We start from the raw sequence: 115,343 nt of genomic DNA, 5'->3' as shown, positions 1-115,343 counted from the left end.
AGGCAGATCATGAGATCGAAACTTCGGGTCAACACAAACCCTTACAACTTCGTGGACAATTTGAATTAAAGCAGGTCGATTTTCATTATCCAAATGGTCATCATGCGCTCAAGAATATTAATATGATCATTCAACCCAATAAAATTACTGCATTGGTTGGGTTATCAGGTGCAGGTAAATCCACATTAATTAGTCTATTGGATAAGTTTTATCTACCTCAATCCGGACAAATTTTGATGGATGGAATTGATCTTAAAGATATAGATACAGAATATTTGCGAGATCATATCGGCTTAGTATTACAAAAAAATCATATTTTTCAAGGAAGCATTCAAGACAATATTTGCTATGGAAAAATGGATGCTACCGAAGAGGAAATTATCCAAGCAGCAAAAAAAGCATCGATTCATGATCAAATTTTGAAATTGCCCAAAGCTTATCAATCCGACGCTTTGTTACTTTCAGGTGGGCAACAGCAACGTATTGCGATTGCACGTATGTTCCTCAAGAATCCGCCAATTATATTTTTAGATGAACCAACAGCAAGTCTAGATGCAATTGCTACTGAACAGATCAAACAGAGTCTAGATGAAATTAAACAAGAGCGTACCGTCATTATTATTTCGCATAGTCTTTCGCAGATTATTGATGCTGACTACACCTATGTGATGCAAGATGGTGAAATTGTTGAGCATGGTGAACATCATCAACTTTATCAGCAGCAAGGTGTGTATAAAGACATTTTTGATGCGATGGCGAAAAGTTTAAATATTGAGAAGATTGCCAAGACTTTTGATAATGAAGGTGAAGAAGAGACACATAGTTGATTTAAATCAAAACAATGTAACGCATTGAATATTTAAGGTCTTTGAAATAGTCAGAGCTGAAAATTCAAAGACCTATTATTATTTAATCAAAAATCTTTTCAGCAGCTTGGAACGGTAAGCTCACGACATCAATTGCGACTGCGAAAGGTAATAAAACTAACTTTTCAAAAGGGTTCATACCTGATTTCGACTTATAGCTTTCCTGTTGGTTGGTATAAATCGTAACTTGATAAGATTTACTTAATGCTTTCAAAGAGCTGAGATTATTGGCAGTAGGGTAAACCACACCCGCTAATTTAATATCAAAACAAAAGCGCTGCGCTTTCATACGTTCATCACTTGATGATGAACACTCTTTCGCTCCATTTTCAATAAAAAACTCTAAGTCTTTTTTACTCAAATCTTCTTTTAGCTTTACATATGAAAGTGGCAAAGTACCTGAAAAGTAACCATCATTCTTTTCTGAATAAAAATTTAGGTCACGAGTAATCTGAATATTTTTAGGATCGAGTTTATTGATCAAGCTTACAAATTGCGCACCACCTTGCGTCAAAATATAACTATTTTTTTGACCTGCGATAACAATGCTATCTCGCGGTAAATTTGCTGAAGCTTGTGCAGGTCGTCCAAAAGCAATTACGGTATCTTCAACTAATGTCACTTTTGTTGTACGCGTATAGGTTTTATTGTCCTTGCTAATTAGGGTTTTGGTTGCACAGCCTGTTGTAGTTAAAAGTACCCCAAGAATAGCAATACTTATTGATGATTGAGTCAGTTTTAAAAACATTCCTTTCTCCTAATAATTTGAATTCTAAAAATTAAAAAATATTTAGTATTTATAAAATATTGATAGGACAATAATAAAATAAGTTCAGAGAAGCGAGGTTTTTTTTGCTAAAGGTGTCAAATTTTACAAAGATTAAACAGGTGAGCATATTTGTACTTGCCTAGATAAAGTACAAAATTCGAATGAAATGTACCGTTTATCTGACCTGTACTGATTTAAAAGGCACTTTGTTGTAGCCTATTTAATAGATGCTTTTATTTTTCATTTTTTGGCGACTGATTTTGGAGTAAGTAAACGTGAACATTCTAAAACAATCAGCTTTTATGATTATATTTGCTTCTGTGCTTGGTTTGCCAACAGTTCAAGCAGATGAAGTGACAACACTACCAACCATTCGAATTATGGCTGAGTCAGAGTTACGTGAGGAAGTTGGTTTTGTACCATTTCAAGAAGATAAAAAAGTAAGACAAGCTTTAGAGCATCAGCAATATAAAGTTCATACTGGCATACAGAATGCTGAAGTAAATGAAACTACTGGTACATTTAATTACCAAGCAAAAGTCTTACAGCCTGATATCTCTCAATATCCTGCTTATTTACAAGAATATATTTTAGCTGTTGCTTCAGGTTTTCAATCATCTGATCCAACCAATGGTTTGTTTAAAATGCTAGAACCTTTGAAAATTAACCCAGACAATGCTAATGCCTTTCGTGAAGGAACGATGAAAGTCAGTATAGATGATATTGTAAGGTTGCAGCAACAAATTCGAGATGGTTTAAATAGTCCACAAAATAATTTTTTCACACGTTAAGTTTTAAATATATAGCTTAAATCAGTAATCCCCGCGATATGCGGGGATTTTTTATTACTGTTTAAGATAACGCTCAAAAATGATTGAAAAATCATAATCTTCTATTTGCTTACGACGTTCAGTGAACTTAGTTTCAACTTGAATCGTTGTCTGCGAAATAATATCAGGTAGGTTCAGTAAAATTTGTTCAGGTAGTTCACGTAATGAGAACATATTATTCACAGCTTGCTGAGTAATCACCAACGAATTCATTTGACGCTCGATTTCTTTACAAGCTTCACCAATGCTAAATAATGCCTTATATAAATCTCGCACTTTCTCAATTTGAGATTTTTCAATATCTATTGAATAACTGGTTGCGCCAAGTTTAAACTTTATTTCTACATCACGATCTACAGTTCCAGCTGTTTCGAGTAGAACTTGGCTAATTTGGTGATGTTTATATGGATAGCGATAGAGTGTACGTTTTTTACTAACAGCACTGGTACCATCAAGGTGAATAAATGAAGTGTTCGTAAAGCAGTACTCATCAGTTTTTGCTTTGATTAAAAAGAAAATCTTTTCATTGTCTTCATGGAAAATGTAGTCATCAATATCAGTCTTATCATAATCTTGAGGTTCAATAATCTTCCCGATATCACTGGTTCCCATTAAATCGGCTGCCATATTTTTAAACATTGTTAGAACCTTATAGTTTTTGGAACTTAGGATAATAATTTGCTGGGTGTTGTTCTGTCTACAGTGGACATTTGTATTTTAAAAATTCAATATAGTCTAGAAAAGAATTTCTATCACATAAAAAAATCCCCGCACTTTGCGGGGATTTTTCGTTTATCTCAGTGTCAATTAAACACGTTCGATAATTGTCGCGATACCTTGACCAAGACCGATACACATGGTTGCAAGACCGATTTGTGTATCTTGTTGTTCCATTACGTTCAACAAAGTCGTTGTGATACGTGCACCAGAACAACCTAATGGGTGACCCAATGCAATCGCACCACCATTCAAGTTGATGATGTCTTGTTTGTCATAAACGCCTAAGCCTTTCATGACTGATAAGCCTTGTGCAGCAAATGCTTCGTTTAATTCGATAGTTTGGATATCCGCCATCGTTAAACCAGCACGTTTAAGCGCTTTTTGAGTTGCTGGAACAGGACCGTAACCCATGATCGCAGCATCACAACCTGCAATCGCCATAGAGCGAATCACAGCACGAGGTTTCAAACCTAAAGATGCAGCACGTTCAGCTGACATCAACAACATTGCAGATGCACCGTCAGAAAGCGCAGAAGAAGTTGCTGCTGTTACTGAACCACCTTTAGGATCAAAAACTGGTTTCAATGCTTTGAATGCTTCAAGGTTTGCATCAGCACGAATTACTTCATCGATGTCGCAAAGGATCTTGAAGCCATTGGCATCATGACCTTCAACACCCACGATTTCGTTTTTGAAACGGCCTTCTTGTGTTGCAGCCCAAGCACGACGGTGTGATTCAACACCGAATGCATCTTGTTCTTCACGAGAAATTTGATTCATACGACCTAACATTTCAGCTGTTAAGCCCATCATGTTCGATGCTTTTGCATAGTGTTTAGATGCTTCTGGGTTAAGGTCGATGCCGTGCATCATACCTACGTGGCCCATGTGCTCAACACCGCCGATGATGAATACATCACCTTGATTTGTAGCGATCTGTGCAGCAGCCGTATGGATTGCTTGCATAGAAGAACCACAAAGACGGTTTACTGTTTGACCGCCAGCAGTCTTAGGAATGTCAGCCAATAAACCAATGTTACGAGCAATGTTCATACCTTGCTCTAAAGTTTGGTTTACGCAGCCCCAGATTACATCTTCAACTTCGTTAGTATCAAACTGGTTACGAGCAACAAGTGCACGTACTAATTCAGCAGATAAACTGTCGGCACGTACATTGCGGAACATACCGTTACGTGATTTGCCCATGGCAGAACGAACGCCATCAACAATCACAACGTCACGTGGATTTAAAGTAGCCATTCACGTCGCTCCTTAACCGTAGAATTTTGTGTTGTTAGCAGCCATGTCACGCAACATTTGTGGCGCTTCATAAGCCTTACCTAAGTGTGCATATTTGTCGCAAAGCGCAACGTATTCAGCAACACCTGTTTGGTCGATGTAACGGCATGGACCACCACGGAATGGAGGGAAACCTACACCCATGATCATCGCCATATCTGCTTCAGAAGCAGTTGCAACGATGTTGTCTTCTAAGCAACGAACTGTTTCGTTACAGAAAGCAAGCATCATACGGTCAATGATTTCTTGGTTGTCAAACTCGCGTTTTTCACCAGTAACGAAAGGCGCAATGATTTCGTAAGCTGTTGGATCAACAGTTTTCGCTTTCTTACCTTTCTTGTCTAACACGTATTTATAGAAACCAACGTCATTCTTTTGACCAAGACGTTTTGCTTCATACATTGCTTCGATCGAACCTTTGTAGTCAGGCTTCATACGGTCAGGGAAACCTTCAGCCATCACTTCTGCGCCATGAACACCAGTATCGATACCAACAACATCGATTAAGTATGCAGGACCCATAGGCCAGCCGAATTTCGCCATCACATTGTCAACTTGTTGGAAATCCGCACCATCTTTTACAAGAAGATCGAATGCACCAAAGTAAGGGAACAATACACGGTTAACCAAGAAACCTGGGCAGTCATTTACAACGATTGGTGTTTTACCCATTTTTTGAGCAAGAACAACAGTTGTTGCGATCGCTTCTTCAGAAGTTTTCTCACCACGAATCACTTCAACCAATGGCATCATGTGTACTGGGTTGAAGAAATGCATACCTACGAAGTTTTCAGGACGTTGTAAGTTTTCTGCTAAACGTGTAATTGAAATCGTTGAAGTGTTTGAAGCAATAATCGTGTTGTCACGAACATTTTTCTCAGTTTCTGCAAGTACGATACCTTTTACTTTAGGATTCTCTGTTACCGCTTCGATCACGATGTCTACTTCTTTAAACTCATCGTAGCTTAAAGTTGGACGGATGCGAGCAAGCGTTTCACCCATTTGCGCAGGTTTCATTTTTTTGCGTTCAACTTGTTTAGTTAACAAGCCATTCGCTTCTTTCATACCTAAAGCAAGTTGTGGGTTACCAATATCTTTCATGATGATTGGAGTGCCTTTGCTTGCCGCTTGGTAAGCAATACCACCACCCATGATACCAGCACCTAAAACAGCTGCTTGGTTGACAGGGTGAGCACCTTTCTCATATTTCTTCGCAGTCTTCTTCACAACTTGGTCATTGATGAATAAACCAATCAATGCACCTGCTTGTGGAGTAATTGCTGCTTTTGCAAAACCTTGAGCTTCTGCTTTTAATGCATCATTACGTGTAAGGCTTGCACCTGCTTGTAATGAGTCAAGTAACAATTTTGGCGCAGGGTATTGTGCAGGGTTTGCTTTTGCAAGTACCGCACCTTTTGCGGTATTGAACGCCATCATTTGTTCAAGTGGGTTCAATTTAATTGCGTCTAATTTTTCTTGACGTTTTGCTTTCCAGTTCAAACGACCCGCAATCGCTTGTTTAACGAGGTCAACTGCAGCTTCTTGAAGTTTGTCAGCAGCTACAACCGCATCTACAGCACCATCTTTCAGTGCAGCAGCTGGTTTTTTAGGGTTCGCCATTGCCATCCATTCAACAGCATTGTCGATACCAATGACACGGCTTAAACGTACGCTACCACCAAAACCAGGATAGATACCGAGTTTGATTTCTGGTAAGCCAACTTGAGCTTGCTCAGACATGACACGGTAGTCACACACTAAGCACATTTCGAAACCACCACCAAGCGCTGTACCATTAATCGCAGCAACTTTAGGGATGTCTAAATCTTCAAAGCTATTGAAGACGTCATGTACAGGCATAAGCCAATCAACAATTGCTTGTTCACCAGCAGCGAAGTTATCGCCAAATTCAGTGATGTCAGCACCAACAATAAACGTTGATTTACCAGAGGTAACAACTAAGCCTTTAATGTCGTTATTGGCTTTAACTGCAGCAATTGCTGCTTGGAAGTCTTCGATGGTTGCACGGTTAAACTTATTAACCGACTCACCTTGTAAGTCAAAGCGGAATTCTGCAATTCCGTCCGCAAGCATTTGGACGGTAATGGCATTGCCAGCGTGGATCATGCCTGATCTCCCTTGTTGTGGAGGATTCTGAGTTGATGTCATAAAGCGAATGTGCGATTAAGCACATAAAAATGCTTCGCTAATCTTACGATAACTATATCCAAAAAGGACATAACAAGTTGTATCAAGCCGTGACGCTAGGGTCATCTATTCTATTGCTATTCGGAAATCGAATGTTTTTCAAAAAAAATACTTTAAATTTTTATTAAAAAACAATGGTTAATGTTTTCCTTCTTGTTTTTTTGATGTCTTATGGATTGAATTTACTATTCTTAGTTTATTAGTCCAATCTTATTGTTTAGCGAAATTTAAAAAAATATTTTATTGAATGGAAATAGAAGAAAAATATTTATTTGCTTTTTATTAAATTGGTCTATTTATTGCATAATCTTATTATGTGTTTATATCTTTATTTATCCTTAAGTTATGCTTTACTTTACAACTTTGACATAATGTTAATTTAAGGAATAACCGATAGGCTGACAAAAATTGTTAGTTATGTTCGTATTAATTAGAATTATTAAAAAACTTGTAAATTGTAATTTTTTATTTAGTAATGTTTAACTACTCAAACAGCTATAAGGCGTTAATCAAAAGATTATAAAAAGTAAAAAATTAACGATGATAAAGGTATGTTTGGATACAGGTGGATAGGAATGAAACCAACAGACCAAACCTTGATGAAACAAATGCATATTTCAAGTGATGAAATAGAGTACAGGAAATCCTTACTCTGTTTAAGTAATGTAGAGCTGCAAAGAATGATGCAGCTCGGCAATAAATTAGAGCATTTATTTGATCAAGTGATTATCGATTTTTATCAACAGCAAACGTCTATTTCTGAAATTGCAACATTAATAGGAGATGTCGATACTTTATCTCGTTTGCAACGTGCTCAGAGACAATATTTAACAGAACTTTTTTCAGGAAATTATGATGCTAATTATGTCAATAATCGACTTAGAATTGGTCTAGTTCATAAGAGAATTGGAGTTGAGCCAAAATTATATTTATCAGCAATATACCAACTTAAATATAGATTAATTATGCTTATAAATGAACAGCTTGGAAATACTGAAGACTTCCTTCAAATAATTACAACATTAGAAAAATTGTTTATGTTTGATATTTCGTTGGTAGTCGAGACCTATATTTGGAGTTTGGTCAGCGAATTAAAAGCTTCTAAAGAAAAGATCGAGCAGTATGCGAATGTACTTGAGGATAGAGCACAGCAGATGGAGGCGTTATCTCAAACAGATGCGTTGACTGGTTTACTAAATGTCAGACATTTAAATAGTACATTACATACAACCATTTGTACTGCTGAACGCTCATTAGAACCTGTAACAGTGGTTTTTATTGATATTAATAATTTTAAAAATATAAATGATACTTTTGGACATTCTAAAGGTGATGAGATTCTTAAAGTGGTTGCAGATGCAGTAAGGCATGTAGCTCGACTTGATGATCATTGTTTTCGATATGGTGGCGACGAATTTTGTATCATATTTCCTCGCTGTACAGAGTCGCAAGCAATGGAAAGTTTTGTACCTAGATTATTAAAGTATATTGTTCGCTTTGAACCAAGCATTACTCTTAGTATCGGTATAAAACAAACTGATCATGTAGAAGGTTATATTGATGCTTCCACTTTAATACAAGAAGCTGATGCTAGGATGTATCAGGCTAAAAACGAGCTAAGGAGTAAATAATTTTTTATTTTAAGTTGTTGATTTTTATTTTGTAAATTATTTATTTGACTTGATATAACTTGAATGTATTAAAACATCCTAGAATTTATAATGGATGATGTTAAAATTTGCCGATTAGTTTTTTTGTGTCGATTTCAATGATTAAATGGATCATATTAGCGATTTTTATCATTTCGGCGTTGTATGTACATCGCCGTGGTAAGGTTAGACATTCGTTTTATCGTCAGTTTTTTGACCATTCAACATTGTTCGCACCGATCAATTTTTTAATGTATCTTTTTTCCAAAGTGCCGAATCAACCCTATATTGATACGCAACACTTTAAGGATTTGAAAATTCTTGACGAAAATTGGGAAATGATTCGAGATGAAGCGCAAGCCTTATATAATAAAGGTGGCATCAAAGCTTCAAGTAGTTACGATGACTTAGGTTTTAACTCATTTTTTAAAACAGGTTGGAAACGTTTCTATTTAAAATGGTATGACTCTGCGCATCCATCGGCTGCTGAGCTTTGCCCTAAAACAACGGCACTGTTAAAAACACTTCCAACGATTAAAGCGGCGATGTTTACAGAACTTGCTCCTGATAGTCGTTTGGTACGTCATCGAGATCCATATGCAGGTTCATTACGTTATCATTTAGGTCTAATTACCCCAAATGATGATCGTTGTTTTATTGATGTCGATGGTCAGCGTTATTCTTGGCGTGATGGCGAAAGTGTAGTGTTCGATGAAACCTATATTCATTATGCAGAAAACACGACTGATCAGAATCGTATTATCTTTTTTGCTGATGTTGAGCGACCGTTAAAAACACGTTTAATGGAAAAGTTTAATCATTGGTTTGGTAAAAGTGTCATGACGGCTGCGAGTTCACCAAATGAAGTCGGTGATCAAACAGGTGGCCTGAACAAAGCATTTGGCTATGTTTACCAGTTACGGATTAAAGCGAAAGCATTAAAAAAATCTAATCGTCAGCTTTATTACTTTTTAAAATGGTTTATTATGATTGGATTGTTTTTCCTTATTTTTATAAGACCTTATGTATTTTAATTTTATTTATCAAAACGCCTGCAAGGGCGTTTTTTTATGGATGTTTTTCACGTTGAGAAAGTAATTTTATATTTTTGATTGTATCAAATGGTTTAAATGAGGATAATTTAGCTGATTTTTTTAATATGAGAAAAGATAATGAAAAAACAAGCATTGATAATATTAAGTCTTTTAAGTTTAGTGGCTTGTACTGAAGAAACTGACGATATTTATGGGACAGTTGATCCGAAAAATAAAGCCTTTTACAGCTATGATCTTTCAGCTGCAAATCAATCTAATAAGCTCACAAAGAAATCGTATCAAATAGATAAAAAATATTGATCTTTTGATTACGTATACTGAAACACCAAAATTACAGACAGAAGCGCTTCGAAACTTTATCACCAGCAATGGCATATCAATTATATTTCCACCGCAAAATACGACTGGCGCTTATATTGTGGGTCGTAAAACGGTATTCAATGATAGTGTTCTAGAATATGAGCCTTATAATTTGGAGCAGAGAACAGCATTTAAACTTACTTATCAGCTTAAGAAAGTTGACTTATCTGGCTTAGCGGTTTCTGACTATATACGATACTTTTTAAGACAAGCAACAGCATCATCGTTCATAAGCGATGTAACACTAGATATTATTCAAGGGTTATTGTTCGCCACTCAGGATAAATTCCCTTCAGGCGCAACATGTTGGCAAAAACAAGTTCAGTTGAGTACTCAAGATTATATTGAATCTTATCCAACACAAAATCTTGCACATGTTAGTACCAGTAGTACTATTCAAAATCAGGGAATTTGGCAAAATGCAGCGTGGACTGCATTTCAACCTAGTACAGAGTTTAATTTAGCAGATACACGTATTCGCCATCAGTCTCGTGAGTATTGGGGCTTTTACCATACGACGAGAGAAGTTAATCCAATCGTTCCAACAAATGAACTAGCCTGTGATTTCTTTAATAAGTCTGCATTTAATAGTGCTGATCAAGTATTGAGTCGATTTTTTAAATAATAGATATCATTTGAGTGATTGAATTGATGGATTTTAGCTCAATTGACTTGAAATTGATTTATGCAGACTACATCATCAAAAGCATTACTGATCATGAAAGTCTGCTGTGAATTCAAACGCGCGTGAACACATTGAAAAAATACTGACGCATATGACCCAATTGCCTGGTGTGTATAAAATGCTGGGCAAAGATGGGGAGTTGCTATATGTCGGTAAAGCGAAGAATCTAAAAAATCGTGTCTCTAGCTATTTTGTAAAAACTATTGAGCATCCCAAAACACAGGCTCTGGTTGCACGTATTTATGATATCGAGACATTGATTGTTCGTTCCGAAACAGAAGCATTATTATTAGAACAAAACCTTATTAAATTACATCGTCCGCCCTATAACATCATGCTGCGGGACGATAAGTCTTATGTCTATATCTTTGTTTCCTCAGATAAACCTTATCCTCGTATTGCCAGTGGTCGAGGTAAAGGTAAGCATCAAATTGGTAAGTTTTTTGGGCCTTATCCAAGTGCATATAGTGCCCGTGATACTCTATTAACCTTACAAAAATTATTTAATGTACGGCAGTGTGAGAATAGCTATTTTTCTCAACGTAAACGTCCTTGTTTGCAATATCAAATTAAACGGTGTACAGCACCGTGTGTGGGGTTAATTAGCCCAGAAGACTATAAGGAAGATGTTGATAATTCGATTCGATTTTTACAAGGTGATACCAAAGAGTTGAATCAGGAATTGATCGGCAAAATGGAACAAGCGGCTGAAGCGCTTGAGTTTGAGAAAGCGGTTTTTTATCGAGATCGTTTGTCTTTATTACGCGAAGTTCAAGCCCAACAAGCGGTATTCAAAATCAAAGGTGAAGCCGATATTTTAGCAATCGCTTATCAAGCGGGTGTGACTTGCGTACAGATCATGTATGTTCGTAATGGTCGAATGCTTGGTGGCAAAAGTTATTTCCCTGACATGCTTGGTGATGATTTAGCGCAAATGTTGAGTGACTTCATGGCGAACTTTTATTTTCAAGTGGCTGATGAAGTTCCGACAGAATTGATTGTGAATGTCGATGTGCCAGACAAGAAACAACTTGAGGATGCATTGCAGCAAACCTTTAATAAAAAGGTACAAATTAAGCATAAAGTACGTGAAACACGCGCTGAATGGCTAGAGTTAGCGCAGATGAATGTGCAGCATGCGATCAAAGGCAAATTGAGCAATCATTTAGAACTCAATGAACGGTTTCATCAACTTGAACAAGTGGTTGGGAGACCAATTGATCGGATTGAGTGTTTTGATATTAGTCATACCATGGGCGAAGCACCAATTGCGTCCTGTGTGGTGTTCGATCAGGGTGGTGCACGCAAACGTGATTATCGTCAGTTTGCGATTCAGGATATCACCGGGGGAGATGACTACGCCGCAATGCGTCAAGCATTGATACGCCGTTATAAAAAGAATATGTTGCCTGATTTACTTTTGATTGATGGTGGTAAAGGTCAATTAAACATGGCAATAGAGGTCATGCAAGAGCTTGGACTTGATGCTTTTATGATTGGTGTCTCTAAGGGGGAAGGACGTAAACCAGGATTAGAAACGCTGCATTTCACCGATGGCACCAAGATTCAATTGGCTGAAGACCACAAGGCTTTGCATTTGATTCAGCAAGTGCGAGATGAAGCGCATCGTTTTGCGATTACTAAGCATAGAGCAAAACGTGATAAACGTCGGAGTAGTTCGGTATTGGAGGCGATTCCAGGACTAGGGCCAAAACGTCGTCGAGATTTACTGACTCATTTTGGTGGTATACAAGGCGTGCTCAGAGCTTCTGAAAAAGAATTGATGCTCGTTCCCGGTTTGGGTGAGATTTTGGCACGGACAATTTATAAGATTCTACATGAGTAATTTGACCAATTGACATAAAGAGTCAACGATTTTTCAGTCAATGATCATTCACAAATGTATAAAAACATTGAAAGATAAGCTGTATTGAAGATTAAAGGAAAAATCATGTCATTACTTTCGTTGTATCAACAGATTGAGCAACAAGAATGGATTGATATTCCATCAGGGTGGTTACAGGGTAGAACGGTATTTGGTGGTTTGATTGCAGGTTTGCTCATCCAAAAGGCAATCTACGCGGTGAATGATGCAGCAAAACAATTATTGAGCTGTAATGTTAGTTTTGTTGGACCAGTTCAACATGGTCAAGCCAAGTTAACTGCAGAAGTGCTTAGAGAAGGAAAGTCGGTCACAACTTTAGAAATCAGACTATGGCAGGATGATGCTGTACAAACGATTTTAATCGCAAGTTTTGGTTTGCAACGCGAATCAAGAATTCATGTTGAAAATTTACCTCAAATTCCAAATTACCCCACAGCCGAGCAGTTGGAAAAGACATTTTATCTAGAAGGCTTAATGCCAGAATGCTTGCAACAATTTGAATTGTGCTGGGCTGAAGGAAGCTATCCAATGGCAGGAAGTAAAGTTCCTGATTTTGGTGGATGGGCGCGTTTTGCCCCAAATTTACATGCTAATCGTGAAATGAAATTGGCAGATTTATTTGCGTTGATGGATGTGTGGCCACCGGGTGTATTACCCATGTTTAAAATTCCAGCACCTGCCAGTTCATTAACATGGCATATTACTTATCTGCATCCGATTCAACATCAAATTCATGATTGGTTCAAATATAAAGTCGTGACTGAATTTGCTGAACATGGTTATGCAACAGAATATGCTCATGTGTGGGATCGTGAAAATCGCTTAATTGCGGTGTTAAGACAGACAGTTGCTGTTTTTGCCTAGTCGACACTAGGTTGCATTTCGTATAAAGTTGCTTACAGATGGATACAATCTCGACACATCCTTTCTGCGACATGCATATTTGAAGCAAACAACATGGCGGTGTTTATGAGTACAGGGCGAATCCTGAACATTCCGAATATTTTGACTTTGGCACGTATTGCGCTTATTCCTGTATTTTTGGTGATTGCTTACTGGCCACCTGCGATCGGAATTGAGGAGCATCATGGGGGAATGATGCGCCATTTGGTATTAACTGCAATCTTTGTACTTGCAGCAATCACCGATTGGTTCGACGGTTATTTAGCGCGTACACTCAATCAAACCTCTGCTTTTGGACGATTTCTTGATCCAGTTGCAGACAAATTGATGGTTGCTTCTGCTCTCATTGTATTGGTGCAATGGCAACCAACAATTTCAATGGCTTTTGCTGCAATTGTGATTATTTCTCGTGAAATTACCGTGTCTGCATTACGTGAGTGGATGGCTGAACTCGGCGCACGTACCAGTGTTGCGGTTTCGACCGTTGGAAAATATAAAACTGCATTCCAAATGATTGCAATTAGTGTGTTCCTACTCAATTGGGAACCATTAGAAATGTGGGCGTATGCGTTACTTTATGCAGCCGTTATTTTGACCTTATGGTCGATGTTTATTTATATGAAAGCTGCATGGCCATATTTAAAACAGCCTTAAATGTATTGACCCTCAAAGTCTTATTGAAATTGAATAGAAAGCTTAATAATCAAAGCATTCACTATAGAATTGTTAAAATATAGTGGATGCTAAAAAAAGATAAGTTAGGAACACGATTACATGTCATCTTTATTGTATTTATCAAATCAAGAACTGTACTTAATACAAAATCAAAAAACACAGACCATTGACTGCCAAGCGGTCACGCAATACAAGAAAAATTTGCAAGAAATTAAACAGCGCAAACAATGGAAAACCACGGGAACTGGCGCTCAATTCATGGGCATGACCAATCGTGATGATCCAAATGAATTCTCATATATCTTTCCAGTCGATGCAGTGCTCACAAATGATCAACGGATGATTTATGCCGCACGATTACAGGATGGCTGCGCAATCTATATTAAATCGTTAATCGAGCAGCAATTGCCAGAAGCTTTGGTGCTGAGAAATAGTGAATTTATTGTGCACCATCTTGATTATGAGGTTCAAAAACAACGATTAATTTTATCTGTAAGCAAGGGTTATGCCTATGAACGCCACCTTTGTGTTTTGGGTTTAGATTCAAGCCGTATTCAATATATTACTGAAGGGGATTGCCAAGACGAGCATCCATGTTTTGATCCTCAAAATCCTGATATTGTTTATTATGACAGTTGTGGATTTGCATATGATCAGCAAGGCAATGTTAGTGTTGGGCCCAAAGAAATTTGCCGTTTAAATCTCAAGACTGGGGAATTAGAGACGATTATCAGTGATCCGCGTTACGATTTTTATAAACCGAAAATTGATGTAGCGGGTCAGCTTTATTTCCTGAAACGTCCTTATAAAAATCATCAGCATAGTGGTAATTCACTCAAAGATATTTTATATGCTCCGTTTAAAATTATTCGAGCAGTGATTGGCTGGTTAGATTTCTTTACGCAGCGTTATACAGGAGAATCACTGAAATCAACCTCAGGTGGAAATCCTGCAAAAGCCAAACAAAAATCTGAAGAAGAATTATTTGTTGAAGGTAATTTGATTAAAGCGCAGAAGGCGTTGCAACAAAATCAAAGTGCAGGTGAAAAGTTTGCAGGTGTGATTCCGCGTAATTGGGAGCTGATTCAATCTACTTCTAATGGGGAACAGAAAGTATTGAAACGCGGTGTATTAGGTTATGCACTCAATGCTGATGGTTCACTTTATTATTCTAATGGTAAATATTTGGTCGCGATGAGTGCTGATCAAACAGAGCAGATGTTGGTCGAAGCTAAATTGATTAATAAAATTATGTGTTAATCTTTTTTTCAGTCATCAAAGCCTTCTTTAGAGAAGGTTTTTTATTTCATGTTTTCTTTAACAAGAAAAAAGCCCATACAAAGATGAGCTTAGTTCTCTGAGGAAATTCACGCTTTTTGGGAAAGCATGCTGAAGAACATAATCATAATATGAGAATTTATTGATATTTACAACGCTAAAAAATGTAAATATTTTTTAATATTCTCATCTTAGTTACTTTGATTTTCGATTAATGTTGAAAATTTATGCTCAATTTGTGCTGCATTACTTTGTAATATTTCAATTAATTTTTGGACATTTAAGAAATCAAAACGATTTTTAGAGGCAACAAGTGTTAAGGCAATAGGGGCTTCTTTGTTTGAAAAACGAATTGGCACGGAGAGACCACAAACCATAGGGTCAATCTCACCTTCTGATAAATAAAAGCCCTGTTTTTTAATTTTTCTCATTTTTTGGGTGAACTCATCTAAGTTCTGCGCAAAACCAACCTGTGCAAGTTCTTTAGTGAATTGATGATAATAGGCTTGAAATTGCTGTTTACTTAAATGCGAAATGACAATTTTTGGAGAAGCACCAATAAAAACGGGGCGTGGACAACCTCGACCAAATGAGAGCAGTTCCGCTTCTTTGTAAGTTTCATGATGTAAGTCGATACAATAATCATGATTTAAATAGGTTAGTAAACAACAAAGCTCGGTACGTTCCACGATATCACGCATGAAAGGGATACTGATTTGAACCAATGGGTCTGTGCTATGTGAAATATAGTCAAGCACTGCGATTTTAGAACCTAAAGTGTAATCGCCTGAAGTACCACTAATACGTTTCAAGATATCGGTAGAAACTAATTCTTTAAGATAACGATAAGCAGTCGGTTTGGAGAGACTGAGTTCATCACAAATGATATCGACATTGATAATCGGACGTGAGACTGAAAATAAATCCAGCACGGTGAGAATTTTACCAAAACTCGAAATTGCCATGATGAGCCATCTACTCCATTAAATAACGTGAAAATCGAAACATTCTTGCTTTATATCAGAAATGCCGTATGTCGTGTATGGGATTTTCAATCTGATTCGTTTGGATCACCAAACGAATTGAAATTATGAGAAAAGCACGAAATTTATCAATTGAAATGAATTCATTTTAATTGATATTATCAAATGGTGATAATATTTGTTGACTATATTGCTATTTTTTGAAAAAATTACAAATACAATGTCTTATTTGGATAATTGGCTGAATACTATTTATTCAAAAATTCTTCCAGCATTGCGTATTAACCTCCTTTATTGGCTTTTCTTTTAAGTAACTGATTTGGATATCTCTAAATCAGAGCGTTGATTTGTCACTTTCATTAATGTGATGAACACTGATGTTAAGCCAGTGTGATACAGAGACCCGTTCATGTTATTGAAACAGTTGTTGGCTTTCCGACCAAGTCGACTTGACCTCATTTTTGCATGCAAGACATTTGTAGCTGGCATGCTGGCACTGTTTATTTCATTTGAACTGGATCTGATTAATCCAATGTGGTCGATTGGCACGGTGATGATTATTGCGAATCCCTATTCAGGGATGGTGTCTTCAAAATGTGTTTATCGTTTAGTGGGGACCTTCGCAGGTGCAATCATTGCTTTATTGCTGACACCTCATTTTATTAATACCCCTTGGTTATTCACCATTATTTTATCTTTGTGGGTTGGCTTTGCTTTATATGTTTCTTTGCTCGATCGTACACCGCGAAGCTATGTATTTATGTTAGCGGGTTATTCGACAGCAATGATTGTCTATAACGCGATTACCTATATTGATACCTATAATATTTTTGATATTGCCGTGGCACGCGTATTGGAAATTTCGGTTGGCGTAATTGCAACCGCAGTGGTTTCTGCGACGTTTTTCCCTGTTCATATCGGTGCACTGATTAAACAACGCGTCAATAAAACGTTAAATGATTTAGAAACGACCTTTGAAAAACTTATTACGGTTCAACAGACATCAGAAAATTATACGCAAATTTTGTCGGTCATCACGCGTGATGCTTCAGATATTCATGCTTTGGCTGTGCATTTGGCTTATGAAAAAGGTGAGCTAAAAGGCATGACCAAACCCTTGCAGGAGATGTTGCATCAGGTGTCGTTGGTAGTCGCTAATTTGGTGGCTTTATCTCAAAGGATCAAGCAACTTGAACAGATGCAGTTGGTAAATCTTGTTGCACATTTAAATGCTATTCGCGAGTATACCTTAGCCTTTTTGAAGCAAGAGCGCAGTTTAGTACCTAGTGATTTATTAACATTACCTCATGGCTTTGAAGATGATTTTAATCAATTGATTGATCGTGCAAGTGCGGATCAACAGATTGTACTTGCTGCTTTAAAAATGGATATACGTCATTTTATTTCGAATATCTTGGCGGTCAAACTACTTTGGCAGCAGATTCAGCAGGGTAATAAAGAGATACCACCTGAAATTACAGCGATTACAACCAGATATCCAAGTTTGCATCGCGATCATGGCATAGCAATTCGCGGAGGGATTAGTGCCGTATTGATCACTTTTATTGTGACCGCTGCATGGATTGTTTCAGGCTGGAAAGCAGGCTTTATGATGGCGCAAATGGGTGCAATTACAGCATGTATTTTGACGGCTTTAGACAATCCTGTACCTGTATTACGGATCTTTATTTGGGGGAGTTTGGTTTCAGCGGTTTTGGTATTTGTATATGCATTCGGTATTTTTCCGCACGTTACCCACTTTTGGCAGTTGGCATTGGTTTTATTTCCTGTGTTCTTAGTCGCTGTAAGCATGATGGCGAATCAGATGCTGATGCCCGTGGGTATGGTGCTAGGAATTAACACCATGATGGGATTGAATCTGCATAATAAATATAGCATCGATGCTGTTTCTTATTTAGATAGTTCATTTGCCATGATCCTCGGTGTGCTTGTTTCACTGATTGTGATTGACCTTGTGCGTGCGGTTTCACCTGATACCAGTGCGACACGAATCTTAGCATTGCATTATCAAGCCATGCGTCAAGCACTGAGTCTGTCATATGGCATCGAGTTCAAAATTCATTTACGCAGCATGTTAGATCGTGTCGGTGTGTTGAATACAAAAATGGTACAGCATCCTGATATTAAGCAATCGATACAGAATGCATTGATTGAGAGTAGCTCAATTATTGATTTAGTGCGTTTACAAGAAATTAGTCAAAAGCTTCCTGAGCATATTTATTTACAAAACGAAGTGAACATTTTGCAACAGCAACTTGCTGACTATTTTCAAGCGCAAGAAAAGCAATTATCACTCAATCATTTTTCAGTTCAGATTGTTCGTCAAATCAAGTTGTTGCAAGAAATTGCACAGCAGCTAGATGACGCTCAGTTAAGTCGAAGACTATTAATTTCTCTCAATAATATCTGTGAAAGTATTGGGCATGTCGCGACAGATCAAATGAGTTCAGAAACATATGACGTAGGTATAGCGCATGGGTGAGATTAATGTTTATGGGATCTATATTCCCATTCTTTTGGTTCAAGCAATTATAGCCTATGTGATTTTTAAGCTTATGAGTCCATTGATTGATCGTTTGGTCGCGAAAGAGTGGATCGCTCTACCAAGCATATTTAATTTGTGCTTTTACTTGGGTTTGCTGTTATTGGTGCATTGGATATTCATTTGGCTGTAGGTCGTACGTTTCAAAATAGAGATTCAATCCTAAATTTAATCATTTAAAGATATGTGGTAAAGGTAATCAACATGAATGCATTTGATGTGCGAAAAGTCATACGTCCTGTGGTATTGGTGCTTTCGGTTTTAATTGCGATTTATGCAATCGTGCATTTATGGAATTACTATAATGCTGCGCCATGGACACGTGACGGGCGAGTCCGTGGTGATGTGATACAGGTCGCTTCTGATGTCAATGGTTTGGTAACAGAGGTCTTGGTACAGGATAACCAAACGGTTAAGAAGGGACAGGTGCTCTTTAAAGTTGATGTTGCACGTCAAGCACTTGATGTTGAGCAAGCTAAGTCTGATTTAGCTAAAGCCAAAGCGGGTCTCGCACAGGCACACGCAAATTTGGCCGGTGCTAAAGCCAGTTTAGTCAAGACCGAAGCCAATATGAAACTTGCAGAAAAAAATGCAGCACGTTATGCCAGTTTGATGGATGGTGCGATTTCTAAGCAAGAACAAGATCAAGTGCTTTCAACACGTGATCAAGCCTTAGCTGAGCGTGAACAATACACAGCAAGTATTGAACAAGCCAATGCTGCTATCCAACAACAGCAAGCGCTGATTGAGGTTGCAAATAGTAATTTGCATTTGGCTCAGCTCAATTTAAATCGATCAGAAGTCGTTGCTCCCGCAGATGGAACTTTAGCAAACTTTGATTTACGTGTTGGTAATTATGTGAAGATTGGACAAGCAGTTGCTGCATTGTTAGATCGTCATCAGCTTTATGTCGTGGGATATTTTGAAGAGACCAAATTGAATCGTATTCATGTCGGAGACGTTGCAACAGTTCAATTGATGGGTGATCGCCAGTTGATTCACGGGCATGTTCAAGGAATTGCGACAGGCATTGAAGATCGAGAGCGTTCAGGTAGTTCTAATTTATTGGCAAATGTAAATCCAACCTTTAGTTGGGTACGTTTAGCACAACGTGTCCCTGTAAAAATCATGCTTGATGAGCAACCACAGAATCCGTTGGCTTTTGTTTCAGGGCGCACAGCGACAGTTCGAATTATTGAGAAGTAGCGATATACAACATTTTCTCAAATATTCATCCACGCTCAATTTAAATATGCAATTTGACCTACTTTGAGAGAAACCAAAGTAGGTCAATCGGGACTATTTCTTCTTTAGATGCTTTAGCAGAAACAAAACAATTGTTTATAACAATAGACAAAATAAAAAGATTGAGTATTTACGGTTAAGGCGTAATGCCCGCAGGATCACGATACCAACTTTGGATGAGTAGAGCTGCTGCAAAACTATCGGCTGATAAGCGTTTAGCCTGACCTTTATTTTGATAAGACTCTAATTCTTCTCTCGCTTCGCGGGTTGTCAAGCGCTCGTCTACCATCCATGTTTCCACATTGGTTTGATGGCGTAGGCGACGTGCAAATTTCCGCGCACGAGCAGAGAGTTCAGACTCACTATCATCCATATTAAGCGGTAAACCAACTAAAAATAAGTTAGGTTGCCATTCTTTGACTAGTTTCAAGAGTTGATTCCAGTCTGGAATACCATCTTTCATGATAAATAGAGGAAGGGGATTGGCACTTTCAATACTGGATTGACCAATCGCGATCCCCATTTTTTGTGTTCCAAAATCAAATGCCATAATGGATTGTGAGGTTTTTAAATCAAGCATGACCGATCTCTGAAGCAAACCAAGTACGGTCTACACCAATTTTCTTGTATGCTGCATCCCAACGATCGTCATATGGTAGGTTAAAAATCAAATCCATGTCTGAGTCACAAATCAGCCAATCACCACGCGCCATTTCTTCTTCAAGTTGATTCTTCCCCCAACTTGCATAGCCTAAAGCAATTTGATAACGCCCAACCCCTTCATTATGCGCAATTGCATCTAAAATATCTTTACTGGTCGTGATACAGACATTTTCACCTACAGCAATTGATGAATGCCATGTTGGTTGACCTGTATGTAGTACAAAACCTGCTTCAGGGCGTAGCGGACCACCTTGTAAAACCGCATGTGGTTGTACATTATCTGCATCGATTTCTAAATCATTTAGCAATTCTTTGATTTGTAAATCGGAAGGACGATTAATCACAATGCCTTGAGCGCCGTCTTCATCATGGCGTGCAACATAGATGACTGTATTAGCAAAGAAGTCATCTGCCATGTCTGGTGGAGCGATGAGACAACGATGAGTTAAATATTGTTTCGTCACCTAGGCGGTACTCCATCAAAATATTATGTTGATTGATCTATATAGGTTCTTTTTATCAACATACAAGAGTTAATCGGATTTCGCCAATCATTTTCTAATATTTTATAAGCGCATTTAGTTAGGTTGGAATTTAAGTTGACGTAGTTGTTTCGCGTGCTGCAACGTGGTTTCACTAATTTCAACGCCACCTGACATGCGAGCAAGTTCTAAAATACGTTGCTCTTCATTAAGTTCAATGATGGTGCTGCTGGCGGGATCGGTTTGTTGTTTTTTCACCAGTAAATGCTGATCGGATTGAGCAGCAACTTGAGCTTGATGTGTAATACAAAGTAATTGAACATGTTGAGCTAAATCTGCCAATAATCGACCGACCACTTCCGCCGTTCCACCACTAATACCAACATCAATTTCATCAAACACCAATACTTCAGATTCGGTTTTTTCTGCATTCATCACTTGCATAACCAATGCAATACGTGAGAGTTCACCGCCTGATGCAACACGTGCTAAAGGCTGAGCTGGAATGCCTTTGTTGGCGGTAAATAGAAGTTGAATAAAGCTCAAACCTTCGGCATTTTCTGATTCCATCGGTTCAAATTTAAATTCAAAATAGGCTTCAGGCAGAGCAAGTGCTTTTACTTGTTCAGTGAGTTGTTTTGCCAGTGGAATCGCTGCTTCACGTCGAATTTCATCTAAATATTGTGCTTTTTGTTTATAGTCTTGGTATGAGATTTCAACCTGTTCAGCCAAAGTTTCAGGATCTTCTAACTGATGTAATTGTTCTAATTCTTGTTGCCATGTCTCATATTCTTGTTTGAGTAATTCTGGCTGAGTGCGATGTTTACGCGCTAAGCGATGAAAGATTTCTAAGGTTGCATTGAGCTGTTCCATCCGTTCGGGATCAAAACTTTGACGATCAATAAATTGACGTAAGCTCGCAGTAGCATCGTCTATTTCGCTTTGTGCATTTAACAAGGCGTTATAAATATTGGCTAATTGTTCGCTACGGCCAGCATGAGATTCTAGCCGACGAATGATTGAGGCAACTTCTTGGGTAATATTCTGTTCCGCTTCATCCAAGACATTGAGGCTATAACTACAGTCTTGCATGATATGTTCGTGATGGCTAAGTCGATCAAACTCTTGTTCGGTTTCTCGATAATCCGTTTGAATAATCTCTTCAAGCTCTTCAATTTGTGAGGCTAAATTTTGAATTTTTTGAATACGTGTCGCCTGTGCATCTAAAGCAGATTGGTGTTGTCGAATGTTTTTCTGCCAAGTCGAATAGGCGTCACGCACAGCATTGGCTGGTTCTGCAAAATTATTATAACGGTCTAACCAATGTTTAGGATAGGGTGGTTCAAGTAACTGTTGTTGGCTGTGCTGACTATAAAGTTGTACCAGTAAACGTCCAATTTCTTTCAATTCAGCTAAGCTACTTGGGCGCCCATTGATCCACGCTTTACTACGACCTGTGGCAAAAATGACACGTCTTAGATGAATCTCACCAGAATCATCACCAAGTTCATGTTCTGTTAACCAATTTGCTTCAGCACTATCAGATTGATAACTAAAAACGGCAGTAATATCTGCTTTATCAGCACCATAACGCACATAGTTGGTATCTGTACGTTCACCCAAGCAAGCAGATAGTGCATCTAACAATAATGATTTTCCTGCACCTGTTTCTCCAGTCAGCACATTAAAGCCTTGTTCAATATCCAATGCCAAATGATCTGCAAGTGCAAAATTAATTAAAGTTAAATGGGTGAGCATATATGCATCCAGTGCATGAAATCTTTTGCTTAAAGATAGAGAAATTTTAGCAAGGCGACAAGAGTATCTTGTTTGATCCGAGCAAATCAGTGCTGATTTTTTGAAACTAAGATGTTTGCAATCTTATTGTAAATAAATAACTTGATAATTTAGGGGAATAAAATTCTGAGCTATAGTGTGAAACTCAATGTTTAGTGGATATATCCGCTTTTTTATTTTGCGAAATTCTTTAGTCGAAAGGTATGAAAATTGCTGAGTAAGCATGATAAAAATGGATTGATTAGTGACGCAGGCGCAATTAAACTACATCCATCATAACCTAATATAAATGCTGCATTATTTGGAGAGTAGGCATGAGTTCAGTGCAGTTTGATCATGTTACGGTCATTAAAAAGTCAAATGTATATTTTGGCGGGGCATGTATCAGCCATACCGTACAATTTGAAGATGGTACGAAAAAGACGTTAGGTGTGATTTTACCCACTGAACAACCTTTAACTTTTGAGACCCATGTGCCTGAGCGTATGGAAATCATTTCTGGCGAATGTCGTGTAAAAATTGCAGATAGTACAGAAAGTGAATTATTTCGTGCGGGGCAGTCTTTCTATGTTCCTGGCAATAGCATGTTTCATATCGAAGCTGATGAAGTGCTCGATTATGTTTGCCATCTAGAAGGCTAACCTATTCAACTGTAAATCGAGTACACTATATCTAAAGAGAATCCTGTAAGTCATTTACAGGATTTTTTTATTAAACTCTTTTGCGGAGCTATTCGCTCTTCACCTGTAAAGTTACTTTGCAGGATTTTTATTTTTCTAAATTTCATTTTTTCTCTCTGAGTTCATGAGGGAATGCAGACGAGGTCGTTCATGGCAAAACCTGAATATTATTATGGCGTTCATTCGGTGGAGTCATTGCTAGAGTTAGAGCCTGAACGAGTTTTGACTTTATTTACTTTAAAAGGTCGTGACGACCAACGGCTACAAAAGATTTTGCAACTTGCAGAACCTTTTGGGATTAGCGTACAAAAAGCAAGCCGTGATAGTTTGGAAAAGTTGGCGGGTTTGCCTTTCCATCAAGGCGTAGTTGCAGCTGTGCGTCCGCATCCAACCTTAAATGAAAAAGATTTAGATGATTTAATGCAACAAAATCCAGATGCTTTGTTACTGGCGCTAGACCAAGTCACTGATCCTCATAATCTTGGTGCTTGCATTCGTACTGCTGCTGCGATGGGCGTTCAGGCAGTGATCGTTCCGCGTGATCGTTCCGCAAGCTTGACACCGACTGCTCGTAAAGTGGCAGCAGGCGGTGCAGAGAAAGTTAAATTTATCCAAGTGACTAATTTAGCGCGAACCTTAGCTCACTTAAAAGAAACGACTCATACACGAGTGATTGGCACCATGTTGGATGAGAAGGCTCTGCCGATTCAACAATGTGATTTTAAGGGCCCTGTTGTGATCGTAATGGGTGCAGAAGATACGGGGTTGAGACCGATTACCCAGACTCAGTGTGATCATACAGTCTATATCCCGATGTCTGGTGATTTACAAAGTCTAAATGTAAGTGTAGCCACAGGCATGGCACTTTATGAAGCATGCCGCCAACGTAGTGTTGTATAATTAGGTCAAGTATTGCCAATGTAATTCCAAATGACCGTTCGTACGCAAGGTTATCTATTTGTATTGATTACAATGTGCATTTGGGGAGGATTTACGATTTTCTCCCGTTTAAATGCACATTGGCATATTAGTATGTGGGATCTTGTCGCAATGCGTTTTGCAATTGCCTCTCTGATATTATTGCCTGTTTTAATTTATAAAAAAGATTTGGCCTTCTTATGGCATCCTAAGCCTGTGATCTTGGCATTGATCGGTGGTTTAGCCTATTGTTTCACGGTATATACTGCTTTTTTACATGCGCCAGCAGCTCATGCCGCTATTTTTCTAAATGGTTGTATTCCTCTATGTACCGCTGTAGCAGCTTATATCTTATTTAGACAACCCTTTGATAAACATACTTGGTTGAGCTTGATTATCATGATGGCTGCATTGGCATTGATGAGCTATTTAATGCTACAAGATCAAGCTTCAGTATTGGGATGGGGGGATGTACTACTTTTTATTAGTGCTGCATGGTGGGGTATTTTTACTGTTTTACTCAAACAATGGAAACTATCAGCTTGGCATGCAACTGCGGGAGTGGTGATTTGGTCAGCAATCATTTATTTACCCATTTATATTTTATTTATTCCTAAACATTTTCAGGATGCGGTGCCAATCCATTTGCTGATTCAAGGATTATTTCATGGTGTATTAGTGGTTATTGTCGCTACATTAACCTACGTTGCAGCCATCCAACGCTTAGGTGCATTTAAAACAGGAAGTATTGTCACGTTAGCTCCTTTTATTGCAGCTATTGTTGCTGTGCCCTTATTAAATGAAAACCTAAACCCTGCAATTATCTCTGGTTTAATTGGTATGGGGATTGGAGCATTACAGCCTTGGCGATGGTTGCGTAAAGATAGTTTAATAACCAAGCTTGAGCAGCAAACAAAAAACTAAAAAACGTGCTCGGATTTCTGTAAGTATTTAAGGTGTAGTGGCTTTAATTGTTGGTGTAAGTGCTCTAACAATCCATCATTAAGTACAACATCATTGGCAAGTTGCAATTTTTGAGCTCTTGGCATTTGAGCGGCAATAATACTCCGAATTTGTTGTTCAGTTTGACCATCACGTTGACTTGCACGTTGCAACTGCGTTTGCTCTTCAGCATCGATCAGTAAGGTATGATGGGTGAGTTCATGTTGATTCGTTTCAAAAAGAAGAGGCGAGACTAAAATCACATAAGGACTTTCAGCTTGTTTGAGTTGTTGAGTAATTGATTGACGAATAGCAGGGTGAGTAATTTTTTCTAAAGTTTGACGGGCTTCAGGAAATTGGAAAATATGATCGCGAAGTGCTCGGCGATTTAGACTGCCATCTTCGAGTAAAACCCAATCTCCAAAAATGCGCTGTATTTCTTCTAAAGCAGGTTGTTTAGGTTCTACAACTTCACGAGCAACGATATCCGCATCAATAACGGTGATACCTTGAGACTCGAACCATTGCGTGGCAGCAGATTTACCGCTGCCGATACCACCAGTAATTCCCAAGATAAAACTCATATATCAACCACCCAAATACATTTTCATAATTTGATCACCCCATAGAAAAGCAATCCAACCTGCGATTGCAATATAAGGACCAAATGCAAAAGGCTGATTTTCACCTCGCATCTTCATTAAGATGATACCAATGATTGCGCCAACCATAGAAGACAATAATACAATTAAAGGTAACATCATCGGACCCATCCAAGCGCCCAAAGCAGCGAGTAACTTGAAATCACCGTAACCCATACCTTCTTTGCCAGTTATGATCTTGAAAACATAATAAACAATCCAAAGACATAGGAAGCCAATTAAGTAACCCCAAATAGCAACATGAGCCGTCGTATAAATTGCAAAGCTGTTAATTCCTAAGCCTAATGCAGCTAAAGGTAATGTAAATCGATCAGGTAGAAGCTGAGTATCGAAATCAATAAAAGTTAAGGTGATGAGTGTCCATGTGAGAATCAAACCAAACAGCATTTGGATGGTCGCACCAAATACAACCACAACGATCAATGAACAAATCATGGTTAATAGTTCAATAAACGGATAGCGAATACTAATTGGATTGTCACAAGCGCCACACTTTCCGCGCAAGATAAGCCAACTGATGACAGGGATATTCTGATACCAGCGGATAGGTGATTTACATTTAGGACAGGTGGATGCCGGTTGGCTTAAAGTTAATTGGTGTTCATCTATAATCGGTTGTTCAGAATGTAGTAGCATTTGACATTCTTGATGCCATTCTTGTTCCATCATTTTAGGAGTTCTAAAAATTACAACATTTAAAAAACTACCGATACATAAACTAAAAAGCCCAACTGCAATATAAAGCGCAGTTGGGTTTCCGATAAAATAAGAAAGTAATTCTTGCATTAGACCACAGAACCCATTTGGAAGATTGGTAGATACATGGCAATCACCAAGCCACCAACAAGAACGCCTAAGATTGCCATAATCAGTGGTTCCATCATTGATGTAAGACCGTCGACAGCATTATCAACTTCATTTTCATAATGGGTTGCCACTTTATCTAACATACTATCTAGAGCACCAGATTCTTCACCAATCGCAACCATTTGAATTGCCATTGATGGGAAACGATTTGATACACGCATTGCAAATTGAAGCTGTTGCCCAGTCGCAACATCTTCACGGATTTTCATCACGGCTTCTTCATACACTACATTGTTGGTCGCGCCAGCTGTTGACTCGAGTGCATCAATTAATGGAACACCTGCTGCAAATGTTGTTGCTAGTGTGCGGCTATACCGCGCAATAATCGCTTTATATATCAGATCACCGAATATTGGAGCTTTAAGTGCCATTTTATCGAGCAGATCACGAAATTTTTTACTACGCTTCTTTGCTTCTAGGAAACTTGCTATCACAGCGGCAATCGCAATGATTAAAAGAAACCAATATTCTTGCATCCATTTGGACATATTCACCACCATTTTGGTAAAAGCTGGGAGGTCTGCACCGAAAGAGCTAAAGAGATCCTGGAATACTGGAACCACTTTGACCATCAAAATGATGGTAACTATTACAGCGACTAAAATTACCGAAATAGGATATTTCATGGCTTTTTTAATTTTCTGTTTAAGTAACTCGCTTTTTTCCTTATAGATCGCTACGCGATCAAGCATAGTTTCTAAGGCGCCTGATTGTTCGCCAGATTCGACCAATGAGCAGAATAAATTATCAAAATATTGCGGATATTTTTTCAATGCACCTGCAAAGGTATTTCCGCCTTCAACTTCACCTTTAATGCCTAATACCACTTCACGCATCGATGGATTTTCTAAGCCTTCAGCAACAATTTCAAAGCCTTGAACCAATGGTACGCCTGCTTTCATCATAGTTGCGAGTTGGCGCGTGAAAATAGTGATATCAAGCGTTGTGACTTTCTTTTTCATCAAACCTTCGAGAATATTTTTACGTTTCTCTCGAATATTTTTGATTGTAACACCTTGCTTTCGTAATGTGACTTTCGCTAAAGCCATATTACGAGCAGGAAGTTCCCCTTTAACCTTCGCCCCTTTACGATCAACCCCTTCATAAGCAAAAGTAGGCATCATTTGCGCTTTTTTAGCTGCCATGATTAGTAATCCTTGTTATTAATTTTATTCACTTGTTACTCGGTTGACTTCTTGCAAAGAAGTTATTCCTTGCATCACTTTTTTCAGACCCGAGCGACGTAGGTTATTAAAGCCTGCTCTTTCCGATGCAGAAGCAATCTCTATGGCATTGCCATCTTCCATGATGATCTTTGAGATTTCTGGTGTCACTTTCATTACTTCATAAATACCAACACGTCCTTTATAACCTTCTCGACATTCAGCACAGCCAACAGGTTGATAAATTGTGAGTTCTGGATCTGCTAAATCTTGTTCTGTGAAACCAAGTTCTAAAAGACTTTGTTTAGGAACATCTGTTGGTATTTTACATTGTGCGCATAAACGACGTGCTAAACGTTGAGCAATCACTAAGTTGACAGACGTTGCAATATTAAATGAAGGAACCCCCATATTACGTAAACGTGTTAATGTTTCAGGAGCACTGTTGGTATGGAGTGTTGACATCACCATATGTCCTGTTTGCGCAGCCTTGATGGCAATTTCAGCCGTTTCAAGGTCACGAATCTCACCAACCATGATAATGTCGGGATCTTGGCGTAAGAATGCTTTCAATGCAGCAGAGAAGGTAAGTCCTGTTTTGGGATTCACGTTGACTTGGTTAATCCCTTCCAAGTTGATTTCAACTGGGTCTTCGGCAGTTGAAATATTGGTATCTTCAGTATTGAGAATATTCAAACCAGTATATAAAGATACAGTTTTACCTGAACCAGTTGGGCCTGTAATTAGTAGCATGCCTTGTGGCTTATCAAGTGCTTCTAAAAATAGTGCTTTTTGCTCATCCTCATAGCCTAAAGCCTCAATTCCGAGCATGGCACTGGATGGATCTAGAATACGTAAAACGAGTTTCTCACCAAACAGGGTGGGTAGCGAATTGACACGGAAATCAATGGCTTTGGTTTTAGATAGCTTTAACTTAATACGACCATCTTGAGGCATTCGCTTTTCAGAAATATCCATTTGCGACATTACTTTTAAACGCGATGCTAATCGATTTGCCATCTGCAAGGGTGGATTTGCAATTTGTCTTAAAACGCCATCGACGCGATAGCGGACACGATACATTTTTTCATAAGGTTCAAAATGTAAGTCTGATGCGCCCATACGAATCGCATCAATCAAGAGTTTGTTGATATATTTTACAATCGGTGACTCATCACTTTGTGTATTATCATCATCTTCTGATGGAGCTTCTGTACCGACATCAACATCTAGATCAAAATCTTCACTATCACCAAAATCAAAACTTGAACTATCACCAAACTGTTGTTCAATCAGTTTGTCTAATTTATTGAATTCGACAATGACAGCTTCTATGTTGAGTTTTGTATTAAAGCGAATCGCATCTAATGCATCAATATTGGTGGGATTGCTGGTAGCGACATACAAAATCTGTCCACGCTGAAGCAAAGGCACCACACGATGTTTCTGAATGAGTTTGTTATCGGTTAACTCACGTGGTAGTAAAGCAGTATCGTAAACCCCTAAATCAAATAGTGGTTCTCCAAACTCGACAGAGATACTTTCCGCAATGGTAAGCGGAGCAAGACGATGATGTTCTATTAAATGAGCAACAATATCTTGGTGAGCCTTTTTTGCTGCATCAATTGCATTTTGCATATTTGATGCAGTCATGTGACCATCTTCAACTAAACGTCGAATAAACCCAGAAAATTTTGGAGACGTATGTAATCCTGACATCTGTCCGCCTTATGACAATATGGTTATAATAGCTATGAAGAAAATTATACTTTTGTTACGTAAAAATACTACTAGAGAAAATGTCGTTTTTGACGTGATTCAGTTGAAAAACTTTGAACTGATCGAATGTTTTAACAAATAATTTTTCAAAAAGATATCTTGTTTAGAAAACATAAAGAAAAAAGAGCATGGAATTAAATTGATTTCTATGAAATACATAGCCTACTTGCTTTCTGAAATATGCATTATTGCTTGATTAATTAAATTACAATGTTGATTTAAATTTAAACACTATAAAAAAATGAATTTTCTAAAAATACGTGTAAAATGTGCAGCATTTTTTAGAAATAAGTAATAGGTGGGCGACGTATGTCGGTTTCGACGATTACCCCTTGGGTTGTTGGCAATTGGAAGATGAATCCAAAGCATGCTGACGCTCTCCAATTAATAAAAGAATTTAAACAGTTGTTGCAACAAGAAAATGTTTCTCCTGAGCATTGTCATATTGGTGTTGCGCCTATAACTATCGCTTTGTCTAATATCCATAATGAATTGGGTGATGCGGTACGACCGATTTATACGGTTGCTCAAGATGTATCAAAAGTCGCAGGTACAGGTGCCTATACGGGTGAGGTGAGTGCAGAACTATTAAAAGATAGTCAGATTGAATATGTATTAATAGGGCATTCGGAACGCCGTGAGTTATTCGGTGACAATGTTGAAATCCTAAAAGCAAAATTGCAAAATGCTTTGAATGCAGGTTTAACGGTGATTTATTGCGTCGGCGAAAGCTTAACACAGCGTGAGCAGGGTGTGGCTGAACAAGTGGTCTTGCAACAAATCTGTGATATTGCTTCTATTGTAAAAGCTGAACAATGGCACAATATCGTGATAGCTTATGAACCCATTTGGGCGATTGGTACAGGTAAAACTGCTTCACCCGCAGATGCACAAGCAATGCATGCAAAAATTCGTGAGGGTTTAAAGCAGATTAGCGCCTTGGGTGAGACGATAGCAATTTTATATGGCGGTAGTGTGAAAGCTGAGAATGCAGCAGAATTGGCTGCTTGCCCAGATATTAATGGTGCTTTGGTTGGTGGTGCATCTCTAAATGCTCAATCTTTTTACCAAATCGCAAAAGCATTTGCTCAAAGCAAATAACGAGGAATAGAAATGTATAGTTTTATACTCGTTGTACACATCATTTTGGCAATTTTAATTATTGCTTTGGTTTTAGTACAACAAGGTAAAGGTGCGGAAGCAGGTGCATCATTTGGTGGTGGTGGTGCTGCAACTGTGTTTGGTGCTTCAGGAGCGGGTAACTTTTTGACACGCTTAACTGCAATTTTTACTGCACTGTTTTTTGTCACAAGCTTAACGTTAGCAGTATTTGCAAAAAAGCAGACAACTGATGCATATAGTTTAAAATCTGTACAAAGCTCAACCTCTGTACCTGCTTCATCGCCTGAAACTTCATCAAACGCACCAAAAACAACTGAATAAGTTAAATTAACCCTTTTCTTTTGTGAGTTTAGGGCATAGAATGCGTCCCATAAAGCTGCGGTGGTGGTGGAATTGGTAGACACGCTACCTTGAGGTGGTAGTGCCTTCGGGCGTGGGGGTTCAAGTCCCCCCTTCCGCACCAAACTTAATAACCAGTAAGTTCGGTGTTTGCAGTGATATTGATGCGGGATGGAGCAGTCTGGTAGCTCGTCGGGCTCATAACCCGAAGGTCGTTGGTTCAAATCCAGCTCCCGCTACCATTTGATTAAGGTGCAACTTAATCAAGCGAATATGAAAACTTGGATTGACTTTTTTTCATATTTGTATATAATTTTTGCACGTTGTTGCGGGATGGAGCAGTCTGGTAGCTCGTCGGGCTCATAACCCGAAGGTCGTTGGTTCAAATCCAGCTCCCGCTACCAAGTTTCTAAAAGAGGCTCACAGTTATGGTGGGCCTTTTTGCACAGTGGGCAATGCTTTTCTGTGTAAAATATAGGGGCGATTTACGCCCTTTTTTATTGGTTGTTTAGCTATCGTGTAGTGTTCGACATCAATTGGTCAAATAGTCGTGCTTCACTATACGGTTAAGATTGATTGGCTCGCATGAGAGCGACGAGAGTAAATGAAATTATCAAATAAATCTCAAGCATTGCATGATCTAATCGCACCAGCTGTGGCTGCTTGTGGTGTAGATCTGTGGGGGATTGAATTCCTGCCACAAGGTAAACGTTCTTTATTACGCATTTATATCGATAGAGCTGTTGATGAGAATGTTGAACCTGCCCTAAATGAAGATGGTGAAGTTGAACAAGGCCGTGGTATTGGCGTTCAGGATTGTGTTTTAGTGACACAACAAGTCGGTGCAATGCTTGATGTTCATGATCCAATTGCTGGTGAATATGCTTTAGAAGTGTCTTCTCCTGGGTGGGATCGTCCATTTTTCCAGTTAAATCAATTGCCTGCTTATATTGGGCAACAAGTGGCTTTACGATTAATTGCTGCCGTCGAAAACCGTCGCAAATTCCAAGCAAAATTACTTTCTGTAGATCTTGAAAATGAAATAATTCAAGTTGAAGTGGAAGGGAAACATGTGCTTGAAATTGATAGTAATAATATTGATAAAGCAAATTTAATCTATCAAGACTAATATTAATTTAATTTTATAAGAAATCGGTAGGTGACTTATGGGCCGCGAAATTCTTACCGTTGCAGAAACGGTTAGTAATGAAAAAGGTGTTAGTCGTGAAGCGATCTTCGAGGCATTAGAGCAAGCACTTGTTGCTGCAACGAAGAAAAAATTCTACGAAGGCACAAATTCAGAAGAAGCTCAACTTCGTGTTGAGATTGATCGTAAGACTGGTGATTATCGTACATTCCGTCAATGGACTCTCGTTGCTGATGAAGATCATGAAATGCCAGCATGTCAGGATGCAATTTCTGATGTAGATGCATCAAAATGGTCGATTGGTGATATTCGTGAGCTTGAAGTTGAATCGATTGAATTCGGTCGTATTGCTGCGCAAATCGCTAAACAAGTGATTGTGCAAAAGATTCGTGAAGCAGAACGTGCATTGGTTGCTGATGCTTATGAATCTAAAGTGGGTGAGTTGATTTACGGTGAAGTGAAAAAGCAAACTAAAGATGGCTTTATCATTGATCTTGGTGACAACGCTGAAGCTTATTTAGCGCGTGAAGAAACCATTCATAAAGAAATTTTACGTCCTAAGCAACGTGTAAATGCCATTTTATACAACGTTAACCGTGAAGGTCGTGGAGCACAATTGTTATTGTCTCGTGCACGTCCTGAAATGTTAATCGCTTTGATGAAAAAAGAAATTCCAGAAATTTCTGAAGAAATTATTGAGATTAAAGCTGCGGCGCGCCAACCAGGTGTTCGAGCTAAAATTGCTGTAAAAACCAATGATCATCGTATTGACCCTGTTGGTGCATGTATTGGTATGCGTGGTACACGTATCCAAGCAGTTCAACAAGAGTTAAATGGCGAGCGTATTGATGTAGTTGTGTGGTCAGATGACCCAGCACAATACATTGCAAGTGCTCTAGAGCCAGCTGATGTATCTGGTATCGTTTTAGATGAAGATGCGCGTAGTGCAGATATCATCTTTGCAACCAATGATCAATTGGCTCGTGCAATTGGTTCTCAAGGGCAAAATGTTCGTTTAGCGTCGGAATTAACCGGCTATAAACTCGACATGATGTTAGAAGAAGAGTATCGTGCTCGTCAGCAAAATGAAGCTCAACAATATTTAGATATGTTTGTATCACGTCTCGATATTGAAGAAGACTTGGCAATGGCTTTGGTCGAAATGGGCTTTACCTCATTAGAAGAGATTGCTTACGTACCAGCTGAAACATTTGATGAAATTGAGCTTGAAGCTGATTTAGTTGAATTGTTGCAAAGTCGTGCAAAAGAAGCTGCGTTGACTGATGCCTTAAAACAGCAAGAAAATATTCAAGAGCCAAGTGCAGAACTTCTCGGTATGGAAGGTATGACGACTGAGATTGCATATGCATTGGCGGCGCGTGGTGTGATTACTGTAGATGACTTAGCTGATCAAGCAACTGATGATATTTCAGATATCGAAGGTTTAGGTCATGAAAAAGCAGGTCAACTCATTATGAAAGCACGTGAATCATGGTTTAACTAGGAGATAATAGATGACGGACAAGTCGATTCAAGAGTTAGCGCTCAGCGTAGAACGTCCTGTAGAGAAACTCCTAGAGCAGGTTCGCGATGCAGGTCTACCACAGCGTAAAGCAGATGATATTATTACCGCTGAACAGCAAGATACTTTGATCAATCACTTGAAAAAAGTACATGGTCAGGACAGTGGTAACACAGGAAAAATTGCGTTGAAACGTAAAACAACGAGTACTGCTAAAGTAACAAGTACTTCGGGTAAAGCTAAAAACATTAATGTTGAAGTTCGCAAAAAACAAGTTTTTGCTAAGCCAAATCCAGAATTACTTGCTGCTGAAGCAAAAGCACGCGCAGAAGCTGATGCCAAAGCACGTGCAGAATTAACAGAACGTGACAAAGCAGTGCAAACTGCACGCGATGTTGCTGAGAAAAAAGCCAATGCAACTTTAGATGCAATGCGTGCAGCGCATACGTCTAATAGTGCAGCGCAAGCACCAGCTAAAACGGCTGTTGTGGTGAAAAAGCGTGGTAGTGACAAGGTGATTAAAGCACCAGTTATTAAGCCTACAGAAACCCCTGAACAGAAAAAAGCACGTGAAGCACAAGCAGCTCAGTTGAAAGCAACTGAAGAAGCAGTGCGTCGTAAAGCAGCTGAAGAAGCGCAACAGCGTACACTTGAGCAAATGCGTCAGATGGCATCAAAATATTCAAGTGATGATGCAACGACAACGATTCGTGTTATTGATGATTCGCCTTTAGCTGCGGGTCTCGTTGGTCAGGCATACGAAGATTCTTTCAATAAAGAAGACCGTGAAATCAAACGCGGTGGTGCTACTGCAAATCCACGTGCGAGTAAGAAAGGTGGTCGTGGTGGTGATGCTCAATCAGAGCAAAGCTTTAGCAAAAGCCATCATAAACGTGGTTTAAAAACAAGCCAAGCAAATAAACATGGCTTTGAAAAACCTGTTAAAAAGCAAGTTTATGATGTTGAAATTGGTGAGAAAATTGTAGTTGCTGATCTTGCACAAAAGATGGCAATTAAAGTTCGTGAAGTTATCAAAACACTCATGAAAATGGGTGAGTTGGTTACTCAAAACCAAGCGATTGATCAAGATACTGCGGTACTCGTTGTTGAAGAAATGGGTCATAACCCAGTATTAGTTTCTGATACACAAGCTGAAGATAATTTATTAGAAGCAGCTGAAGAAGCACGTGGTGAACAAACGACTCGTCCACCAGTAGTGACAATCATGGGTCACGTTGACCATGGTAAAACCTCATTGCTGGATCGCATTCGTCGCTCTAAAGTGGCAGCGGGGGAAGCAGGCGGTATCACACAGCATATCGGTGCTTATCACGTTGAGACTGAGAAAGGCATTATTACTTTCTTAGATACACCGGGTCACGCCGCGTTTACGTCTATGCGTGCACGTGGTGCAAAAGCAACGGATATCGTGGTTCTTGTTGTAGCTGCTGATGATGGTGTAATGCCACAGACTGCTGAAGCAATCGACCATGCACGTGCAGCGGGTACTCCAATTATTGTTGCTATCAACAAAATGGATAAAGAGTCTGCAGATGTTGACCGTGTATTAAATGAATTAACCACTAAAGGTATTGTGCCTGAAGAGTGGGGCGGTGATGTTCCAATCGCTAAAGTTTCTGCGCATTCTGGTGCAGGTATTGATGGTTTACTTGATCTTATCTTGATCCAAGCTGAATTGATGGAGCTTAAAGCTTCAGCAGAAGGTGCAGCTCAAGGTGTGGTTATTGAAGCACGTGTTGACAAAGGTCGCGGTGCAGTAACCTCAATTCTTGTACAAAACGGTACATTGAATATTGGTGATTTAGTTCTTGCTGGTTCTTCTTACGGTCGTGTACGTGCGATGGTTGATGAAAATGGTAAGCGTATCACGTCAGCAGGTCCTTCAATTCCAGTTGAAATTTTAGGTTTACCTGATGCGCCAATGGCAGGTGATGAGGTTCTTGTTGTCAATGATGAGAAGAAAGCACGTGAAGTAGCTGATGCTCGTTCAGACCGCGAACGTCATAAACGTTTAGAGCGTGCGAGTGCAATGCGTCTTGAAAACATCATGGCGTCTATGGGTAAAAAAGATATTCCTTATGTGAATGTTGTACTCAAAACTGATGTTCGTGGTACGTTGGAAGCATTACATGTTGCGCTTGATGAGCTTTCTACAGATGAAGTTAAAGTCCGTGTAATCGGTTCTGGTGTTGGTGCGATCACTGAGTCAGATGTAACTTTAGCGGAATCTTCAGAAGCAGTTTTATTAGGTTTCAACGTACGTGCGGATAACACAGCTCGTCAAAAATCTGATCAAGATGGTATTGATATTCGTTACTACAGCGTTATCTACCATTTAATTGATGATGTTAAAGCAGCAATGAGCGGTAAGCTTGCACCTGAACATCGTGAAACGATTCTTGGTGTTGCAGAAGTACGTGAAGTGTTCCATTCAAGTAAATTTGGTGCAGCAGCAGGCTGTATGGTACTTGAAGGTGTCTTACATCGTAACAAACCGATTCGCGTATTACGTGATGATGTGGTTGTATTCCAAGGTGAGCTTGAATCTCTTCGTCGCTATAAAGAAGTGGTTGAAGAAGTTCGTGCTGGTATGGAATGTGGTCTTGCGGTGAAAGGCTATAAAGACATCAAAGAAAAAGATAAGATCGAAGTCTATGATGTTCAATTGATTAAACGGAGTCTTTAATGGCGGGTAGCCAACGCTTAAAGCGCATGGCGGATTCAGTACAACGAGAGTTGTCTGAGCTGATCCGTCAGGAGCTTAAAGATCCTCGCTTAGGTGGTCTAGTGACCATCTCTGCGGTGAAAGTCAGTGCAGATATGGGTTATGCTGAAGTTTATGTCACTGTGATGGGACGTGAACTGGGTGATGATCAAAGTGAAGCAGCAAATAAAGAAACGTTAGATGTGTTGAATAAAGCTTCTGGTTTCTTGCGTCACGAATTGAGTCGTCGTATCAAGACGCGTATAACACCTAGATTGCGTTTCCATTACGATAAGACCAATGCATATGGTAACTATATGTTTGGTTTGATTGCGGAAGCTGTGAAAGATTTGCCTGAACAAGAGCAAGACAAAGAATAAGTTAAAAAGCCACCTTAGGGTGGCTTTTTTATGCCTCAATTATCATGAGGATTTTTATTTTTAATATCTTTATGTCTTAAACTAAAACATGCGGTTTTAAGTAAACTTCATGGAAAATAATAGTTTTCCTTGTTTCTACATTGCAGATAGAAGCTTAAATTAGTGATATAAGTTTAATCATTGAATGGACTAATTTGTTAAAGATTTATGATTAGCCTTGAGCCCACTAAACTGTTCTACTGTTAAATAAAAAAAGACCAACTATTGTTGGTCTTTTTTTTCTGCAACGCGACGATATCGCTGCCAAGGTAATGGACGATTTAAAGCTTCTGGTACATCCCCACTGGTTGAGCGCAAACGTAAATGAATCGCAGCCTGCGCCATTAAATTCGCAGATACTGGTGCAGTGATAAAGGCAAACAACGTAATTAGTAATTCGGCAAAACCAAAACGACCTTCAGTTGCTCCAAAGATCATTGCCGCAATAAGGAAGCTCCCTAAGCCAAGTGTACTGGATTTGGTTGGTGCATGTAGACGCATGAATAAGTCGGGTAGACGTATCATTCCGATTGAACCAATCAGCATAAAAAATGTGCCAAAGATCAAAAAGAATGAAATGATAATTTCAAAAATTATTTGCATAGCGTATTCCTTTTAATCAATGACATGTCCAGTCGTGAAATATCGAGCAAGTGCAACTGTCGAAACGAAACCGAGCATTGCAACTAATAATGCACCTTCAAAAAGATTGGTACTGGTCCAATAAATTCCTAAAACGATAATCAAACATGTTGCATTTAGAAAAAGTGTATCGAGTGCTAATAAGCGGTCAATTACAGAAGGTCCGATGATCAGACGGATAAGGCAGATGAACATTGATATTGTTATAGCAATCAAGCTGATCCCAAGTGCATAAGGTAAAATAGTCATTTCATAGCTCCTTCTGCAACCTTTACATCAAAAATCTCGATTAGTGGTTTTTCATAGCGATTCTTGATTTCTTGAATATCTAATTCAATATCATCAGAACTTAACGCATGGACTAAGATGTCACCTTTTTCTTGATCAATACCTGCAGATACAGTTCCTGGTGTCGTGGTAATGATCATTGCAAGTAAGGTGTTGACTTGCTCGTGTTCGGTTTCTAACGGAACGCGATACCATTTAGGATGAAGGTTTTCCAAAGGACCAAGCACCATTTTTGCGACTCGAAAGTTTGAAATCACGATATCCCAAAGCACTACAAATACTAATTTAATTGCAGGTGTCCAGTGGATATGGGGTGTTCTCGCAATAAAAGGTCGAACTAAACGTGGGATTAAAATCCCCAATAAAAATGCAAGTAAGATATCTGACAGATCTAAACTATTCGCCAGCATTAACCAAGTGATGAACACCAAAAAAGACACGAATGGGTGAGGGAACCAACGTTCAAGCAACGTAATTTTTTGCATTAGTGTTCCTCCATTGGTTTTAATAGGGTTTCATTTGGTATCGTAGGTGCATCTAAAGTTTGTTCAGCAATTTGACGTTGCTTATATTCAGAAATATGTTCGCCTTGCAAGGTTGCTTGAGAGATCACATCTGGAATAAGCAAAGCATTATGGTCTTCTACTTCGCCACCGTACTTGGTTTCTGGTAAGTAAGTTGGATCATAAGGTTGAACACTAATCGCTTTACCTTGAGCATCAGTTTTCAGAATAGCTTGCTGATAAAGTGCATGATTTTGGATTTGCTGAGCCGTTGAAACCGCATAGGTTTGAATTGGTGCAGCAAAAACAACATAAGACATTAATCCTGCAAGCAGTATATAAATCGCTTGATCATTGCGCTTAGGCGCATGTTCAGGCAGAGCTTGATATTCCGTATAAGCTTGTTCATTTGGGTTTTCTTCTGGTGGACTTGCCCGCCAAAACAAAATAAAGCCGACACGAGTGAGAGCAATAATACTGAGTAAACTGACAATCAAAATGACAGCAATAATCCACGCTTGATAAGCCGATTCTGCAGTTGCTTGTAAAATAAATACTTTACCTAGAAAGCCACTAAAAGGTGGTAAACCAGCCAGCATGAGCGCAATGGTAAAGTAGGTAAAAGCAGCCGCTTTTTCTTGCTTGATTCGAGGAGCAACTTTTAAATGATCTTTAAATGAACCTCGTTGCGATGTCATCCAACCACAGAACAAATAGAAGGCAGCAGCAATCAAGGTACTATGAACCAAATAATATAAAGCTGCGGCCCACGCTTCAGTATTGAACATCGCAATCGCAATTAGTAATGTACCAATAGATGACAACACCATGAAACCAACAAAACGACGTAAACGATCAGCACCCAATGCTCCAATTACACCGTAAAATGATGTAATTAAGCCAATAATCATCAGACAGTTTTTGAAGATGTTCTGTGCCATCGCATCATCGAACACTGTGCCATTGACACGTAAGATGGCGTAAATACCCACTTTAGTCATAATGGTAAAAATAGCAGCGACAGGTGTGCTTGCAACGGCATAGGTTTTCGGTAACCAGAAGCCGACTGGTAGCATTGCAGCTTTAATTCCAAATACTACAAAAAGCAGTAAACCACCTGCAATCGCAAGTTTATGTTGATCACCATCCAAAGTTGGAACCAGTCGATCGACATCTGCCATATTCAAGCTACCAACACTGCCATAAATCATCCCTAATCCAAGCAGGAATAGGGCAGAGGCAAGTAGGTTGATCGTGACGTAATGCACACCGAGTTGGAATCGAGGACGACCTTGACCATGCAACAGCAACACATAGGAAGCCATCAGCAAAACTTCAAAGAAAACGAAGAGGTTAAATAAATCGCCTGTTAAGAATGCACCTGTTAGTCCCATCAATAAAAAATGGAACATGGTATGGAAATAGCGTCCACGAGTATCCCAATTATCGCTTGCATACCATATAACAGGCACGGCAAGCACATATGTCAGTACCAACATAAATGCGGATAAGCGGTCAAGGACTAAGACGATCCCAAAAGGGGCAGACCACTCGCCAAGTTGATAGACCGTAATTTGTCCAGTGTTTGCTATTAGCAGATAACTAATCGCTGTTATTAAACCTAAAACAGCAGCAGTTAAACTGATACCACGTCGCCAAGGTTGACGCCAATCTTGTTTTAATGAACCAGAACCAGGATTTCCAAGCAGCAACAATATGAAGCTAGTAAAGGTTGGGATGAGAATACTAAGTATCGGAGCATGAGCAAGCCAAAAATTATGAAAATCAAACATTATGGCTCATCCTCGCGTGGGTCATAAGTTAAGGTTGGGTCTTCTTTAGCATCAACATGATCGGTACCAGACTCATAGCGACTACGTAGTGCCAATTGCACGATAAAAGCAGTTGTCGCAAAACCAATAACAATTGCTGTCAGTACTAAGGCTTGAGGCAATGGATCAGTCACTTTGGTTGCTTCTGTTAGGATTGCGGGTGAATTGGTTTGTAAACGCCCCATAGCGAATAGAAATAAGTTAACCGCATAGCCAATCATGGCTAAGCCTAAAACCACTGGAAATGTTCTAGCGCGCAGAATCAGATAAATACCTGTTGCGATTAATAAGCCAATCCCAGAAGACAGTAAAAATTCAATACTTATCATTTTATTTATCTCCACTTGGGATTGGACCCGACATACTTGAGTGACGAGAATCACCTAAGACCGAAATCAACAACATAGCTGCACCAACAACGGTAATGTAAACACCAATGTCAAATGATACTGCTGAGGCTAGATGCATTTTTCCAAGTAAAGGTGGTTCTACATAAATATGTGCACTGGTTAGGAATGGACGTGCCCATAACCAGGCTGCAATTCCACTTAGACCTGCGATAGTTAAGCCTGCACCAATCCATATCTCATATAAGCGACCAGATTTTGCTTTAATCAATTGCTCAGCTTGATCTTGACCCAATACGATATATTGAATGATTAATGCCATTGAGGTGATTAAGCCCGCAATAAAGCCGCCACCTGGATAATTATGCCCGCGCATGAAAATATAGACGCTGATCACTAAGGCTAAAGGCAGAACCCATGAAGCACTAATACGTAGCATTAATGGTGAAGGGTTAAAGCGGTAAGATAGACCTTTAGTCATGGTGGTTCCGTGAGCACGCATTCCGTCCATCAAACAAAGTGCGCCTACAGCGGCAATACCTAATACCGTGATTTCACCGAAGGTATCGAATCCACGGAAATCGACTAAGATTACATTGACGACATTTGAACCGCCACCCAGTGGAATGGATTGCTGCAAGAAGAACCATGAAATCGAATTATGATCACGCGTTAGAATCAACCAAGTGATCCAACCAATACCTACACCGCCAACGATAGCCAATATTGCATCACGATAACGACGAGAACGACTTGACTCATATGGTGTTAACTGTGGAAGTAAAGACAAGCTCATGAGTAAAAGTACGGTAGTAACCACATCAACCGTAATCTGGGTTAATGCTAAATCAGGTGCGGATAAGGTCACAAACACCATCGTCACAACCAGACCAACTGCGCCACTAATCAGAACAGCTTTAATTCGTTCATGATGGAACCATAACATCATCCAACAGCCTGAGAATAACGTCAGCCACAGTACAATCGCAATCCACGGTGCATGGGTTAATTCACGGGTGCCAGTTGTTAGCCCTTGGTTGAAGAGGGGGAGTGCCACCATGATAACGCTGAATAAAACAATCAATAGAACATAGTTTTGCAAAGAACCTGTTTCGGTCGCTTGTTTTATCTTTCTACTGATCAGTAATAAATGCTTTAAGAAAAGCTCGAATAAGATTTTGCCTTGTAATCGACCTAAATAAGGATCTAAATCTATTTTTCTAATGCGTCCATCTTTAGCAAGTGTAAAGTAGAATAAAGCACCTCCGACCAAAGCGATTAAACTCATAATCAGTGGGGCATTAATACCATGCCAAATCGCTAAATGTGTACCTTCAAATTCAGGTTGAGCTAAACTTGCACGAGTCACACTATTTACTAATGTGCCTGCGAGTAATGCGGGGAAAATACCCACTAATATACATAGCGTTGCTAAAATAATGGCAGGTAGACGCATACCCAAATGCGGTTCATGTGCATCTTTCTTTGGAACTTGTTTACCTAGATCACCATCAAAAAACACACCATGAACGAGACGAATTGAATAACTCACTGCAAAAATACCAGCCAAAGTTGCAACAATCGCTGAAATTACCATCACTGGTCCCGACAAATTAGCCAATAATTCCGTAAAGAACATTTCTTTGGAAATAAAGCCATTGGTCAAAGGTACGCCTGCCATAGAGGCAGCAGTGATCATGGTTAATGTGCCTGTAAAAGGTAAGAATTGCCAAATCCCACTGAGCTTGCGTAGATCACGTGTTCCAGTTTCATGGTCAACGATACCTGCAAGCATAAATAATGCTGCTTTGAATGTGGCATGGTTAATGATGTGGAAAATTGCCGCAGCCACAGCAAGTGGTGAACCAATACCAAGCAGACAAACAATCAAACCCAAGTGGCTGATCGTTGAATATGCCAATAGACCTTTAAGGTCTTCTTTGAAAATGGCAAAACCTGCTGCCATACACAATGTAAATAGACCGACGAAAGTGACAATATTGTGATAAAGCGCAGCGCCGATAAAAATAGGGGCTAAACGAGCAAGTAAAAAAATACCTGCTTTTACCATCGTCGCTGAATGTAGATAGGCAGAGACTGGTGTAGGCGCTGCCATTGCATTGGGTAACCAAAAATGGAATGGAAACTGCGCACTTTTAGTAAATGCACCTAATAGAATGAGTAATAGTGTAGGAACAAATAATGCATGTTGCTGAATGGTATCTTTCATTAATACCAGTTGATCAATTTCGTACGTTCCAGTGATTTGTCCCAGTAGAACAAAGCCACCGAGCATGGCCAAGCCACCCATTCCTGTGATGGTAAGTGCCATACGCGCACCACGTTGTGCGGCATCGTATTGACTCCAGTAACCAACCAAAAGAAAGGATGAAATACTGGTGAGTTCCCAAAAAACCAATAAAATAATCAGGTTGTTTGAGAGTGAAATTCCCAGCATAGCAGCCATAAACAACATCAAGAGTTGATATAACTTACTTAGAGAGTTCTTGGGACTTAAATAATAATAGGCATAAATATAAATGAGCGTGCCGATACCGCTAATCAGCAAACCAAACAATAACCCTAATGCATCTAGGCGAAAACTAAGATTAATTCCGAGTTGTGGAAGCCAATCCCAACTTTGTTGTAGCGTATTTCCTTGAAGAACCGTTTCTGCTTGTGTAAGAAGCAATATAAAACAACTAAGGCTGATGCCTATGGCCCCAAGTGCCGTCATGCCACGCGAAATGCGTTGCAATTGTGAGACAAGGGTGGTGCCGAGTATAAGCGGTAATAAGATAATAATCGGTAGCACACTGGTATCCATGTCGATGATTTAGGTCGGAGAAGACCTAAGGGTGAATTTTCTTTCAAGACTTAAGGCATTCAAAGAGAAAGCCAAAATTTCAAATCTCGAAACCCAATCAAGTAAACGGAAAGAGCAAGTTGTATTGCGCAACTTGAAAATAAAAAATGTGATTTATTCTACTATAAAATATCAACAAAAATCTGATGTTATTACATGAAAATAACAACATCATCATTGCTTAAAAGTACGTAGTTCGATTTCTAAAAAGAGGTTTTCTGAGATGTATCATCAATTTTTAATAAGCTGAGTAAATGACTCTTTTGCTCTGCACTAAGCTCCTGTATTTGAATAAATAAATCCTCAACTTTGTCGACGGAATTTTCCGAAGTAAGCAATTCTTGATTTTCTGTATTGAGATCAATATGAGTAGTTTGGGTTAACTCATGGTAAAGCTGCGAAAGTTGTTGTTGTGATGTTTGAATATCTAACTCAGAAATCGATTTTGAATCTAAACGTAGACATTGATAGTTAATTGCATGTTCCAATAATTCATCACGATTGCCTGAAGCAATGATTTGTAATCTTGGGAACGCTTGATGCAAACGCTCTAAAATTTCAGCACTCATGTTCTGATCTAATTGATGCTCAATTTGATCAATCATTAATATACCTTCACCTTCTAAACATGGATCAAAACAATGTGGATTGAGCAAACATAGTCGCCGTGTAATATCTCCAACTAAAGCAATCCACGTTTTAAGCGAAGCGGATAATTGTTGAAAAGGGATCACTTGCTCTTGATAGCGGACGATCAACTGAAGTTTAGGTACATATTGAATATAGAGATCATTCAGATCAGGGAAAATAGTTTGTAAACTTTTCTTTAATGCATATAAGTTAGGTGCTGAAAGTTGTTTGGGATGATGAATCAACTCTTGCTGTAGTTGTTGCAAAATCTCTGCTTGATGCTGCTGGCTAAAATCATTGCCCATCAAACGCCGAACAATATGTGCTGAATGTGCATTCTCAACATCACTGATTTCGCGCAACCATTCAAAAAATCGAGAAAAAGTGGTGTAAGGCAAAGCAGTGAGATCATAGGCAGAAATTTCCTGCAAAATTCCAGGGACATTTTTACTTTGTAAATTAACCTCTTGAACAAAGCGTTCAGCAGGATAATAGGCAATTAAGGGTAGACCAAACAAAGGATCTTGATGACTGGTCTTCTGATATAACGTCACCATTTGATCAAGTTGTTGTGTTTCAACTTGGCTAATACCAATACCTTGGCTATTAAAAGTTTTAAATAATTTCCAACTGCAACTTTGGGTATCTTTTTCTTGAGCGGTGCTGCTTTCATTGAGACTGGTGCTGAGTTCACTACTCATTCGCACATTTATTTGTATTTTAGCTTGCAAACGAGTCAACATAATATCTTGATCAGAAATCACCACGCCTGCCGTGCGAATATCTTTATAGCGCGCAGAAAACCAAGTCAAAGACTGATAAATATTTTTTAAAATTGTACTTTTACCTGTAGCTTGATCGCCGAGGATTAGAGTAATAGGAGACTTTTGTGGATGAAATTCGATTTTTAAATCTCGAAACATTCCTACATGTTTAAATTGCACCGACTCAAGTTGCATAGGCTCACCTTAATTCTGAGCGCTTTAACCTACGGACTGACGAAGACTTGAGGGAGCGCACCGTTTTAATTGTTGTATTAAGTCATAAAGATGATGAATATTTAAACTTACTTTAGCACGGGTACACGCGACGTAAAGTAATCTTAACTCTTCATCTGTAATTTTATGTTCTAGCCCATTAATCTTGAATTGGTAATCATCTTCAATATGGACGCGATTCCATTCTAATCCTTTGGCTTTGTGCGCAGTTGAAATTACATAATCTGCTTGTTCAATCGGTGTGATTTTTGCCAAAGCTTTCTTGAGTGGTTCAGTGCCATGATCATCGACTAATTTAACTAAAGGCTTGATATCACTGCCATCGTTGGTTTCACAATATTCATGTACATCATGCCAAGAGTTAAACCAAGCGAGTTCAGGTACATCGGTAATGCGTTTGCCTTGTTTCAGTAAACTGGCTGCATCAACAAATCGGCTGAGCTTTTGGTGATCGGCTTGCAAACCGACTTTATCACCATGCACTAAGCCTGAAAGTAATAGTTCCATTGCTCTTGCATTGGTACGGCACAGAATAGCATCACGCATTTTAGTGTGGGGTTTATTCACCACACTAGATTTTTGGTTTGGATTGCCAAGGAGTGGCACAGTTTCATTTAGTGCGCCCAAAATAGAATTCGCAACATCAGCAATCGCATCACCAAAGCGGAATGACGTGGTTAAACGACTTTCATGCAATGGCATTTGTTGCATCGCATTGACCGCACCACGCCAAGCGTAAATTTGCTGATGTGCATCACCAACGTAAATGACTTGGGTACTTTTTTGACGAAGTAATATGCCAAGCATCAAAGGATCAGCATCTTGTGCCTCATCAAATAGAACATAATCTGTTGGAATATTTGGTTCTGATAAAGCCCATAATTTCAAATAAATATCATGCCCAATCCCTGCTTGATGATTTTGATCAATCGATTCTAACCAACGGCGTTCAACCGCAGGGTAGAGGTGCTGTTGTAGGGACTCAATGTCATCTTGATGCAACCAGCTGGGCGCTTGAATATGGCGAGGTGCTGGATATTGTGAGCTAGTCGAGCAGAAATAGCTGACAGCATTGGCAACCAAACTTGCAAGTCGACTTGGCATCAATACATATTTTTCGTAACGACCACCCATCAGACGGCGTAGTGTAATTGGTTCTAGGCGATATTCTTTGGCGATAAAACTTGGGCTTAAACGCGGTAAGCGTAATTTATCTGTGACACCACGTGGCACGCTGCGAAAGGCAAGAGAGTGAAAGGTTCTGCAATTCACATTAGCATGAAATTTACTTTGTGCTTCTGATGCGATGGCTTTATTAAATGCTAAGTACATACCACGCCGTTCAGGCATGGCATCACTGATCATTTGTAAGGTTGTCGTTTTTCCTGTGCCAGCATACGCAATCACTTTAAAGGATTGTCCTAAACGGGCATTGTCTATGGCAATCGCTTGCTCATAGGTGGCTTTTGGTTTCTCAGAATTTGACACAGGCTCTGGTTACGCCTCTTTACTACGGTTGGCTTTCTCCACTAAGCCTGATAAACCTTGGCGACGCGCAAGTTCATCTAGCACTTCTTGTGGATTAAGATCGAAGTAACCGAGCATGACAATACTGTGGAACCATAAATCTGCGACTTCATAAATCAGATCATGTTTATTTTCGAGTGAAGCAAGCAAAGCATAATCTTTGGCTGCGATAATGCTTTCAATACTTTCTTCGCCAACTTTTTCTAAGATTTTATTAATACCTTTTTTATATAGGCTCGCAATATAGGAACTATCAGCTTCCGCATTTTTGCGTTCTTGCATTAATCGACCAAGATAGCCAAGTACATCAATTTGTTCACTGTGATTGTGATCATGCGTTTCAGTTTTGGCTGCTGCACCATAAATAGCTGTTGGATCTTTCAATTGAGCATCGACAATTTCCCAACCTTGAGAGGTCAGTTTGCGATAGAAGCAAGACTCACGACCTGTATGACAGGCAATGCCACCATGCTGTTCAATTTGCAGAATAATCACATCAGCATCGCAATCCAAACGAATTTCATGCACTGTTTGAAAGTGTCCTGATTCTTCGCCTTTGTGCCACAACTTTTGACGTGAGCGTGAGTAGTACACCGCCTGATTTTTTTCAGAAGTCAGTTGTAAAGCTTCACGATTCATCCATGCAACCATTAACACTCGACCAGTTTGATGATGTTGCGCAATGGCAGGAACAAGACCATTGGAATCAAATTTAACTTCATCTAACCAGTTTGACATGAGTGAAAATCCATTGAGTGGAGAGCAGGTAGTTTAGCGGTTGTGGCAGAGGTTGGCTATGCTTGTTGGGTAAAAAGTCGAAGATAGGGTGTTAACGATAGTTCGAGATTTCAATCAAATTTTGATCAGGATCACGAAAATAAATTGATAAAATTTTTCCCATTGCTCCAGTTCTTTCGATTGGTCCTTCAATAATTTCAATATTCAGTTGTTGCAGATGTTCAATCACTTCTTTTAATGGTGATTCAGCAATAAAACATAAATCGGCTGAACCCGCAGTCGGGCGAAGTGCTTTGGGTTCAAACTCTTTTCCGACTTGATGTAAATTGATTTTTTGATTACCAAATTGCAGTGCTTTGCGATTTTCTCCGAAAGTAATCATTTCAAAATTCAGGGCAGACTGATAAAACTGACAACTGATTTCAATATCAGCGACTGTCAAAACCAAATGATCTAAATGACTAACTTTCATACTTAATTCACTTTTTGCTTTTTATTCACATTCAGTTAAGGATTGATTATTTGGAATCACGGCCTTTTCATGGTGCTGATACTCAGCAATCTGCCGATAACTCATTTGTTGGAACATGTTGGTTTTTAAGCCTGAAATGGTGATTGTCATTTCTTTACGGAAATAGGGGATTTGATACATCCAAGGAAAAGTGAGATCACGTATGCCACCCGCCCACCAGTGATTGGATTGATACAACGGCGTGAGTAAACGACTGAGAAATTGATAGAATTGAGTCGAAGAGCGACGCTGTTGATGATAGTGTTGCCACAATATCGACCAGTCAATTTGCTGATTTTTCTTGGCTGTTTGTAGAGATTGCGAAAAAGCCCACGCATCTAACAGTGCCATATTCGCACCTTGCCCGAGTTGTGGACTCATGGCATGTGCGGCATCACCAATCACTCCAATGCGACCTTGCCCAAATTGAGACATCACTACATCACGGTATTGTGCGGACAACCATTCAGGTTGGATTTGTTCATCGTACACAATCTGTTTCAGCCATTCTGCGACATCAGGCCAACGATCTGAGACTTGTTTTAACCATTGTTGTTTTGCAGATTCATCTTTTAAGAATGATTGTAGTTGCGATGCAGGTAAACTCCAAAACACACTGGAAAGCCGTTGTTGCGGAGCCGTAGGAATAGCACCTGTCGGCAATACACCCATCATGATTTTAGAGCGATCATAAAATTGATGCAGAATTTCAGGGTTCAAGCTTAAGCATTCAGGTACGATTGTCCATGCAGCGCCCCACGGATAGGGCTTATCGATTTTAACCCATGCTTTAGGGCGGAGTTGACTGCGTGCACCATTGGCGATCAATACCGCATCGAAACAGTCATCAATTTTTTGTTGTTTGAATGATCCAAGGACTCGGACTTCATTATGACGCTCATCAATGCTTTCAATATTATGTCCCATCTTCCAAGTCACATGACTTGAATATTCAGCTAATTTTTCAGTTAAGACATGGCATAGAGTGGCACGATGAATCCCGAGACCATAAAGGTTGTTACCCGCCTGATGATAGTGGCTATTTATCAATAAGCGTTTATTTGGGAGTTGCCCTTCTAAACCTGTGACTTTTGCACCTAATTTCAAAGCTTGATCAAGTACACCGATATGCTCAAAGACAGCCAAGCCAGCGGGTTGCAGCAATAAGCCTGCACCAACAGGAGAGAGTTCATCGACCTGTTCAAAAATTGTGACTTGATTGCCTTCGCGTGCAAGTAGAATTGCGGTTGCGAGTCCTGCTGTACCTGCGCCAATAATGGCAAAATGAGGTGTTTTCATTGTTTGTTCTTTTAGAATGTTTATAGATTCAATTGAATAATGATCTTAACGTATCTAAGTGGTTTTTTTAATAAAATCATGCAACAAAAAAAACCCTTGTTTGTACAAGGGCCTTATAATTTATTTCATAATCCGCCACAGCGCCAAAAGACTACTTAACACGATAAGAATAATAGATACAAACCAAGGGCTAATAATCGCAATTGTTAACATAATCAACATGGTGCTACCAAACATCCAGCTACGGCGTTGTTGCTGTTGCATTTGCAAACGCATTTGTTGTATTTCGCGGAGTTGTTTGTCTTGCCATGCCGATTGGTTTTTTAAACCATTTAAACTGTCAATTAATAATGTTGGTAAATCTTGAGCGCCTAATAATAGATCGGGAATTTGCTGTCCAATTTCTTTGATATTTTTAACTGGATTCATATTGGCTTTGACCCATTCGGTTAGGATCGGTTTTGCCAGTTTCCAGATATCCAGTTGTGGGTAAAGATCTGTGCCTAAGCCTTCAACATGCACCAATGTTTTGAGTAACAACATCAATTGCGGTGGAATTTCTAAATGGAAACGACGTGCAATATCCATCACTTGAATCAAAATTCCTGCGAAGTCCAATTGATCCATTGGTTTTGACACCATTGGCCCAACAGTACGACGCATTTCACGTGATAACGCATCTTGATCCGTGCCCGGTGGAATCCAACCTGCTTGATGTACGATCTGAATCAATTGCATAAAATTGCTGTTCATCACCGCAAGTAACATACGAGCAATCGTCATTTGATCGTGCTTCGACAACTCACCCATAATCGCGCAGTCCAACGCAATAAAGCGTGGGTTACTTGGGTTAATGGTCTCGACAAAGACATTACCTGGATGCATGTCAGCATGGAAAAAGTTGTCACGGAAGACTTGGGTAAAGAATATAGTTAAGCCTTTCTCCGCCAAATCAGCGCGGTCCATACCCAAACGATCAAAGGTCGCGATATCTGAAATCGGAACACCCGTGATACGTTCAGCCACCATCACGTCTTTACTGTCCATATAGACTTCTGGCACGTACATCATGCTTGAGCCAGTAAAATAGTGACGCATGCGGCGGGTATTGTCTGCTTCAAGACTCAAATCAAGCTCATTTAAGATAATTTGACGATAATCTTGAATAATTTCAGATAAGTGCAACGCACGAGCAGCTTCTAAACGGTTTTCAAGCCAGTCACCGAGCCATGCCAAGATTTCAAAGTCTTGCAGAATTTGATTACGAATGTCTGGACGAGTGACTTTGACTACGACCTCACGACCATCATGTAATGCAGCCGTATGCACTTGTGCAATTGATGCAGCAGCAAGAGGTTGCTCATCAAAGCGAGAGAATAATGTGGATACATCTGCTTTAAGTGATTCTTGGATACGTTGTTTGGCTAACCGAGTGTCATAGGGTTTGACGCGATCTTGCAACAACACCAATTGTGATAACACTTCTGGTGGAATCAAATCACGACGAGTAGACAGTAACTGCCCCAATTTAATTGCTAATGGCCCCATATCCTCTAAAGCTTCTTTAAGCTTGAGCGGATTTTTTTTCTCGCGACTAGACCAAGCCGCAGGATGCATTTTGATTACATTTAAGGCATGGCGTGCTTTGGCTGGTAATTCTTCCGCAGGGAACAAGGTGTCAAGGCGGTAGTGTGCTGCTATACGCCAGAGTTCGAGTAACCGTGTAACATGCGGAATCATATAAAATCTTACCTAGTCTTGAGAGGATTGTTTTTGTGGGTTGAAAGAAGCCTGTAATTGCTGAAACTTTGCTTCTAAGCGATCTAGCTCTTGATTGAGCTGGCGAGTTTCTCGATTCAGATCATCCATTTGCCAACGTGGTGCAAATAAGCCACTATCTTCCTTAAGTGCATCTTCGACAAAGAACAAATGACTTTGCAACGAGCGTTTTATTTGTTGAGGCGCAAGCTGAATTTTGCCCAACTCATGTGCCAGTTGTGGACCGATCCAAGGGGATAGATGCGCCGCAAGATCAGGCTCGACCTGTTGCATAATTCTTTGAATGTCTTGCAAAAGATGATAATCACCCTGTAAAGGAATATTACCGATCTGATCCATATCACTCAACAGCAGCTTTATTAGCTCTACTACATTCGAAACCTTCAAAGTTGCTGTAGCATCGCTAATCTTATTTTGATTATCGAAAGGGCGTTGTTCGAAAATTGAAGGCGTTTGAGCCTGTCCTGTGACGGTAGGTTCTAGGCGAACTTTATTTTCATCAAAAAACACATCAACTGAGAGTTGTGGGCTATCGATCACAACGCGTAATAATTGACCTTGCAATTGATTTAATTGGATACGTGTAATCGCATCCAAATCAATCACATGATGAATGATACGTTCGACTGCACCCAGTGCTAAAATCGACCACATATCTTAAGCCTTACAGTTTGAATCCACGGTGAACTGCAACAATACCACCAGTTAAGTTGTGATAGTCACAGCTTTGGAAGCCGGCATTTTCCATCATACCTTTGAGTGTGCGTTGATCTGGATGCATACGAATTGATTCTGCAAGGTATTTATAGCTTTCAGCATCATTGGCAACCAATTTGCCCATAATTGGAAGTGCGGTGAATGAATAAAAATCGTAGAGTTTTGAGAATGGTTCAAAAACAGGTTTTGAAAACTCAAGTACCAATAAACGACCACCTGGCTTGAGCACGCGATACATTGCTTGTAATGCAGCATCCTTATCAGTCACGTTACGCAAACCAAAACTGATTGTCACTAAATCAAAACTGTTGTCGGCAAATGGTTCTAAGGTTTCAGCATTGGCAAGTACGAAATCGACATTGGTACAGCCTGCATCAATCAGACGATCACGACCTACATTGAGCATTGACTCGTTAATATCTGAAAGAACAACATGTCCTTGCGGACCCACTTCACGACTGAAGACTTTGGCTAAATCACCTGTTCCGCCCGCAATATCCAATACATGTTGACCGCGACGTACACCAGACATATTAATTGCAAAACGTTTCCAAATACGATGAATACCGAATGACATCAAGTCATTCATAATGTCGTATTTACTCGCAACAGAATGGAATACTTCTGCTACTTTTTGTGCTTTATCATCACTGCTTACAGTTTGATAGCCAAAGTGTGTGGTTGCACCAACATTACCTGTATTTGCGCCACGAGGTAGATTGTATTTTGGAACTGAACCTGTTGGCGTTGTTGCAGCCTGTTGTTGTAAAGATTGTTGCTGACCTTGTGGTGCTCCCTGTGGAAGCGGTGTGCTGAGGAAAGGACTGACTTTGTCTGAACTTGGGTTTTGCTCAACTTCTGGGGTAGGCTGTTGGTTTTCGTTAGACATTGTTTTCTCCTAAACTTTCGCTCTAGCGGCACGAATCAGCAAGCATGATGACAGATTTTGTAATTTTTTACAGGCTTTAGCATGCAATTGATATGAATAATATACAGAAAGTCACTTTCTCAAAAGTGTTTTAATTCTTGTTATGCGTATAGCAAAATCCCTCTTTTAGCAAAGAGGGATGATGAGCTGAATTTAAGGACGAAATGGGTCAGGATGTCCTGCGTGAACTTTCTCAATAATTTCACGCTCTTTTTCAGTAAATGTTTTGATGAAAACAGCCGCAGATTTCATCGGTTTCATGGCAGCAAAACCTTCTTGGATAAATTCATACATACGTTCAAATTGATATTTGTTGGCGATGCCTCTACACATTTTAAACGCTGCAAACATCATGGTAGAACGCATGTATTTATCAAGTGTAATCCCTAACTCATCAAGCAAAGCTAATTGTTGATAGCGTGCATCACCTTGATCAAGTTTGATCAGCGTTTGACGCATAATTTCATCAGTCAGCGGAGTGTCGAGTGGATAATCTTGCAACAATTGACTTGCAACTTGTTCATCGAGCTCAGTTGCAAGCACGGCAAGGCTTACGGACTTAGTTCCTGTTTTAATTGCATTTTCAGGAAGTAAGCTCTCAGCTTTATGCGCATATTTTAATAGGCGTTCAATCTGTTGAGCCATCGCATCAAAATCTGGACCACCATATAAACGGTTGAGAAAATATTGCGCCATCAATTGATTTTCAGGTTGTGCAAAAAAATCTTGGTGAGTTGCTGCAATGCGAGCTTTCATCCATGCTTGAACATCATGTAAACGTTGTGCCAACGCAGGATCTTGATGATAGTTTAGAGTTTGATATTGTAATAAAAGATGATCAAATGCAGCGAGTTTTGACATGTTCGAACTCAAAGAAATAAAACGTTAAAATCATAAAGCGCATCATAACCAAGAACTATGACAGCATAAACCCTAATTGTTTAACAATAAGTCACTAGTGCTATACACTGATTTTGTCTACATAAACTGTACAAGCGTTCTGATTTGAACAGAACTGTTTTCAATATACTTATTTTTAATAAAGAGCCATTTAGAGCACCACATGACTGAACAACAACCACAATTTGAATTACGTGATGAAGATGAATTATCTTTAGATTTGATTGAAGCCCAATACGCACTTAAAGATAGCCGTGACAAGAAGAATGCAAAAAGTGTTTTAGTTTTGGTCAGTGGAATAGAGCTAGCAGGAAAAGGCGAGGCTGTGAAGCAATTACGTGAATGGCTTGATCCTCGTTATCTGAAAGTGAAGGCAGATGCACCAAAGTTACTGAGTTCTAATCAAACTTTTTGGCAGTCTTATACTCGCTTCATTCCTGCTGAAGGGCAAATCGTGGTGATGTTTGGCAATTGGTACAGTGATTTACTCTCAACTGCGATGCATGTTTCAAAACCTTTGGATGATAATTTATTTGATGCATATATTGAACAAATGCGCTCCTTTGAAAATGATTTAGAAAATAATCATGTACATGTCATCAAGGTTTGGTTCGATTTGTCATGGAAATCATTACAAAAACGTTTAGATCAAGTGGATGCTTCCGAGCAGCATTGGCATAAATTACATGGCTTAGATTGGCGTAATAAAAAACAATACGATACTTTGCAAAGCTTAAGTCAAAGATTTACCGATGATTGGTTCATCATTGATGGTGAAGATGAGGCGTTGAGAGATCAGTGTTTTGCACAATATGTCTTGCAAACCCTAAAAGCTTTGCCAAGTCACCAAACCAAAGTAACTGAAAAGTGGCAACAAGCAGAAGTTCCAAAAGCTTTACTAGAGCCTGAGAAAGCCAGTTTAGAAAAATCAGACTATAAAGAAGAGTTAAATAAACTCAGTAAGAAGGTCGCTGATGCTTTACGTTATGATGATCGTAAAGTCATTATTGCTTTTGAAGGAATGGACGCCGCAGGAAAAGGCGGTGCAATCAAGCGCATCGTCAAAAAACTAGATCCTCGTGAATATGAAATTCATAGTATTGCTGCACCAGAACGATATGAGTTAAGACGTCCTTATTTGTGGCGTTTTTGGAGTAAGTTAAGTGACGGTGGCAAGATTACAATTTTTGATCGAACGTGGTATGGGCGTGTTTTGGTAGAGCGGATTGAAGGCTTTGCAAATGCCGTTGAGTGGCAGCGTGCTTATGATGAAATTAATCGGTTTGAAAATAATTTAGTCGATTGCCAAACAGTGTTAGTCAAAGTTTGGCTTGCCATCAGTAAAGATGAGCAAGAGCTTCGATTTAAAGAGCGAGAAAAAACGCCACACAAGCGATTCAAAATCACTGAAGAAGATTGGCGAAATCGCGAAAAGTGGGATGACTATTTAAATGCGGCTGCTGATATGTTTGACCGTACCGATACCGATTATGCACCATGGTATGTGATTGCAACGGACGATAAATACACAGCTCGGATCGAGGTTTTGAAGGCGATTTTAAAACAATTAAAGGCGGATTAATCCGCCTTCGATTTTGATATTTGATCAAGCCACAATAGTATTGCGACTTTTTTGCTGAATGCGTTTTGCCAAGTTATAGCAATCTTGAATATGTGCTTCAGTGATTTTACGCATCATAAAATAGCCCAAACTCGCTGCAATGAGCTGACCGCCCAAAGGAATAAATTTGGTCACTTGTTTGGTGGCGATTTTAGTGAAGAAGCCATTAAAAGACTTTTTCATGGCTGTGCGGGCAACCACAAATCCTGAAAATTCGAATCCACGTTTACGTAGTTCATCCCAATGTACTTTTTTAGTTTCAGGGTCATACACACTGATATGTTCAGGTGCAAGACCAAAGCGTGCATTTATATCGGGAATAATTTGAGTCAACATGCCGAGATCGACGACAACATCAAAAAAAGGAATCGGTACAATCGCTGCGCCTGCTGACCAATATGCACGCTTCTTTGTGAGTTCTAAGCATTCCTCACGAATCTGTTCCAAGTTTAAACTTGGGTCAATCGAATCAGGAATTTTTTCAATTTTCATAAAGTTATACCTAAAGTCTATTCCTTGAGATTACATTCAATCGTATTGAATCATGAATTTCAAAACAATTTTTTTATTTGATTGTGTGTTTAACGTGACATAGTTACACGAAGTTGTATAGTGATAAATATGTACGTTTTCGTGCATTTATATGATCAATTTTTTGATGAGGTTGGATTGTTACATGGGTATTCATGTTATTCAGAGTCAACGCCTTGATGTGTTATTACAAGGTGTGATGACATCAATTACCCAGACTATTACCTCGCCATTTCAGGTGTTTAAAACCCAACATTTTATTGTGCCAAGTGCTGCCCAAGAGCAATGGTTAACGCAGAAAATTGCTGAACAGCAAGGGATGACGGCAAATTATCAATTTCATCAACGGATTCGGGGCTTTCAGTGGTATGCCTATCAACAGGTTCTTGAGAATAAAGAAAAGGTTCGTAAAGCCAATATTCCGCGTTTGATTTTGAAATGGCGTGTGCATCAAGCTTTACAGCCATTCATTCGTGCTGACAAAATCAATCTTGAGCCAGAGCATCCGTTATATTCAATTGTGCAGCGCATTTATGACAGTGCAGATCAGTTGCAACAGGGCACAGAAAAGCAACTTAAAAAACAAAGTATGCTGTATTGGGTGGCAGAACAAGTATCCCATCTATTTAATAACTATATGATTTATCGTGGTTACTGCCAGAGTAACTGCAAAAGCAATTGTATGTGCTCAGGAAATTGGCTTTCAATTTGGGGACAGAATAAAGCACTCAATATCGAAAATTTGATCTCGAAAACAGATCAGCAAACGTCAGCATTTAGTCTGCAACAAACTGAACAATTAGAAGCATGGCAACGTTGGTTGTGGCAAAACCATTTTCATGATGACTTTGTAGAAATGCAAAGCATTGATGCTGATTTTTGGCAAATTTTAGATAATGAACAGACTCGCACACAAGCATTAGCGCAATTACCGACACAAGTGATTGTGTTTACTTTATTGGATTTACCGCCGAGTCAATTACAGTTTTTACGCCGTTTGGGACAATATCTAGACGTGTTGATTTTGCACTATAACCCTTCTCAGGAATATTGGGCAGATAGTGTCGATCCCTTGTGGAAACAACGTTATGACTTGGGGGTGAAAGAACGTTTTATTGGCAAAAATCCAAAAGCGACGGATGCTGAAATTTCAGCATTTTTTGAAAGCTTTAGTCTAGGTTTTAATGCCTTAAATCGAGAATCTCGTCATCCATTACTTACACGGCTTGGTAAACAGGCACGAGATAATTTCTCTTTATTATCACAACTGGCTTCGGGGGAAGAAGGGAACTGGGTGGATGCCTTTGTTGATCATTTTCCTGAAACGCTATTGGGCAAGATACAGTCTGATATTTTTTATTTAGCTGAACCGATTGCTGAGCAATACCCACTTCAAGTGGATGATCATTCGATTCAGATTCATGTTTGTCATTCTAGTTTGAGGCAGCTTGAAGTCCTGAAAGAACAATTAATACATTGGTTATCCGTACCAGATTCTGTAGCACGTCGCCCAAATGATATTTTGATTCTTACGCCAAACTTAGCTGAGTTAGAACCCCTAATTCGAAGTGTTTTTCCATCTGTTCCAAATCAACACGATGTGTTTCTTCCTGTCAAAATTGCAGGTGTAGCACAGTTAGATGCTTTAAATGCATGGCGTGCAGTTTTAGGACGTTTGCAATTGCCGCAAGGGCGGTTTAGCCAAGATGATTTTGCAGATTGGCTCAATCTTACTGCGACACAACAACGCTATGCTTTGGATTACTCGCAAGCACAGCGCATTTTAGCATTGCTTAATGATGCAGGCTTTAAACGTGGTTTGGATGAGGTGCATCTTAAACAAAGTCTAAGTGCGGAGGATACGGATTACCGCTATAGCTTTAAGTTTGCATTAGATCGTTTAGCGCTAGGTATTGCTGTACCAGCACATGTGATGGTGCAGCAGACTTTAAGTTATGCATTGGTGCAGCCGAGTGATTTTGAATTGATTGGTATTCTGATTCAGATTTATCAGGATTTATCAGCACGACGAGACTGGTTGGTGGCACATGAACAGGGTCAACGTTTATCTGTAGAATCATGGTTAAAACTGATCAAACAAGATGTGCAAGAGTTTGAGCAAGCTGACATTGTGGCTTTGAAAGCGGTTCGTGAAATTATTCAAAAACAAGAGCGTATGCTGACTTTAGCGAGCTATTACGATGATACTGAAACACAGCTCCGCCAAATATCATTACCTTTGCCGTATATCCTTGAAGAAATTCAACGTACTTTAGAGAGTCAATCTACGCAAGTTGAACCCACAGGGCAAATCACCTTTAGCCAAATTGGACAAATCCGTCCGATTCCTTATCGCTTAATTGTGCTGTTGAATTTGGATACAGGTAAATTTCCAAATCGCGACAGTCATATTCCTTTTGATTTGATGGATGCACTACGTCAGCAACTAGGAGATCGTTCTCGCTTAGAAGATGATCAGGGGGCTTTTCTAGATGCTGTGCTATTGGCGCAGGAGCAATTATGGTTGTTCTATAATGGCTTTGATATTAATGATGGCGAAGTTCGGGAGCCATCCAGTGTCTTACAAGGTTTCCGTGATCATTTGGGATTGATTATCAAACCGCCTCTTTCTCAATCTCTCTCACAGGGAGAGAATGCAGTAGCGCCAAAGGATGATTATTTGACGGGAGAATATGCAGCACTGCAAATTCCACCACAACTCTATCCGCTTTATCATCTGCATCGCTTGCAGCCTTTTGATCCACTCGGTTTTTTAGCAGAACAAAGTTATACGCGTTTTCAAGATCATTGGTTTAAAGTGGCATCACAAATTCAACAGGTTAAAGGTGAGCGTCAAGCTTGGGTGAATACGCCTTATTCTATTGAACAGAGTGAAATGGTGATTTTAGATAGTCAACAATGGATTCAGGATGTCACCTTTCCAGCAAGACTATATCTAAAAACCTTGGGTGTGGAGAATCTCAGTGCTACCGACTTGGTTGATCAAAACGAGCCTTTGTTATTAGATGGTTTAGGTAAATATGCAATCCGCCATTTTTTACAGCAACAAGATAATCAAAGCTCACCAGAGATTCTGCAAGATCAGTTACCTGTAGGTAAGGTACAGCAAAGTGCTTGGCAACAAAGCCAACAAGAACAACAACGTTTGTTGGAGCGATTGCAGGAATATGCAGCAGCACCGACTGAAACAACGCAGCGAGTTTGGCGCGTTTCCAAACAACTGCAAATGAGTTGTGTGACTCCGAAACAAATGACGCAAGACTGGGTGAGTTTAGATGCATCAAGTGCTCGTGCTAAACGCTTTGCCAAAGTGTGGTTGGAATATTTACTGTGGTTGATGATATTGAATCATGATTCGGCGACAGAGAAGCGCCGTATCGTGGTATTTAGCGATCAAACCGTGATCTGTGAAGGCTTGAGTTCGCAGCAAGCGCAGCAATATTTACAAGCATGGTTACACCTTTGGCAAACTGGGCAACAACAACCAGTGGTATTGCCATCGGCGTTATTACTAAAGCCTTTGGAAAAAGGCAAGCACTATGATTGGATTGAACAGAATAGCCAGCAGGTTTTAGTCGAAGACAGTCAAAAGCAAGTTTTGAAAGATTGGAATGATACAGGTGATTTTTCGGGTTTTGATATGACACAAAACGAAGCGTGTAAACTACATCGTGATTGGCAATTTATTTTACAAGAACAAGATGCAGCAGCACTATTACAATACGCCTGTGATCATTATAGCTATGCGCTGTATCAACCTGTTTTTGAATTTTTACGAGTGGAGTAAGACATGAGTTCAAAATTTCCTGTGTCTTATCAACCCATTTGTGATATTCAATTTGAAGGTCTACATTTGATTGAAGCATCGGCTGGAACGGGTAAAACGTATACTTTGTCGAGTTTGATGGTTCGCATTTTCTTAGAAAAATATTTGCCTAACCAAGTAATTGCGACGACCTTTACTCGTGCTGCTGCCGCAGAGTTAAAAAGCCGTATCCGTGCTCGATTGATTGAAGTTCAACAATATTTAGAACCAATGCGAACGGTATTGGAAAGTGATATTTACATACGTGCAGCGCAAGAATCTGATCCGTTGAAGCAGCATTTACTCAAAACTTTTGCACCACGTATTGCCTATGCCTGTGAACGTTTAAAACTGGTGATCGACCAGTTAGATGAGCTGTTCGTAGGAACACTGGATAGCTTTAGCCAAAAGTTATTACGTGAGTTTGCCTTTGAAAGTGGCAAGATCGAACGTGCTCAAATCACTGAAGATGCGAAAGCTTATACACGTCAATTGATCCATGATGTATTACGAGAATGGATTCAATCACAACCCCAACATGTAATTGATGCACTTTATAGTGTGGGTGCGCTTAAAAGTGTGGATCATTTTGTCGGGATGGTTGAAAGCTCTTTAAATTTTAGCTCTGCACAATTTAAATTACCTGACATGCCTGTAATTGAGCTTGCTCAATTACAACAGTGGCAACAACAAGCACAGCAAATTGAACTCAGTGCTTTGGCTGAATATTTTAATTTAGATGGCGCATATTATTCTCATATTAATGGTACTTCTTTTCGTAACAATGCCTTTAATAAGCTCTTTTGTGAGTCTTTACCGCAGCTATTAAAAGCGCTTGCAGATTCGCAAAATGTACAGGTTTTTGATGGTTATCTTTCTGATGCTCGAGAGACTGTTTTTAAATTTTTAGACAAGCTCGACAGTCAGAAGATTTTTAAAAAATGTCCCGCTGAAGTCTCGGATGGTTTTTATCAGCATCCTACGATTCTACACATTCAAAAACTTTGCCATTCTTTAAAAGAAACACAACAACAATTTGAACAACTTCAGGTGTATCTAAAAGCGTATCTGTGTATTGAAGTCAAAAAACGCTTGCCGCAAGTATTACAGCAAAAAGGTGAAACCACATTTTCCCAACAAATCAAAACATTGTCAGAAGCATTAAAAGGTGAGCAAGGTCAACGTTTTGCGGTGTTTGTACAGGCACGCTATCCTTTGATTTTGGTGGATGAGTTTCAAGATACCAACCAAGATCAAGATGATATGTTAGCGACCATTTGGCGACATCCACAACGTTACCAAAAAGGCTGCATGATCATGGTGGGCGACCGTAAGCAGGCAATTTATGGTTTCCGCGGTGGTGATATGCTGACCTTTTTAAATGCTTATCAAGACATTATGTCGAAGCATGGGCGTGAATATAAGCTGATTCATAACCATCGCTCAGTCAAAGAGTTGGTTGAAGTTGTGGATGTACTATTTCAACGGCAAATGGATTTTGGTGAACAGGTAGTTTATGACCCAATTCAAGCGGGGGCACGTCCGCATCCAGCATTGATTGAAAATGAGCAAGTCAATCCTGCACCATTACGTTGGTTACAACTACAAGATGGAAATGAACAAGCAACCCAAGTAGCTTGGAAGATTCAAAGCTTACTCAATCAAGCCCATTTGCAACAGCTATATCTAGATGGAGAAAATCACCAAGTTATCAGTGAAGATGACATTGCGGTACTTTCACGTAGTCATCGTCAGCTAGATGAAGTTCAATATGCTTTAGAGCGATTAGGTATCCGTGTCAATCGTCCATCAAAGCGTAGTGTGTTTGATTCAAAGATCGCGCAAGATGTTGGCGCATTACTGACGGCATTACTGCATCCTTTTGATGAAGCCAAATTAAAACGAGCTTTACTCAGTCGACTGTTTGGCTTTGATTTATCGACACTCATCGAATTGGAACAGAGTGCAGAAGGGTTGAGTCATTATATTCAGCAGTTCGATGACATCCGTGAAATGTGGCTTAATCAGGGATTCTTGGCGGCATGGCAACGTTGTTTAAATCAATTTGAAATTTGGCAGCAATTGGTCGCAACGCAAAGTAAAGATAATGAACGTGCGGTGGTGAATCTACGCCATCTCACTGATATTTTGAGCCAGCACAGTGAGCATGTTCAAGGCATCCAAAACCTCTATCATTGGTATTTAAAACAACTCCATTCTCCAAGTGACCGAGAGTGGGAGCTGGAGCATAAGCTATCCAGTGAAGCGGGTGTGCAGTTGATGACCATTCATCAATCCAAAGGTCTAGAATTTAAAATTGTATTTTTACTTGGCGCGAACAAAGCATTTTCTGAAATGCAGAAGACTTTAAATTTCTCCACCACTGAAATTCAAATCCCCGAGACAGGACAGACCCGAACGCAACGTGTTGTGGCAATCGCAGATAAAAACTTTTTGCAACAAACAGAACTCGATCAGCATCAGCAACGTGCACAGGCTGAACAAAATCGATTATGGTATGTGGCATTAACGCGTGCAAGTCACCGTGTTTATGCGGTATTTGAACCTGAAAAAGGCGATAAAAATAAATTATCAGGTTTGGCATTTTGGAAAAACCGCGGGGATATTTTTCAGCATCAATATAGTGTTGAAGATCATTTGTTGTTGGAACGCCCAGCTTCTTTACGAACACAAGAAACTCAGCTAGAGCGATTATTAGCCGCTGAGCCTTTACCTACACAACGTTTTTATGCGCGTGGAAAAACCAGTTTTAGTTATTTGGCGCAGCATCTTAAACATAAAGCCAATCGCCTTGATCGCTTAGCGAATGCGGATCAACAGTTTGATCAGGCTGAAGATGAAATCAATCTCTTAACAGTTGAAAGTGTTGCCGTATCACAACCGATTGCTTGGATTAAACAATATTTTCCAAAAGGGACGTTGGCAGGAAATTTCCTGCATGAGATTTTTGAGCAGATTGACTTTCAGCATCCTGAAACATGGATCGAGGAAATTCGTCGCCGTTTTAAAAATACCTATCAAGCTTTATGGGTCGCATTATTAGAACAATATCAGCAACATTTTCCTGAACAAGAGAATGCTGAGCAACAGTTATATCAATGGATTGCGTTGTGGTTAGCAGATGTATTGCAAACACCACTCAACCAAGGTTTTCAATTACAACAATTAGTCGTAGGACAGTATTTATCAGAGTGTCCGTTTTACTTAGCGTTATCCGATCGTGTGTTAGCGATGCAGCGTGTACAACAGTTATTTGAAGAGTATGACATTCAAATGCCTGAGTTTATTGATGCGAAATCAGCACGCTATTTGAATGGTTCGATCGATTTAGTCTACTTTGATGGGCAGCGATACCATATTGCTGATTATAAGAGTAATTACTTAGGTGAAGATCAAGCAGATTATCAATCTACACACATTGCTGAAAGTATGTCTTTATCCAGTTATTGGCTTCAAGCCGCTTTATATTTAGTGGCATTGCACCGTTATTTAAGTGTGAAATTGCAAAATTATCGTATTGACCAGCACTTAGGTGGCGCATCTTATTTATATTTGCGCGGCATGAATGGACAAGCTGATCAAGGCTATTTTTATTGGAAACCTGAGGATGAGTTTATCTTGCGTTTGGACGCAATATTGGGATATTTCTTTGAGGATAAACTAGGGAATGTTGTGTAGATAAAATGGCTAAATTTAAATTAAACAAAGTCTTATCATGTGGATAAGCATGTTTATAACCTTGTGGACAAGCGTGTGGGTAAGTTTGAGGATAACTCTGTGGACAAGCTAATCAGTGATCAGTCAGAACAAATGACTTGGATAAATGTGTGGAGTCGTTATCTCACACAAGTCCAATTTTCTCAATCTGCTCAAGCAGATAGTGCTGCACATGTATTACAACAACTGATTGAAGCTAGTTTAAATGGCGATAGTTGTATTCAAGTTGATTCAGTTCAACTCGAAACCTTGGGTGATTTAGCAATTTCAAGCGAAAAAGCAGCCACTCAAGTTGCCCCATGTGTCTACGATCAGCAGGGCTTGGCATTATACCGATATTGGCAGTTAGAACAACGCCTCGCACAGCAGATTTGCCGATTAAAGCGACAAATGACACCAGCAATCGATATTTCTGAATATGAATCATTGCTTGAAGATGAATTTCAACAAGCTGCTCTGAAAATGGTATTGCAACAATGGCTCAGTATCATCACAGGTGGGCCAGGTACAGGTAAAACTTATACCTTGGCACGTATCATTGCGGCACTCAACCAAATGATTCCTGATATCCGAATTGCAATGGCTGCACCCACCGGAAAAGCCGCGCAGCGAATGCAAGAAGCACTGCAAAACTCATTTAAAGATCCTAAATTAATTGCTTCTGGTTTGGTCACCGATGAGTTACGCAATCAAAGCACACAGACCTTGCATCGTTTATTGGGAATGGGAAATCGACAAATTCCTCGCTTTAATGCGAAGCAGCCCTTGCCTTATGATGTGATTGTTGTCGATGAGGCATCAATGTTGGACTTAAATCTCGCCACTGCATTGTTTGAAGCTGTACCTGAATCTTGTCGAATTATCTTACTAGGTGATGCTAATCAATTGGCTTCGGTTGATGTAGGCTCAGTTTTGGCAGATTTACAGCAAGTTGATGCTTTGGCTGAGAACCGCGTGCAGCTTAAAAATAGCCGTCGATTTTCAGATGAAGCCAAAATCGGACAATTTGCACGATTTATTCAAGCACAACAAGATTCATCACGACCAGAATTGATTTTGACACAACTTGAAGACGAAATTGTAAAAGCTGCGCCGTTGCAAGATATTACATTAACTAAAGAAATGTCAGATGTGATCCAACTCGAGTATTTCGCTACTGCACAAAAAATGGATGTTGAACAATATCAACAAAAATTAATGTATGGTTTTCGAGCTTATGTTGATTCATTAATTGCCTATTTAAATGCTGAGCAACCGACAGAATATATTCAACAGGTGATCAGTACTTTTGATGACTACCGAATTTTAGCGGCAGTGAAACATGGTACTTTAGGTATTGAACAAATCAATCGATATGCTGAACGCTGGTTAAATCAGCAACTCAAGCAGATAGCGATTGCTGAATGGTATGTGGGTCGTCCTGTAATGATGACTTATAACGACTATCAGTTAGGAATTTCAAATGGCGATATTGGAATTTGTTTTAAACATAGAGCTCAGCCACAGCAATTTGAAGTGTTTTTTCCAAGTTTAAACAAATGGATTTCAGCACACCGTTTGCCTAGAAATATGCAAACCGCTTTTGCTTTAACTATTCATAAATCTCAAGGTTCAGAGTTTACACATACAGCGATTGTATTTGATGCAAATGCAGAAAAACTATTAAGCCAAGAGTTAATTTACACAGCCGTCACCCGAGCTAAAAAAGTGGTGACACTACTGGCAGACCGGAAAGCGTTGTTACAATCACTTACAGTACGAACAGTTCGCCGCAGTGGTTTAGTGCAAAAGATCAATTTAACGTGATTGTGTAATTATTCTTTAAAATTCACTATTTTGTAAGCAAAAGCTTACAGAGATTCGAGATATTGTCGCTAGAGTGAAATAAAGGTTTTTGAGATCATGTATACACAAAGAGCCTAGCAAGGAAAGCTAGGTAAATCGCAAAAATATTATAATAACGTCAATGAGACAGCGAACTTACAGTGAGGTAAGTGATAAAAGAGGAAACTTACAGCCGCTAAGCCTTGTAGTTTTGGGAGAGACTACAGGGCTTTTTTATTTATTATCAAAAAACGTTCATAACTCGATGATAATCATTGTATTTATTTTATTCAAATCTATTGTAAGCCTCATATGAGCATCTTCATTTTTAAACTTAATTTTTCAAGGGCTATTTATACTAAATATTTAAACTAAAAATATGATTGTTCTACAATTTTTATTTATTATTAAGTTAAATGTTATACAGACCTGTACGTTTTTGCTTACAAAGAGATAAGCAAAATGCTATTTTTCTCCACAATTGATTGTGACAGAATAGTCGGTATAGAAAGATAGCAAGCATCTGAATAAAGACTAAAATGATGATGTGTGTAGTACATTCAGAGGGCCGAATGTAGAAGATAAAAACAACGAATAATAAAAATAAAGTAAAAATGATAATAATAAAAAACTACGCGCAAATGCCCAAGCTACAACTTGGGCTTTTTTGTGCTTACTATTCTTTAAACGTTATCATTTTCTGTACGATCAGTGGCAAATAACGAACGGCGTTGATTTTTGGGAATCTTCGGGCAGTTCGTTGAGATTTGATATAGTGTTTTTGCTAGTGCTGGTAAATGTGTTCCAACAACAGATTTTCCAGTCGTCAACAGAGATACACTAATATCACGCTCAGGATCAGCCCAGCATAAAATATTAGAGAAACCAATATGTCCAAAAGCTTGCCCTGTCATTGGTCCAAATAAACCAATCGGATTGCTTCCTAACATTGGACCTAATGCATATCGCATTGGTGCTAATAAAGTACGATCCAAGCTTACACCAGAAGTAGGAAGGGTTGATCTAAACACTGTTTGTGGTGACATGATTTGCTTACCTTGGTATTCACCACCACTTAATAACATTTCGAAAAAGCGTCCAGCTTGTTCAGCACTGGTATAGATGTTTCCAGCAGGACAAATCGTATCCATAAAGCGGTTGTCATTAGTCACATCGACCGCAAGTTGTAGCCCGCCACCCAATACGTGATTGAGATAGTGATCCGTGCCTAAACTTGGATGGATTCCTGTGGCATAGTTTAATGCCGCATCGGCACGATATTCTGGTTTGAGACCGTAGTTAAAATAGTTAAGTCCCATTGGTTTTTCGATTTGTTCAGCCAAAAAGTCACGAACATTTTGTCCTGTTACACGTTTAACGATTTCACCCAAGATATAACCTGCGGTAACTGCATGATAGGCGAGGTGAGTACCTGATGGTGAAACAGGTTTAGCAGCACAAAGTAACTTTAAAACTTCATCTTGGTTGAACAGAAGTTCAGGAGTAACTTCTTGATCAATACGAGGGATTCCACCACGGTGAGAAAGTAAATGAAAAATGGTGGCACGACGCTTTCCGTTGACACCATATTCAGGGATATAGTAGCTGATTGGATCTAGTAAATTTAGATCACCACGTTCATCCAGCATATGGATGAGCATTGCAGTGACCATTTTAGAGGCAGAAAATAAACAAATTGGAGTATCTGGTGTTCCGATTTGCGCATCAGCAGCTAAACCTTCTGGAGCATTTCCCCGTGCATAGCCAACACTTCGGTTGAGTAGAATCTGTCCATTACGGCGTAAGCATAAGGTTACAAGCGGGTAATTACCTGTTTTATAAAGTTGTTCGACACTATTCCAAATTTTTTGGATTTGACGTTCCGTCATCCCACCCAATTCAGCTGCGACCTCATCTTTGGAGCGAATCACTTGATTCAGGTCTTTTGGAACATAACAGGTATTGGTAGATAAAATTTTCACGATTCCCTCGCATTTTTTCGTTTTCTTTCACTTCTGTTATAAATTGAAAACAGATTCATCCTAGTGTGCCGTTTTTGTTCAACGCTGTCAGCTGCCGAATTGCCAGTAAACATAAAACATTTTTGCAATATAACGATAGATCACTTAAAATAGCGCCTTGCTGTAGTGATGCACGGCAGTCGGTTGCTTGCAACTGATCATTATCATTTAACTTTTAAGCATCTCGGAGAAATCGAATGGCTTTAACTAATACTGATCGCGCAGAGATCATCGCTAAATTTGCTCGTGCTGAAAATGACACTGGTTCACCAGAAGTACAAGTTGCTTTGTTGACTGCTCAAATCAATGATTTGCAAGGTCACTTTAAAGAGCACAAACATGACCATCATAGCCGTCGTGGTTTGATTCGTATGGTTAACCAACGTCGTAAATTACTTGATTACTTAAACGGTAAAGATCACGGTCGTTATGTTGCTTTGATCGGCGCATTAGGTTTACGTCGTTAATTCGATTTTACTTTGTTTTCGCTATTTCGCATGTTGTTATGCTTTATCGCTGAAAAGAGAGTTTCATCTAATTTATTTTAGGTGATTTTAAGAAGGGGCGCTTGTTCGCTCCTTCTTTGCGTTTAACTTTTTTAAATATTTGATCTAGTGCGATGGCTTCTAAGCTTTGTCATTTATCTACACAGCAGTTGTGGTCTGAATGCCAAACCTTAGGGGTCTCACTAGAATAAAATTAGGAAAATACAATACATGTCTATGTTTAATATAGTTCGTAAAGAATTCCAATTTGGTCAACACCAAGTTGTTTTAGAAACGGGTCGCGTTGCACGTCAAGCAAATACAGTTTTAGTCACTATGGGTGGTGTAACTGTTTTAGTTGCGGTTGTTGCGCAACCTAAAGCAAAAGCAGGTCAAGATTTTTTCCCGTTGACTGTTAACTATCAAGAAAAACAATATGCAGCGGGTCGTATTCCTGGTGGTTACGGTAAACGTGAAGGCCGTGCATCTGAAGCTGAAACTTTGATTTCACGTCTAATCGACCGTCCAATTCGTCCGTTATTCCCAGAAGGTTATTTCAACGAAATCCAAGTAACAGCAACGGTTGTTTCTTCTGATAAGACGATGGATGCTGATATTGCAGCAATGCTTGGTGCTTCAGCGGCATTATCTATCGCTGGTACACCTTTCCGTGGTCCAATCGCTGGTGCACGTGTTGGTTTAATCAACGGCGAATATGTTTTAAACCCGAATTTTGAACAATTAAAAGAAAGCGATCTTGACCTTGTGGTTGCGGGTACTGAATCAGCTGTGCTTATGGTTGAATCTGAAGCGAAAGAGCTTTCAGAAGATCAAATGTTAGGTGCTGTACTTTTTGGTCATGACGAAATGCAAATTGCAGTTCAAGCGATCAAAGAATTTGCTGCCGCTGCAGGCGCAGTTGAATCAACTTGGGTTGCTCCAAACAAAAACGAAGCATTGCTTGAGCAATTAAAAGCAGCATTCGAAGCTAAAATCTCAGAAGCATATACTATTGCTGTGAAACAAGATCGTTATGCTGCTCTTGACGCGCTTTATGCTGAAGCAGTTGCGCAGTTCGTTCCAGAAAATGACGAAACGGGTATTGCTGATGAAGTAAACGAATTATTTGAAGATCTTAAATACCGTACAGTACGTGACAACATCTTATCGGGTAAACCGCGTATTGATGGTCGTGACACGAAAACTGTTCGTGGTATCGACGTGCAAGTGGGTGTATTAGATCGTGCTCACGGTTCTGCATTATTTACACGTGGTGAAACTCAAGCGTTGGTAACAACAACTTTGGGTAATACTCGTGATGCGTTAATGGTTGATACCCTTGCTGGTACTAAAACTGACAACTTTATGTTGCACTATAACTTCCCTGCATACTCTGTAGGTGAAACTGGTCGTGAATCTGGTCCTAAACGTCGTGAAATCGGTCATGGTCGTTTAGCGCGTCGTGGTGTGCAAGCAGTTCTTCCTGCGGCTGACCGCTTCCCATATGTGATTCGTATTGTATCTGACATTACTGAATCTAACGGTTCATCTTCAATGGCTTCTGTATGTGGTGCTTCATTATCACTTATGGATGCAGGTGTTCCATTAAAAGCGCCAGTTGCGGGTATCGCAATGGGCTTAGTGAAAGAAGGCGAGCGTTTTGCAGTTCTTTCTGACATCTTGGGTGATGAAGATCATCTTGGCGATATGGACTTTAAAGTAGCAGGTTCTGCAAACGGTATTACTGCACTTCAAATGGATATCAAGATCGAAGGGATCACTGAAGAGATTATGGAAGTTGCATTAAACCAAGCTTTTGCTGGTCGTATGCACATCTTGAATGAAATGAACAAAGTCATTTCACGTGCGCGTGCAGAAATTAGTGCCAATGCGCCGACTTTCGAAGTAATCAATATCAATCCAGACAAGATTCGTGACGTGATTGGTAAGGGTGGTGCAACCATTCGTGCGATTACTGAAGAAACTAAAGCTGCGATTGATATCGAAGATAACGGTACAGTACGTGTATTTGGTGAAACTAAAGCTGCTGCTCGTGCTGCGATTGCGAAAATCCAAGCACTTACTGCTGAAGTTGAACCAGGTAAGATCTATGATGGTAAAGTGATTCGCATCGTTGAATTTGGTGCGTTCGTTAATATCATGCCAGGTACTGACGGTTTACTTCATATTTCGCAAATCTCAAATGAGCGTATTGCAAATGTGACTGATGTATTGAAAGAAGGTCAAGAGCTTAAAGTACAAGTTGCTGATGTTGATAATCGTGGTCGTATCAAGTTGACAATGAAAGATATTGAGCAAGCTCAATAATAGTAAGATCTCAGCTTAAAAAAAGCGCATTGTTTTAACAATGCGCTTTTTTATTAACTTAATGAAAGTTATAGATATAAAAAATCAAAACTATAAACATAAATCAAATTTATATTAGACATTAGTCTATAGCTCAAATTGTATTTATCACAATTAACGTAGAATCCTCAAACTTTCCGCTCCTACCTGTGTTTATTAGGTTTTAGATAGACAGTCGGAAGTCTATTTTTCATCCCAATATGAAGGAATATCGCGCATGCACGTCGACCATGTAGCCGCAGGTCAAGATGACCAACAGCCACCAAAGAAACCCAAATTTTATCAAATCCTCTATGTGCAAGTGATCTTCGCAATTGTTGCGGGGATATTATTAGGTCATTTTTTCCCTGAATTTGGTGAAAGCTTAAAGCCGCTTGGTGAAGCCTTTATTAAATTGGTTAAGATGATTATCGCTCCTGTGATTTTCCTTACCGTTGTGACTGGTATTGCTGGGATGAAAAATCTCGGTAGTGTTGGACGTGTAACGGGTAAAGCGATGATCTACTTTCTGACCTTTTCAACACTTGCGCTGATCATTGGTCTGATTGTTGGTAATTTGATTGAACCTGGACATGGTTTAAATATTGACCCAAGCACTTTGCACAGCACTAAAGTAGATGAATATGCGGCTAAAGCACATGAATCGACTATTACTGGTTTTTTAATGAATATCATTCCTGATACGTTGGTCAGTCCATTCGTGTCTGGACAGATTCTTCAGGTTTTATTTGTTGCAGTGCTATTTGGTTTGGCATTGGCTAAATCAGGTGATCTTGGTCGTCCTGTAACCGATTTTCTTCAACAATTAACCAATCCTGTTTTTACCTTGGTTGGTATGTTGATGAAGTTCGCTCCAATTGGTGCATTTGGTGCGATGGCATTCACGATTGGTGCGTATGGTATTAGCTCTATTGGTAATCTCATGTTGCTGATAGCAACGTTCTACATCACGGCTTTATTGTTTGTCATCATTGTTTTAGGCGCAGTGGCAAAATACAATGGTTTCTCTATTATTGATCTGATTCGTTATATCAAAGATGAATTGTGGTTAGTACTTGGAACGAGTTCATCTGAAGCAGCACTCCCATCACTTATGGCGAAGATGGAAAAAGCGGGTTGTGAAAAATCAGTTGTTGGTTTGGTGATTCCAACTGGTTATTCATTTAACTTGGACGGTACCAATATCTATATGACCTTGGCTGCTTTATTCATTGCACAAGCATGTAATATTGAACTGAGCTTTACTCAGCAGATCACGATTTTATTGGTTGCGATGCTGAGTTCTAAAGGTGCAGCAGGTATTACTGGTGCAGGTTTTATTACCTTAGCGGCGACACTTTCAGTTGTACCTGCGATTCCAGTTGCGGGTATGGCATTGATCTTAGGTATTGATCGCTTCATGTCGGAATGTCGTGCATTAACCAATTTAGTTGGTAATGCGTGTGCAACAATCGTGGTTGCAAAATGGGATAATGCTTTAGATAAAGAGCAATTAGACCAAGCTTTAAAACATGGTATCGTGAAGCAAGACGTTTAATTTTTAATATTGTTAAAAAGCCTTCATGCAATACATGAAGGCTTTTTTTGGGATTATATTTTGCTATGTAATATCCATAGCTTTTTACGAAGCTTCATGGCAGCATTTGCTTAGATATTCACACTCATAAAGACCTATGCAACTTTATTATTTTTATCGCCATAATACTGAAAATACCATTTTTATTAGCGCAGAAGAACATTTAGAGCATACGCTTGAATTTTTATGGGTGGATAGCTTAAGACAAGATCTTGTGAACCATACCGAGACATGGCAAAAGAATATTTACGAGTATACTGGACTTGTACCAAATGAATTTCATATGCGCGATTTACTCAATATTGAGCATCCCTGTGCATTTGACACTGTTGAGGAATATGATCTTCTGGTATTTAGAAAGCTGATTAGCCCAGATGATCAGATTCTTGAAAGTGATAGCACCACTGAATCACATGAAAGTATTTTTGGTTTAGCGACCACGCCAATGAGTTTTATTTTTACACCCACAGTTTTGGTGAGCGTAAGAGAGCAGGGTAATAAAGCGGTAGAAAGTTACATCCAGCGTCTGCAAATGATTATGGGGCGAGCAATTGTAGAGCAAAATAAACCGCGTAAATTACCCACTACACCAGCTGATCTATCCTTAAGATTACTTAATAGCATGATTGATGGTTATCTGAATCTACGTAAACCATTGACGCGCCGTGTGGAATATTGGCAACAGCAGCTATTACAAGGCAATCGTCGCTTTAAGCAGTGGCATCAGTTGTTCCATGAGGATATGGCATTTCAGCAAATCGAAAACTTATGTGAAGAACAGATTGAAACTTTGCAGGAGTTTAGAGATGAACTCGTGGATAATTATCATCATGTATTCGGTGAGCGTAAACATAAAGCACAGGACATTCTCTTGGTTCGTTTGAATGATTTGATGAGCCATGTTGAGCGCGTGCAAAAACATACCTTACGTTTAAGGAATGCAATTCAATCTGCAATAGATTTACATTTCTCAGCAATCGCCAATCAAACCAATGAAAACATGCGTATCTTGGCAATCATTACTGCGATATTTGCACCGCTGACTTTGTTAACGGGAGTATATGGCATGAACTTTGAGTTTATTCCGGGACTGAAATCACCTGTTGGCTTTTGGATCATGCTTGGGGTTATGTTGATGAGCACCGTATTCTTGCTCTATTATTTTTATCGACAGCATTTGGTTGGACGTGGTGAGCGGAGTGTGATTGATTTATTAGCACAGCAGCACAGACAGCGGAATTTTAATTTGCTGTGGTTCTTGGATTATGAACCGATTAAGCAAACGCTAAAAGAAGTCGAGAAAATGACTAAACTGAAATAAAGAGTTTAGTCATTTATGAATGCGATACATTTGATTAATGAAAATGTTTGAGTTGTTTGCGTAGCTGTTGCACCTCATCAATCAAGTCTAACATTACGGCGACAGCAGAGAGACTTGCATCGAAGTCACGTTGTAAACGATATGCTCGACGAGCGCGTGCAACATCTTCACCGATGAATTGATAACTTTGTGGATCGACCTGAATTTGTAAAATTTCATAATCAATGAGTTTTAAAACCCAGTCAGTGCTTTGTCCACAAGCCTCTGCAAAGTGCTCAAGATCAAGTGCCAATTGTTCATCAATGATTTCAACTTGGCAGTGACCGTCATATTGAATTTCTTTGTATTGAATGGTTGTCATGATCTTACTCCTTATGAGGCACGAGGTCTGAACGATGAAAAGCTTTCAGCAAATGTTTGGTAAGCTTGTTGTTCTTGTTCGGTATGTGCTGGCGGTAAAACAATATTAATTATTAAATACAGATGTCCAACGTTTTTGTTTGGAATCCCTTTATCTTTTAAGCGTAATTGTTGTCCATTTTTGGCATTTTTCGGTAAGTTCACTTTAAACAGCCCAGCAGGAGTATGAACTTCAATACTTTTTCCGAGACCTGCTTCCCAAGGGCTAACATCAATGGTTTGATAAACATCAGCGCCTTCGACACGGATTCGATCAGTCTCTTTGTATTGGATTTCAATATAAAGATCACCATTTTCGCCGCCATTGATACCGATTTGTCCTTGACCATTTAAGCGGATTTGTTGACCTTCTTTCATTCCTTTCGGAATTTTAACTTCTAGGGTTTTGCGTTGGACTTCAGGTTCGCCATAAACACTATAGGTTGGAATTTGCAGCGTAATTTGTTGTGTTGAACCATGATAAGCAATATCTAAATCCACCTGAATACTGGCATGTTGGTCTTCGCCACGATAGCTGCGTTGTTGACGCTGCGAACGTTGTTGCCCTCCGCCGAAACCTGAACCGAAACGACCAAATAAATCTTCAAAGCCACTAAAATCTGCACCATCTCCTGAGCTTTGACGATAGAATTGTGAGCCATCAAATCCGCTTGGATTACCTTGCCCAGAATGCGAAAAACCTTGTGGATGATCGAGCATCTGATCATATTCAGCTTTTTTTTCGGTATTGCTTAAAGTGTCATAGGCAACATTGATCGCCTGCATTTTAGCTTCCGCATCTTTTTCTTTGCTAATGTCAGGATGATATTTACGCGCCAATTTTCGATAGGCTTTTTTGATTTCATCTGCAGAAGCTTCTCTGGTCACACCCAATTCTTCATAATAGTTTTTTGGCATTGATTATCGTCTTATCTATTGCTTTTCATTCTATTATTTGACGATTGAGGGAGAAAAAACAGAGGGGAAGTGTGTTGATCTTGTTTCAGACGAGAAAATCAACAATAAATCTTCTCTATAGATGAATGAACTCCCATGAATGAATAACATGGGAGTTGTTAAAATTTAACTCAAATGCTCACCAAATAAAGCTAAAGCTTCTTCAGCGGTAAATTCATAACGCGTGTTACAACATTGGCAATCCATTTGAATTGGATTTTGAACTTCAAGAGATTCATGTACTGCTGTTACACCAATTTGAATCAATGCATTCGCACAGCGTTCACGAGAGCAAGTGCAACCAAACTGTAACTCTTCAACATCAGGTAGGCGAACTTCTTCTTCATTATACAAACGATAAAGAATTTCATCGGCTGAAAGATCGGTGAGTTCTTCAGGCTTTAAGGTTTCGGTCAGCATGGTCAAACGTGGCCATAAATCTTCGTCAACCAATCTTTGTTCTTCTTCGTCATTACGAGGAAGTAGCTGAATCAATAAACCACCTGAACGCTGACTATTGGTTGCCAACACAATGTGAGTCGGAATCTGTGCAGATAAGTCGTAGTATTGGATTAAACAACCAGCCAAGGTCGGTTGATCGAGCGGTACGATACCTTGATAACGTTCACCATGCTCTGGTTCAATATTAATAAACAGAATAGGATTGGTTAATGCTGCAAGTACAGTGCTACTGTCCGTACCTTCGGCGAAGCGTGGGTCTTCTTCATAATCCGCCAAAGCACGGACCTCACCTAAATGGTTACACTCAGCCATTGCCCATTTAAATGTACCATTTGCTTGAATCTGCAAGCTAATACGGCCTTGAATCTTCAATGTGCTTGCAAGTAAAGCTGTTGCACTTAACATTTCACCCAATAAGCTTTGTACCGCAGGCATATACTCTCGTTTCGCCAAAACAGTTTGCAGTGCTTCTTCCAAATGAACTATTTCACCGCGAATAGGACTATTTTCGATAAAAAAGCGTTGGCGTAAATCAGACATATTTTTCTCCAGTACCCCTAAGGGGAAAACAAAGCAACGCTTTGCCTTTAAAAGCGCGAAAGGCTTTATAAAAGGTCTATGGTTATGCAGTCAATAATGGTGTCAGTTTGTCAAAACTCAAGATGTTTGATTGGGTGAATTTGCATCAGTTTGTGTGTTTTGCTCATGCTTCATTCGATTTGGAATGAAAGTTTTCGTGTTTTCAAATAAGTATTGCAGTTCTGCAATGGCATTCGGATAACTTTCAACAATATCTTGTTTTTGAGAAAGGTAATGTTGCTGCATCAGCAGTTGTTCATCTTCCTGTTTAAATAACTCAATTTGTGCCTGTGCTTCATCACTTGAAATACCTGTCCTAACTAAAGCGTGCATAGCCACATTTAATGAAGATGCGTAGGTTTCTCGCCAAATATTTGGAATACCTAAACTATTGATCAAGTGAGCATGATGACGGTCACGTGCTCGCATAAAGATGGTTAAATCAGGATAGTTTAAGCGTAGGTGACGGGCTAAATTCATGCTGTCTTCAACATCATCAATGGCAAGGATGAGGAGTGTGCAGTACTCGATCCCAGCGGCACGTAAGTTTTCAACTTGCGTGACATCAGCATCAATAAAACGGTGTCCATATTGTTCAATAAAGTCTGCATTCGGCTGATTGCTATCAATCACACTGAATTGCTTGCCTTGTGCATGTAAAGCGCGTGCAACCACTTGTCCAAAACGACCAAATCCGACGATCACAATAGGGTGTTGTGGAATATCGATCTCATTTGTAGCCATATTGTTCTGATGGAGTCTAGGCAAAATCTTGCTATTCAATAACCAATACAATGGTGGCGTTAACAACATGGAGCCGAATATAACCAGTAAGCTAGATTGTAGCAGCGGTGTTGTGAGTAAACTTTCATTTTCAGCTAATTTGAGCAGAATAAAGCTTAGTTCACCACTTTGCGCAAGTGTAATTGCGAGCAACATGCTGAGTTTGGTATCACGTTGTTGATAATAACTTACTGCTGCAATCACAATCACTTTGATCAAAACCAAAGCTAAAATACATGTGACAATAAAAAGAGGTGTTTGACTTAAAGGTTCTAGCGAAATTCCTAAACCGATCGCAAGGAAAAATAGACCAATCAAGGCATCTTTAAAGGGCAGAATAATCCGCTCAATTTCAGCTTTAAACTCTGTTTCAGCTAATAATACACCTGCTAAAAATGCACCAATCAAGCTATGAATATTTAAAATATCTATAATTAGGATGACAGACAGTACAACCAGTAAGCTCAGTACAGGAATTAAATGAATACTGTTTTTATGGGCTAAGAATCGAAATGCAGGGCGAACCAAATAGCGACTTGCCAAAAATAATCCTGAAATCGTGGCAATGATTGCAGCAAAATAAGCCACACCATGTCGTGTAGACGCCGTATCTTCGAGTAAAGGAAACATTGCGATCAAAATGACAGCAAACAATGCTTGAAACTGTAATGTAGCTAAACTCATTTGCCCTAAGTGGGCGTTGAGTTGTTGTTTCTGCTGTAGGAACTGTTGTACTAACGCCACTGCTGAAAAAGCGAAAGCACAGCCAAGAATAATGCTCGTAAGAAGTTGTTTGAATAATAAAAAGCATATTGCAATGAGAATAGGAGTGATAATTGCGAGTTGAAGACCGCTATTTCTAAGTATTCTTTTGCGTTCTAACCAAAGCTGTACTGGTCGAAATGAGAAACCGAGAAACAACATAACACTCATCATGCCCAAACTGAGCAGTTGCTCGATGAGTCGAGGCTCTTCAATCAGACCAAGCACACTTGTACCCAGTAACAGTCCTGCAATGAGGTATCCCAACACTGTGCTTGAAGCATAATGTTTTGTCAAAGGAACAGTAATTAAAGTTGCTATCAGTAAAACAATAATCGGTAGTAATAAAGACATTCAATGCCTCAAGTTTTTCTATTTAGCCTAGACAAAGTATGGTGCAGAGCGTGTATCCATAGGATGGATCAACTTAGAAAGATCACTTGTCATTGTAACTGCTCAAGTCTAGCTCATTAACTAAACTCTTGTGGATCAACATCAATTGATAATCTAAGTTGATGTTGTCGAGGTAAATGTACCACTTGTTGCCACCATTGACGCAAATAAAAGTGCAGTTTGGCGCGATCAGCAGACAAAATCACCATATGTGCTCTGAAACGACCTGCTTTTCGTTCCATAGGTGCAGGAATCGGTCCCCAAATATCAACCAAGTCGCCTGCCATGAGTCTCAACTGTTGTGCAATATCAGCTAAGAACTGTTGGCTATATTCCCGATCTTTCGATTCGATTCGAACCAAAGCCGCATAACGATAGGGCGGCAGTAGTGCGATTTTACGTTCGGCTAACATCTGCTTAGCGACTGCGCGGTAGTCATGTTTAATCAATGTGGTAAGCATCGGATGATCAGGACGGAGACTTTGTAAATACACAGTACCTTTATGTTCTCCGCGTCCTGCACGACCTGCGACTTGAACAATTAATTGTGCAGTGCGTTCAGGTGCACGCAAATCCACACTGAGTAGACCTGAATCAATATCTAAAATAGCAACCAAGGTGACATAAGGGAAATGATGACCTTTTGCCAACATCTGTGTACCCAATAAAATGCTAGGTTTATTTTGTTGAATGCGATCATAAATTTTCTGCCAGCTGCCTACACGACTGGTACTGTCACGATCAACACGAATGACTTCATTATGAGGAAACAGTTCTTGTAAATGTTCTTCAAGCTTGGCTGTTCCAACCCCAATCGTTTTTAAACTTTGCTTTTGACACTCAGGACAATGATCTGGCAAACGATTGATCGTTCCACAATGATGACAATGCAAATAATGATAAGGTTGTGAGTGTAGTGTGAAATGGGCATCACAATGAGGGCAATTGGCTTGCCAGCCACAACTTTCACACATCAGAATCGGTGCATAACCGCGTCGATTTAAAAAGATGAGTACTTGTTCTTTACGTTCTAAAGTCAGTTTGATTTGATCAATCAATGTTTGACTCATACCATGCTTTTTTTTACTAATTTTTAAATCAATGACATGCATTTTGGGCAGTACTGCAACGCCTGCACGTTGATTCAGTTCAAGCAACTGTAATTTGCCTGATTCAACTAGATGATAACTATCAATACTTGGCGTTGCTGAACCGAGAATGACAGGACAGCCTTGTAAATGACCTCGATATAAAGCGACATCACGGGCATGATAGCGAAAACCTTCTTGTTGTTTATAGGATAAGTCGTGTTCTTCATCTAAAATGATCAAGCCTAGTTGAGGCAATGGTGTATAGATTGCAGAACGTGTGCCAATAATAATTGAAGCTTTACCTGTTTGCGCGTGTTGCCAAGCCTGCAAACGCTTTGAATCATTTAAACCAGAATGCATTAAAGCCACATCACAATGAAAGCGTGATTTAAAGCGAGCAACCGTTTGTGGGGTTAAACCAATCTCAGGAACCAGAACCAAGACTTGTTTACCTTGTTTTAATACTTCATACATGACTTGCAGATAAACTTCGGTTTTACCACTTCCAGTTAAGCCATCGAGTAAAAATGCTTGATAATGATTTTGAGCTTTGAGGATCTGTTGGATCGATCTTTTCTGATCTTCATTAGGTGTTAAGGGGACTTGAGCAAGCTGTACAGGTATTGGGGTGAAATCATGTGGTTCGAGACAACATTCGACTAAGCCTTTTTTTTCTAATGCTTTAAGCGTCGCCGTTTCGATGCTACTCAGATTTAAAATATTTTCTGTTGTGCCATGAGGATGTAATTTTAAAACCTGATATGCATCATATTGTTTTTGAGAGCGTTTCAATAATACATCTGGATTATCATGCGGAATAATTTTCCAAAGATGAAACAAAATATCTAAAGCACGGCCTTGTCTTAAAAAACTTGGTAAAGCACTTTGAATCACTTCACCGATGGGAAATTGATAATACTGAGCTGACCATGTCAACAAAGTTAAAACTTGTTGATCTAATATTGCTTCATTATCGAGTAATTCTGTAATCGCTTTAAGTTTGAATTGCCCTGTAAATATTTCGTTGGTATCAACTTTTTCAGTAATGATACCAACGAGGTTTTGTCGTCCAAATGAGACGGCAACACGTGCGCCGACTTGAGCTTGCTGATATTGTTCAGCACTGACCGTGTAGTCAAACGTGTCATACACATAAACGGGTAGGGCAACTCGAATACGGTAAGGAAAAGCGTTAGAATTTTCGGTCGGCATAGAGGCTTCAATCACGTGTAAAATGGCATGACTTCATGTCATGGAATTATGCTAAAGTGCTGTGCGTTATGTTGATAAACATAAATGAATATGAATGATTCAACTACACGGATGCAACAGTAACGACAACTATTTTGGGACAATTAGAACAGAACCATGCCTGCTTATCAATTTACTGCTCTTGATGCTTCTGGAAAGCAACATAAAGGTGTGCTTGAAGGAGATTCTGCACGCCAAATTCGTCAACAGTTGCGAGATAAAGCATGGACACCGCTTGCGGTCGATGCGGTTGAGCAAAAAGATAAACAACAACAGCGTTCATGGTTTAAAAAGAGCTTTAGTGCTTATGACTTAGCACTCATGACGCGCCAACTTTCAGTGTTAGTTGCAGCAGGTATTCCTTTGGAAGAAGCATTACGTGCTGTGAGCAAACAGAGTGAAAAAGCGCATGTACAAAACCTCTTGATTTCCGTGCGTTCCAAAGTCTTAGAAGGTCATTCATTGGCACAGGCGATGTTGCAATCGGGACGTTTCCCAGATCTTTATATTGCCACTGTCGCTGCGGGTGAACGCTCAGGACATTTAGATCTGATTTTAGATCAACTTTCTGATTACACCGAAAATCGTTTCGCAATGCAAAAGAAAGTTCAAGGTGCAATGATTTATCCAATTATCCTGATGTTAATGTCATTTGGGATTGTGATGGGTTTGATGACTTATGTTGTACCCGAGATTGTAAAAACCTTCGAACAAAGTAAAGAGGCTTTACCGTGGATTACGGTTCTGCTGATGAAGATTAGTGCCTTTATTCGCCAAGCATGGGTAGGGATGCTGATTATTGCATTTATCGCGATCGTCTTATTCACTCGCTTTTTGAGAACCACTGCTGGACATTATGCATTTGACCGATTAACACTCAAATTGCCACTATTTGGTAAACTTTCACGTGGTATAAATGCAGCACGTTTTGCCAGTACCTTATCGATTTTAACTCGCTCAGGCGTACCATTGGTTGAAGCTTTACGTATCGGTGCGGAAGTCAGTAATAACTGGGTGATTCGTGATGCAATTGAAGTGGCGATGGAGCGTGTAACAGAAGGTGGTAATTTAGCAACACAGTTAGAGCGTTGCGGTTATTTTCCTCCAATGATGGTACAAATGATTCGTAGTGGCGAAGCTTCGGGTGAGTTAGATCGAATGTTAGATCGCGCTTCAACGATGCAAGATCGAGAAGTCACGACCTTTATCTCCACTTTATTGGCATTACTTGAGCCACTGATGCTGGTTTTTATGGCGGCGATTGTATTGGTAATCGTGATTGCGGTAATGTTGCCAATTATTAATATGAACAATATGATTTAATAAATTGCATGAAAGAGATGAAAATGAATAAGCAAAAAATGTATATGAAGCAATCTGGTTTCACATTAATTGAAGTGATGGTTGTGATTGTCATTTTAGGTGTTTTGGCTGCTTTGATCGTTCCAAATGTTATGGGACGTGGTGAAAAAGCCAAAGTAGACACCACAAGTATTACACTTAAAGGTGTAGCAGGTGCTTTAGATCAATATAAACTCGATAATGGTCGTTATCCATCAATGCAAGATGGCGGTTTAGATGCTTTGGTGAATCAACCTGCTTCTGCTAAAAACTGGTTGCCAGGTGGATATGTGAAAGGTGGTTATCCGAAAGACAGTTGGGAAAATGACTTGCAATATGTCATTCCAGGTCGTGAAGGTCGCTCATTTGATTTATATTCTTTCGGTGCAGATGGTAAAGAAGGTGGCGAAGGAAACGATGCCGATATTTATTACCAGCCATAATCACTGAGTTAAAATGTCACTTCACTTTAGAGTAAATAAATCGAGAGTGAAGTGATAATGTTTCCTAATTCGATAAAATTAATTAAGATTTTGAAAAATAATAATAAATTAAAATATTAAATATTTGATAGTTATAATAAGAATTATTCCCATATTTAATAGTTACAAGAAAAAGAAATTATGCATAAAAATAGACTATTTCTTTAGATCAAAGCTTTGCATAATCAATTCAGACCATTTAATTCAGGTATGGGGAAATCAGATGAAAGCATTTTTTATGTTGGATGAACTAAATCAGTTTCATTGGGCAATGCTTAAATCTGTATTGCTTATTTTAAGTTTATTACCGATGAGTCAAGCTGCATTAAGTTTATGGCAAGCTGCTGAAGGCAGTAGTCAAATTATGATTGGTTTCTTTGCTTTGACGATGTTAAGTGCATGGTTTCTGCTTTGCTTCCTAAGTGCCTTAAAAACAACGGTATGGGACAATCAGGAGATGATTTCCAAGTATGAGCAATTGTTGTTTAAAGCCTACCGCTATATTCCTATGTTATTTTTGTCGAGTTTAGTTGCTTATCTCAGTGTGCAATTTTCTTTCGTAATCTAATATGATCATGATTTAATAACGAAATAAAAAAGAGCGCTTTGATTGCAAAACGCTCTTTTATTTTATCTTCTTGATTTAAATGAAATATCAACTTTACGTGGACGATAAATCCAACCTAAAATTAATAATAAAACTGAGAAAATTAGAATTGGATAATCACTTAAACGACTGTAAAGCGTTTGTCCTTGCATTGCAGGTAAATCACCACGTAAAACGGCTTCTTTATCAATCGGTGCTTGTTTAACAATATGACCATTGTGATCAATAAATGCAGTTACACCGGTATTGGTGGCACGAATAAACCAACGACCGTTTTCTTTGGCACGCATTTGTACCATTTGTAAATGTTGCCAAGGACCTGCTGTACCTGTAAACCAAGCATCGTTAGACACAGTAATTAAAAAATCACTATTGGTTGCATTACGACGAGTCAAGTTAGGGTAAGCAACTTCATAGCAAATCGCAGCTGCTAGTGCATGACCTTTCACGATTAATGGTTTTTGATCAGGTTCGCCGCGAGAAAAACCACTCATACTGACATCATTTTGCATTGCAGGCAGAACCCACTTCAGCATACCTGATAATGGAATATATTCACCAAAAGGAACCAGTCGTTGTTTTTTATACAAACCGTGTGATTCACTGCCTGATGACATAATGCTGTTGAAATACAGAGGCTCACCAAATTGTTGAGACTTTGCTAAATCCCAATAAGGAATTCCTGTGACCCAAGCAGTATCAGTTTTTTTTGCATGTGCCGCCATGGCATCCAAAAATTCTGGAATATCTGTTTGAAACATCGGTATCGATGATTCTGGCCAAACAATCAGATCACGTCCCCATTCTGCACGGGTGAGTGTTGCATAAATCTCTAAGGTTTTAATCTGATACTCGGTTAACCATTTCAGGTCTTGCGGAATATTACCCTGAACCAAAGATACACTGAGTGGCTTACTCGCCTTAGGCTGCACGAATTGAATAAATCCTGCCCCCCATGCACCCAAAACCAGAAGGGTAGACGGAATTGCCCAAAACCAACGACCTTTTAAGATTTCAACCAAAGCACATGCAATCACGATCACTACAAATGAGATTGCGTAAATCCCAAATAACGGAGCGTAACCATCAAGTAAGCGTTCAGTAAATGCATAACCAGCAAATAACCAAGGAAAACCCGTGAATACCCAAGTTTTAGCCCATTCAAATAATACCCAAAGCGGTGCAAAGGTGAGTGGGGTTTCTGGGAAGAAGCGACGATAAAGCCAAGTCTGAAAAGCTGTAAATAAGCCCATTGCGGTTGCCATAAAGGCAATCATCAAGATGCTTAAAAATGCATTGGTGTCTCCATAGGTATGAATAGAGGTAAACAACCAAAATGCACCAACAAACCACAAGCCAAAACCGTAAGCCCAACCAAGCGCAAAAGCTTGTCTTGGTGTACGTTGATGCAATACTGCATATAACAAGGCAGGCGATAAAATTGCGAGCCACCAAAAGTAATATGGGGCTAAAGCAAAACTAAAGATTGCACCTGAAGTGAGTGCAATCAACAGTGGGAAAATAAAAGGTAACTGTTTTTGTGATTGAGAAGTGTTTAACAGCTTTTCAAAATAGGTTCTCATTGACGTACAGCTCGAATCAGATGAATAGTGCGTGCATCTGCTTCAATAATGGTAAATTGCCAATCGCCAAGCTCAATGGTCTGACCTTGTAAATCGCTCACTAAACCAATTTCTTGTAGCAGTAAGCCGCCCATAGTTTCAACTTCATCATCAGAAAAATCAGCATCTAAAATAGTGTTGAAATGTTCGATTGGTGTAAGTGCTTGAACAATCCAAGTATTTGCTGTGGTTGGATCATTATCTGGGACGATATACAGTGCCTCTTCATCGGCGATATCATGTTCGTCTTCAATTTCACCCACAATTTCTTCAAGAATATCTTCAAGGGTGACTAAGCCAGACGTTGATCCATATTCATCAATCACGATTGCAATATGAGTCTGAGTATTTTTGAGCATACGCAATACTTGATCTGAACGCGCACTTTCAGGAACAAACACCGGTTGACGCATGAGTGCGCTAATATCAACTTTGACATTTCGCTCAGTTAGGAACGGTAATAGATCTTTTGCTAGCAGAATACCCACAACATTATCGGATTGATTAGCAGAAAATACTGGGAAACGTGAATGCGCAGATTCAATTAGAACATCCAAGATATCAAGTAGTTGATCATCCTCTTGTAAGCTAATAATCGCTGTGCGAGGCGTCATCACCTCTCGAATCTTTGTGGCTGGTAGATCAAGCACACCTTCAAGCATAGCAACGGTGTCTGGTTCTAAAAAGCGACGTGAATCTTGTACTAATCTAAGTAATTCATCGCGGGTTTCAGGTGCGGTACCTAACCATTTTCTTAAGCCACGCATACCCCACGACGGACTGGATTCCTCGACCATGATCTTTCCTAAAGACTCTCTATATCAATTAGATGATTTTCATCATACCGAAGAAAAAGCGGATATGCATCAATAAAACGATGCAAAAAATGTACAGTTTTTCAAAAAGCTGCCGATGATTTTTATAAGTGCGATTTATGTTAAAATGTGAATATTAAAATATTTGAGTTTTACGATGTCTGAACAACCCCAACTTGCTACTGTTCAATTAAATACGAGAGGTTTACGTTGCCCTGAACCGGTGATGATGTTGCATCAAGCTATTCGTAAAGCAAAGTCAGGCGACATCGTTGAAGTATTGGCAACTGATCCATCAACATCATGGGATATTCCTAAATTTTGTATGCATTTAGGTCATGAGTTGTTATTGAAAGAAGAAAGCCTCGATGAAAATAGTCATACTGAATATCGCTATTTAGTCCAGAAAGGCTAAACAAGCTTTCGTTTTAAACGATCTGAAAGAAAGTTTAAAAAAATCGAGTTTTCGAACGGTTGCTGAGGATTTGCATGGCCAGATCGAACTAAGCCATGCGACAGTGCTGTGTATCTTTTCTTACTTATTAAATCGATTTAGAGATTGAGATAGCCAATAATCTAAACTTAAGTATCGTCCTCCACCGAGTACAAGCAAAGCGAGCAGCATAATCAAATAAGTTGCAGCAAATTCGATTCCATTATTTAAGATGACGAATGAACCGCTCGATGTAAGCCAGTCATAATTTCCATAGTTTTGTAAAATTTCGCGTGCTTTTTCTAATTTTTCTGTAGATGCCAAGACTTGTGCATTTGCAAAAGGAGCATGTGCATCTGCGATCGCTTGCCAACCATTTGGTAGATGTACCGTCAAGATCGCAACGAGCATCGTAATGATCAGTGGAATACTAATTAAACGGGTAAATAGCCCAAGAGCCAATAATATTGCGCCACCAAGTTCTGCTGAAGTTGCAAGAATAGCCATGAGGGTAGGGAAGGGCAAGCCTAAGCCCCAATCAGGATTGGCAAACCATTCAACCGTATCATTAAAATGCATCAGTTTATTTTGCCCCGCCATCCAGAAAATAGGAACAAGGTAGATTCTTAGTGCCAGTGCAGCCATGCCATCTAAATGTTTAAAGTGTTGTAGGCATTTTTGATAGCGTTGTAATACTGAGTTGATTAAGTACTTCATGAGAATTTCACACCGAGTAGCATTCAATTGTTATTAGTCGGTTGAAGAGTTGGTTTATTACAATAATTTTTTTAGTTTTAACTGTAATAAATGGATTGGTCGCTCGTCTAATGATATGTACCCTAGTACAAACCCAAGAATTGACTCAAAAAGGAACTTCAAAATGAATAAATTAAACTCAATGACATCAGTTGCTGCATTAGTTGCACTTTCAATGGTTGGTGCAGCAACTCAAGTCTCCGCTGCTTCAACTACAACTGAAACACATGTAACTAAAACAGCAGATGCAAAGTGTGGTGAAGCGAAATGTGGTGCTGACAAAGCGAAAAAACAACATAAAACAACGGAAGCAAAGTGTGGAGCTGATAAAAAAGCTGCCGATGCTAAATGTGGAGCAGCAAAAAAAGCAGCTGATGCAAAATGTGGTGCAGATAAAAAGGCAGCTGATGCAAAATGCGGTGCTGCTAAATAATTTGCCAGAGAATCAATATATCAATGAATGATGTAGATCAATCGTAATTCGGGTCTACATCATTCAATAAGGAATATTCCATGACGGTTTTAACAGGTGTTGGCTTAGGTTTAAGACGCGACTTTATCGACAGCTTTTTAAACTTGGACACTTATCCAGACTTCATCGAAGTTGCACCTGAAAACTGGATGGGTTTTGGTGGTCGACATGCCAAACTGCTTGAACAATGTGCTGAAAAAGCACCTCTGATTTGTCATGGACTTTCTTTATCGATTGGTGGTCCACATCCACTGAATATTGAATTTATTCAACAGATAAAAACATTTTTAAAACGCTATCAGGTCACGACTTATTCAGAGCATTTAAGCTATACCAATGACGGCGGCTATTTATATGACTTATTGCCGATCCCGATGACTGAAGCAGCGGCAAGATATGTATCAGAACGCATTGTTCGTGTTCAAGATATTCTTGGGCAAAAATTGGTGCTTGAAAATGTTTCCACTTATTTGATGCCACATGCTGAAATGAGCGAAGCAGAGTTTGTTGCCGAAGTCATTCAAAGGTCAGATTGTGAATTACTTTTAGACGTAAATAATGTCTATGTGAACAGCATTAACCATCAGACCGATCCTTATGAATTTATCAAAAAAATGCCGCGAGATCGTATTCGCTATTTGCATATTGCTGGTCATGAGCAAGTGGGCGATCACTTACTGATTGACACGCATGGAGCAGAGGTTTGTGATCCAGTTTGGGAATTATTGCAGTTTACTTATCAACAACATGGTATAAAGCCAACATTATTAGAACGTGATTTTAATATTCCGGCATGGCAAGAATTACAAGCTGAACTTGCGAAAATTGAAAGCATACAAAAACAATATTTAATTCAGCCAGCATTCTCTAACACAGCATGTCTTGCAGAATAATGAGGATCATAAAATGAATAATAAATTCCACTCTTTTCAAGATACCCAAAACGCATTTTGTAATTGGATACGTGATCCTAAACAACCCATACCTTCCTCCTTTGAAACTGAACGTATGCGTGTTTATCGAGAGTTATTATTTAATAACGTAAGTTCTTTTGTCGATTTAGTTTATCCAGTCGCACGATCGATTTTACCTAAGCCAACATGGCAACAACTATTAGAAGAATTTTTTCAAAAATCTATGAATCAATCGCCATTCTATAATGATATTTCACTGCAATTTAGAGAATACTTAAGCGACCAACAGCATCCTGTTCTACAAACTTACCCGTGGTTAGCCGAGTTACTCCAATATGAATGGCTAGAATTGTATTTGGATACTTTAGATATTCCTGAAAGGCATATTAGTCATAATTCAGTATGGCAATTTACCACCCAAGTGTGGGTTTTGGTCTATCAATACCCAGTTTATCGCTGGACACTCGATCAAACTGACTTTGAGCAAGATCCTAGCGCAATTATGGTGTGGCGAAATCTCGATAATCAGGTTTGTGTAGAACCACTTTCACCTTTATTTGCGTATCTGATCGAAAAACTTAATCAAGAGCCATTGGCTGAGAGTGAACTGCGTAAACTGATTAGCTCGACTTTAGCTGATCTAACTGCGCAAGAGATTGATTTACAGATCAATGCATTATCTAATTTATTGACTCGCTTAGAATTGATATATATTCCTCAAGATTGTGTTAAATAAGGCATCAATATGCATCTAGCCTCGGTTGATAATGATGATTTAAATCAACAATTGCACAATACCGAATATTTAAATGATCTTCGACAGCAAATGATCAAATTTGCAGTGCTACAACTTTCATCCTTTCAGCAAGCTGAAGATGTTGTACAAGAAGCATTAACGAGTGCTTTTGAACATCTAAAATCATTTTCAGGACGTGCTGCTTTTAAAACTTGGGTTTTTGCTATTTTAAAAAATAAGATTGTCGATCTAATTCGACAAAAAAGTCGCTTAACGACCATGTCTGAGCTTTTTGATGATCAAGAATCTGATTTGAGTATAGATGAATTATTTGATAAGGCTGGACATTGGCATAAATATGAAGCACCTCAGGCATGGCAAAGCCCTGAAGAAATGATGGAACAACAAGATTTTTGGATCGTATTTGATGCATGTTTAAATCATTTACCCGCCAAATATGCGCAAGTTTTTATGTTAAGAGAGATGATTGAATTAAGTTCAGAAGAAATATGCCAGAAGTTAGAGCTCACCATTTCTCATTTAAATGTTTTGATGTATCGAAGTCGCGCACGTTTACGAGAGTGTTTAGAAAATAAATGGCTACTTGAAGGAGATTGTTCATGCTGACTTGTCGCCAAGCAACACAGTTACTTTCTGAACAGCAAGATCGGCAACTGTTATTGAAAGAACAAAGTGGTTTACAACTGCACTTGATGATGTGCCGTTCATGCCGTCGATTTGGAAAGCAGATCAAGACGATTAGTGTGTTGTCTAAAGCATATAAGCAATTTGATGTCGATGAAGATCCTCAGAAATAAAAAAAAGCCTCATATTTCATGAAGCTTTCTTATCTTGCTTTGTGCTAAAACTAACTTCAGCACAAATTAAAGATTACATGTTTGGATAGTTTGGACCACCACCACCTGAGGCAGGAAGAACAAAGCAATGCTTTGTCCTGCCGCAAGTGTAAAAGCTATGCTTTTACAGAGAAGGTGGCTGTTTTATTACATGTTTGGATAGTTTGGACCACCACCACCTTCAGGTGTTACCCATGTAATGTTTTGTGATGGGTCTTTGATATCACACGTTTTACAGTGTACACAGTTCGCAGCGTTGATTTGGAAGCGTTTAGAACCATCATCATTTTCCATGATTTCATAAACCCCAGCAGGGCAGTAGCGTTGAGCTGGCTCATCCCATTTAGGTAAGTTTACATTCACTGGAATTGATGGGTCAGTCAGCTTTAAGTGTGCTGGTTGATTCTCTTCATGCACCGTATTCGATACGAATACAGAAGATAAACGATCAAAAGTCAACTTGCCATCTGGTTTTGGATAGTTCGGTTTGAATGTTGATGCATCAACTGTTTTAAGTGCAGCAAAGTCTTGTTTTAGATCGTGCAGTGTAAATGGTACTTTAAGGATGTTTTGATCGATAAAGTTGAATGCACCACCGAACCAAGTACCAAACTTATGCATTGCTGGACCAAAGTTACGTGCTTGATATAACTCTTCTTTTAACCAAGAATTGTTATATTTATCAGTATAAGCTGTTAACTCTTTCGCGAAATGATCGTCGCCTTCGAGTACGCGTGCAATCGCAAGATCACCACCTTTAGCGACACCAGCAGCGATGGCTTCAAATACAGCCTCGCCACATAACATGCCTGACTTCATTGCAGTGTGTGAGCCTTTGATTTTTGAGAAGTTCAAGAAACCAGCATCATCACCGATCAAGCAGCCGCCTGGGAAAGTGAGTTTAGGTAAAGAATTGAAACCACCTTTCACAACCGCACGCGCGCCGTAAGAAATACGTTTACCACCTTCAAGGAATTGCTTAATGGTTGGGTGTGTTTTCCAACGTTGCATTTCCATAAATGGATACATATGTGGATTTTCGTAAGACAAGTCTACGATCATACCCAAAGTTACTTGGTTGTTTTCAGCGTGATATAACCACCAACCACCAGCAGAACCTGTCTCAGACAACGGCCAGCCCGCACCATGCATTACAAGACCTGGCTTATGTTTCGCAGGATCAATTTCCCAAAGCTCTTTAATACCGATACCGTAATGTTGTGGATCAGCATCTTTATCAAGATTGTATTGAGCAATTAAACGCTTACCGAGGTGACCACGGCAGCCTTCAGCGAATAATGTGTATTTAGCATGAAGCTCATAACCAGGAGTGAAGTTATGTGTTGGCTCACCATTTTTGCCAATCCCCATATCACCTGTTTGAATCCCTTTTACTGTACCATCTTCGTGATAAAGCACTTCAGATGCAGCAAAACCAGGGAAGATAGAAACTTCTAATTCTTCAGCTTTTTGACCTAACCAACGAACAACGTTACCTAAAGAGATAACATAGTTACCTTCGTTGTGCATTGATTTAGGAACCATCCAATATGGCATTTTTTGTGCTTTAGTATCAGACAATAAGAAATAAGTTTCATCATCTGTTACAGGAACGTTTAATGGCGCACCTTCTTCTTTCCAGTTCGGAAAGAGTTCATTCATAGCACGGGGCTCAAGTACAGCACCTGAAAGGATATGCGCACCTACTTCAGAGCCTTTTTCAACAACACATACAGAAAGATCAGGTAGGTTGTTTTCAATCGCTAATTGACGAATTTTAATCGCAGCAGATAAACCCGCAGGTCCTGCACCTACGATCACTACGTCAAACTCCATCGCTTCACGTTCGATGTGTTCCATGTAGGACTCCTCATATTTTTAAGGGTGGCAACCGTAATATTGCGATTCGGTGCTGCCATGAGTGTTCTTAATTGCTAAACACAAACCATACTCTTGTGCTTGCAAACGTTTGGGGTAGTATAGTTTTAAACCATGATCTCGCCAATTGGCTGAGCGGTCATATTTTCTCGTCAGCAAGGCATAAACTATGATAAATGAAAATGATTCTTCACAGAATACAGGAAAAATCGTGTTTTCTGATGATAAAAACTTAATGAACATTGCACAATACTTAAAAGATGTACAGCAAAGTCACAAAAGGTCAATTCCACCTTTAGAGCAATGGCATCCAAAGCATTGTGGCAAAATGGATTTGAAGATAAAAGCTAATGGAGAATGGTGGCACGAAGGTCAATTGGTTAAACGACAAGCACTCCTTGATCTGTTTAGTAAAGTATTATGGAAAGAGAATGATAAATTTTATCTGAAAACGCCTGTTGAACAGATTGAAATTGAAGTTGAAGATGAACCTTTATTGGTTAACCAAGCAGATCAAATTGAAATAGACGGTCAGCTTTACTTACAACTGACGACGATTAATCAAGATGTCGTGATTATCGATAAAGAGCACCCTATTTTTATGCGTGAGTACGAGGGAGAACTGCGACCTTATGTGCATGTTCGCTTCGGGATGAATGCATTAATTCAACGTCAAAGTTTTTATCATCTCGTGAACTATGGTTCTTTGTCTGAAAATTCACAAGGTGACACGGTTTTAACATTAAAAAGTGGTGATTTGGTCTTGCATTTGAGCACCTGAGGTTTAAGCTTGAAAGAGTAATTAAACCAATACCAATGTGTGTATGACTGCTGTTCAACCTATGCCGATTTTACTCAATCCGATGCCACATGCATTTGCTGATGCACCTATTGGGGTTTTTGATTCTGGAATTGGCGGTTTGTCGATCGCGCAAGAAATTGCTCGGCATTTACCCAATGAGCGTATTCTTTATTATGCTGATACTGCACATGTACCGTATGGCGCACGTTCAGATCACGAGATTCGCCAGTTTACGGCTGAGGCAATTGAATGGCTGTATCGGCAGGGGTGTAAAATCGCAGTCGTTGCCTGTAATACCGCATCTGCATTTAGTTTAGATTATCTACGTGAGCATTATGGCGAACGTTTTCCAATTGTGGGATTAGTTCCTGCTTTAAAACCAGCAGTGTTACAAACGCAAAGTAAGGTCGTTGCCGTACTTGCTACGCCTGCAACGTTTCGTGGTCAGTTGATTAAAGATGTCATGAACAGATTTGCTGAACCTGCTGGGGTGAGTGTTTTAACAATCACCAGTTTAAAGTTGGTGCCTTTTGTTGAATCAGGCGCTGAAATGAGTGAAGCATGCTTAAATGAGCTGCACATGATTTTAGAACCTGCTTTAAAGCAAGGGGCAGATTTTTTAGTACTTGGATGTACGCACTATCCATTTCTAAAAGAAGCAATTGGTCGGGTTTCGGGTGAAAAGTTGAATTTAATTGATTCAGGGCAGGCGGTAGCACGACAAACTGCATATATTTTGATAAAAAATAGGTTATTATGTGACAAAATAAGTCATAATATTACACGTATTGAATGTTATGTCAGTGGTGGTAATGCTGTTGAGTTAAAGCCTGTACTCCAGCATCTTATGCCAGAACAATTAACATGGACGATTCAAAATTTGGAAACTGTTTAGCTAAAATGCTTTACTAAACCATATTTAATAATTTTTTGGGGTTATCTATTCATCTTTTTTTAGCTCAGTTGCTTTAAATGATGGATACGTGAATTGGGGTCAGCCTATGCAAGACACTCGCTATCAAGTTTTTATCTCTACTTCTGGTAATGAAATGCAGCCAGAACGAGCGGTATTGACTCAAACTTTGGTTGGCATGGGCTTTTTCTCGTGGGGTTTAGAACAACGAACGCCGTTAAGTACTTCAATTGCGCGTCGCCAAATCGATGATTGTGATTACGTGGTGATTTTGCTTGGTAGTCAATATGGGGAACAATCAGTTTCAGGTGTTGGATATATGCACTTGGAATACATTTATGCAATGACGAAGCAAAAACCTGTGATTGTATTTATGCATGATGATCCTGAATCTCGTGAAATACATTTACATGACAACAAACCTGAACTAAGAGAAAAATTCAAAGAGTTTAGAAAGCAACTGCAACACGAAGTTGACCAAGTCTTTTGTTATCGTACTTTGAGAGATTTAGAGCTTGCGGTGCGTTCAAATATGCCGCAAATGTTAGAGCGTTACCCTGTTGTGGGTTGGGTACGTCCTCAAAATACTCAAGTTTTACAAGATGAAATTGATAACTTACGCGCTAAAGTCAAACAACTTGAAACAGAGATGGGCAGTCGTGAAGCCGACCCTATTTCTTCTGTAGCTAAAGTTTCGATGCATGAGCTATATTCATTTGAATATCGTATGCATGCCTATCAAGATGGTAATTTCAAAGAAGTTAAGCCATTTCGTAAAATGACATGGGCGCAATTACTCAACGTATTAGGTGCTTCATTTATCATTCCAACACCAGAAGAATATTTTTCTAAACGTATGAATGAATATTTAAATGAAACGGGGTTGGATGATGCGCGTAAAGATATGCCAAGGGCTCATGCCGTTTCTCGTGCGCAAATCAATATTCGTGCATTACATGAAATTAAATTACAAATGCGTCAAAATGAGTGGATCATCCCGACTGGACGTGATGATCGTCAGCGCATGTTATGGCAATTGACACCTAAAGGTCAGAAGCTATTGGAAAGTAATATTTTAGATAGTAATCGTGTTTTTCAAATGAAGACAATGCATTAATTCAATTTAAAAATAAATCATAAAACTGCTAAAGTATTTGAATAAATTCAGCTATAGCGGAAGCAATCCATGTCAGTTCGACCAAAACCCAAAGTGACCGTGGTTTTAGCAAATTTAGGCACGCCAGATGCACCGACTGCACCTGCAGTACGTCGATTCTTAAAGCAATTTTTATCTGATTCGCGAGTGATTGAAATCCCTAAACCCATTTGGTGGGTGATTTTACATTTATTCGTTTTGACCTTTCGCCCAAAACGTGTTGCTGAAGCTTATGCCTCAGTTTGGTCAAATGACTCTCCAATGCGTGAGATCGTGCTTGAACAGACGCGATTAGTCAAACAACGGTTACAAGATGAGAATCATCAATTTGATCTCACAGTTTTACCTGCGATGACGTATGGTCAACCTAGTATTTATAATGTTTTCGAGCAACTTCAGAAAGATCCTCAAGAGCACGTTATTCTTTTACCGTTGTTTCCACAATATTCGGCAACATCAACAGCACCACTCTATGATGCTTTTTCCAAATGGATACCCACACAACGTCATTTACCTGGACTTACTTTAATTAAAGATTATTATCAGCATCCGATGTTTATTCAGGCATTGGCGGATAGTGTTTTAACTTACCAAGCACAACACGGTAAGCCTGAAAAGCTTCTGATGTCCTTTCATGGTATTCCACAGCCTTATGCAGATAAAGGCGATCCTTATGCTGATCGTTGTCGCATCACCGCTCAATTCGTCGCTGAAGCCTTACATTTAAATGAAGATGAATGGGCGGTGAGTTTCCAGTCACGCTTTGGTAAGCAAGAATGGGTCAAACCTTATACCGATGTCGTTTTGCAACAATGGGGCGAACAAAAAGTGAAATCTGTTCAAGTGCTCAGTCCCGCATTTTCAGCAGATTGTCTCGAAACCTTGGAAGAGTTAGCGATTGAGAATAAAGAGACATTTCAGCATGCAGGTGGTGGTGAGTACGCTTATATTCCTGCATTGAACAGTGATCAAGCACATATTGATTTGCTTGCGAGTCTGGTTCAGGCTAATCTTGACGCTCTCACTCATACCTTAGCCCATCGTTAAATCGATTTTCTATTACGCCAGAGGTTTTTATGCTGCAAGTCAAAATTGTACCCGTTACTGCATTTGCCCAAAATTGTTCTATTCTTTGGGACAGTGAAAGTAAAGAAGCGGTTTTGATTGATGCAGGCGGTGATGCCGCTGTTTTGAAAAAAGAAATTGAAAACTTAGGTTTAACCGTTAAGGCGCTATGGTTAACACATGGACATCTTGACCATGCAGGTGCGGTTGGAGAACTTGCTGAAGCATGGAAAGTACCTGTGATTGGTCCACATAAAGAAGATCAATTTTGGTTGGATATGATTCAGGAAGTTTCAGCGCGTTATGGTTTTCCTATTCCGCAACCTGTCAAAGTCAATCAATGGCTTGAGGGCGGCGAAACATTGAAACTAGGTGAAGATGAATTTGAAGTTCGCTTTGCGCCTGGTCATACGCCTGGTCATGTCATGTTCTATAATGCCAAGCATGCTTTGTTATGGACAGGCGATGTTTTGTTCAAGGGTTCCATTGGACGTACAGATTTCCCAAAAGGGAATCATCAGCAGCTATTAGATTCTATTAAAAGAGAATGTTTTAGCTTACCCGATGAAACACAATTTATCTCTGGGCATGGCCCGATCAGTACAATCGGCTATGAGAAACAATTTAACCCTTTCGTTGCAAGTAAAGCAGGTTAATCTTCGTAATCATCTTCTTGACGTTTATCGCCTGCTTGAGGAGCATCTTGAGTAGGCAGCTTATATTCATCACTTGCCCAAGCACCAAGATCGATCAATTTACAACGCTCTGAGCAGAATGGACGAAATGCGTTGTCTTCCCAAGTACTGGCTTCACCACAACGAGGGCAGGGAAAAGTGCGAGGCATAGAAAATTCCTAAAACATAAAACAAATAGATTAGGCAAAAGTAAGGTGAGTTGTTAGACTTATGCCGATTTTTATATAGTTTGATGAGATTATGTCGATTCGTCAATTTCAAGCGCAGCGTATGCAAGCCCCTCGTGATTTTATCGCCGTTCCTAATACACCGATTTGTGTAGAAATTGGTGCTGGAAAAGGTAAACATGCTTTGCTATTTACAGGGCAAAATTCGCAAAAAACGTTGTACGCAATTGAACGAACCAAAGAAAAATTTATGGCGATGCAGAAACAGCATCAACTCGAACCTAGAGAATTATTACATCCAATTCATGCAGATGCTTTACCTTGGGTTGTGCATGCCTTGTTTCCTTCACAAGTAGAACAATTTTTTATTCTTTATCCGAATCCTGAACCACATAACCCTGCACAACGTTGGCTCAATATGCCGTTTTTTGAGTTCCTACTTTCTCGACTTCAATCAAATGGCATGATTACGCTCGCAAGTAACATTCCTGAATATATCGATGAAGCTGAACAGCAGTTGCTTCAGCTTTGGAAGTTGCCTTATGAAAAGCAAAAAATAGCAACGGACTCTGCACGTACACATTTTGAAGTTAAATATTTAGAACGTGGTGAACTTTGCCAGCAATTAATTATTCGTAAACCTGACGGCTATTCGACACGCTTTGATGATTTTGCACCTTTGCAAGGTCAAAACGCTCAAGAGCAATCTGATGTCTAAACGTATTGCGATCATTGGTGCTGGTCCTGCGGGATTAATGGCCGCTGAAGTCTTAAGTCAATATGATTATCAAATTGAAATATTTGAACAAAAACCTTCTGCGGCACGTAAGTTTTTGATGGCAGGAAAAACGGGTTTAAATATTTCGCATGCCGAGCTAATTGATACCTTTATTCAACGTTATGATCATGCGGAGTGGTTAAATCCTTGGGTAAGACAGTGGGACGCTCAGTGGATTCAAAGCTGGATGCTGGGTTTGGGTATTGAATCCTATGTGGGGAGTTCGGGTCGAGTTTTTCCGATTGAAATGAAAGCTGCCCCATTACTTCGTGCTTGGTTAAAACGATTGGCAGATGATGGCGTTAAATTTCACTATCGCCATCGTTGTATCGATTTAAGTAATAACCAACTGACGATTCAAAATCAAAACCAGCAATTCAATGCGACATATGATGCAATTATATTGGCATGTGGTGCTGTGTCGTGGTCGCAACTCGGTAGTGATGGTGCTTGGCAGCAGTGGTTGTCTGAGCATCAGATTGAACCGTTTCAAGCCAGTAATGCAGGTGTGTTAAAAGCATGGTCACCGTTTATGCAAGATTGTTTTGGGCAACCACTTAAACGCGTTGATGCGTGGGTGAATGCAGAAAACAAAACGCATGGTGATATTGTGATTACTCACTATGGTTTTGAAAGTGGTGTGATTTATAAATTAGGGCGTGATTTAAGAGACCAGAAGAGTCAAAAGCAAGCTTTGAATATACATTTAGATTTATTGCCTGATATGACTATTGAGCAATTAGAAAAAAAATTACAAGCAAATAAAAAACAATCTTTAACCAATGTTTGGCGCAAAGCTGGTTTGGACAGTGTCAAAATTAATTTGCTGCGTGAAATCACTGATAAAAATATATGGTCTGATGCAAAACAGATGGCACAGCAGATTAAACAACTCAATATTTCACTCGATGGATTCCGCCCAATCGAAGAAGCGATTAGCTGTGCGGGTGGTGTGAAACAGATCGCTTTATCACCACAATTACAGTTGCGATCGAATCCTTATGTGTTTTGTTGTGGTGAGATGCTGGATTGGGATGCACCAACAGGGGGATATTTACTTACTGCGTGTTTTGCAACTGGGCGAGCAGCAGGAGCAGGAGTACATCAATATTTAGCATAGAATTCTATAACGTTATGTTTTAAAAGTATTTGTTAAATTTAATGTATTTTTCATGTTTTAAATAACGCGATTTTTATCTCTTGGCGAGTTTCTTGCAAAGTTGGGATTTATCTTATTAATTGATGAATGTTCAATGTTGCAAAAGTTTAAGTCCAGTCTATTCCTTCAAGTCATTTTTGCATTAATCCTCGGTATTATCATTGGAATCAGCTTTCACGATTTTTCTTTAGCTTTGAAGCCGTTAGGCGATGGCTTTATTGCATTGATCAAGATGTTAATTGCACCAATTGTTTTCTGTGTGGTCGTACTCGGACTGTATGGCGCAAATGACCTTAAGAAAATGGGAAAGGTTGGTGCAAAAACGATTTTATATTTTGAGATCGTGACCAGTTTTGCATTGGTTTTGGGGATTGTGATTGCATATGTCTTCAAACCTGGCGTTGGTATGAATATTGATATCGCTCAGTTAGATGGCAAAGATTTAAATGTGTATACCGAACGTGCACATACGATGAGTTCGGGATCAGATTTTTTACTACATATTATTCCTAAAACATTTGTAGATGCTTTTGCCCGTGGTGATATTTTACAAGTTTTATTGATCGCGATTTTGTTTGGTGTCGCCTTACTCATGATTCCAAAACATTTGGCAGAATGGGTATGTAAAGCAATTGAAGCTTTTTCTGAAGTGTTTTTTAAAATGATGGCATTAATCATTCGTTTAGCACCCGTTGGAGTATTTGGTTCAGTCGCCTATACCACTGCTAAATTCGGGTTAGATTCGTTGATTCAGCTGGGTTATTTAGTCTTATTGTTTTATGTGACTTGTATTTTGTTTGTATTGATTATTTTAGGTGGAATCCTTAAATTTATAGGTTTAAATATATTTAAATTTCTCAATTATTTTAAAGCAGAATTATCAATTGTATTGGGAACAGCATCCTCCGATTCGGTGTTACCACAGATAATGAAAAAATTGAAAAATTTAGGGATTAAGGATTCGACGGTGGGTTTGGTCATTCCGACAGGTTATTCTTTTAATCTAGATGGATTCTCTATTTATCTAACCCTTGGGGTTATCTTTATTGCACAAGCCTGCAATATTGATTTATCAATGCATGATTTACTGGCAATTTTACTAGTTTCTTTAGTAACTTCAAAAGGCGCACATGGTATCCCTGGTTCAGCATTGGTGATTTTAGCAGCGACTTTATCTGTTATTCCTAGTCTTCCAACTATTGGTTTGGTTTTATTATTGTCCGTTGATTGGTTTATTGGAATTGTACGTGCTTGTACCAATTTGATCGGAAATTGTGTGGCAACAGTTGCGATTGCGCATTGGGAAAAAGATATTGATCATGCACGGGCCCAAGCTGTATTAAACCAAAAAGTTGAAATGAATTCCTAGCTTAAATAATGATCTGAGATAATCGATGTTTTTCGAAAAAATGCATTTGTAATTTGCATGGTGCTGAGTTCTAGCCTATATTTTTAATGGAAAATTCATCAAAGGGATTCGCAATGTCTCAAACTTTACCCGTGTATCGTGGCAGTTGTTTATGTGATGGGATTCATTACGAAATCCAAGGTAACATTGGAGAGATTATCCAATGTCATTGTCAACGTTGCCGTAAAGCAAATGGTACGGCATTTGCGACCAATGCACCGATCAAAGTCACTGATTTTAAAATTATACAAGGTGAGCATTTATTAAAAAAATTTCAATCTACCGCAACGACGCAACGTTGTTTTTGCTCAGAATGTGGTTCACCGATTATGAGCATAAAAACAGATACACCAGAATATTACCGTTTAAGAATTGGTACTTTAGATACGCCGTTACAGCAAAAACCAAGTATGCATATTTTTGTTGCGTCTAAAGCAGAATGGGATTGTATCGCGGATGATTTACCACAATATTCTGAACGCCCTTAAAGGCGGTGTAAACTTATGATTTTTGATACATCTCATTTAGAGGCAAATGAAATCTATCGTCTTTTGGTCGGCGGAATTACACCGCGACCGATCGCATGGATTAGTACCTTATCCGCTGAAGGTGTAGCTAACCTTGCACCTTATTCATTTTTTAATGTCGCCAGTTGTAATCCACCTATTCTATGGTATTCACAAGTCAATCCAAGAAGTGGTGATGATAAAGACACGTTGAGAAATTTAATGGATACCAAGCAATGTGTGGTGCATATCGTAAACTCACAGTTGCTGGAAAAAATGAACTTATCCTGTGCGCTCTTGCCCGCTGACCAAAGCGAGTTTGATTTTGCTGATATAGCGTCAGAACCAAGTCATACCGTAGCTTCATTAGCGGTAAAACATGCGCCTGTACGTTATGAGTGCCAGCTTAGAGAAGTGATTCAACTCAGTACGCTGCCATCGGGTGGAACGGTGGCATTACTTGATGTGAAATCAATTTATGTCGATGATCGTTTATGGAATGGTCAGATGATTGATCAGCAGTTACTCGACAGTGTAGGGAAAATGGGTGGTGATTTTTATAGTTTAACTAATTATTTACGTCAATTAGAACGACCTTAGAGATACTGCTTTAAGTTATCCCAGTGGTTTCGATATGCTTGCGCATGATACTAGATAATTCGACTGGGCTGATTTTTGAGACATAGATTGATTGACATTGATTAAAGCGTGCAAAGCTGTGCAGGGTCTCAAGAAATGGTGTCAGCCACAATGCCATGTCTATTTGTGTATTTTCGATATGTAAATGAATGAGTTCAAATTCAGTACTTTTACGGTGAGCTTTGCAATCAACCCGACCAATAAATACATCGCCAAATAAAATGGGCAAGCAAAAATATCCATACTTTCTGTTCTCTTGGCGCGTGTAGCATTCGAGTCGAAAATCAAAGTCAAAATGTGTTTTTACACGGTCACGATGAATAATTGAATTATCAAAAGGGGAAAGTAATGACACTTTGACTGAATTTGGATTGTCGTTCCATTCCATTAATTCATTGAGTATATAAATCGTTTGCTGGTCATGCGTTACAATTTTTTGAATCATTTTTTCTTCAAGCATTTGCTTAAGAATAGTTTCTACATTTTTTCGTAATAACGTACCTGTTTTCAAATGTGTAATTTGTTTCAACGTGGTAAAACCATACGCTTTAAGGTAGGTTTTGACTAAGTATTCAGCGTATTCTAAAGCAGTTGGAAGTGTTGTATTCACCGTAGTTGGAAGGACTCTTTCGCGAATATCATAAACTTTTTCCATTCCCTTTCGGGCGCTGATCATTAAATCGCCTTGCATGAAAAGTTGTTCAAGCGCGATTTTTGTGGGTTTCCAATTCCACCAACTGCTATTATTTTTACTGAAACTTTCAAATTCTCTCGATTTTTGCGGGCCATCGATTCTTATCTTGTCATATACATCACGCATGACTTGAGCATCAGCCTTAAAGTAACGAGATTCACCATTTTTTATGCTTAACATTTTGGGAAGCACAAATCGAAAATCCTGCATCGGCAAATATGAGGCAGCATGAAACCAATATTCAAATATCCGAGCTTCATCAACTAATTGATCGAGCCATCGTGATTGATAATCTGGAATTCGAGTCCAAAGCGTATGATGATGTGCTCGAGCGACAACAGATAAGGTATCGATTTGTACGTAACCTAACTGTTCAATTGCAGAAAGCACAGCTTCTTTCCCTGATCCAAATGGCTTCTTTTGAGTTAATCCTTGAGCTTTTAATGTCATTTGTCTTAGTTTTTTTGATAGATCCGTTTGTATTATCGACATAATTTCTCTCAGTTATTTCTATTCAAAAATTGAGTATTTCATATTACTTTTACTCTAAATTCTAAATCATTTCTTTTGTTGGTTGAGATGCTAGATGATTATTTGCGCTATTTTATCAAATAATAAAATCAACTTCTTTTTCTATACAGCGTTGGCTATGATTGGAGCATAAATATTTTAAATCAATTTATTAAGAGCACTTATGAGTACTGAGTTTTCATTAGATAAACAACAGCAAAAAGAAATTTTACCCTTCGCACCTAAAAATTTATGGTTACTATTCTTTCAACCGAAAAAGTTTTTTTCTTTACCAGCTATTTATCATCCTCGAAGTATCATCCTTGCTGCCTACATTATTGGCATGTTTTCTGTCATGGATCGAGTCGATCAAAATTTGCTTAAAGCCGAATTCAGCAATCGTCAATCGTTCATGCTTGATGTTGCCGATGCTTGGTGGAGTTATTGGTTACTCGTTTTGGGTGTAGGAACACTGTCTGCCGTAATTGTTTGGCTCATACATGGTTGGTGGTATAAAAAGCGTTTACAATTTTCTGGTGTCAAAGATGCAGATCCTCAACTGGCAAGGCATGTTTGGGCATTACAGTCATTAGTTGCTGCTTTACCCGTTATTGTGGTCACGGTGTTACAAACGTTGTTGTATAACAACTATCTCGATGCTTATGAAAACTCGACCATTCTCAACTTCGTGGCGTTGCCTTTTATGTTTTGGTCATGTTGGGTGAGTTATCGAGCAGCAAGTTTGGTGTTTAATACGAATGCTTGGGCAAAGTTTTGGTTCTTAGGATTACCCGTTGTATTTTATTTGCTCGCGATGGGGTTGTTGACGGCTTTATTTATAAATGCATGAATGGATAAAGCAGGAAGGCATCTAGCCTTCCTGCTTTTAATATCAACGTGCAGTTAATGCTTCACCTTCAAACTTCACACCATCCCAACCATTTTGCATAAATTGGCGAATGTTCTGATGGTCACTTGCATCAGGCGTGGCAACAACTGAAGCATAATGTTCAGCAAATAAAGCTAAAGTATCTTCTGTATTTAAGCCTTCGATTTTAGCAAAAGAAAACACTTTGGCACTGCCTTGGTTTTCAGTGGCAGCGTTGTATTGTGCGCCGTTTTGAAAAGCGGTCGGAGTATGCACATAACGTGTTTCAATAAATGTTAATACATCTGCAAATTTTGCTGAGCCATCTTTTAATTTTGCCAATAATGCTTGAGCCATGTTCAGTTCCATGTTGATTGAATCAATAGCAAGCATCATAGCATCGAAAAGCAAGAAGAAAAGTATTCTGCTCTATCAACTAGACCTGAGTACATAAGCAGTTTATGCTCATGAAAGTTTTTAACTTAATGAAAAATAATGAATAGACACCATTTTAAGTTATCTTCACAGCGTATTTTTATGCGACTTTTAAGCGGTATTTTAAGTTGTGGTTTTGTGCTAAGTATGCGGCGTTTGATTCTAAGATTATTACCATTCATGCGTTTGCAAAGTCGAGTTAGCAATATCGTTTATTTATCTTGGCTTGTCGATGTTGAACAAGTCCGCCAACATTATCCGAAGAATATGCCCATATGGGAAAAGCAGGGCAAAACAATTTTTACAATTCTCACTTATCAACATCATCATTTTGGATTTCAGTTTTTAGGTCGATTGAGAACATTAATGCCATCCCCTAAACAAAGTAATTGGCGGTTCTATTTAGATCAATCGTTTCCTAAAACCGTAATTTTTGAACAAGTCATTTTAGATCAATATTTATATGTCATCGGAGGACGTCTCGCCAGTGATGTACTTCCAGCACAATACGCTTCAAAATTTCATCATCAAAAGAATGATCTACAGCAAAGCATTAAAACTGAGATCGTTGTAGATGAAAATTACTCTCTAAGTAGTGAGGTCAAAATCACAACACAGAAATGGCTTTCCAAGGAATGGCAAGCCCTGTTTGCTTCTTGGGATGATGCGGTACAGTTTTTGGTAGATCAAGATCATGCATGGGCAGAATGGGTTGATCAACCGACAGAGATGTCACAAGGTGATATTAATATGCCTATACAATTTCAACAGATTGAAGGAGCTGAAATTTGTGCATTACAAGCACCAGCCTTATTGAAGCAATTTGGACTAAACAGTGATGCAGAGGCTTTGGCTTTTGTGGTGCCAGCATTAGATTTTTATGTGATTGGAGAAAAAAAGCTAGCAATTGGTACATACATTGTGGATAACTAAGTGTTTATACACAGTCTAATGACGTTTCAAAAGATGTATTGGGTTGTCTAAAATTTATGTTATTTTAGGGAAAAGGAGATGGTATTCCTCCTACTACAAACCGCCACTATGGCTAATGATGCCTACGTTACCCTGAACAGGGGGCGTAGGTTTGTGCGTGCTCTGTTCCCTTTTTGGAGTTCGCGCATGCAAAAATCTTACAATAATATTGATCAATTGATATCTAAAGCGTATTTATCTCCGACGCTGTCTTTGGAGTAAATGATGTATTTTCCACTACTTTCAATCGCTTTAGGTTCTGTCTTAGGCGCATGGCTGCGTTGGTTTCTTGGTTTAAAACTAAATCCGATCTTTCCGAATATTCCTTTGGGAACAGTGACTGTTAATTTTGTCGGTGGCTTTATTATTGGTTTTGCCATTTCCTATTTTTCTCAAAGTTCATTAAGTCCCAATTACAAACTATTTGTGATCACAGGTTTCTGCGGCGCATTAACGACTTTTTCGACATTTTCTGCAGAGATTATTAGCTTATTACAAAGTGGTAAATTGGGTTATGCCTGTGTAGCCATTCTGATTCATGTGATTGGTTCTTTGATATTTACAATCATTGGTATGAGTTTACATCAATGGCTGAGCGCTGCTTAGAAGGAGACAATAGGATGAATACTGGATTTTTAATTACCTTTTACACCTCACAAAATCGTAGTTTTGAGGGGCAGCCAATCAATGAATGGCTCGTTGCAGTAGCAAAGCAAATGAAATTACGTGGAGCTACAGTAGTAGGTGGCTTAGAAGGTGTAGATCATCATGGTCTATTTCATTCTGCTCGTTTCTTTGAATTGGCTGATCGACCGATCCAAATCCAATTTGCGGCAACAAATGAACAAGCAACTGAATTATTAAGTTATTTGGACACTCAACAGATTTCACTCTTTTACGTAAAGACGCCAATCGAATTTGGTTTTATTGGACAAGCTAGCAACGATAACTAATTTTTTAGGCATAAAAAAAGAAGTCTAAGTGGAGGAGATAGGCTTAGACTTCGAATAGATACAGACTAAATCACAAAACTTAAATGAAGATTAAGCTTTGCGGCTAAAGCGTGAAAAGCGTTTGTTAAAGCTTGCAACACGACCTTCATTACTTGCTTGACGTACTTCGCCAGTATAGAAAGGATGAGAGGCACTTGAAATATCAAGGGTTACATATGGATAAACTGTACCTTGATATTCTTTCGTTTGTTTAGTTTGCAATGTGCTACCAATTAAAAAGTAAGCATCGGCATTGGTATCATGGAAAAGGACTTGTTGATATGCAGGATGAATATCTTTACGCATTTTGATTGACTCCTATTAATATTGAAATGTTATAACATAACTATACATGAAGTCAATTTTGAGTTTTTCAAGCCTATTCGAAGCTATGCTAGAGTCGGATTCATTGTATGAAATAGCAGATCAAAGTCGTAAAATTATTTTACTAAGTGAATAGCTGTATCTATTAAGTGATTAAATGAAAATTAATTCTGATTCACCTTTTTTATTCCAGCCTTAATTCTTTTTATTGTTTTTTTCGCTTTAATGTATAAATGCAATTACTCTGAATCGAACATTAATCGTATAGAACCTATTCTTAGAAAGGATTCTCAGATCTTAGCGCAATTTGGTTATATCAAAGATTATCGAATCGATAAGTCAACAATTCTTTTCGGAGATTATCCAGCTAAGGATAAATACATATATCGCTTGAAAGTTTATGGTGAAAGGGACAATGGCACGATCACGCTTGAAGTGGATGAAAATAAGCTGAGCGCAGATTATCCTTATAAATTGAAAATTGATTAGCTAAAATGCCAATCATAAGACTGGCACTTTAAAAGTTGCTTAACTGGGTACCAATTCTTCAAATAGATCGTTAAGGTTATCATGCACTTTGAGGTGAATAAGGTTCCAGTAATGCCCTGAAATGGTTCGATTAACCATTAATGTATCTGGAGATGGCTTAAACACATCCCAATATTTCAATGACTTTTTAACAAGTCGCATGCCATCATGATGTGATGAGTTTTCAGCAAAATCATACTCTGTGCTAAGTGGGCGTAATAAAATCTCAATCCACTGCACATACAGTTCACTTGGGAATTTTTGTTTTTCTGCAATCGAATGTAGTTCAACTAGCAAATCTTCAACTTGAGCAATATCCTCTTGTCTTGCTGCATTCACCAGTGCTTTGAAGTGCTGAATGATTTCAGGTGAAAGCGTTTTAACGCTGCCATAATCATAAATAATCACGCTGCCATCTTCACGGAACGCAAAATTGCCAGGATGTGGATCACAATGGAAACGTTTTAGGAAAAACATTTCCTGTCCTAATGCTCGAATTAGACGACGACCTATTTGATTACGGATTTCAACCGACCATGAACTTGCGGTTTCAATGGATTCGCCTTGTTCAAGGCTTAAAGTGAGGACGCGCCGAGATGAGTATTCTTTATAAACTTGAGGAATGATAATTTGGGTATCAAGCTTTTCATGGAATGTTTTAAAGACTTCTAAATTCTGCGCCTCAATTTCGTAATTTAATTCAGCTGAAAGACTTTCTTGGATTTCTTGAAATAGTTGATCTTGTAGCTTTTTATCAATCTTGATGACACCCATTAAGCGCAATGCCAAACGGACTTGTTTTAAGTCACTTTCACAGGCTTGGTCGACGCCTGGATATTGTACTTTCACCACAACGGCTTGCCCATTTGGGAGTACTGCACGGTGTACCTGACCAATAGAGGCTGCTGCAAAAGGTTCAGATTCAAAAGAGCTAAAGATTTGCTTTAAAGGCTTTCCGAGTTCTTTTTCAACTTGTTGTTGAATCGCAGCGAATGGCATAGCAGGGGCTTGGCGCTGTAATTTGGCAATTGCTTTCGCCACTTCAGGTGGGAAAATATCTTTGTATTGAGATGCAATTTGCCCCACTTTCATCACTGCACCTTTCATTTCTCCAAGGGTGTCAGCAATCTGCAAGCCGATATCTTGGAACAACTGGCTACGCGCTGCATTTTTTTGTTCTTCATCTGCAGTCAGATTTCGAATTGAATTGGCCACACTTTTGCTGGCAATACTTGCGGTCATACCCGCCAGTTTTAAAAAACGCTTACTGGGAGAGCTTGCATGTTTTGCCATATGTGCTTGACCTCAGACGACCATTTTAAAGTGATTCTTTGATCATAGGCGACAAAACTTAAATTGCCTATAACAAAATGTTAAGTGATGTAAGTATTAAATTATGCTGAGCAACAGAAAAACCTGAATAGCAGCAATCTACAAGAAAGGAACTTTAAAATAAGGACGTTACCTCCATGTAATGTCCCTAGTGGCAGTACATTTATGCCGCCTGTTATTGGAATCGGAAATAATTTATATATTTTGTGCCAAACGTTTATTGTTCAAATATAAACGACCAATCAGTAGAACGCAGGCAATGGTTAAACCAATAATTAAACCGAGCCAAACGCCTGCAACGCCCCAAATGGTATAGCGAGCCAAATACAAACCGATTGGGAAGGCAATCACCCAATACGCCATGAGGGTAATCCACATCGGCGCTTGTGTATCTTGCATACCACGTAAGCATCCTGCGGCGCTGACTTGCCATGCATCCATCAATTGATATGCCATTGCAAACCACAGTAAGTACATCGCGACTGGAATAACGTTAATATCAGTGGTATAGATCGCCACAATATAAGGACGAGCGACAGCAATTAAGGTCATGGTAATGGCTGCAAAAACAGTTGCGCTGATCAAGCCAACAGTTTGTACTTGACGCATTGCTTGCCAGTTCTGTTCACCATAATACATACCAACTCGAATTGTCAGGGCGATGGCAAGTGATAAAGGAATCATGAATAACTGTGAAGTGACAGAAATCGCAATCTGATGCGCTGCGATCGCATTTTCACCCAATGGGCTCAGCACAATTGCACCAGTGCTAAAAATACTGACTTCAAAGAAAACAGCTAAACCGATGGGAAAGCCGAGTTTTAAAATTCGTTTAACCCACGTTGGATCAATTTTTTCCCATTTTGTGAAAATTGGTGCTTGTTTGTATGCTTTTGCTTTTGAAATATAAATGGCTAAGGTAATGAACATTAACCATTGTAAAATTGCCGTTGCGAAACCACAGCCCGCACTTCCTAAAGCTGGAATTGGTCCAAAGCCATACATGAAAATCATATTTAATGGGATAAGAACTAACAGTGCAGCTAAGCTAATCACAGTTACAGGACGTGGATGCCCTAAAGCTTCTGAGTAACTGCGTAAAGCGGCATACATCATCACCGCAGGCATACCAAAGCCAATCGCGTGTAAAAAGAGACTCGCCTTTGGTAATAAGCTTTCAGGCACACCAAACAAGGGTAAAAACATAGGCATACATTGCAAAATAAGCATTGCAACAATACCGAGGATTACAGCAACCCATAGTGACTGACGAGCAATCGTTGGAATCTTTTCAGGTGTTTTAGCACCACGTGCTTCCGCAACCAAAGGTGTCGTTGCAATCATGATTCCTGCAAATAAAAGCATAATAGGAATCCACAAACCGACGCCAACTGCAATCGCTGCAAGATCGGCAGCTGATAAGTGCCCCGCCATTATGGTATCAACCAAACCTAGACCAGCTTGAGCAAACTGTGTGATAAGTATGGGAAGCATGAGATGGAATAGTTGTTTAAGTTCAAATCGCTTGGTTGTAGCGTGGGACACAAAAATTACTCTTATTAAAATGAGGGAAATCAGCGCTGTAGTGTGAGTAAAACGCCAATAAAGATGACAATACTACCGATTACGCGTTGCCAATTAATCGATACTTTTTCGGTTCCTAACCACCCAAATTGGTCAAGTAACATTGAAATAAACAACTGTCCGAAAATGACTAAGCCTGAAAAAGTTAAAAATCCGAGCTTTGGTGCAGTATAAATGCTCATACTAATCGCATAAACCCCAAGACAGCCGCCAATCCATAAAAACCATGGAATTTGTGAAAGTTCACTTAAATTTGGTTTGCTTGCACTTTGAAAATAAACCAAAACGGCTAATACGACTGTACCGACTAAAAAAGAAAGAAGAGCCGCTTGCAGTGGGGATTGTAGATGTTCACGTAGTTGCGCATTAATCGCGGTTTGAAATGCCATTGCCACTCCTACACCTAAAGCAAGAGGAAGAAAAAGAAGCAATTGACTTGAAATTTTAATCATATTATCCGTCTAATTGTTGTTTGTCGTCCCAGTCTAACTGAATACGTAGATGATGATAAGCCGATTGATGGAGTCATGTTAAAATAACAAAATTCTAGTATCGAGCTTCTATTTTGAGTCAATTAAACCCAGCCAGTATTCCACTTTCACTTTATATTCATATGCCTTGGTGTGTGCGGAAATGTCCGTATTGTGATTTTAACTCGCATGCTGTTCCTGATGGGCAATTGTCAATGGATTTGGAGCAGCAATATCTTGCTGCCTTAGTGGCTGATTTTGAAACTCAAGTCGAAATGGCACAAGGTCGAACAATTCATAGTGTCTTTATTGGCGGTGGGACGCCTTCGTTGATTTCTGCACAGGGTTATCAATGGTTATTTGATCAACTTAAAGGACTTTTAGCTTTTGACGAAAACTGTGAGATTACTTTAGAAGCAAATCCTGGCACTCTTGAGCATGACCCATTTAAAGACTATTTAGCCGTTGGAATTAATCGCCTATCACTGGGTGTGCAAAGTTTTGATTCTGAGCATTTACAGCGTTTAGGACGTATTCATTCAGCGAATAATGCTTTAGATGCGATTCAACAGGCACGTCAGGCGGGTTTTGAGCGCGTTAATGTCGACTTGATGCATGGTTTGCCACAACAAAGCCTAGAGCAAGCATTAAATGATCTGAAACTTGCTGTAGAGCAAGGTGCGACACATATCAGTTGGTATCAGTTGACTATAGAGCCAAATACTGTTTTCTTTAGAACTCAGCCTGTCTTACCTCAAGATGAAGTTTTAGAAGAGATTCAAGCACAAGGTGAAGCTTATCTGAAAGCCAATGGCTACATTAATTATGAAGTTTCTGCATGGCGGAAAGAAAAGCCTTCAGCACATAATTTAAATTATTGGCAATTTGGGGATTATCTAGCGATTGGTGCAGGTGCTCATGGAAAAGTGACACGACCTGATGGAATTTATCGTTTTCAGAAAACCCGTTTACCGAAAGATTATTTAGCTAAAGTGCCTGCTGAGCATGGGCAAATGAAACGCATTGAAGCAGAGGAGTTGCCCTTTGAGTTTATGATGAATGCTTTGCGTTTAAATAATGGTGTCAATGCTGAGTTTTATGTGCAAAGAACGGGTCTTGAATTGAATGATTTAGATGCAACGCTAAAACAATTGCGTGAGAAGAAATTATTGATTGCCGATGTAAATCGAATTGCTTGTACAGAGCAGGGGCATATCTTTTTAAATTCTGTTTTGGAAGCATTTTTATAATCGAAAATGAAAGAGCCTTAAACAGCGATATTTAAGGCTCATATTACTTTGTCATCATTTAGAAAGATAATGAGCACAAAATAAAAAAAACCTCATCAGAATATGATGAGGTTTTTTTAGAATTTGGTGGGTCGTCCGCGATTCGAACGCGGGACCAACGGATTAAAAGTCCGCTGCTCTACCAGCTGAGCTAACGACCCTGAGCGAGGATAAGTAAAACAACGTTTTACCTGAGCGTAAGAGAAAATCTATGATTTTCTGTAGCTTAACCTCTTACAGGCGTTTGTAAAATACATTTTACAAACTCTCAAAACATAATATGGTGGGTCGTCCGCGATTCGAACGCGGGACCAACGGATTAAAAGTCCGCTGCTCTACCAGCTGAGCTAACGACCCAAACAAGTATCTAAGCATCGCTTAAATATGCTACACAAGAAAAACTAATTCGTTCTAAATGTGTCTTTGTTTTGATGTTGCGTATTCTAGCAAGTTATTCAGCTAACACAAGAGGAAATTTAAAAACATGTGCATGATTGTTTATAAAAAGCACGATTTCCTCTTGTTTAGCTAAAAAATAAACTAGAAACGGTATTGATAACTTTGAATATTCTCAAAGATCTCGCTATTTACATCACAATAACTCGTTGCGCCAGGTAATAAAACCAGTAGACGTTCAGATGTTTTATTTGGATCAAATGCATCTTCTTTCAGTTTATTCTTTTGGTATTTAAATGTACCAGTTGTTTCAACTTTCTCTTGCACGCGTAAGAAAACAGGAATCGCGTAAGACGGCAAGCATTTCTTGAAGACACCGACCATTTCACTTAAATCAGTTTCATTCAGCTCTTGTCCATCTACCAGTGTAATCGCTGCCATACCTGCACGACCATTGGTATTTGGAATTTCTACGCCATAAACCACAGCTTCTGCGATTTTTTCATATTCGCACACCATGTTTTCAACTTCAGTTGTGGAAACATTTTCGCCTTTCCAGCGGAAAGTATCTCCTAAGCGATCTACAAACTGTGCATGACGGAAGCCAATATCACGGACTAAGTCACCTGTATTGAAGTATGAATCACCTTGTGTAAATACATCTTTCAAAATGACAGATTTATTCTTCTCAGGATCTGTATAACCATCAAATGGTGAGCGGCTCGTGATCTTACCGACCAGTAAGCCGACTTCACCTGTTTTGACTTTTTTGCAATAGCCTTTTTTATCGCGCACCAGTTCGTTCTTTTCTTTGTCAAACTCAACAATCGCGTAAGGTGTTGGAGAGAAGCCAACCGTATTATCAAAGTTAAAGATATTACTAAAGCCAACGTTCCCTTCACTTGATGCATAAAGTTCTAAAACTTCCTCTACACCAAAGCGTTCTTTGAATTTACCCCAGATATTAGGACGCATCCCATTACCGATCATTTTAGTCACACGATGACCACGATCTAAATCAGTGGCAGGTGCATCGATCAAGTAACGACATAGTTCACCAACATAACCGATAGCGGAAGCATTAAACTTCTGAACATCTTTCCAGAATGAGCTGGTTGAATATTTACGTTTCACTGCAAGTGTTGCACTACCCGCAATCACGCCACACCAGCACACAACCACACCAGTAGCATGGTAGAGAGGCAAGGTCACATACATCACATCATCTTTACCAAGATTTAAGATATGACCATAAGTACCGTAAGCAAGTGTCCAACGGCTATGTGTGAAGATGACTGCTTTTGGTAAACCTGTCGTGCCAGAGGTATAGATATAAAATAATCCATCTTTACCTGTTACAGTACGTGTGGTTGATGGATTGAATTTTGGAAATTGGTCAATTTGCTCAGCGAGATTAACGTAACCTTTTGGTGCTTTGCCTGCATTTTTACGTGTTTCTTGATCGGCAAACCAATGGAAGCGATCTTCTGCTATCTTTAATTCTTGACGGGCTTCATCAATTGCAGCACGAACTTCTTCGCCCGCAATAACAGCAATTGGATTGACCAAATTGATACTATGAGCCAGTACTTTACCGACTTGTGAGGTATTAACGAGAGCAATCGTTACGCCAATTTTAGCCAAAGCAACGATTGTTGCAATGAGCTCAGGACGGTTTTCCACCATCACTGCAATAACATCACCTTTTTTAGCACCAATCGATAAATAGTAATGTGCAATTTGGTTTGCCCATTCATTTAAAGCTTGATAGCTATAGCTTTGTTCTTCATATAGCAGTGCGATACCCTGTGGATTACGCTTGACTGCTTTTTCAAAGGCGATCCCTAAACCTGCTGGTGAAGTTGGCGTACGAATATAGGCCTGCTTAAGTCCATTGAGGATATGAGGTACTTTAGTGATGAAATTTGGGAGTCGAGTTGCAACATCACCAAGCGTAATAATATCGGTCTGCGTAGTTTGGCTCATATCAATCCTGTTTATTTTTCGATCAGTCCAAATGGCTATCTGTTAAAACACAACCATTAACATCATTGTTGTTGATGCTGTTTGTAATGGTAATTCCCTAGAGTAATCAACCTAATCTGACAAAATAACAAAAAAGCCTAGTCATCGAAATGACTAGGCTTTGGCTTATTACGTGCAATTTAGCAAATTACTCGTTGCCTACGGTTGCTTTTTTCGGTGGACGACCACGAGGGCGGCGAGGACGCGCTGATTTATCTTTATCAACTTCACCTTCTTCAGTCACAGCAACTTGCTCTTTTTTATCAGCAAGTTCAGGCGCCTTGGCAGTAACTTCTTCAGTTGCTTCTACGGCAGTAGTTTCATTTTCAGCAACTGGCTGTTGTTCTGAAATTTCAACTGCTGCAACCTCGGTAGCTGTTTCAACTGTTTCAACTGTTTCCGCAGTTTGAAGTTCTAAAGGCTGTTGTTCAGCTGCTGTAATTGTTGCTTCTGCTTGAGTTGCAACAACTTCTTCAGACACTTTTACTTCTTCTTTCGATTCAGTATTTTCCACAGCAGGTGAACTTACATTAGACGCAATATGTGCTTCTTTTGCTTGTTCAGCCGCTAATTTCGCTAAACGGCGACGTTCACGTGGATCATTTGCTACACGAACTTGCGTGTCTACAGATGGTGTTAGAGCCAATACTGGAGCTGGTTCGACTTCTTCAGTAGGCTTTTGTGTTGGAAGTTCAACATCACGAGTAACAGGACGTTTTTCCTCAGTAACAGCAGTTTCAACTGTTAGAGTACTTACATACTGATCAACGAACTTTTGTAAAGCACGGTTGAATGTTGTAATCAAGCCAAACTGCTCGATTAAAATCGTGCAATCTTCACCATATACATGACGAATTAAGCTACCCACAGTGTACTGTCCTAAGGTTGGAACTTGAGATGGTACAACTTTAGGTGTACTCGCTTTCTGCTGCGATTGAGCTTTACGTTGTTCGCGATGGCGTGAACGTGGGTCGTTACTAGCGCGTTTTGCTGGCGTAACTGCTGGTTCTGCTACCTCAGTTGTTTCGACTACAGCTTCCTGAACTGGAGCAGGGGTTTCAACTGTTTCGACAACTGTCGTCGGTGCAGTTTCAACTTTTGCAGTCGGCTCTGGCGATTGCTGTGCATTGAGCGCAACAATTTCGCTTTGTCCTTGATCAATGTTCACAATCAAGGCTGTGTTCATTGCTTCTGCACGAGGAGCTTCAATCACATCAACTTTGACTTGCTGAGGATTATTGACCACTGGAGCAGTAGTTGGAGCTTCATTCAAAACGCTTTGGTCGCGATGACGATTTGGACGGTTTGAACGTTGTTGATTGTTGCGATCACGACGTGGTAATGGGTTTGAGTCATTACCATGTACAGCGGCATCATTATGTTGCGGCTGATTTTGATGCTCTTGTGGTTGTTGGCGTTTTTGTTGACGCTTTAACTCACGTTGCTCTTGGCGTGATGGCTGTTCTTGACGTGAAGAGACTTGAGCAACTTCTTCATGTACTTGGGCTTGTTGCTCATGCGCATGAACGTGTTGTTCACGTTGTTCTTTATGTTTACGTTTCTTTTGGTTTTGAGATTGGTTTGGACGATGAGATTTTTCGTCTTTCTCAAATGGTTCTCTCGCTTCTTGCTTCACAGGTGATTGTGACATATAAGCGTTATTAGCGACTGGAGCGACAGTTTCAGTTGGTGCAACTGCAACATTGACCTGACCAAATTGACCACGGCTCACTGCACCGTTATTAATCATTTGTTCAATTGATGCTGCGGCATTTTGAGCAGAACGTGATTGATCAATGGTTTGAGCTTGTTTTTGAACAAATAGGTTTTCTAACCAAGCGCACGGACTAGCAGACTTTTGTGTGGTCGCTTGAGTTTGCTTTGGTTGAGCGGCTTGTTGTGGCGCATTTTTCTTTTGCGCTGTGGCCGCATTGCTTTGAGTAGGTGCAGGATGATGATGCTCTGCTTCTTCTAAATGCCAATCCGAAGATTCATAACCTAATTCTTTTTCACTTGAACGTGTTGCTTCAGTACGTTCGTAGCTTGATGGGGCAAAGCCATCTGGATTGAACTGAATTTGATAATGTGGTGTTTCTAAATGCGGGTGAGGTAATACCGTTACACGAACATTTGAAGTTTGTTCTAAATAAACCAAGCTATGGCGTTTTTCATTCAATAAGAATGCTGCAATTTCAACAGGTACTTCAACTTGAACTTCACCTTGACGTTCACGTAAAGCAATTTCTTCGACCTTACGCATAATCGAAAGTGAAAGCGAACGTAAGTCACGTACCATACCTGTACCATGACAGCGTGGACACACATAACCAGTCGCTTCTTCTAGAGAAGGGCGTAAACGTTGACGGCTCATTTCCATGAGACCGAAGCGTGAAAGCTGACCGAATTGAATACGTGCACGATCGCTTTGCGTTGCTTCACGTAATTTTGCTTCAACCATACGCTGATTGCGGTCTTTGGTCATATCGATGAAATCAATAACAACCAAACCACCAATATCACGTAGGCGAAGTTGACGTGCAATTTCTTCAGCCGCTTCTAAATTGGTATTGAGCGCCGTTTCTTCAACATCATGACCACGTGTTGATTTTGCAGAGTTAATATCGATTGATACCAACGCTTCAGTTTGGTCAATGACAATTGAACCACCAGATGGAAGTTTTACTTCACGTTCATAAGCAGTTTGAATCTGGCTTTCAATGCCAAAATGTGCAAACAGTGGCTCATTCAAGGTATACGTTTTTAATTTATCGAGTTGACGTGGCATAACTGCTTTCACGAAGTTATATGCTTCGTTATATGCTTGTTCGCTATCAATCAGAATTTCTGCAACGTCATCACGTAAGTAATCACGAATTGCGCGAGTTACAACACCCGCTTCTTGATGAACCATCATTGGTGATGGACCAGAACTTGCCGAACCTTGGATTTGAGCCCAAAGGTCGAGCAAATGTTGTAAGTCGAGTTGTAACTCTTCTTGGGTACGTCCAATTCCCGCTGTACGCACGATTAC

At 39.4% G+C, this 115,343-nt stretch carries 100 protein-coding genes, 5 tRNA genes, 1 pseudogene and 1 riboswitch (2 of these 107 running past the window's edge); of the genes and pseudogenes, 56 read left to right on the top strand and 50 right to left on the bottom strand.

All coding sequences use genetic code 11. From position 1 onward, the window contains the following. A protein-coding gene (locus NGC85_RS15270; RefSeq protein ID WP_254805620.1) for an ABC transporter ATP-binding protein crosses the window boundary here: on the top strand, positions 1 to 827 show its 3' end. It extends 979 nt beyond the left edge of the window; 827 of the gene's 1,806 nt are visible here — the last part of the coding sequence; its start codon lies beyond the left edge, outside the window; it ends in the stop codon at positions 825 to 827. 82 nt (positions 828 to 909) lie between these two features. Here NGC85_RS15270 and NGC85_RS15265 read toward each other — a convergent pair whose 3' ends face one another. Then, on the bottom strand, positions 910 to 1,614 hold the full coding sequence (locus tag NGC85_RS15265) for a hypothetical protein (RefSeq protein ID WP_254732227.1): 705 nt from the start codon (positions 1,612 to 1,614) through the stop codon (positions 910 to 912). A gap of 296 nt (positions 1,615 to 1,910) precedes the next feature. Here NGC85_RS15265 and NGC85_RS15260 point away from each other — a divergent pair, with 296 nt between their 5' ends. Continuing rightward, positions 1,911 to 2,426, top strand: coding sequence for a hypothetical protein (locus NGC85_RS15260; protein WP_254732226.1), 516 nt, complete (start codon positions 1,911 to 1,913; stop codon positions 2,424 to 2,426). 54 nt (positions 2,427 to 2,480) lie between these two features. Here NGC85_RS15260 and NGC85_RS15255 read toward each other — a convergent pair whose 3' ends face one another. The 3 genes from NGC85_RS15255 to fadB form a co-directional block, all read right to left on the bottom strand. Beyond that, a complete protein-coding gene (locus tag NGC85_RS15255; RefSeq protein ID WP_005050949.1) occupies positions 2,481 to 3,104 on the bottom strand; it encodes a PH domain-containing protein in 624 nt (207 codons plus the stop codon). Between the two features lie 168 nt (positions 3,105 to 3,272). After that, the gene (gene fadA, locus NGC85_RS15250; RefSeq protein WP_005061025.1) at positions 3,273 to 4,445 is read right to left on the bottom strand and encodes an acetyl-CoA C-acyltransferase FadA; all 1,173 of its coding nucleotides are present in this window, start codon (positions 4,443 to 4,445) and stop codon (positions 3,273 to 3,275) included. A gap of 12 nt (positions 4,446 to 4,457) precedes the next feature. Continuing rightward, positions 4,458 to 6,611, bottom strand: coding sequence for a fatty acid oxidation complex subunit alpha FadB (gene fadB, locus NGC85_RS15245; RefSeq protein ID WP_254732225.1), 2,154 nt, complete (start codon positions 6,609 to 6,611; stop codon positions 4,458 to 4,460). Between the two features lie 656 nt (positions 6,612 to 7,267). On the opposite strand from fadB, the gene NGC85_RS15240 reads away from it, so the two are divergent. From NGC85_RS15240 to NGC85_RS15210, 7 genes and pseudogenes are all read left to right on the top strand, one after another. Continuing rightward, positions 7,268 to 8,323 (top strand): GGDEF domain-containing protein, encoded by a 1,056-nt coding sequence (locus NGC85_RS15240; RefSeq protein WP_254732224.1) that lies wholly within the window; start codon positions 7,268 to 7,270, stop codon positions 8,321 to 8,323. Between the two features lie 137 nt (positions 8,324 to 8,460). Next, positions 8,461 to 9,375 carry a lipid A hydroxylase LpxO gene (gene lpxO, locus NGC85_RS15235; RefSeq protein WP_005050962.1) on the top strand — a complete coding sequence of 305 codons (915 nt, stop codon included), beginning with the start codon at positions 8,461 to 8,463 and terminating at the stop codon, positions 9,373 to 9,375. A 138-nt stretch (positions 9,376 to 9,513) separates the two neighbouring features. After that, positions 9,514 to 10,381 (top strand): annotated as a pseudogene (locus NGC85_RS15230) (hypothetical protein). Between the two features lie 106 nt (positions 10,382 to 10,487). Then, positions 10,488 to 12,287: an excinuclease ABC subunit UvrC gene (gene uvrC, locus NGC85_RS15225; RefSeq protein ID WP_254732223.1), complete on the top strand. Its 1,800-nt coding sequence runs from the start codon at positions 10,488 to 10,490 to the stop codon at positions 12,285 to 12,287. Between the two features lie 105 nt (positions 12,288 to 12,392). After that, entirely contained in the window at positions 12,393 to 13,190 is a 798-nt protein-coding gene (locus tag NGC85_RS15220; RefSeq protein ID WP_254732222.1) for a thioesterase family protein, read from the top strand. Positions 13,191 to 13,295: 105 nt separating this feature from the next. Further along, on the top strand, positions 13,296 to 13,883 hold the full coding sequence (gene pgsA, locus NGC85_RS15215) for a CDP-diacylglycerol--glycerol-3-phosphate 3-phosphatidyltransferase (RefSeq protein ID WP_155757328.1): 588 nt from the start codon (positions 13,296 to 13,298) through the stop codon (positions 13,881 to 13,883). A gap of 120 nt (positions 13,884 to 14,003) precedes the next feature. Beyond that, positions 14,004 to 15,164, top strand: coding sequence for a hypothetical protein (locus NGC85_RS15210; RefSeq protein ID WP_169108878.1), 1,161 nt, complete (start codon positions 14,004 to 14,006; stop codon positions 15,162 to 15,164). A gap of 209 nt (positions 15,165 to 15,373) precedes the next feature. Here the strand turns inward: NGC85_RS15210 and NGC85_RS15205 are convergent, their stop codons facing one another. Beyond that, the gene (locus tag NGC85_RS15205; RefSeq protein WP_005050976.1) at positions 15,374 to 16,147 is read right to left on the bottom strand and encodes an IclR family transcriptional regulator; all 774 of its coding nucleotides are present in this window, start codon (positions 16,145 to 16,147) and stop codon (positions 15,374 to 15,376) included. A 427-nt stretch (positions 16,148 to 16,574) separates the two neighbouring features. Between NGC85_RS15205 and NGC85_RS15200 the strand changes: the two genes are divergently transcribed. From NGC85_RS15200 to NGC85_RS15190, 3 genes are all read left to right on the top strand, one after another. Next, complete coding sequence (locus tag NGC85_RS15200; protein ID WP_254732221.1) at positions 16,575 to 18,668, top strand: FUSC family protein; 2,094 nt, start codon at positions 16,575 to 16,577, stop codon at positions 18,666 to 18,668. Then, a complete protein-coding gene (locus NGC85_RS15195) occupies positions 18,661 to 18,861 on the top strand; it encodes a DUF1656 domain-containing protein (RefSeq protein WP_005061048.1) in 201 nt (66 codons plus the stop codon). Before NGC85_RS15200 ends, NGC85_RS15195 begins: the two co-directional genes overlap by 8 nt. Positions 18,862 to 18,932: 71 nt before the next feature. Then, the gene (locus NGC85_RS15190) at positions 18,933 to 19,934 is read left to right on the top strand and encodes an HlyD family secretion protein (RefSeq protein WP_254732220.1); all 1,002 of its coding nucleotides are present in this window, start codon (positions 18,933 to 18,935) and stop codon (positions 19,932 to 19,934) included. A gap of 175 nt (positions 19,935 to 20,109) precedes the next feature. On the opposite strand, the gene ruvX is transcribed toward NGC85_RS15190, so the two are convergent. The 3 genes from ruvX to recN all read right to left on the bottom strand — a co-directional run bounded on the left by ruvX (position 20,110) and on the right by recN (position 22,876). Beyond that, the gene (ruvX, locus tag NGC85_RS15185; RefSeq protein WP_005050986.1) at positions 20,110 to 20,553 is read right to left on the bottom strand and encodes a Holliday junction resolvase RuvX; all 444 of its coding nucleotides are present in this window, start codon (positions 20,551 to 20,553) and stop codon (positions 20,110 to 20,112) included. Further along, on the bottom strand, positions 20,546 to 21,100 hold the full coding sequence (locus tag NGC85_RS15180) for a YqgE/AlgH family protein (protein ID WP_005050989.1): 555 nt from the start codon (positions 21,098 to 21,100) through the stop codon (positions 20,546 to 20,548). The genes ruvX and NGC85_RS15180 overlap by 8 nt, the downstream gene beginning before the upstream one ends. Before the next feature lie 114 nt (positions 21,101 to 21,214). Further along, complete coding sequence (gene recN / locus NGC85_RS15175; RefSeq protein ID WP_254732219.1) at positions 21,215 to 22,876, bottom strand: DNA repair protein RecN; 1,662 nt, start codon at positions 22,874 to 22,876, stop codon at positions 21,215 to 21,217. 353 nt (positions 22,877 to 23,229) lie between these two features. Between recN and NGC85_RS15170 the strand changes: the two genes are divergently transcribed. The 3 genes from NGC85_RS15170 to NGC85_RS15160 all read left to right on the top strand — a co-directional run bounded on the left by NGC85_RS15170 (position 23,230) and on the right by NGC85_RS15160 (position 25,437). Continuing rightward, on the top strand, positions 23,230 to 23,556 hold the full coding sequence (locus NGC85_RS15170; protein WP_005050993.1) for a pyrimidine/purine nucleoside phosphorylase: 327 nt from the start codon (positions 23,230 to 23,232) through the stop codon (positions 23,554 to 23,556). 189 nt (positions 23,557 to 23,745) lie between these two features. Next, positions 23,746 to 24,495 (top strand): 23S rRNA (guanosine(2251)-2'-O)-methyltransferase RlmB, encoded by a 750-nt coding sequence (gene rlmB, locus NGC85_RS15165; protein ID WP_254732218.1) that lies wholly within the window; start codon positions 23,746 to 23,748, stop codon positions 24,493 to 24,495. 30 nt (positions 24,496 to 24,525) lie between these two features. Then, positions 24,526 to 25,437, top strand: coding sequence for a DMT family transporter (locus NGC85_RS15160; protein ID WP_254732217.1), 912 nt, complete (start codon positions 24,526 to 24,528; stop codon positions 25,435 to 25,437). On the opposite strand, the gene coaE is transcribed toward NGC85_RS15160, so the two are convergent. Genes coaE through pilB form a run of 4 tightly spaced genes read right to left on the bottom strand, consistent with a single transcriptional unit; the run spans position 25,434 to position 29,866 of the window. Further along, a complete protein-coding gene (gene coaE, locus NGC85_RS15155; RefSeq protein WP_169108869.1) occupies positions 25,434 to 26,039 on the bottom strand; it encodes a dephospho-CoA kinase in 606 nt (201 codons plus the stop codon). The two genes, NGC85_RS15160 and coaE, sit on opposite strands and share 4 nt — an antisense overlap. 3 nt (positions 26,040 to 26,042) lie before the next feature. Beyond that, positions 26,043 to 26,903: an A24 family peptidase gene (locus NGC85_RS17450; RefSeq protein WP_302885508.1), complete on the bottom strand. Its 861-nt coding sequence runs from the start codon at positions 26,901 to 26,903 to the stop codon at positions 26,043 to 26,045. Next, positions 26,903 to 28,129 (bottom strand): type II secretion system F family protein, encoded by a 1,227-nt coding sequence (locus NGC85_RS15140; RefSeq protein WP_254732216.1) that lies wholly within the window; start codon positions 28,127 to 28,129, stop codon positions 26,903 to 26,905. The genes NGC85_RS17450 and NGC85_RS15140 overlap by 1 nt, the downstream gene beginning before the upstream one ends. 24 nt (positions 28,130 to 28,153) lie before the next feature. Beyond that, complete coding sequence (pilB, locus tag NGC85_RS15135) at positions 28,154 to 29,866, bottom strand: type IV-A pilus assembly ATPase PilB (RefSeq protein ID WP_254732215.1); 1,713 nt, start codon at positions 29,864 to 29,866, stop codon at positions 28,154 to 28,156. Between the two features lie 369 nt (positions 29,867 to 30,235). Here pilB and tpiA point away from each other — a divergent pair, with 369 nt between their 5' ends. The 9 genes from tpiA (at position 30,236) to NGC85_RS15090 (ending at position 37,161) form a co-directional block, all read left to right on the top strand. Continuing rightward, positions 30,236 to 31,027, top strand: coding sequence for a triose-phosphate isomerase (gene tpiA, locus NGC85_RS15130; protein WP_254732214.1), 792 nt, complete (start codon positions 30,236 to 30,238; stop codon positions 31,025 to 31,027). Between the two features lie 12 nt (positions 31,028 to 31,039). Beyond that, complete coding sequence (gene secG, locus NGC85_RS15125; protein WP_005061069.1) at positions 31,040 to 31,369, top strand: preprotein translocase subunit SecG; 330 nt, start codon at positions 31,040 to 31,042, stop codon at positions 31,367 to 31,369. Positions 31,370 to 31,426: 57 nt separating this feature from the next. Then, a tRNA-Leu gene (locus NGC85_RS15120) sits at positions 31,427 to 31,511 on the top strand. Positions 31,512 to 31,552: 41 nt separating this feature from the next. Then, positions 31,553 to 31,629: transfer RNA gene (locus tag NGC85_RS15115), tRNA-Met, on the top strand. 85 nt (positions 31,630 to 31,714) lie between these two features. Next, positions 31,715 to 31,791, top strand: a tRNA-Met gene (locus NGC85_RS15110). Between the two features lie 200 nt (positions 31,792 to 31,991). Further along, entirely contained in the window at positions 31,992 to 32,516 is a 525-nt protein-coding gene (gene rimP, locus NGC85_RS15105; protein ID WP_254732213.1) for a ribosome maturation factor RimP, read from the top strand. A gap of 37 nt (positions 32,517 to 32,553) precedes the next feature. Further along, positions 32,554 to 34,038, top strand: coding sequence for a transcription termination factor NusA (gene nusA / locus NGC85_RS15100; protein WP_254732212.1), 1,485 nt, complete (start codon positions 32,554 to 32,556; stop codon positions 34,036 to 34,038). Positions 34,039 to 34,048: 10 nt separating this feature from the next. Beyond that, the gene (gene infB / locus NGC85_RS15095) at positions 34,049 to 36,763 is read left to right on the top strand and encodes a translation initiation factor IF-2 (RefSeq protein WP_005061075.1); all 2,715 of its coding nucleotides are present in this window, start codon (positions 34,049 to 34,051) and stop codon (positions 36,761 to 36,763) included. Continuing rightward, on the top strand, positions 36,763 to 37,161 hold the full coding sequence (locus NGC85_RS15090) for a ribosome-binding factor A (RefSeq protein WP_004637691.1): 399 nt from the start codon (positions 36,763 to 36,765) through the stop codon (positions 37,159 to 37,161). The genes infB and NGC85_RS15090 overlap by 1 nt, the downstream gene beginning before the upstream one ends. A gap of 261 nt (positions 37,162 to 37,422) precedes the next feature. On the opposite strand, the gene NGC85_RS15085 is transcribed toward NGC85_RS15090, so the two are convergent. The 15 genes from NGC85_RS15085 to NGC85_RS15015 form a co-directional block, all read right to left on the bottom strand. After that, a complete protein-coding gene (locus NGC85_RS15085) occupies positions 37,423 to 37,803 on the bottom strand; it encodes a Na+/H+ antiporter subunit G (protein ID WP_005051024.1) in 381 nt (126 codons plus the stop codon). A 12-nt stretch (positions 37,804 to 37,815) separates the two neighbouring features. After that, positions 37,816 to 38,091, bottom strand: a complete 276-nt coding sequence (locus tag NGC85_RS15080; protein WP_005061078.1) for a monovalent cation/H+ antiporter subunit F — start codon at positions 38,089 to 38,091, stop codon at positions 37,816 to 37,818. Continuing rightward, entirely contained in the window at positions 38,088 to 38,615 is a 528-nt protein-coding gene (locus tag NGC85_RS15075; protein WP_005061080.1) for a Na+/H+ antiporter subunit E, read from the bottom strand. Before NGC85_RS15075 ends, NGC85_RS15080 begins: the two co-directional genes overlap by 4 nt. Continuing rightward, on the bottom strand, positions 38,615 to 40,426 hold the full coding sequence (locus NGC85_RS15070) for a monovalent cation/H+ antiporter subunit D (RefSeq protein WP_254732211.1): 1,812 nt from the start codon (positions 40,424 to 40,426) through the stop codon (positions 38,615 to 38,617). Before NGC85_RS15070 ends, NGC85_RS15075 begins: the two co-directional genes overlap by 1 nt. Next, positions 40,426 to 40,794 carry a Na+/H+ antiporter subunit C gene (locus NGC85_RS15065; RefSeq protein WP_005051034.1) on the bottom strand — a complete coding sequence of 123 codons (369 nt, stop codon included), beginning with the start codon at positions 40,792 to 40,794 and terminating at the stop codon, positions 40,426 to 40,428. The genes NGC85_RS15070 and NGC85_RS15065 overlap by 1 nt, the downstream gene beginning before the upstream one ends. A 1-nt stretch (position 40,795) precedes the next feature. After that, positions 40,796 to 43,639: a monovalent cation/H+ antiporter subunit A gene (locus tag NGC85_RS15060; RefSeq protein ID WP_254732210.1), complete on the bottom strand. Its 2,844-nt coding sequence runs from the start codon at positions 43,637 to 43,639 to the stop codon at positions 40,796 to 40,798. Positions 43,640 to 43,881: 242 nt separating this feature from the next. After that, complete coding sequence (locus NGC85_RS15055) at positions 43,882 to 45,267, bottom strand: AAA family ATPase (RefSeq protein WP_254732209.1); 1,386 nt, start codon at positions 45,265 to 45,267, stop codon at positions 43,882 to 43,884. Between the two features lie 24 nt (positions 45,268 to 45,291). Continuing rightward, a complete protein-coding gene (locus NGC85_RS15050) occupies positions 45,292 to 46,794 on the bottom strand; it encodes a UvrD-helicase domain-containing protein (protein WP_254732208.1) in 1,503 nt (500 codons plus the stop codon). Positions 46,795 to 46,803: 9 nt separating this feature from the next. Next, positions 46,804 to 47,571: a bifunctional phosphoribosyl-AMP cyclohydrolase/phosphoribosyl-ATP diphosphatase HisIE gene (gene hisIE, locus NGC85_RS15045; protein ID WP_254732207.1), complete on the bottom strand. Its 768-nt coding sequence runs from the start codon at positions 47,569 to 47,571 to the stop codon at positions 46,804 to 46,806. Between the two features lie 91 nt (positions 47,572 to 47,662). Next, positions 47,663 to 48,043 carry a VOC family protein gene (locus tag NGC85_RS15040; RefSeq protein WP_254732206.1) on the bottom strand — a complete coding sequence of 127 codons (381 nt, stop codon included), beginning with the start codon at positions 48,041 to 48,043 and terminating at the stop codon, positions 47,663 to 47,665. Between the two features lie 21 nt (positions 48,044 to 48,064). After that, positions 48,065 to 49,381: an NAD(P)/FAD-dependent oxidoreductase gene (locus NGC85_RS15035; RefSeq protein ID WP_254732205.1), complete on the bottom strand. Its 1,317-nt coding sequence runs from the start codon at positions 49,379 to 49,381 to the stop codon at positions 48,065 to 48,067. Positions 49,382 to 49,501: 120 nt separating this feature from the next. Beyond that, positions 49,502 to 51,121 (bottom strand): AarF/ABC1/UbiB kinase family protein, encoded by a 1,620-nt coding sequence (locus NGC85_RS15030; RefSeq protein WP_254732204.1) that lies wholly within the window; start codon positions 51,119 to 51,121, stop codon positions 49,502 to 49,504. A 12-nt stretch (positions 51,122 to 51,133) separates the two neighbouring features. Next, positions 51,134 to 51,814, bottom strand: coding sequence for an SCP2 domain-containing protein (locus NGC85_RS15025; protein WP_169108854.1), 681 nt, complete (start codon positions 51,812 to 51,814; stop codon positions 51,134 to 51,136). A 10-nt stretch (positions 51,815 to 51,824) separates the two neighbouring features. After that, positions 51,825 to 52,766 carry a bifunctional demethylmenaquinone methyltransferase/2-methoxy-6-polyprenyl-1,4-benzoquinol methylase UbiE gene (ubiE, locus tag NGC85_RS15020; RefSeq protein ID WP_169108853.1) on the bottom strand — a complete coding sequence of 314 codons (942 nt, stop codon included), beginning with the start codon at positions 52,764 to 52,766 and terminating at the stop codon, positions 51,825 to 51,827. A 192-nt stretch (positions 52,767 to 52,958) separates the two neighbouring features. Continuing rightward, the gene (locus tag NGC85_RS15015; protein ID WP_254732203.1) at positions 52,959 to 53,666 is read right to left on the bottom strand and encodes a hypothetical protein; all 708 of its coding nucleotides are present in this window, start codon (positions 53,664 to 53,666) and stop codon (positions 52,959 to 52,961) included. A gap of 202 nt (positions 53,667 to 53,868) precedes the next feature. Here NGC85_RS15015 and NGC85_RS15010 point away from each other — a divergent pair, with 202 nt between their 5' ends. Beyond that, positions 53,869 to 55,287: a phosphate--AMP phosphotransferase gene (locus NGC85_RS15010; protein WP_254732202.1), complete on the top strand. Its 1,419-nt coding sequence runs from the start codon at positions 53,869 to 53,871 to the stop codon at positions 55,285 to 55,287. A gap of 24 nt (positions 55,288 to 55,311) precedes the next feature. Here NGC85_RS15010 and NGC85_RS15005 read toward each other — a convergent pair whose 3' ends face one another. Then, positions 55,312 to 55,818 carry a hypothetical protein gene (locus NGC85_RS15005; protein WP_005051067.1) on the bottom strand — a complete coding sequence of 169 codons (507 nt, stop codon included), beginning with the start codon at positions 55,816 to 55,818 and terminating at the stop codon, positions 55,312 to 55,314. Positions 55,819 to 56,002: 184 nt separating this feature from the next. Here NGC85_RS15005 and NGC85_RS15000 point away from each other — a divergent pair, with 184 nt between their 5' ends. The 3 genes from NGC85_RS15000 (at position 56,003) to recD (ending at position 65,227) form a co-directional block, all read left to right on the top strand. After that, positions 56,003 to 59,665, top strand: coding sequence for an exodeoxyribonuclease V subunit gamma (locus NGC85_RS15000; RefSeq protein WP_254732201.1), 3,663 nt, complete (start codon positions 56,003 to 56,005; stop codon positions 59,663 to 59,665). Between the two features lie 3 nt (positions 59,666 to 59,668). Continuing rightward, complete coding sequence (locus tag NGC85_RS14995) at positions 59,669 to 63,382, top strand: UvrD-helicase domain-containing protein (protein WP_254732200.1); 3,714 nt, start codon at positions 59,669 to 59,671, stop codon at positions 63,380 to 63,382. A gap of 132 nt (positions 63,383 to 63,514) precedes the next feature. Beyond that, positions 63,515 to 65,227, top strand: coding sequence for an exodeoxyribonuclease V subunit alpha (gene recD / locus NGC85_RS14990; protein WP_254805618.1), 1,713 nt, complete (start codon positions 63,515 to 63,517; stop codon positions 65,225 to 65,227). A 701-nt stretch (positions 65,228 to 65,928) separates the two neighbouring features. Here the strand turns inward: recD and NGC85_RS14985 are convergent. Then, positions 65,929 to 67,227 (bottom strand): serine hydrolase, encoded by a 1,299-nt coding sequence (locus NGC85_RS14985; RefSeq protein WP_254732198.1) that lies wholly within the window; start codon positions 67,225 to 67,227, stop codon positions 65,929 to 65,931. Positions 67,228 to 67,463: 236 nt separating this feature from the next. Between NGC85_RS14985 and rpsO the strand changes: the two genes are divergently transcribed. From rpsO to NGC85_RS14965, 4 genes are all read left to right on the top strand, one after another. Next, entirely contained in the window at positions 67,464 to 67,733 is a 270-nt protein-coding gene (rpsO, locus tag NGC85_RS14980) for a 30S ribosomal protein S15 (protein ID WP_004656162.1), read from the top strand. Positions 67,734 to 67,988: 255 nt separating this feature from the next. Next, on the top strand, positions 67,989 to 70,079 hold the full coding sequence (pnp, locus tag NGC85_RS14975; protein ID WP_254805617.1) for a polyribonucleotide nucleotidyltransferase: 2,091 nt from the start codon (positions 67,989 to 67,991) through the stop codon (positions 70,077 to 70,079). A gap of 256 nt (positions 70,080 to 70,335) precedes the next feature. Further along, on the top strand, positions 70,336 to 71,655 hold the full coding sequence (locus NGC85_RS14970; protein WP_169108844.1) for a dicarboxylate/amino acid:cation symporter: 1,320 nt from the start codon (positions 70,336 to 70,338) through the stop codon (positions 71,653 to 71,655). A 136-nt stretch (positions 71,656 to 71,791) separates the two neighbouring features. Further along, a complete protein-coding gene (locus tag NGC85_RS14965; RefSeq protein WP_254732196.1) occupies positions 71,792 to 73,015 on the top strand; it encodes a magnesium transporter CorA family protein in 1,224 nt (407 codons plus the stop codon). A gap of 34 nt (positions 73,016 to 73,049) precedes the next feature. Here NGC85_RS14965 and NGC85_RS14960 read toward each other — a convergent pair whose 3' ends face one another. The 5 genes from NGC85_RS14960 to NGC85_RS14940 all read right to left on the bottom strand — a co-directional run bounded on the left by NGC85_RS14960 (position 73,050) and on the right by NGC85_RS14940 (position 79,653). Then, the gene (locus NGC85_RS14960; RefSeq protein WP_004659218.1) at positions 73,050 to 73,376 is read right to left on the bottom strand and encodes a chaperone modulator CbpM; all 327 of its coding nucleotides are present in this window, start codon (positions 73,374 to 73,376) and stop codon (positions 73,050 to 73,052) included. A gap of 11 nt (positions 73,377 to 73,387) precedes the next feature. Continuing rightward, positions 73,388 to 74,332, bottom strand: a complete 945-nt coding sequence (locus tag NGC85_RS14955; RefSeq protein ID WP_254732194.1) for a DnaJ C-terminal domain-containing protein — start codon at positions 74,330 to 74,332, stop codon at positions 73,388 to 73,390. Between the two features lie 165 nt (positions 74,333 to 74,497). Then, positions 74,498 to 75,373 carry an Hsp33 family molecular chaperone HslO gene (locus NGC85_RS14950; RefSeq protein ID WP_254732192.1) on the bottom strand — a complete coding sequence of 292 codons (876 nt, stop codon included), beginning with the start codon at positions 75,371 to 75,373 and terminating at the stop codon, positions 74,498 to 74,500. 117 nt (positions 75,374 to 75,490) lie between these two features. After that, positions 75,491 to 77,311 carry a cation:proton antiporter gene (locus tag NGC85_RS14945; protein WP_254732190.1) on the bottom strand — a complete coding sequence of 607 codons (1,821 nt, stop codon included), beginning with the start codon at positions 77,309 to 77,311 and terminating at the stop codon, positions 75,491 to 75,493. A gap of 116 nt (positions 77,312 to 77,427) precedes the next feature. Next, positions 77,428 to 79,653 (bottom strand): primosomal protein N', encoded by a 2,226-nt coding sequence (locus NGC85_RS14940; RefSeq protein WP_254732188.1) that lies wholly within the window; start codon positions 79,651 to 79,653, stop codon positions 77,428 to 77,430. Between the two features lie 156 nt (positions 79,654 to 79,809). On the opposite strand from NGC85_RS14940, the gene gspF reads away from it, so the two are divergent. The 3 genes from gspF (at position 79,810) to NGC85_RS14925 (ending at position 82,083) form a co-directional block, all read left to right on the top strand. Further along, positions 79,810 to 81,015: a type II secretion system inner membrane protein GspF gene (gspF, locus tag NGC85_RS14935; protein ID WP_005061123.1), complete on the top strand. Its 1,206-nt coding sequence runs from the start codon at positions 79,810 to 79,812 to the stop codon at positions 81,013 to 81,015. A gap of 23 nt (positions 81,016 to 81,038) precedes the next feature. Then, positions 81,039 to 81,476: a type II secretion system major pseudopilin GspG gene (gene gspG, locus NGC85_RS14930; protein WP_005051105.1), complete on the top strand. Its 438-nt coding sequence runs from the start codon at positions 81,039 to 81,041 to the stop codon at positions 81,474 to 81,476. Positions 81,477 to 81,738: 262 nt separating this feature from the next. Next, the gene (locus NGC85_RS14925; protein ID WP_254732186.1) at positions 81,739 to 82,083 is read left to right on the top strand and encodes a hypothetical protein; all 345 of its coding nucleotides are present in this window, start codon (positions 81,739 to 81,741) and stop codon (positions 82,081 to 82,083) included. Between the two features lie 62 nt (positions 82,084 to 82,145). On the opposite strand, the gene lnt is transcribed toward NGC85_RS14925, so the two are convergent. After that, the gene (gene lnt / locus NGC85_RS14920) at positions 82,146 to 83,705 is read right to left on the bottom strand and encodes an apolipoprotein N-acyltransferase (protein ID WP_254732184.1); all 1,560 of its coding nucleotides are present in this window, start codon (positions 83,703 to 83,705) and stop codon (positions 82,146 to 82,148) included. After that, positions 83,702 to 84,541 (bottom strand): HlyC/CorC family transporter, encoded by an 840-nt coding sequence (locus NGC85_RS14915; protein WP_005051114.1) that lies wholly within the window; start codon positions 84,539 to 84,541, stop codon positions 83,702 to 83,704. The genes lnt and NGC85_RS14915 overlap by 4 nt, the downstream gene beginning before the upstream one ends. A gap of 175 nt (positions 84,542 to 84,716) precedes the next feature. Between NGC85_RS14915 and tusA the strand changes: the two genes are divergently transcribed. Next, a complete protein-coding gene (gene tusA / locus NGC85_RS14910) occupies positions 84,717 to 84,974 on the top strand; it encodes a sulfurtransferase TusA (RefSeq protein ID WP_005051116.1) in 258 nt (85 codons plus the stop codon). A 120-nt stretch (positions 84,975 to 85,094) separates the two neighbouring features. Here tusA and NGC85_RS14905 read toward each other — a convergent pair whose 3' ends face one another. Further along, a complete protein-coding gene (locus NGC85_RS14905; protein ID WP_005061128.1) occupies positions 85,095 to 85,709 on the bottom strand; it encodes a DoxX family protein in 615 nt (204 codons plus the stop codon). A 163-nt stretch (positions 85,710 to 85,872) separates the two neighbouring features. On the opposite strand from NGC85_RS14905, the gene NGC85_RS14900 reads away from it, so the two are divergent. From NGC85_RS14900 to NGC85_RS14880, 5 genes are all read left to right on the top strand, one after another. Then, positions 85,873 to 86,181 carry a hypothetical protein gene (locus NGC85_RS14900; RefSeq protein WP_005051121.1) on the top strand — a complete coding sequence of 103 codons (309 nt, stop codon included), beginning with the start codon at positions 85,873 to 85,875 and terminating at the stop codon, positions 86,179 to 86,181. Between the two features lie 80 nt (positions 86,182 to 86,261). Next, positions 86,262 to 87,113 (top strand): DUF692 domain-containing protein, encoded by an 852-nt coding sequence (locus NGC85_RS14895; protein ID WP_254732182.1) that lies wholly within the window; start codon positions 86,262 to 86,264, stop codon positions 87,111 to 87,113. Between the two features lie 13 nt (positions 87,114 to 87,126). Then, complete coding sequence (locus tag NGC85_RS14890) at positions 87,127 to 87,870, top strand: DUF2063 domain-containing protein (RefSeq protein ID WP_254732180.1); 744 nt, start codon at positions 87,127 to 87,129, stop codon at positions 87,868 to 87,870. Between the two features lie 3 nt (positions 87,871 to 87,873). Then, the gene (locus NGC85_RS14885; protein WP_254805616.1) at positions 87,874 to 88,497 is read left to right on the top strand and encodes an RNA polymerase factor sigma-70; all 624 of its coding nucleotides are present in this window, start codon (positions 87,874 to 87,876) and stop codon (positions 88,495 to 88,497) included. Then, entirely contained in the window at positions 88,491 to 88,688 is a 198-nt protein-coding gene (locus tag NGC85_RS14880; RefSeq protein WP_254732178.1) for a zf-HC2 domain-containing protein, read from the top strand. The genes NGC85_RS14885 and NGC85_RS14880 overlap by 7 nt, the downstream gene beginning before the upstream one ends. A gap of 186 nt (positions 88,689 to 88,874) precedes the next feature. On the opposite strand, the gene NGC85_RS14875 is transcribed toward NGC85_RS14880, so the two are convergent. Together NGC85_RS14875 and NGC85_RS14870 are read right to left on the bottom strand one after the other, a co-directional pair. Continuing rightward, positions 88,875 to 90,587, bottom strand: a complete 1,713-nt coding sequence (locus NGC85_RS14875; protein ID WP_254732176.1) for an electron transfer flavoprotein-ubiquinone oxidoreductase — start codon at positions 90,585 to 90,587, stop codon at positions 88,875 to 88,877. Positions 90,588 to 90,605: 18 nt separating this feature from the next. After that, a complete protein-coding gene (locus NGC85_RS14870; protein ID WP_155757327.1) occupies positions 90,606 to 90,764 on the bottom strand; it encodes a hypothetical protein in 159 nt (52 codons plus the stop codon). A gap of 10 nt (positions 90,765 to 90,774) precedes the next feature. On the opposite strand from NGC85_RS14870, the gene NGC85_RS14865 reads away from it, so the two are divergent. The 5 genes from NGC85_RS14865 (at position 90,775) to NGC85_RS14845 (ending at position 95,197) form a co-directional block, all read left to right on the top strand. Beyond that, a complete protein-coding gene (locus NGC85_RS14865; protein ID WP_005051137.1) occupies positions 90,775 to 91,386 on the top strand; it encodes a DUF1285 domain-containing protein in 612 nt (203 codons plus the stop codon). A gap of 43 nt (positions 91,387 to 91,429) precedes the next feature. Further along, positions 91,430 to 92,302, top strand: a complete 873-nt coding sequence (gene murI / locus NGC85_RS14860; RefSeq protein ID WP_005051139.1) for a glutamate racemase — start codon at positions 91,430 to 91,432, stop codon at positions 92,300 to 92,302. Positions 92,303 to 92,408: 106 nt separating this feature from the next. Next, positions 92,409 to 93,437, top strand: a complete 1,029-nt coding sequence (locus NGC85_RS14855; protein WP_005061143.1) for a DUF4062 domain-containing protein — start codon at positions 92,409 to 92,411, stop codon at positions 93,435 to 93,437. A gap of 69 nt (positions 93,438 to 93,506) precedes the next feature. Continuing rightward, positions 93,507 to 94,523 carry a ferrochelatase gene (gene hemH, locus NGC85_RS14850; RefSeq protein ID WP_005061146.1) on the top strand — a complete coding sequence of 339 codons (1,017 nt, stop codon included), beginning with the start codon at positions 93,507 to 93,509 and terminating at the stop codon, positions 94,521 to 94,523. 29 nt (positions 94,524 to 94,552) lie between these two features. Beyond that, positions 94,553 to 95,197 carry an MBL fold metallo-hydrolase gene (locus NGC85_RS14845; RefSeq protein WP_005061149.1) on the top strand — a complete coding sequence of 215 codons (645 nt, stop codon included), beginning with the start codon at positions 94,553 to 94,555 and terminating at the stop codon, positions 95,195 to 95,197. On the opposite strand, the gene NGC85_RS14840 is transcribed toward NGC85_RS14845, so the two are convergent. Next, the gene (locus tag NGC85_RS14840) at positions 95,194 to 95,385 is read right to left on the bottom strand and encodes a DNA gyrase inhibitor YacG (protein ID WP_005061152.1); all 192 of its coding nucleotides are present in this window, start codon (positions 95,383 to 95,385) and stop codon (positions 95,194 to 95,196) included. The genes NGC85_RS14845 and NGC85_RS14840 overlap by 4 nt on opposite strands. Before the next feature lie 91 nt (positions 95,386 to 95,476). On the opposite strand from NGC85_RS14840, the gene NGC85_RS14835 reads away from it, so the two are divergent. The 5 genes from NGC85_RS14835 to NGC85_RS14815 all read left to right on the top strand — a co-directional run bounded on the left by NGC85_RS14835 (position 95,477) and on the right by NGC85_RS14815 (position 99,854). Then, entirely contained in the window at positions 95,477 to 96,121 is a 645-nt protein-coding gene (locus NGC85_RS14835; RefSeq protein ID WP_254732174.1) for a tRNA (guanine-N(7)-)-methyltransferase, read from the top strand. Beyond that, entirely contained in the window at positions 96,114 to 97,301 is a 1,188-nt protein-coding gene (locus tag NGC85_RS14830) for a TIGR03862 family flavoprotein (RefSeq protein WP_254732172.1), read from the top strand. The genes NGC85_RS14835 and NGC85_RS14830 overlap by 8 nt, the downstream gene beginning before the upstream one ends. Positions 97,302 to 97,434: 133 nt before the next feature. After that, complete coding sequence (gene dctA, locus NGC85_RS14825; RefSeq protein ID WP_254732170.1) at positions 97,435 to 98,709, top strand: C4-dicarboxylate transporter DctA; 1,275 nt, start codon at positions 97,435 to 97,437, stop codon at positions 98,707 to 98,709. Between the two features lie 113 nt (positions 98,710 to 98,822). Continuing rightward, positions 98,823 to 99,236 (top strand): GFA family protein, encoded by a 414-nt coding sequence (locus tag NGC85_RS14820; protein WP_254732168.1) that lies wholly within the window; start codon positions 98,823 to 98,825, stop codon positions 99,234 to 99,236. Between the two features lie 15 nt (positions 99,237 to 99,251). Then, the gene (locus tag NGC85_RS14815; RefSeq protein WP_254732166.1) at positions 99,252 to 99,854 is read left to right on the top strand and encodes a flavin reductase family protein; all 603 of its coding nucleotides are present in this window, start codon (positions 99,252 to 99,254) and stop codon (positions 99,852 to 99,854) included. Positions 99,855 to 99,864: 10 nt separating this feature from the next. Here the strand turns inward: NGC85_RS14815 and NGC85_RS14810 are convergent, their stop codons facing one another. Next, on the bottom strand, positions 99,865 to 101,079 hold the full coding sequence (locus NGC85_RS14810) for a winged helix-turn-helix domain-containing protein (protein ID WP_254732164.1): 1,215 nt from the start codon (positions 101,077 to 101,079) through the stop codon (positions 99,865 to 99,867). 202 nt (positions 101,080 to 101,281) lie between these two features. Between NGC85_RS14810 and NGC85_RS14805 the strand changes: the two genes are divergently transcribed. Next, positions 101,282 to 101,947: a YIP1 family protein gene (locus NGC85_RS14805; protein ID WP_254732162.1), complete on the top strand. Its 666-nt coding sequence runs from the start codon at positions 101,282 to 101,284 to the stop codon at positions 101,945 to 101,947. A gap of 42 nt (positions 101,948 to 101,989) precedes the next feature. On the opposite strand, the gene NGC85_RS14800 is transcribed toward NGC85_RS14805, so the two are convergent. Beyond that, complete coding sequence (locus tag NGC85_RS14800; protein ID WP_254732160.1) at positions 101,990 to 102,322, bottom strand: HopJ type III effector protein; 333 nt, start codon at positions 102,320 to 102,322, stop codon at positions 101,990 to 101,992. 138 nt (positions 102,323 to 102,460) lie between these two features. Here NGC85_RS14800 and NGC85_RS14795 point away from each other — a divergent pair, with 138 nt between their 5' ends. The 3 genes from NGC85_RS14795 to NGC85_RS14785 all read left to right on the top strand — a co-directional run bounded on the left by NGC85_RS14795 (position 102,461) and on the right by NGC85_RS14785 (position 104,325). Further along, positions 102,461 to 103,333: a DUF2071 domain-containing protein gene (locus NGC85_RS14795; protein WP_254732158.1), complete on the top strand. Its 873-nt coding sequence runs from the start codon at positions 102,461 to 102,463 to the stop codon at positions 103,331 to 103,333. 65 nt (positions 103,334 to 103,398) lie between these two features. Further along, a riboswitch (Fluoride riboswitch) is annotated at positions 103,399 to 103,465 on the top strand. Positions 103,466 to 103,597: 132 nt separating this feature from the next. Continuing rightward, positions 103,598 to 103,978 carry a fluoride efflux transporter CrcB gene (gene crcB, locus NGC85_RS14790; protein ID WP_254732156.1) on the top strand — a complete coding sequence of 127 codons (381 nt, stop codon included), beginning with the start codon at positions 103,598 to 103,600 and terminating at the stop codon, positions 103,976 to 103,978. 14 nt (positions 103,979 to 103,992) lie between these two features. Continuing rightward, positions 103,993 to 104,325: a DUF190 domain-containing protein gene (locus NGC85_RS14785; protein ID WP_254732154.1), complete on the top strand. Its 333-nt coding sequence runs from the start codon at positions 103,993 to 103,995 to the stop codon at positions 104,323 to 104,325. Positions 104,326 to 104,415: 90 nt separating this feature from the next. On the opposite strand, the gene NGC85_RS14780 is transcribed toward NGC85_RS14785, so the two are convergent. The 4 genes from NGC85_RS14780 to NGC85_RS14765 all read right to left on the bottom strand — a co-directional run bounded on the left by NGC85_RS14780 (position 104,416) and on the right by NGC85_RS14765 (position 108,584). After that, positions 104,416 to 104,670: a type B 50S ribosomal protein L31 gene (locus NGC85_RS14780; protein WP_005051171.1), complete on the bottom strand. Its 255-nt coding sequence runs from the start codon at positions 104,668 to 104,670 to the stop codon at positions 104,416 to 104,418. A gap of 546 nt (positions 104,671 to 105,216) precedes the next feature. After that, a complete protein-coding gene (locus NGC85_RS14775) occupies positions 105,217 to 106,509 on the bottom strand; it encodes an AarF/ABC1/UbiB kinase family protein (protein ID WP_254732152.1) in 1,293 nt (430 codons plus the stop codon). 234 nt (positions 106,510 to 106,743) lie between these two features. Further along, positions 106,744 to 108,093, bottom strand: coding sequence for an MATE family efflux transporter (locus tag NGC85_RS14770; protein WP_005051176.1), 1,350 nt, complete (start codon positions 108,091 to 108,093; stop codon positions 106,744 to 106,746). Between the two features lie 29 nt (positions 108,094 to 108,122). Next, complete coding sequence (locus tag NGC85_RS14765; RefSeq protein WP_034710783.1) at positions 108,123 to 108,584, bottom strand: DMT family transporter; 462 nt, start codon at positions 108,582 to 108,584, stop codon at positions 108,123 to 108,125. A gap of 113 nt (positions 108,585 to 108,697) precedes the next feature. On the opposite strand from NGC85_RS14765, the gene hemW reads away from it, so the two are divergent. Next, a complete protein-coding gene (hemW, locus tag NGC85_RS14760) occupies positions 108,698 to 109,852 on the top strand; it encodes a radical SAM family heme chaperone HemW (protein WP_254732150.1) in 1,155 nt (384 codons plus the stop codon). A gap of 124 nt (positions 109,853 to 109,976) precedes the next feature. On the opposite strand, the gene NGC85_RS14755 is transcribed toward hemW, so the two are convergent. From NGC85_RS14755 to NGC85_RS14740, 4 genes are all read right to left on the bottom strand, one after another. Beyond that, positions 109,977 to 110,052 (bottom strand) — tRNA-Lys (locus NGC85_RS14755). A gap of 120 nt (positions 110,053 to 110,172) precedes the next feature. After that, positions 110,173 to 110,248, bottom strand: a tRNA-Lys gene (locus NGC85_RS14750). A 183-nt stretch (positions 110,249 to 110,431) separates the two neighbouring features. Then, positions 110,432 to 112,273 carry a long-chain-acyl-CoA synthetase gene (locus tag NGC85_RS14745; protein WP_005051184.1) on the bottom strand — a complete coding sequence of 614 codons (1,842 nt, stop codon included), beginning with the start codon at positions 112,271 to 112,273 and terminating at the stop codon, positions 110,432 to 110,434. Positions 112,274 to 112,460: 187 nt separating this feature from the next. Beyond that, positions 112,461 to 115,343, bottom strand: partial view of an Rne/Rng family ribonuclease gene (locus NGC85_RS14740; protein ID WP_254732148.1) — the 3' portion only. 489 nt of this gene lie beyond the right edge of the window; 2,883 of the gene's 3,372 nt are visible here — the last part of the coding sequence; its start codon lies off the right edge, out of view; the stop codon is at positions 112,461 to 112,463.

The sequence above is a fragment of the Acinetobacter sp. Z1 genome (assembly GCF_024296945.1).
Classification (GTDB): domain Bacteria; phylum Pseudomonadota; class Gammaproteobacteria; order Pseudomonadales; family Moraxellaceae; genus Acinetobacter; species Acinetobacter beijerinckii.
This window is presented reverse-complemented; position numbering and strand designations above follow the sequence as displayed.

Bases quoted from the DNA above. Each gene is read 5' to 3' on its own strand.
- NGC85_RS15265 (WP_254732227.1), bottom strand. From the start codon at position 1,614: ATGTTTTTAAAACTGACTCAATCATCAATAAGTATTGCTATTCTTGGG.
- NGC85_RS15255 (WP_005050949.1), bottom strand. From the start codon at position 3,104: ATGTTTAAAAATATGGCAGCCGATTTAATGGGAACCAGTGATATCGGG.
- fadA (WP_005061025.1), bottom strand. From the start codon at position 4,445: ATGGCTACTTTAAATCCACGTGACGTTGTGATTGTTGATGGCGTTCGT.
- fadB (WP_254732225.1), bottom strand. From the start codon at position 6,611: ATGATCCACGCTGGCAATGCCATTACCGTCCAAATGCTTGCGGACGGA.
- NGC85_RS15240 (WP_254732224.1), top strand. From the start codon at position 7,268: ATGAAACCAACAGACCAAACCTTGATGAAACAAATGCATATTTCAAGT.
- lpxO (WP_005050962.1), top strand. From the start codon at position 8,461: ATGATTAAATGGATCATATTAGCGATTTTTATCATTTCGGCGTTGTAT.
- NGC85_RS15220 (WP_254732222.1), top strand. From the start codon at position 12,393: ATGTCATTACTTTCGTTGTATCAACAGATTGAGCAACAAGAATGGATT.
- pgsA (WP_155757328.1), top strand. From the start codon at position 13,296: ATGAGTACAGGGCGAATCCTGAACATTCCGAATATTTTGACTTTGGCA.
- NGC85_RS15210 (WP_169108878.1), top strand. From the start codon at position 14,004: ATGTCATCTTTATTGTATTTATCAAATCAAGAACTGTACTTAATACAA.
- NGC85_RS15205 (WP_005050976.1), bottom strand. From the start codon at position 16,147: ATGGCAATTTCGAGTTTTGGTAAAATTCTCACCGTGCTGGATTTATTT.
- NGC85_RS15200 (WP_254732221.1), top strand. From the start codon at position 16,575: ATGTTATTGAAACAGTTGTTGGCTTTCCGACCAAGTCGACTTGACCTC.
- NGC85_RS15195 (WP_005061048.1), top strand. From the start codon at position 18,661: ATGGGTGAGATTAATGTTTATGGGATCTATATTCCCATTCTTTTGGTT.
- NGC85_RS15190 (WP_254732220.1), top strand. From the start codon at position 18,933: ATGAATGCATTTGATGTGCGAAAAGTCATACGTCCTGTGGTATTGGTG.
- ruvX (WP_005050986.1), bottom strand. From the start codon at position 20,553: ATGCTTGATTTAAAAACCTCACAATCCATTATGGCATTTGATTTTGGA.
- recN (WP_254732219.1), bottom strand. From the start codon at position 22,876: ATGCTCACCCATTTAACTTTAATTAATTTTGCACTTGCAGATCATTTG.
- NGC85_RS15170 (WP_005050993.1), top strand. From the start codon at position 23,230: ATGAGTTCAGTGCAGTTTGATCATGTTACGGTCATTAAAAAGTCAAAT.
- rlmB (WP_254732218.1), top strand. From the start codon at position 23,746: ATGGCAAAACCTGAATATTATTATGGCGTTCATTCGGTGGAGTCATTG.
- NGC85_RS15160 (WP_254732217.1), top strand. From the start codon at position 24,526: ATGACCGTTCGTACGCAAGGTTATCTATTTGTATTGATTACAATGTGC.
- coaE (WP_169108869.1), bottom strand. From the start codon at position 26,039: ATGAGTTTTATCTTGGGAATTACTGGTGGTATCGGCAGCGGTAAATCT.
- NGC85_RS17450 (WP_302885508.1), bottom strand. From the start codon at position 26,903: ATGCAAGAATTACTTTCTTATTTTATCGGAAACCCAACTGCGCTTTAT.
- NGC85_RS15140 (WP_254732216.1), bottom strand. From the start codon at position 28,129: ATGGCAGCTAAAAAAGCGCAAATGATGCCTACTTTTGCTTATGAAGGG.
- pilB (WP_254732215.1), bottom strand. From the start codon at position 29,866: ATGTCAGGATTACATACGTCTCCAAAATTTTCTGGGTTTATTCGACGT.
- tpiA (WP_254732214.1), top strand. From the start codon at position 30,236: ATGTCGGTTTCGACGATTACCCCTTGGGTTGTTGGCAATTGGAAGATG.
- secG (WP_005061069.1), top strand. From the start codon at position 31,040: ATGTATAGTTTTATACTCGTTGTACACATCATTTTGGCAATTTTAATT.
- rimP (WP_254732213.1), top strand. From the start codon at position 31,992: ATGAAATTATCAAATAAATCTCAAGCATTGCATGATCTAATCGCACCA.
- nusA (WP_254732212.1), top strand. From the start codon at position 32,554: ATGGGCCGCGAAATTCTTACCGTTGCAGAAACGGTTAGTAATGAAAAA.
- infB (WP_005061075.1), top strand. From the start codon at position 34,049: ATGACGGACAAGTCGATTCAAGAGTTAGCGCTCAGCGTAGAACGTCCT.
- NGC85_RS15090 (WP_004637691.1), top strand. From the start codon at position 36,763: ATGGCGGGTAGCCAACGCTTAAAGCGCATGGCGGATTCAGTACAACGA.
- NGC85_RS15085 (WP_005051024.1), bottom strand. From the start codon at position 37,803: ATGCAAATAATTTTTGAAATTATCATTTCATTCTTTTTGATCTTTGGC.
- NGC85_RS15080 (WP_005061078.1), bottom strand. From the start codon at position 38,091: ATGACTATTTTACCTTATGCACTTGGGATCAGCTTGATTGCTATAACA.
- NGC85_RS15075 (WP_005061080.1), bottom strand. From the start codon at position 38,615: ATGCAAAAAATTACGTTGCTTGAACGTTGGTTCCCTCACCCATTCGTG.
- NGC85_RS15070 (WP_254732211.1), bottom strand. From the start codon at position 40,426: ATGTTTGATTTTCATAATTTTTGGCTTGCTCATGCTCCGATACTTAGT.
- NGC85_RS15065 (WP_005051034.1), bottom strand. From the start codon at position 40,794: ATGATAAGTATTGAATTTTTACTGTCTTCTGGGATTGGCTTATTAATC.
- NGC85_RS15060 (WP_254732210.1), bottom strand. From the start codon at position 43,639: ATGGATACCAGTGTGCTACCGATTATTATCTTATTACCGCTTATACTC.
- NGC85_RS15055 (WP_254732209.1), bottom strand. From the start codon at position 45,267: ATGCAACTTGAGTCGGTGCAATTTAAACATGTAGGAATGTTTCGAGAT.
- hisIE (WP_254732207.1), bottom strand. From the start codon at position 47,571: ATGTCAAACTGGTTAGATGAAGTTAAATTTGATTCCAATGGTCTTGTT.
- NGC85_RS15040 (WP_254732206.1), bottom strand. From the start codon at position 48,043: ATGAAAGTTAGTCATTTAGATCATTTGGTTTTGACAGTCGCTGATATT.
- NGC85_RS15035 (WP_254732205.1), bottom strand. From the start codon at position 49,381: ATGAAAACACCTCATTTTGCCATTATTGGCGCAGGTACAGCAGGACTC.
- NGC85_RS15030 (WP_254732204.1), bottom strand. From the start codon at position 51,121: ATGATTCCGCATGTTACACGGTTACTCGAACTCTGGCGTATAGCAGCA.
- NGC85_RS15025 (WP_169108854.1), bottom strand. From the start codon at position 51,814: ATGTGGTCGATTTTAGCACTGGGTGCAGTCGAACGTATCATTCATCAT.
- ubiE (WP_169108853.1), bottom strand. From the start codon at position 52,766: ATGTCTAACGAAAACCAACAGCCTACCCCAGAAGTTGAGCAAAACCCA.
- NGC85_RS15015 (WP_254732203.1), bottom strand. From the start codon at position 53,666: ATGTCAAAACTCGCTGCATTTGATCATCTTTTATTACAATATCAAACT.
- NGC85_RS15010 (WP_254732202.1), top strand. From the start codon at position 53,869: ATGACTGAACAACAACCACAATTTGAATTACGTGATGAAGATGAATTA.
- NGC85_RS15005 (WP_005051067.1), bottom strand. From the start codon at position 55,818: ATGAAAATTGAAAAAATTCCTGATTCGATTGACCCAAGTTTAAACTTG.
- NGC85_RS15000 (WP_254732201.1), top strand. From the start codon at position 56,003: ATGGGTATTCATGTTATTCAGAGTCAACGCCTTGATGTGTTATTACAA.
- NGC85_RS14995 (WP_254732200.1), top strand. From the start codon at position 59,669: ATGAGTTCAAAATTTCCTGTGTCTTATCAACCCATTTGTGATATTCAA.
- recD (WP_254805618.1), top strand. From the start codon at position 63,515: ATGACTTGGATAAATGTGTGGAGTCGTTATCTCACACAAGTCCAATTT.
- rpsO (WP_004656162.1), top strand. From the start codon at position 67,464: ATGGCTTTAACTAATACTGATCGCGCAGAGATCATCGCTAAATTTGCT.
- pnp (WP_254805617.1), top strand. From the start codon at position 67,989: ATGTTTAATATAGTTCGTAAAGAATTCCAATTTGGTCAACACCAAGTT.
- NGC85_RS14970 (WP_169108844.1), top strand. From the start codon at position 70,336: ATGCACGTCGACCATGTAGCCGCAGGTCAAGATGACCAACAGCCACCA.
- NGC85_RS14965 (WP_254732196.1), top strand. From the start codon at position 71,792: ATGCAACTTTATTATTTTTATCGCCATAATACTGAAAATACCATTTTT.
- NGC85_RS14960 (WP_004659218.1), bottom strand. From the start codon at position 73,376: ATGACAACCATTCAATACAAAGAAATTCAATATGACGGTCACTGCCAA.
- NGC85_RS14955 (WP_254732194.1), bottom strand. From the start codon at position 74,332: ATGCCAAAAAACTATTATGAAGAATTGGGTGTGACCAGAGAAGCTTCT.
- NGC85_RS14950 (WP_254732192.1), bottom strand. From the start codon at position 75,373: ATGTCTGATTTACGCCAACGCTTTTTTATCGAAAATAGTCCTATTCGC.
- NGC85_RS14945 (WP_254732190.1), bottom strand. From the start codon at position 77,311: ATGTCTTTATTACTACCGATTATTGTTTTACTGATAGCAACTTTAATT.
- NGC85_RS14940 (WP_254732188.1), bottom strand. From the start codon at position 79,653: ATGCCGACCGAAAATTCTAACGCTTTTCCTTACCGTATTCGAGTTGCC.
- gspF (WP_005061123.1), top strand. From the start codon at position 79,810: ATGCCTGCTTATCAATTTACTGCTCTTGATGCTTCTGGAAAGCAACAT.
- gspG (WP_005051105.1), top strand. From the start codon at position 81,039: ATGAATAAGCAAAAAATGTATATGAAGCAATCTGGTTTCACATTAATT.
- NGC85_RS14925 (WP_254732186.1), top strand. From the start codon at position 81,739: ATGAAAGCATTTTTTATGTTGGATGAACTAAATCAGTTTCATTGGGCA.
- lnt (WP_254732184.1), bottom strand. From the start codon at position 83,705: ATGAGAACCTATTTTGAAAAGCTGTTAAACACTTCTCAATCACAAAAA.
- NGC85_RS14915 (WP_005051114.1), bottom strand. From the start codon at position 84,541: ATGGTCGAGGAATCCAGTCCGTCGTGGGGTATGCGTGGCTTAAGAAAA.
- tusA (WP_005051116.1), top strand. From the start codon at position 84,717: ATGTCTGAACAACCCCAACTTGCTACTGTTCAATTAAATACGAGAGGT.
- NGC85_RS14905 (WP_005061128.1), bottom strand. From the start codon at position 85,709: ATGAAGTACTTAATCAACTCAGTATTACAACGCTATCAAAAATGCCTA.
- NGC85_RS14900 (WP_005051121.1), top strand. From the start codon at position 85,873: ATGAATAAATTAAACTCAATGACATCAGTTGCTGCATTAGTTGCACTT.
- NGC85_RS14895 (WP_254732182.1), top strand. From the start codon at position 86,262: ATGACGGTTTTAACAGGTGTTGGCTTAGGTTTAAGACGCGACTTTATC.
- NGC85_RS14890 (WP_254732180.1), top strand. From the start codon at position 87,127: ATGAATAATAAATTCCACTCTTTTCAAGATACCCAAAACGCATTTTGT.
- NGC85_RS14880 (WP_254732178.1), top strand. From the start codon at position 88,491: ATGCTGACTTGTCGCCAAGCAACACAGTTACTTTCTGAACAGCAAGAT.
- NGC85_RS14875 (WP_254732176.1), bottom strand. From the start codon at position 90,587: ATGGAACACATCGAACGTGAAGCGATGGAGTTTGACGTAGTGATCGTA.
- NGC85_RS14865 (WP_005051137.1), top strand. From the start codon at position 90,775: ATGATAAATGAAAATGATTCTTCACAGAATACAGGAAAAATCGTGTTT.
- murI (WP_005051139.1), top strand. From the start codon at position 91,430: ATGACTGCTGTTCAACCTATGCCGATTTTACTCAATCCGATGCCACAT.
- NGC85_RS14855 (WP_005061143.1), top strand. From the start codon at position 92,409: ATGCAAGACACTCGCTATCAAGTTTTTATCTCTACTTCTGGTAATGAA.
- hemH (WP_005061146.1), top strand. From the start codon at position 93,507: ATGTCAGTTCGACCAAAACCCAAAGTGACCGTGGTTTTAGCAAATTTA.
- NGC85_RS14845 (WP_005061149.1), top strand. From the start codon at position 94,553: ATGCTGCAAGTCAAAATTGTACCCGTTACTGCATTTGCCCAAAATTGT.
- NGC85_RS14840 (WP_005061152.1), bottom strand. From the start codon at position 95,385: ATGCCTCGCACTTTTCCCTGCCCTCGTTGTGGTGAAGCCAGTACTTGG.
- NGC85_RS14835 (WP_254732174.1), top strand. From the start codon at position 95,477: ATGTCGATTCGTCAATTTCAAGCGCAGCGTATGCAAGCCCCTCGTGAT.
- NGC85_RS14830 (WP_254732172.1), top strand. From the start codon at position 96,114: ATGTCTAAACGTATTGCGATCATTGGTGCTGGTCCTGCGGGATTAATG.
- dctA (WP_254732170.1), top strand. From the start codon at position 97,435: ATGTTGCAAAAGTTTAAGTCCAGTCTATTCCTTCAAGTCATTTTTGCA.
- NGC85_RS14820 (WP_254732168.1), top strand. From the start codon at position 98,823: ATGTCTCAAACTTTACCCGTGTATCGTGGCAGTTGTTTATGTGATGGG.
- NGC85_RS14815 (WP_254732166.1), top strand. From the start codon at position 99,252: ATGATTTTTGATACATCTCATTTAGAGGCAAATGAAATCTATCGTCTT.
- NGC85_RS14810 (WP_254732164.1), bottom strand. From the start codon at position 101,079: ATGTCGATAATACAAACGGATCTATCAAAAAAACTAAGACAAATGACA.
- NGC85_RS14805 (WP_254732162.1), top strand. From the start codon at position 101,282: ATGAGTACTGAGTTTTCATTAGATAAACAACAGCAAAAAGAAATTTTA.
- NGC85_RS14800 (WP_254732160.1), bottom strand. From the start codon at position 102,322: ATGGCTCAAGCATTATTGGCAAAATTAAAAGATGGCTCAGCAAAATTT.
- NGC85_RS14795 (WP_254732158.1), top strand. From the start codon at position 102,461: ATGAATAGACACCATTTTAAGTTATCTTCACAGCGTATTTTTATGCGA.
- crcB (WP_254732156.1), top strand. From the start codon at position 103,598: ATGTATTTTCCACTACTTTCAATCGCTTTAGGTTCTGTCTTAGGCGCA.
- NGC85_RS14785 (WP_254732154.1), top strand. From the start codon at position 103,993: ATGAATACTGGATTTTTAATTACCTTTTACACCTCACAAAATCGTAGT.
- NGC85_RS14780 (WP_005051171.1), bottom strand. From the start codon at position 104,670: ATGCGTAAAGATATTCATCCTGCATATCAACAAGTCCTTTTCCATGAT.
- NGC85_RS14775 (WP_254732152.1), bottom strand. From the start codon at position 106,509: ATGGCAAAACATGCAAGCTCTCCCAGTAAGCGTTTTTTAAAACTGGCG.
- NGC85_RS14765 (WP_034710783.1), bottom strand. From the start codon at position 108,584: ATGATTAAAATTTCAAGTCAATTGCTTCTTTTTCTTCCTCTTGCTTTA.
- NGC85_RS14745 (WP_005051184.1), bottom strand. From the start codon at position 112,273: ATGAGCCAAACTACGCAGACCGATATTATTACGCTTGGTGATGTTGCA.